The organism is Cupriavidus sp. GW822-FHT03E04 (genome assembly GCF_058801495.1).
Window position 1 is genome coordinate 168,307 of record NZ_JBXANI010000012.1, and the last position, 112,789, is coordinate 281,095.

96 protein-coding genes, 2 tRNA genes and 2 pseudogenes (2 of these 100 running past the window's edge) are annotated in these 112,789 nt (G+C 65.9%); 48 read left to right on the top strand and 52 right to left on the bottom strand.

The window, feature by feature from the left end:
* A protein-coding gene (locus tag AC1RQC_RS19080; protein WP_492376653.1) for a bestrophin family protein crosses the window boundary here: on the bottom strand, positions 1 to 717 show its 5' portion. Its footprint begins 237 nt before the window's first position; the window shows 717 of its 954 coding nt (coding positions 1–717); it begins with the start codon at positions 715 to 717; its stop codon lies off the left edge, out of view.
* A 322-nt stretch (positions 718 to 1,039) separates the two neighbouring features.
* Here AC1RQC_RS19080 and AC1RQC_RS19085 point away from each other — a divergent pair, with 322 nt between their 5' ends.
* The 3 genes from AC1RQC_RS19085 to AC1RQC_RS19095 all read left to right on the top strand — a co-directional run bounded on the left by AC1RQC_RS19085 (position 1,040) and on the right by AC1RQC_RS19095 (position 5,918).
* Positions 1,040 to 2,707 (top strand): flagellar assembly protein A, encoded by a 1,668-nt coding sequence (locus tag AC1RQC_RS19085; protein ID WP_492884323.1) that lies wholly within the window; start codon positions 1,040 to 1,042, stop codon positions 2,705 to 2,707.
* A 290-nt stretch (positions 2,708 to 2,997) separates the two neighbouring features.
* Positions 2,998 to 3,507, top strand: a complete 510-nt coding sequence (locus AC1RQC_RS19090; RefSeq protein ID WP_492376655.1) for a response regulator — start codon at positions 2,998 to 3,000, stop codon at positions 3,505 to 3,507.
* 386 nt (positions 3,508 to 3,893) lie between these two features.
* Positions 3,894 to 5,918 carry a gamma-glutamyltransferase family protein gene (locus AC1RQC_RS19095; protein WP_492809993.1) on the top strand — a complete coding sequence of 675 codons (2,025 nt, stop codon included), beginning with the start codon at positions 3,894 to 3,896 and terminating at the stop codon, positions 5,916 to 5,918.
* Between the two features lie 221 nt (positions 5,919 to 6,139).
* Here the strand turns inward: AC1RQC_RS19095 and AC1RQC_RS19100 are convergent, their stop codons facing one another.
* Positions 6,140 to 6,703 (bottom strand): hypothetical protein, encoded by a 564-nt coding sequence (locus AC1RQC_RS19100; protein WP_492376656.1) that lies wholly within the window; start codon positions 6,701 to 6,703, stop codon positions 6,140 to 6,142.
* Positions 6,704 to 7,198: 495 nt separating this feature from the next.
* Positions 7,199 to 8,068 (bottom strand): transcriptional regulator, encoded by an 870-nt coding sequence (locus tag AC1RQC_RS19105; protein ID WP_492884326.1) that lies wholly within the window; start codon positions 8,066 to 8,068, stop codon positions 7,199 to 7,201.
* Between the two features lie 392 nt (positions 8,069 to 8,460).
* Between AC1RQC_RS19105 and AC1RQC_RS19110 the strand changes: the two genes are divergently transcribed.
* A complete protein-coding gene (locus tag AC1RQC_RS19110) occupies positions 8,461 to 8,715 on the top strand; it encodes a hypothetical protein (protein WP_492809860.1) in 255 nt (84 codons plus the stop codon).
* A gap of 97 nt (positions 8,716 to 8,812) precedes the next feature.
* Here the strand turns inward: AC1RQC_RS19110 and AC1RQC_RS19115 are convergent, their stop codons facing one another.
* Positions 8,813 to 9,178: a hypothetical protein gene (locus AC1RQC_RS19115; RefSeq protein ID WP_492374090.1), complete on the bottom strand. Its 366-nt coding sequence runs from the start codon at positions 9,176 to 9,178 to the stop codon at positions 8,813 to 8,815.
* Positions 9,179 to 9,862: 684 nt separating this feature from the next.
* Here AC1RQC_RS19115 and AC1RQC_RS19120 point away from each other — a divergent pair.
* The 3 genes from AC1RQC_RS19120 to AC1RQC_RS19130 all read left to right on the top strand — a co-directional run bounded on the left by AC1RQC_RS19120 (position 9,863) and on the right by AC1RQC_RS19130 (position 12,163).
* A complete protein-coding gene (locus AC1RQC_RS19120; RefSeq protein ID WP_492884328.1) occupies positions 9,863 to 11,074 on the top strand; it encodes a DUF4382 domain-containing protein in 1,212 nt (403 codons plus the stop codon).
* Between the two features lie 244 nt (positions 11,075 to 11,318).
* Entirely contained in the window at positions 11,319 to 11,603 is a 285-nt protein-coding gene (locus tag AC1RQC_RS19125; protein WP_492374092.1) for a hypothetical protein, read from the top strand.
* Between the two features lie 425 nt (positions 11,604 to 12,028).
* A complete protein-coding gene (locus tag AC1RQC_RS19130; protein ID WP_492374093.1) occupies positions 12,029 to 12,163 on the top strand; it encodes a hypothetical protein in 135 nt (44 codons plus the stop codon).
* A 583-nt stretch (positions 12,164 to 12,746) separates the two neighbouring features.
* Here AC1RQC_RS19130 and AC1RQC_RS19135 read toward each other — a convergent pair.
* The 13 genes and pseudogenes from AC1RQC_RS19135 to pepN form a co-directional block, all read right to left on the bottom strand.
* Positions 12,747 to 12,822: transfer RNA gene (locus AC1RQC_RS19135), tRNA-Thr, on the bottom strand.
* A 126-nt stretch (positions 12,823 to 12,948) separates the two neighbouring features.
* Positions 12,949 to 14,042 (bottom strand): annotated as a pseudogene (locus AC1RQC_RS19140) (amino acid permease).
* Between the two features lie 104 nt (positions 14,043 to 14,146).
* Positions 14,147 to 15,160, bottom strand: a complete 1,014-nt coding sequence (locus tag AC1RQC_RS19145; RefSeq protein ID WP_492374094.1) for an amidohydrolase family protein — start codon at positions 15,158 to 15,160, stop codon at positions 14,147 to 14,149.
* On the bottom strand, positions 15,157 to 15,705 hold the full coding sequence (locus tag AC1RQC_RS19150; protein WP_492374095.1) for a 3-hydroxyanthranilate 3,4-dioxygenase: 549 nt from the start codon (positions 15,703 to 15,705) through the stop codon (positions 15,157 to 15,159). The genes AC1RQC_RS19145 and AC1RQC_RS19150 overlap by 4 nt, the downstream gene beginning before the upstream one ends.
* A 73-nt stretch (positions 15,706 to 15,778) precedes the next feature.
* The gene (locus AC1RQC_RS19155; protein ID WP_492374096.1) at positions 15,779 to 16,201 is read right to left on the bottom strand and encodes a RidA family protein; all 423 of its coding nucleotides are present in this window, start codon (positions 16,199 to 16,201) and stop codon (positions 15,779 to 15,781) included.
* A gap of 16 nt (positions 16,202 to 16,217) precedes the next feature.
* Entirely contained in the window at positions 16,218 to 16,988 is a 771-nt protein-coding gene (locus AC1RQC_RS19160) for a 2-keto-4-pentenoate hydratase (RefSeq protein WP_492374097.1), read from the bottom strand.
* The gene (gene dmpG / locus AC1RQC_RS19165) at positions 16,985 to 18,079 is read right to left on the bottom strand and encodes a 4-hydroxy-2-oxovalerate aldolase (protein WP_492374098.1); all 1,095 of its coding nucleotides are present in this window, start codon (positions 18,077 to 18,079) and stop codon (positions 16,985 to 16,987) included. The genes AC1RQC_RS19160 and dmpG overlap by 4 nt, the downstream gene beginning before the upstream one ends.
* Complete coding sequence (locus AC1RQC_RS19170; protein WP_492374099.1) at positions 18,076 to 19,047, bottom strand: acetaldehyde dehydrogenase (acetylating); 972 nt, start codon at positions 19,045 to 19,047, stop codon at positions 18,076 to 18,078. Before AC1RQC_RS19170 ends, dmpG begins: the two co-directional genes overlap by 4 nt.
* A gap of 8 nt (positions 19,048 to 19,055) precedes the next feature.
* Positions 19,056 to 19,889 (bottom strand): 2-keto-4-pentenoate hydratase, encoded by an 834-nt coding sequence (locus AC1RQC_RS19175; protein ID WP_492374100.1) that lies wholly within the window; start codon positions 19,887 to 19,889, stop codon positions 19,056 to 19,058.
* A gap of 12 nt (positions 19,890 to 19,901) precedes the next feature.
* On the bottom strand, positions 19,902 to 21,371 hold the full coding sequence (locus tag AC1RQC_RS19180; protein ID WP_492374101.1) for a 2-hydroxymuconic semialdehyde dehydrogenase: 1,470 nt from the start codon (positions 21,369 to 21,371) through the stop codon (positions 19,902 to 19,904).
* A gap of 153 nt (positions 21,372 to 21,524) precedes the next feature.
* Entirely contained in the window at positions 21,525 to 22,493 is a 969-nt protein-coding gene (locus tag AC1RQC_RS19185) for a LysR substrate-binding domain-containing protein (protein WP_492374102.1), read from the bottom strand.
* A 324-nt stretch (positions 22,494 to 22,817) separates the two neighbouring features.
* Positions 22,818 to 23,834 (bottom strand): class 1 fructose-bisphosphatase, encoded by a 1,017-nt coding sequence (locus AC1RQC_RS19190; RefSeq protein ID WP_416047949.1) that lies wholly within the window; start codon positions 23,832 to 23,834, stop codon positions 22,818 to 22,820.
* Positions 23,835 to 23,968: 134 nt separating this feature from the next.
* Positions 23,969 to 26,668, bottom strand: coding sequence for an aminopeptidase N (gene pepN / locus AC1RQC_RS19195; protein WP_492374103.1), 2,700 nt, complete (start codon positions 26,666 to 26,668; stop codon positions 23,969 to 23,971).
* A 330-nt stretch (positions 26,669 to 26,998) separates the two neighbouring features.
* Here pepN and AC1RQC_RS19200 point away from each other — a divergent pair, with 330 nt between their 5' ends.
* Positions 26,999 to 27,625 (top strand): DUF4136 domain-containing protein, encoded by a 627-nt coding sequence (locus tag AC1RQC_RS19200; RefSeq protein WP_492884380.1) that lies wholly within the window; start codon positions 26,999 to 27,001, stop codon positions 27,623 to 27,625.
* A gap of 273 nt (positions 27,626 to 27,898) precedes the next feature.
* A complete protein-coding gene (locus AC1RQC_RS19205) occupies positions 27,899 to 30,220 on the top strand; it encodes an NADP-dependent malic enzyme (RefSeq protein WP_492374104.1) in 2,322 nt (773 codons plus the stop codon).
* A 133-nt stretch (positions 30,221 to 30,353) separates the two neighbouring features.
* Here the strand turns inward: AC1RQC_RS19205 and AC1RQC_RS19210 are convergent, their stop codons facing one another.
* Positions 30,354 to 30,599 carry a hypothetical protein gene (locus tag AC1RQC_RS19210; protein WP_492374105.1) on the bottom strand — a complete coding sequence of 82 codons (246 nt, stop codon included), beginning with the start codon at positions 30,597 to 30,599 and terminating at the stop codon, positions 30,354 to 30,356.
* Positions 30,600 to 30,943: 344 nt separating this feature from the next.
* Here AC1RQC_RS19210 and AC1RQC_RS19215 point away from each other — a divergent pair, with 344 nt between their 5' ends.
* On the top strand, positions 30,944 to 32,056 hold the full coding sequence (locus AC1RQC_RS19215; RefSeq protein WP_492374106.1) for an aromatic ring-hydroxylating dioxygenase subunit alpha: 1,113 nt from the start codon (positions 30,944 to 30,946) through the stop codon (positions 32,054 to 32,056).
* An 80-nt stretch (positions 32,057 to 32,136) separates the two neighbouring features.
* Here the strand turns inward: AC1RQC_RS19215 and AC1RQC_RS19220 are convergent, their stop codons facing one another.
* Positions 32,137 to 33,696 (bottom strand): MFS transporter, encoded by a 1,560-nt coding sequence (locus AC1RQC_RS19220; protein ID WP_492884332.1) that lies wholly within the window; start codon positions 33,694 to 33,696, stop codon positions 32,137 to 32,139.
* A gap of 150 nt (positions 33,697 to 33,846) precedes the next feature.
* Here AC1RQC_RS19220 and AC1RQC_RS19225 point away from each other — a divergent pair, with 150 nt between their 5' ends.
* A complete protein-coding gene (locus tag AC1RQC_RS19225; RefSeq protein WP_492374108.1) occupies positions 33,847 to 34,728 on the top strand; it encodes a LysR substrate-binding domain-containing protein in 882 nt (293 codons plus the stop codon).
* 63 nt (positions 34,729 to 34,791) lie between these two features.
* On the opposite strand, the pseudogene AC1RQC_RS19230 reads toward AC1RQC_RS19225, so the two are convergent.
* Positions 34,792 to 35,175 (bottom strand): annotated as a pseudogene (locus AC1RQC_RS19230) (MFS transporter); the annotation flags it as partial.
* Between AC1RQC_RS19230 and AC1RQC_RS19235 the strand changes: the two are divergent.
* Positions 35,062 to 35,322, top strand: coding sequence for a hypothetical protein (locus tag AC1RQC_RS19235; protein ID WP_492884386.1), 261 nt, complete (start codon positions 35,062 to 35,064; stop codon positions 35,320 to 35,322). The pseudogene AC1RQC_RS19230 and the gene AC1RQC_RS19235 overlap by 114 nt on opposite strands.
* Positions 35,323 to 35,417: 95 nt before the next feature.
* On the opposite strand, the gene AC1RQC_RS19240 is transcribed toward AC1RQC_RS19235, so the two are convergent.
* The 5 genes from AC1RQC_RS19240 to AC1RQC_RS19260 form a co-directional block, all read right to left on the bottom strand.
* Complete coding sequence (locus AC1RQC_RS19240) at positions 35,418 to 36,503, bottom strand: porin (RefSeq protein ID WP_492374109.1); 1,086 nt, start codon at positions 36,501 to 36,503, stop codon at positions 35,418 to 35,420.
* A gap of 200 nt (positions 36,504 to 36,703) precedes the next feature.
* Positions 36,704 to 37,222 carry a 2-oxo-4-hydroxy-4-carboxy-5-ureidoimidazoline decarboxylase gene (uraD, locus tag AC1RQC_RS19245; protein ID WP_309408741.1) on the bottom strand — a complete coding sequence of 173 codons (519 nt, stop codon included), beginning with the start codon at positions 37,220 to 37,222 and terminating at the stop codon, positions 36,704 to 36,706.
* A 32-nt stretch (positions 37,223 to 37,254) separates the two neighbouring features.
* Positions 37,255 to 38,205 (bottom strand): allantoinase PuuE, encoded by a 951-nt coding sequence (gene puuE, locus AC1RQC_RS19250; protein WP_492884382.1) that lies wholly within the window; start codon positions 38,203 to 38,205, stop codon positions 37,255 to 37,257.
* A gap of 48 nt (positions 38,206 to 38,253) precedes the next feature.
* Positions 38,254 to 39,660, bottom strand: coding sequence for a nucleobase:cation symporter-2 family protein (locus tag AC1RQC_RS19255; protein WP_492809829.1), 1,407 nt, complete (start codon positions 39,658 to 39,660; stop codon positions 38,254 to 38,256).
* Positions 39,661 to 39,810: 150 nt separating this feature from the next.
* The gene (locus tag AC1RQC_RS19260) at positions 39,811 to 40,554 is read right to left on the bottom strand and encodes a GntR family transcriptional regulator (protein ID WP_174423888.1); all 744 of its coding nucleotides are present in this window, start codon (positions 40,552 to 40,554) and stop codon (positions 39,811 to 39,813) included.
* A 313-nt stretch (positions 40,555 to 40,867) separates the two neighbouring features.
* Between AC1RQC_RS19260 and uraH the strand changes: the two genes are divergently transcribed.
* The gene (uraH, locus tag AC1RQC_RS19265) at positions 40,868 to 41,221 is read left to right on the top strand and encodes a hydroxyisourate hydrolase (RefSeq protein ID WP_043344662.1); all 354 of its coding nucleotides are present in this window, start codon (positions 40,868 to 40,870) and stop codon (positions 41,219 to 41,221) included.
* Between the two features lie 31 nt (positions 41,222 to 41,252).
* On the top strand, positions 41,253 to 42,458 hold the full coding sequence (locus AC1RQC_RS19270; RefSeq protein ID WP_174423889.1) for a urate hydroxylase PuuD: 1,206 nt from the start codon (positions 41,253 to 41,255) through the stop codon (positions 42,456 to 42,458).
* Positions 42,459 to 42,808: 350 nt separating this feature from the next.
* On the opposite strand, the gene AC1RQC_RS19275 is transcribed toward AC1RQC_RS19270, so the two are convergent.
* Both AC1RQC_RS19275 and AC1RQC_RS19280 read right to left on the bottom strand, forming a co-directional pair.
* Entirely contained in the window at positions 42,809 to 43,426 is a 618-nt protein-coding gene (locus AC1RQC_RS19275; protein ID WP_492374110.1) for a c-type cytochrome, read from the bottom strand.
* Positions 43,427 to 43,444: 18 nt separating this feature from the next.
* A complete protein-coding gene (locus AC1RQC_RS19280) occupies positions 43,445 to 45,193 on the bottom strand; it encodes a pyrroloquinoline quinone-dependent dehydrogenase (RefSeq protein ID WP_492884334.1) in 1,749 nt (582 codons plus the stop codon).
* 285 nt (positions 45,194 to 45,478) lie between these two features.
* On the opposite strand from AC1RQC_RS19280, the gene AC1RQC_RS19285 reads away from it, so the two are divergent.
* The 12 genes from AC1RQC_RS19285 (at position 45,479) to AC1RQC_RS19340 (ending at position 58,631) form a co-directional block, all read left to right on the top strand.
* A complete protein-coding gene (locus AC1RQC_RS19285) occupies positions 45,479 to 46,147 on the top strand; it encodes an ankyrin repeat domain-containing protein (RefSeq protein ID WP_492884336.1) in 669 nt (222 codons plus the stop codon).
* Between the two features lie 163 nt (positions 46,148 to 46,310).
* Entirely contained in the window at positions 46,311 to 46,691 is a 381-nt protein-coding gene (locus AC1RQC_RS19290; protein ID WP_492374113.1) for a response regulator transcription factor, read from the top strand.
* A gap of 163 nt (positions 46,692 to 46,854) precedes the next feature.
* Positions 46,855 to 47,415 (top strand): lipid-binding SYLF domain-containing protein, encoded by a 561-nt coding sequence (locus AC1RQC_RS19295; protein ID WP_492374114.1) that lies wholly within the window; start codon positions 46,855 to 46,857, stop codon positions 47,413 to 47,415.
* A 14-nt stretch (positions 47,416 to 47,429) separates the two neighbouring features.
* On the top strand, positions 47,430 to 47,903 hold the full coding sequence (locus AC1RQC_RS19300; protein WP_492832118.1) for a glycine zipper domain-containing protein: 474 nt from the start codon (positions 47,430 to 47,432) through the stop codon (positions 47,901 to 47,903).
* Positions 47,904 to 48,000: 97 nt separating this feature from the next.
* Positions 48,001 to 49,209 (top strand): efflux RND transporter periplasmic adaptor subunit, encoded by a 1,209-nt coding sequence (locus AC1RQC_RS19305; RefSeq protein WP_492884338.1) that lies wholly within the window; start codon positions 48,001 to 48,003, stop codon positions 49,207 to 49,209.
* Positions 49,210 to 49,222: 13 nt separating this feature from the next.
* Positions 49,223 to 52,459 carry an efflux RND transporter permease subunit gene (locus AC1RQC_RS19310; RefSeq protein WP_492374117.1) on the top strand — a complete coding sequence of 1,079 codons (3,237 nt, stop codon included), beginning with the start codon at positions 49,223 to 49,225 and terminating at the stop codon, positions 52,457 to 52,459.
* Between the two features lies 1 nt (position 52,460).
* On the top strand, positions 52,461 to 53,939 hold the full coding sequence (locus AC1RQC_RS19315; protein WP_492884340.1) for an efflux transporter outer membrane subunit: 1,479 nt from the start codon (positions 52,461 to 52,463) through the stop codon (positions 53,937 to 53,939).
* Positions 53,936 to 55,198 carry a paraquat-inducible protein A gene (locus AC1RQC_RS19320; protein WP_492884342.1) on the top strand — a complete coding sequence of 421 codons (1,263 nt, stop codon included), beginning with the start codon at positions 53,936 to 53,938 and terminating at the stop codon, positions 55,196 to 55,198. The genes AC1RQC_RS19315 and AC1RQC_RS19320 overlap by 4 nt, the downstream gene beginning before the upstream one ends.
* The gene (locus AC1RQC_RS19325; RefSeq protein ID WP_492884344.1) at positions 55,191 to 56,819 is read left to right on the top strand and encodes a PqiB family protein; all 1,629 of its coding nucleotides are present in this window, start codon (positions 55,191 to 55,193) and stop codon (positions 56,817 to 56,819) included. The genes AC1RQC_RS19320 and AC1RQC_RS19325 overlap by 8 nt, the downstream gene beginning before the upstream one ends.
* Positions 56,819 to 57,415 carry a PqiC family protein gene (locus tag AC1RQC_RS19330; protein ID WP_492374121.1) on the top strand — a complete coding sequence of 199 codons (597 nt, stop codon included), beginning with the start codon at positions 56,819 to 56,821 and terminating at the stop codon, positions 57,413 to 57,415. The genes AC1RQC_RS19325 and AC1RQC_RS19330 overlap by 1 nt, the downstream gene beginning before the upstream one ends.
* A gap of 73 nt (positions 57,416 to 57,488) precedes the next feature.
* Positions 57,489 to 58,250, top strand: a complete 762-nt coding sequence (locus AC1RQC_RS19335) for a bestrophin-like domain (RefSeq protein WP_492374122.1) — start codon at positions 57,489 to 57,491, stop codon at positions 58,248 to 58,250.
* Between the two features lie 96 nt (positions 58,251 to 58,346).
* Positions 58,347 to 58,631 carry a hypothetical protein gene (locus tag AC1RQC_RS19340; protein WP_492374123.1) on the top strand — a complete coding sequence of 95 codons (285 nt, stop codon included), beginning with the start codon at positions 58,347 to 58,349 and terminating at the stop codon, positions 58,629 to 58,631.
* A gap of 37 nt (positions 58,632 to 58,668) precedes the next feature.
* On the opposite strand, the gene AC1RQC_RS19345 is transcribed toward AC1RQC_RS19340, so the two are convergent.
* The 4 genes from AC1RQC_RS19345 to AC1RQC_RS19360 all read right to left on the bottom strand — a co-directional run bounded on the left by AC1RQC_RS19345 (position 58,669) and on the right by AC1RQC_RS19360 (position 63,682).
* Complete coding sequence (locus tag AC1RQC_RS19345; protein WP_492884346.1) at positions 58,669 to 59,334, bottom strand: response regulator transcription factor; 666 nt, start codon at positions 59,332 to 59,334, stop codon at positions 58,669 to 58,671.
* Positions 59,331 to 60,767 (bottom strand): sensor histidine kinase, encoded by a 1,437-nt coding sequence (locus tag AC1RQC_RS19350; protein WP_492884348.1) that lies wholly within the window; start codon positions 60,765 to 60,767, stop codon positions 59,331 to 59,333. The genes AC1RQC_RS19345 and AC1RQC_RS19350 overlap by 4 nt, the downstream gene beginning before the upstream one ends.
* A 453-nt stretch (positions 60,768 to 61,220) precedes the next feature.
* Entirely contained in the window at positions 61,221 to 62,561 is a 1,341-nt protein-coding gene (locus tag AC1RQC_RS19355) for an ArsB/NhaD family transporter (protein WP_492374126.1), read from the bottom strand.
* Positions 62,562 to 62,632: 71 nt separating this feature from the next.
* Positions 62,633 to 63,682, bottom strand: a complete 1,050-nt coding sequence (locus AC1RQC_RS19360) for an amino acid ABC transporter substrate-binding protein (RefSeq protein ID WP_492884350.1) — start codon at positions 63,680 to 63,682, stop codon at positions 62,633 to 62,635.
* Between the two features lie 407 nt (positions 63,683 to 64,089).
* On the opposite strand from AC1RQC_RS19360, the gene AC1RQC_RS19365 reads away from it, so the two are divergent.
* Positions 64,090 to 65,739 (top strand): tetratricopeptide repeat protein, encoded by a 1,650-nt coding sequence (locus tag AC1RQC_RS19365; RefSeq protein ID WP_492884352.1) that lies wholly within the window; start codon positions 64,090 to 64,092, stop codon positions 65,737 to 65,739.
* Between the two features lie 100 nt (positions 65,740 to 65,839).
* On the opposite strand, the gene AC1RQC_RS19370 is transcribed toward AC1RQC_RS19365, so the two are convergent.
* Together AC1RQC_RS19370 and AC1RQC_RS19375 are read right to left on the bottom strand one after the other, a co-directional pair.
* Positions 65,840 to 66,892, bottom strand: a complete 1,053-nt coding sequence (locus AC1RQC_RS19370; RefSeq protein ID WP_492884354.1) for a beta-propeller fold lactonase family protein — start codon at positions 66,890 to 66,892, stop codon at positions 65,840 to 65,842.
* A 115-nt stretch (positions 66,893 to 67,007) separates the two neighbouring features.
* Positions 67,008 to 69,371, bottom strand: coding sequence for a TonB-dependent receptor (locus AC1RQC_RS19375; protein ID WP_492884356.1), 2,364 nt, complete (start codon positions 69,369 to 69,371; stop codon positions 67,008 to 67,010).
* 231 nt (positions 69,372 to 69,602) lie between these two features.
* Between AC1RQC_RS19375 and AC1RQC_RS19380 the strand changes: the two genes are divergently transcribed.
* Positions 69,603 to 70,394 (top strand): NADPH-dependent F420 reductase, encoded by a 792-nt coding sequence (locus AC1RQC_RS19380; protein WP_492833091.1) that lies wholly within the window; start codon positions 69,603 to 69,605, stop codon positions 70,392 to 70,394.
* Between the two features lie 66 nt (positions 70,395 to 70,460).
* Here the strand turns inward: AC1RQC_RS19380 and AC1RQC_RS19385 are convergent, their stop codons facing one another.
* The 7 genes from AC1RQC_RS19385 to xdhA all read right to left on the bottom strand — a co-directional run bounded on the left by AC1RQC_RS19385 (position 70,461) and on the right by xdhA (position 79,882).
* On the bottom strand, positions 70,461 to 70,892 hold the full coding sequence (locus AC1RQC_RS19385) for a hypothetical protein (RefSeq protein WP_492376844.1): 432 nt from the start codon (positions 70,890 to 70,892) through the stop codon (positions 70,461 to 70,463).
* A 229-nt stretch (positions 70,893 to 71,121) separates the two neighbouring features.
* The gene (locus AC1RQC_RS19390) at positions 71,122 to 72,222 is read right to left on the bottom strand and encodes a fatty acid desaturase (protein ID WP_492376672.1); all 1,101 of its coding nucleotides are present in this window, start codon (positions 72,220 to 72,222) and stop codon (positions 71,122 to 71,124) included.
* A gap of 169 nt (positions 72,223 to 72,391) precedes the next feature.
* Positions 72,392 to 73,723 carry a guanine deaminase gene (gene guaD / locus AC1RQC_RS19395; RefSeq protein ID WP_492833087.1) on the bottom strand — a complete coding sequence of 444 codons (1,332 nt, stop codon included), beginning with the start codon at positions 73,721 to 73,723 and terminating at the stop codon, positions 72,392 to 72,394.
* Positions 73,724 to 73,786: 63 nt separating this feature from the next.
* Complete coding sequence (locus tag AC1RQC_RS19400; RefSeq protein WP_416047989.1) at positions 73,787 to 74,833, bottom strand: adenosine deaminase; 1,047 nt, start codon at positions 74,831 to 74,833, stop codon at positions 73,787 to 73,789.
* Positions 74,830 to 75,864, bottom strand: a complete 1,035-nt coding sequence (gene xdhC / locus AC1RQC_RS19405; protein WP_492376674.1) for a xanthine dehydrogenase accessory protein XdhC — start codon at positions 75,862 to 75,864, stop codon at positions 74,830 to 74,832. The genes AC1RQC_RS19400 and xdhC overlap by 4 nt, the downstream gene beginning before the upstream one ends.
* A 130-nt stretch (positions 75,865 to 75,994) precedes the next feature.
* Complete coding sequence (gene xdhB, locus AC1RQC_RS19410; RefSeq protein WP_492884358.1) at positions 75,995 to 78,355, bottom strand: xanthine dehydrogenase molybdopterin binding subunit; 2,361 nt, start codon at positions 78,353 to 78,355, stop codon at positions 75,995 to 75,997.
* 12 nt (positions 78,356 to 78,367) lie between these two features.
* A complete protein-coding gene (gene xdhA / locus AC1RQC_RS19415) occupies positions 78,368 to 79,882 on the bottom strand; it encodes a xanthine dehydrogenase small subunit (protein WP_492376676.1) in 1,515 nt (504 codons plus the stop codon).
* 221 nt (positions 79,883 to 80,103) lie between these two features.
* Here xdhA and AC1RQC_RS19420 point away from each other — a divergent pair, with 221 nt between their 5' ends.
* Entirely contained in the window at positions 80,104 to 81,048 is a 945-nt protein-coding gene (locus AC1RQC_RS19420; protein WP_492884359.1) for a LysR substrate-binding domain-containing protein, read from the top strand.
* Positions 81,049 to 81,970: 922 nt separating this feature from the next.
* Here the strand turns inward: AC1RQC_RS19420 and AC1RQC_RS19425 are convergent.
* A complete protein-coding gene (locus AC1RQC_RS19425) occupies positions 81,971 to 82,834 on the bottom strand; it encodes an ABC transporter substrate-binding protein (protein ID WP_492884361.1) in 864 nt (287 codons plus the stop codon).
* Positions 82,835 to 82,976: 142 nt separating this feature from the next.
* Here AC1RQC_RS19425 and AC1RQC_RS19430 point away from each other — a divergent pair, with 142 nt between their 5' ends.
* The 5 genes from AC1RQC_RS19430 to AC1RQC_RS19450 all read left to right on the top strand — a co-directional run bounded on the left by AC1RQC_RS19430 (position 82,977) and on the right by AC1RQC_RS19450 (position 88,797).
* Entirely contained in the window at positions 82,977 to 84,074 is a 1,098-nt protein-coding gene (locus tag AC1RQC_RS19430; protein ID WP_492884363.1) for a substrate-binding domain-containing protein, read from the top strand.
* A 107-nt stretch (positions 84,075 to 84,181) separates the two neighbouring features.
* Positions 84,182 to 84,799: a DUF4126 domain-containing protein gene (locus AC1RQC_RS19435; protein WP_174426515.1), complete on the top strand. Its 618-nt coding sequence runs from the start codon at positions 84,182 to 84,184 to the stop codon at positions 84,797 to 84,799.
* Positions 84,800 to 85,113: 314 nt separating this feature from the next.
* Positions 85,114 to 87,657 carry an ABC transporter permease gene (locus AC1RQC_RS19440; RefSeq protein WP_492884384.1) on the top strand — a complete coding sequence of 848 codons (2,544 nt, stop codon included), beginning with the start codon at positions 85,114 to 85,116 and terminating at the stop codon, positions 87,655 to 87,657.
* Positions 87,658 to 87,703: 46 nt separating this feature from the next.
* Positions 87,704 to 88,141, top strand: a complete 438-nt coding sequence (locus AC1RQC_RS19445) for a group II truncated hemoglobin (RefSeq protein ID WP_255503167.1) — start codon at positions 87,704 to 87,706, stop codon at positions 88,139 to 88,141.
* Between the two features lie 38 nt (positions 88,142 to 88,179).
* Positions 88,180 to 88,797: a DUF924 family protein gene (locus AC1RQC_RS19450; RefSeq protein ID WP_492376646.1), complete on the top strand. Its 618-nt coding sequence runs from the start codon at positions 88,180 to 88,182 to the stop codon at positions 88,795 to 88,797.
* 125 nt (positions 88,798 to 88,922) lie between these two features.
* Here the strand turns inward: AC1RQC_RS19450 and AC1RQC_RS19455 are convergent, their stop codons facing one another.
* The 10 genes from AC1RQC_RS19455 to AC1RQC_RS19500 form a co-directional block, all read right to left on the bottom strand.
* Positions 88,923 to 89,507, bottom strand: coding sequence for an LOG family protein (locus AC1RQC_RS19455; protein ID WP_150983726.1), 585 nt, complete (start codon positions 89,505 to 89,507; stop codon positions 88,923 to 88,925).
* Positions 89,504 to 90,202, bottom strand: a complete 699-nt coding sequence (locus tag AC1RQC_RS19460) for a TetR/AcrR family transcriptional regulator (protein WP_492376647.1) — start codon at positions 90,200 to 90,202, stop codon at positions 89,504 to 89,506. The genes AC1RQC_RS19455 and AC1RQC_RS19460 overlap by 4 nt, the downstream gene beginning before the upstream one ends.
* Before the next feature lie 138 nt (positions 90,203 to 90,340).
* The gene (locus tag AC1RQC_RS19465; RefSeq protein WP_183032806.1) at positions 90,341 to 90,853 is read right to left on the bottom strand and encodes a diacylglycerol kinase; all 513 of its coding nucleotides are present in this window, start codon (positions 90,851 to 90,853) and stop codon (positions 90,341 to 90,343) included.
* Positions 90,741 to 91,907, bottom strand: coding sequence for a glycosyltransferase family 4 protein (locus AC1RQC_RS19470; protein ID WP_492376649.1), 1,167 nt, complete (start codon positions 91,905 to 91,907; stop codon positions 90,741 to 90,743). The genes AC1RQC_RS19465 and AC1RQC_RS19470 overlap by 113 nt, the downstream gene beginning before the upstream one ends.
* 107 nt (positions 91,908 to 92,014) lie before the next feature.
* Positions 92,015 to 93,031: a metallophosphoesterase gene (locus AC1RQC_RS19475; RefSeq protein WP_492814539.1), complete on the bottom strand. Its 1,017-nt coding sequence runs from the start codon at positions 93,029 to 93,031 to the stop codon at positions 92,015 to 92,017.
* A gap of 166 nt (positions 93,032 to 93,197) precedes the next feature.
* The gene (locus AC1RQC_RS19480) at positions 93,198 to 94,175 is read right to left on the bottom strand and encodes an esterase/lipase family protein (protein ID WP_492884365.1); all 978 of its coding nucleotides are present in this window, start codon (positions 94,173 to 94,175) and stop codon (positions 93,198 to 93,200) included.
* Positions 94,172 to 94,738: an RDD family protein gene (locus AC1RQC_RS19485; RefSeq protein WP_492814543.1), complete on the bottom strand. Its 567-nt coding sequence runs from the start codon at positions 94,736 to 94,738 to the stop codon at positions 94,172 to 94,174. The genes AC1RQC_RS19480 and AC1RQC_RS19485 overlap by 4 nt, the downstream gene beginning before the upstream one ends.
* A 193-nt stretch (positions 94,739 to 94,931) precedes the next feature.
* On the bottom strand, positions 94,932 to 95,711 hold the full coding sequence (locus tag AC1RQC_RS19490; protein ID WP_492375510.1) for a DUF3106 domain-containing protein: 780 nt from the start codon (positions 95,709 to 95,711) through the stop codon (positions 94,932 to 94,934).
* 2 nt (positions 95,712 to 95,713) lie between these two features.
* Complete coding sequence (locus AC1RQC_RS19495; protein ID WP_441640624.1) at positions 95,714 to 96,148, bottom strand: DUF3619 family protein; 435 nt, start codon at positions 96,146 to 96,148, stop codon at positions 95,714 to 95,716.
* Positions 96,145 to 96,711, bottom strand: coding sequence for an RNA polymerase sigma factor (locus AC1RQC_RS19500; RefSeq protein ID WP_006156852.1), 567 nt, complete (start codon positions 96,709 to 96,711; stop codon positions 96,145 to 96,147). Before AC1RQC_RS19500 ends, AC1RQC_RS19495 begins: the two co-directional genes overlap by 4 nt.
* Before the next feature lie 369 nt (positions 96,712 to 97,080).
* On the opposite strand from AC1RQC_RS19500, the gene AC1RQC_RS19505 reads away from it, so the two are divergent.
* The 7 genes from AC1RQC_RS19505 to AC1RQC_RS19535 all read left to right on the top strand — a co-directional run bounded on the left by AC1RQC_RS19505 (position 97,081) and on the right by AC1RQC_RS19535 (position 104,761).
* Positions 97,081 to 98,841: an acetolactate synthase 3 catalytic subunit gene (locus AC1RQC_RS19505; RefSeq protein WP_043344716.1), complete on the top strand. Its 1,761-nt coding sequence runs from the start codon at positions 97,081 to 97,083 to the stop codon at positions 98,839 to 98,841.
* Positions 98,841 to 99,332, top strand: coding sequence for an acetolactate synthase small subunit (gene ilvN, locus AC1RQC_RS19510; RefSeq protein WP_006156850.1), 492 nt, complete (start codon positions 98,841 to 98,843; stop codon positions 99,330 to 99,332). Before AC1RQC_RS19505 ends, ilvN begins: the two co-directional genes overlap by 1 nt.
* Positions 99,333 to 99,429: 97 nt before the next feature.
* Positions 99,430 to 100,446, top strand: coding sequence for a ketol-acid reductoisomerase (ilvC, locus tag AC1RQC_RS19515; protein WP_043344720.1), 1,017 nt, complete (start codon positions 99,430 to 99,432; stop codon positions 100,444 to 100,446).
* A 154-nt stretch (positions 100,447 to 100,600) separates the two neighbouring features.
* Positions 100,601 to 101,245, top strand: coding sequence for a phosphatidylserine decarboxylase (locus AC1RQC_RS19520; RefSeq protein ID WP_492884367.1), 645 nt, complete (start codon positions 100,601 to 100,603; stop codon positions 101,243 to 101,245).
* Between the two features lie 42 nt (positions 101,246 to 101,287).
* The gene (gene pssA / locus AC1RQC_RS19525; RefSeq protein ID WP_492884369.1) at positions 101,288 to 102,190 is read left to right on the top strand and encodes a CDP-diacylglycerol--serine O-phosphatidyltransferase; all 903 of its coding nucleotides are present in this window, start codon (positions 101,288 to 101,290) and stop codon (positions 102,188 to 102,190) included.
* 145 nt (positions 102,191 to 102,335) lie between these two features.
* A complete protein-coding gene (gene lysM, locus AC1RQC_RS19530; RefSeq protein WP_492375508.1) occupies positions 102,336 to 102,845 on the top strand; it encodes a peptidoglycan-binding protein LysM in 510 nt (169 codons plus the stop codon).
* A gap of 377 nt (positions 102,846 to 103,222) precedes the next feature.
* Positions 103,223 to 104,761, top strand: a complete 1,539-nt coding sequence (locus AC1RQC_RS19535) for a 2-isopropylmalate synthase (protein WP_416048003.1) — start codon at positions 103,223 to 103,225, stop codon at positions 104,759 to 104,761.
* 104 nt (positions 104,762 to 104,865) lie between these two features.
* On the opposite strand, the gene AC1RQC_RS19540 is transcribed toward AC1RQC_RS19535, so the two are convergent.
* Positions 104,866 to 105,396: a hypothetical protein gene (locus AC1RQC_RS19540; RefSeq protein ID WP_492375507.1), complete on the bottom strand. Its 531-nt coding sequence runs from the start codon at positions 105,394 to 105,396 to the stop codon at positions 104,866 to 104,868.
* A gap of 219 nt (positions 105,397 to 105,615) precedes the next feature.
* On the opposite strand from AC1RQC_RS19540, the gene AC1RQC_RS19545 reads away from it, so the two are divergent.
* The 7 genes from AC1RQC_RS19545 to AC1RQC_RS19575 all read left to right on the top strand — a co-directional run.
* Positions 105,616 to 106,860: a branched-chain amino acid ABC transporter substrate-binding protein gene (locus tag AC1RQC_RS19545; RefSeq protein WP_253932765.1), complete on the top strand. Its 1,245-nt coding sequence runs from the start codon at positions 105,616 to 105,618 to the stop codon at positions 106,858 to 106,860.
* Between the two features lie 190 nt (positions 106,861 to 107,050).
* Positions 107,051 to 107,323 carry a 30S ribosomal protein S15 gene (rpsO, locus tag AC1RQC_RS19550; RefSeq protein ID WP_006156843.1) on the top strand — a complete coding sequence of 91 codons (273 nt, stop codon included), beginning with the start codon at positions 107,051 to 107,053 and terminating at the stop codon, positions 107,321 to 107,323.
* Between the two features lie 506 nt (positions 107,324 to 107,829).
* Positions 107,830 to 110,031 carry a polyribonucleotide nucleotidyltransferase gene (pnp, locus tag AC1RQC_RS19555; RefSeq protein WP_492884371.1) on the top strand — a complete coding sequence of 734 codons (2,202 nt, stop codon included), beginning with the start codon at positions 107,830 to 107,832 and terminating at the stop codon, positions 110,029 to 110,031.
* Between the two features lie 209 nt (positions 110,032 to 110,240).
* Positions 110,241 to 111,245, top strand: coding sequence for an NAD(P)H-quinone oxidoreductase (locus AC1RQC_RS19560; RefSeq protein ID WP_492375505.1), 1,005 nt, complete (start codon positions 110,241 to 110,243; stop codon positions 111,243 to 111,245).
* A gap of 139 nt (positions 111,246 to 111,384) precedes the next feature.
* A complete protein-coding gene (tpiA, locus tag AC1RQC_RS19565; RefSeq protein WP_492884373.1) occupies positions 111,385 to 112,122 on the top strand; it encodes a triose-phosphate isomerase in 738 nt (245 codons plus the stop codon).
* A gap of 46 nt (positions 112,123 to 112,168) precedes the next feature.
* Entirely contained in the window at positions 112,169 to 112,537 is a 369-nt protein-coding gene (secG, locus tag AC1RQC_RS19570) for a preprotein translocase subunit SecG (RefSeq protein ID WP_150983745.1), read from the top strand.
* A gap of 208 nt (positions 112,538 to 112,745) precedes the next feature.
* Positions 112,746 to 112,789, top strand: a tRNA-Leu gene (locus tag AC1RQC_RS19575) (it continues 41 nt past the right edge of the window).

The window sequence follows — 112,789 nt, forward strand, 5'->3', positions numbered from 1 at the left end:
CAGCAAAAAACAATACAGGTAGGCGGTACGGTGCAGCAGCAGCGTGTACGAGAACGGGATGGGCGTGTTGTGGATGCGGTCGCACGCCACCGCCGTGGCCATCATGGCCGACAAGGTGTCGTCGATGCCGGCGGCGAGGCAGGGCTCGACGCGGTGCTGCCGCACGCACTGGCCCAGGTCTTCGCCCATGCGCATCATCAGCAAGGCGGGCGTATTGGTGGTGCGCTGCAGGTCTGCGAGCTCCGCCGGGCGCAGCCACGCGGGGTCCAGGCCGGTGGCGGCGCTGGCGCCGCGCAAACGGTTGCGCAGCGCGTACGCGTAGGCAATGGTGCGGGAGATCATGCGCACGCGCGCGTCGCTCAGGCCCGCCGGTTTATGGCCGGCGCTGTCCGGCACGTTGTCCGCGATCAGGCTGAGGCATTGCCGTGCCAGGTTCTGGCTGCGCACCACCAGCTCTCCCCACAGCTTGCGCCCTTCCCAGAAGCGATCGTAGGCGGCGGTATTGCGAAAGCCCAGGAAGATGGCCAGCGGCAGGCCGATCAGCGTGAAGGGAATGGCCGTGAGCGTGACCTTGTGCTGGAAGAACGCGCCGTGGCTGAGCGTGACGGCAACCGCTACCAGCAAGTTCACCAGCAGCACGCGCCAGATGCGCGACAGGATCGAGCCTCGCAGGACCAGGAACAACCTCAGTCCCGATGGGCGGTCTCGCACAATCATCTGTGATCCCCTGGCATTGCGGCACGGCGTTCCGTCGATGGGCAGAAGTGTACATTTTTCGCCTCGGCCGGTGGGGTGCGGGCTGCGCTGCGGCTCAAGTTTTCGGCGAAACGGCCGATGGTGTTGTGTGCGTCAAAAGGGACCGAGATCCCGTGGCGCGTCAATGACATCCCCGGCTTCAAAGGCCTGCCTGGCAGGCCACGGGCACCGGGCGGCCGCGCCATGGCGCAGCGGCGGCGCGGCACTGCCGAGGCTGGGATTGCGGATGGCCCCGAGGACGGGGCGGAGCCGTCCGGACATGATCCATCAATGGAACAATCGAATGGAAAACCGGGGACAAGACACAGAGGCCGGCGGCTTACGGGTTAGCCTGGACGATAGCGCGCGGCAGCTTCGCGCGGCGTATGCTGCCATGCCGGGCCGCATGGCGCCGGACCGCGCCGCGCTGCAAGAGGCGCTGGCCAGGGGCGGCTGGGCGCAGGCGAAGCTGGATACCGCCGCAATCGGCGCCTTTCTCGCGCAATGCCAGCGCGCCACCGAGGGGACGCCCGTGGAGGCGCTGATCGGCGAGCTGACCGACGGCTATTTCGATCTCAGCGTCAGCAGCGACAACCTGAGCGTGCGGCTCAACCTGCTGCCGCCGCAAGGCGGGCGCGAGGTGTCACGCGACGAGATCCGTGCCGCGCTGGCCGAGCGCGGCATCAAAGTCGAGCCGGACAGCGCGGCCCTGCGTGGCGCGGTCGAGGCGGGCTATTGCGACGGGCTCGAGATTGCCACGGGACGCCCGCCGCTGCCCGGCATGCCGGCGCGCTTCGAGAGCCTGCTGGCCCCCCCAAAGCCGTTGGTGGCCGAGGACGAAAGCGGCCGCATCGACCTGCGCGACCTGGGCACGCTATTGCTGGTGAATCCCGGCACGCCGCTGATGCGGCGCATCCCGGCCCGCCAGGGCAGCGATGGCATCGATGTCTTCGGCAAGGTCGTGCCCGCCGTGCCGGCCGCCGACCCGCCATTTGCGGACGGCCTGACCGGCGTGGCGGCTGATCCCGCCGATCCCGAGGTACTGGTGGCGGCGATCTCGGGCTCGCCGTCCTTGTCGGCGCAGGGCGCATCGGTGAGCCCGGTGGTCGATGTGGAAGCGGTGGACATGCACTCCGGCAACGTCACCTTCGACGGCACGCTGCGCGTCAATGGGGATATCAGGACCGGCATGACCGTGCGCGTGACCGGCGACGTGATCGTCAGCGGCACCATCGAGGCTGCCCATGTGGAGGCGGGCGGCAATGTGGTGGTGAAAGGCGGCATCATCGGCAAGGCCGAGGGCGCGCATCAAGGCGCGCATCAAGGCACACAACAGGGCGCCGAGGGCGTCGCGCTGGCGCGGGTGACCTGCAAGGGCTCGCTGCATGCGCGCTTCATCGAAAGCGCGGTGGTCGAGGCCGGCACCGAGGTCAAGGTGGAAAGCGGCATCCGCCAGAGCGACGTCTGCGCTGGGCGCAGCATCGTTGCCGGCAGCCCCAAGGGTGGCCAGGGCAACATCACCGGCGGGCGCTGCCGTGCGCAACTGGCTGTGCGCACCGCTACCCTCGGCGCCTCCGCGGGTACCGCCACCACCGTGCAGGTGGGCACCAATCCCTATGCCGAAGCCGAGAAGGCCGAGCTCGAGTCCCAGCGCCGCCAGCTGGAGGCGGAGCAGGCCAAGGTGCAGCAACTGGTCAGCTTCTTCGCCAAGAATCCCGAGAAAGCGGTGGGCGACCTGCGCGAGAAGGCACGCGCCACGCTGTTCAAGCTCACCCGCGACTCGATTGCGCTCGACGCCAGGCTCGCCAAGCTTGCCGAGCAGCTTCGCCCGTCTCCCGAGGCGGTGATCGAGGTGAGCCGGCGCATTCACGGCGGTTGCAGCCTGCATATCGGGCAGAAGTCGATGAAGATCATGGAGGACAAGCCGGGCGGCCATATCCGGCTGGTGGAGGACCGCATCGCGCTGGTCTGAGTCACCCTGCGTCCCGTCGCACGCCGGCCGCCGCGCTTTTGCGCGGCGGTTTCGCATGTGCCGAACGGAACACGAGGCGGAACACGTTACGTGACGCGTAACATGCCGCGGCCCCGCCCGGGCCGCGGCGCCCGAGTCCCCGCGCAAGCGCCAAGCCCTTGCCCCACAAGGCGCAGCGGCCTGCCCAGCTCCACCGGAGAGCCCGCGCTGGCGGCTGGCACGTGCCTTGCACCGTACCGTGTCAGGCGTCCCCGCTGGCGCCGTTCCAGAAAAAAACAAAAGGAGGAATCATGGACATGGCACTCACCAGCCGGGCAGGCGTAGACAGCATCACCTCGCGAGGTGTCTCGCAGGGCGTGCCATCGGCCATGTCGGCGCGGCAGGTTGCCAGGCTGCCGCTAGCGTCGCACGGCACGGCGCCGCTCAGGGCGGTGGTGATCGACGAATGCGCGCTGCTGCGCCTCGGCCTGGCCCGCATGCTGGAGAGCATGCCTGGCGTGGAGCAGGTGGACGGCGTGGATCCGGACGATCTCTCCATGCACGGGACGACGATCCGCGAGGCCGGCTTGCTGGTGTTTGGCATGCCGCAGGACGTGACCAGCGGCTGGCGCCTGCTGCGCAAGCTGCGGAGCATGCTGCCCGCCCAGCGGGTGCTGCTGCTGTCGGACAATATGTGGCTGCACATGCCGCCGCCGGAGATGGGCTACGGCATCTGCTGCTGCCTGCCCAAGACAGCGGCGCTTGTGACCCTGGAAGCCGCCATCAGCAGCATGCTCGAGGCCGAGGTGCTGGCTGCCTGAGCCGTGCTTCAATCCACTCCGGCTGCATCAAATCGCGATCGACGCGGCGGGGCGCATGGACGGGCTGGCATGCACGGTGGCGCTGCTCGGGGCGGATGAGGCGTGACTGGGGGGGCGGGGGCAGAGCGTCAACGCGTCCGTGTCCACGACAGCCAGATGCGCATCTTGCAGCACTCCCAAGTATGAACCACGTTCGCATGTCTGTAAATCCAGACATGTAGCAATTCAGAATCGCGAATGGCAGGTCTATGTTGATCCTTCGTCACAACCGCTCCCCCATCAGCAGCGGTTGCGGCGATCGACGAGGGAAGCGTCGATTTTCTGAAGCCTCAACATAAGACAGGAAGAACATGCCACAAACTGCTCACGAAGCGGTGACCTTGCCTATGGATCCGGCCGGCACCCGCTTCACACCGACCCGGCTCAGCACCATTGCGCTCGCCTCTTTGGCGCTGACCCTGGGTGCCTGCGGCGGCGACGATCCCGTTGCTACCACCCCGGCTTCGACCACCCCGACGGTGGTCTCGGGCTGCGAACTGAACGGCACCACCGGCGGGGAAGCCGTGGTGTTGCCGGGCGACCCCAACGCGCCGGAGATCGCCACCGGCTATGCGCCCAAGAATACGGTCTACGCCAAGACCTATATGGCGGTGACCAACAACCCGGTCTCGACCAAGGCCGCCTGCGACGTGCTGAAGAACGGCGGCACGGCGGTGGACGCCGCGGTAGCGGCGCAGATGGTGCTGAACCTGGTCGAGCCGCAATCCTCCGGCATCGGCGGCGGCTCCTTCATCATGTACTACGATGCGGCCACCAAGCAGGTCACCGCCTACGACGGGCGCGAGATGGCGCCGGCCGCCGCCGACGGCAACTATATCCAATGGAAGTCCGCCGCCGACCAGACTACGCCGGCACCTAACGCGACGCACAGCGGGCGCTCCATCGGCACGCCCGGCACGTTGCGCGTGCTGGAGCTGGCGCACGGCGAGCACGGCAAGCTGGCCTGGAAGGACTTGTTCTCTCCCGCCATCAAGCTGGCGACCGATGGGTTCCCGATTCCGCCCCGCATGGCTGCCGCGATCGCCTCGGCGGTCAGCAACCCGGTGACGGCCCCCAGCATCAAGCGCGACGCCGAGATGGCCGGTTACTTCCTCAATGCCGACGGCACCCCGCGCGCGGTCAACACTATCATCAAGAACCCGGCGCTGGCCAATGTGTTCACCTCGGTCGCCAGCGGCGGCGCGGATGCGTTCTACAAGAACGGCCCGATTGCCCAGGCGATCGTCGCCAAGATCCAGAACACGTACGGCGGCACCGCCACGCCAGGCCTGACCACGCTGGCCGACCTGGAGAGCTACGTCGCCAAGAAGCGCACGGCGGTTTGCACGACCTATCGCGAGTACGAGATCTGCGGCATGCCGCCGCCGTCCTCGGGCGGCATCGCGGTGGCGCAGATCTTGGGCATCGTCGAGAACTACGAGATGTCGCGCTATGCGCCGTCGAACATGGACAAGAACGGCGGCCGCCCGAATGTGCTCGGCGTCCACCTGATGGCCGAGGCAGGCAACCTGGCCTATGCCGACCGCAACAAGTATGTGGCGGATACCGACTTCATCGGCCTGCCGGGCGGCAGTTGGGAAAGCATGCTGAACAAGCCTTACCTGCGCAAGCGGGCGGACCTGATCAGCACGGTGGGCTCCATGACGCTGCCGGTCGCCGCGGGTGACCTCGGCGCCGTGCCGCTGGCCCCATCGGTCATCAACGAGCACGGCACCACGCACCTGTCGCTGACCGACAAGTACGGCAACGTCGTCTCGATGACCACCACCATCGAGGCTGGCCTCGGTTCGTATCACTTCACCAACGGCTTCCTGCTCAACAACCAGCTGACCGACTTTAACGCGGCACCCGCCGATGCCGGCGGCGTGCCGATCGCCAACCGCGTGCAGCCGGGCAAGCGCCCGCGCAGCTCGATGGCGCCCACGCTGGTGTTCAAGCGCAATGCCGACGGCTCGCGCGGCGACTTCTACATGACCACCGGTTCGCCGGGCGGCGCTAGCATCATCCAGTACGTAGCCAAGACCCTGGTGGGTGTGCTGGACTGGAAGATGGACGCGCAGCAGGCCGTGTCGATGATCGACTTCGGTGGCTCAAACAGCGCCACCAGCGGCATGATGGTCGGCGGCGAGCATCCCAACGTGGATGCCACCAAGCCGGCCGGCGGCCTGGCCGGCGACAACGATCCGCTGGTCAAGGGCCTGCGCGGGCTCGGCCACGTGGTCAACGTGACGGCGCAGTCGAGCGGCTTGAGCGCCATCATCCGCACCACCGTGGGCGGGTCGACGGCGCTGGTCGGCGGGGCCGATCCGCGTCGTGAAGGCGTGGTGCTGGGCGATACGTTCAAGCCATAAGCCGGAACGGAAGGGGTTGCGGAAATTTCTCCACATGCATTGGGAAGCGGCTGGTAGGCCGATGCGAGTGCGCTCGCTACAGTAGCCACTTACCGCTCTCTCCCCGGGGGTGGTTTTCCCGAGAGGGCCTAATCCCTTGGCCCTCCTTCCGTGGCGCTGCATGCTCTCGCATGCGGCGCTTTTTTTTCTCGCCTTCCCCACCTCTGCACCACGGGTTTCGCCTACCAGACCCGGATCTTGAGCTGCAGCGAGATGCAGCCATCCACCTTCCCCCGCATCGTCGGCACGTAGATCAGGTTCGCACCCACGCGCCCATACTCGATGCTGATGACGGGCGCCGCCATCGGCGACCAGCCACCGTGATTGACATCCGGATACCCGCGCACCGCACCCGCCGTAGCACCGATCCGCACCGGGCCAAGATGCAAAGGCTGCCAGGTGACGCTGGCATAGGTGGAGTGATCGCGCATGCTGTTGCGGTACTCGCCGGCCGACAAGGTGAAGTCCTCGGTGATGCGGACATCCGCGCCGATGCCCCAGTTGGCCGCGTTGTAGTGCGCTGCATGATTGAAGTGGTAAGAGAAAAACCCGGCGTTCAGCCAGACCTGGGGGCTGAAGGCGGGCGCCGGCGTAACCTGCGCCGGATCTGCCGGGGTGTCTGGCGGCGTGCTGTCATCCGCGCGGGCGGCGACGGCCCACAGAGATGCGCCTAGCGCAAACACCATCAGGAGCTTGCGCGGAAAAAGGCGATACCTCGCCGCGCCAGGAACTGGATAAGCATCCATGGCCGCTTCCTTGTCGATTGTCTTGGCTGGGAGCTGGCTGGACGCGACGCGAATCGGCGTGCGGGCGCAGCCATCCTGCGCGAGTCCGGCGTGGCGCCGGCGGCCCTAGGTGGCGGCGGTGTGCATGATGTTCCCCGGTTGCGTGGCAAGTGCGAACGCGTACCGCGTGCTGCGCGGCCGCTTCGTCATCGGTCCCGGCAGCCAATTGGATCGGCGGGCCGGTTTTGTATTTATCGTGATACCAGTCTGGTGCTTCGGCGCGTGGGATTCAATCAATCGAATGCCGTAAGCCTATGGAGGGGATTGGAGGGCAAGCGGATATCAACCTTCCGGTAAAAAGGGGACATTGCGCGAGCTTGCGCAGGCAGGCAGGGGGAGGGGTGATATGCCGCTGGCGGCTGCCAGGCGGCAGCGCCAGGGCATGGCGCAATCAGGCAAACACGCGTTTGACGATGCGGGCTGGCGAGCGCCGCGGCAGTGGCAGCGGCGCTTGTCTCATACGGGAGACGCGCTGGCGGAACCAGCCTGGCTGTGCGTCATCGCGCGCCAGGCCAGGTGCGCGGTGCCGGCGGGTGCCTCCGCACGCATGGCTTGCGCGCGCACATCCGGAAAATCCGCTGCGTCGAGCCAGACCGACAGGAAGGCGCCCATCGCGCCGAGCAGCGTGTCCGAGTTGATGCCGGTCGGCCCGCCCACCTTCGGGCAGATGACCAGTTGGGTGCCCTCGTGCGAGTACACGCGCAGCGTCTTGACCAGGTCCGCCGGCTGCAGGTGATGCTCCGAGCAGGGTACGCCCTGGAAGCCGAACGCCAGCAGGAATTCCTCTTCCTCGGCCTGCCCCGTGCAGAGAATCACCTTGGGGCGCATGCGCCGGCGCTGCTCCGCGATAAAGCGGAAGCGCCCACCCTGGCGGCAGAATTCCACATAGCGCCAGTTCGGGCTGAGGCACGGATTGCGGCGAAAGGTCTCGATCTGCGCCAGGTCCATCTGCTGCGGCTTGGGCAGGGGATAGATATTGATCTTGAACTCCCAGCCGCGCGGCGCGTAGAGGTACTGGTCGAAGTAGCCGCGCCAGTCCAGCCCCGGCATGGTTTCACGCAGCGTTGCCGCGCGCGTCGCCGCCATGATGCGGGCGAGGCGCTGGTGCGTCTGCCAGCGCGGCATGTCATGCCGGTGGCGCTCGCGGAATGCGCTGTCCCAGGCGGGCGGCTCATGCACCGGCGCCAGCGAGGCACCCGGCGAAGACGCAAGCAGGTGCGGCTCCTTATCGCATATCCAGACAGCCGCGCCGATGTTCCCTCCCTCCATGCCGGCGTACGAAGAGAAATACGCGTCCAACTCCTCGCTGCTGAAAATTGATGTCATTTGCTCTCTCTCTTCGTCGTGGCCCGTCATGCAAGTCCCTGCGCGATGCGCGCGTGAATGACAAGGACTAAGGCAATGGTCGTGCCATAGGGATGACGGCAATTGCGATCGCGGCGCAGTGGCGGCACGGGGCGGATGCGATCAGGCTGGAAGTGTTGCCAGGCAAGGGTTGCGGGCGCTGTGGCCGAGGCGGGGGAGGGGGTGGCTGCTGAGTCTCGCCGCGTGGGGGATGGCGCGGTGCTGTTACGTCGCTGTTACGCGTTACGTAACGTGGGCGGTGCGGGGGAACGCGGTGGGCGAAATACTACCTGCCGAAAGCGCTGGACCGGCTCACGCCAGGAATGGACAAGGGAGATTCGTGTCTAACTGGTCAAACGCGTCAGGAGGGCGCGATGAGCACATATATCAGAAACCTCACAATCGGTGCGGCCTTGCTGCTGGCCGGCTGCGTGGTAGTGCCTGCTTATGATGCCTATGGCTACAGTTACCCGGCCTACGGCGCCTATGAGCCTTACTATCCCTACCCCTACGGCCCCTACTACAACTACGGTTGGTGGCCTGGATTTTATGGCGGTGCGGTCTTCTTCGGCGGGCGTGGCCATGGCGGGGGACGCCACGGCGGACGCGGAGGTGGCCATGGCCGCTGAGCCGTGTCGCGATCACGCGTTCATTCAGGCCCGGCCGATAAAGTGTCGCACCGACCTTCGTCAGCAGCGCCGCTAGGCCGGGGCTGTCGCCCCGTTGTCAGCGCTTCCAGGCTATCGGCGCGGAGGCAGAGCAGGTGGCGAATTTTCCAGACCAAGTCCTGCTGGTGGCGACCTGGATGCGTTGCTCGTTGACCGGCTCGAGCTGCCGTTGCCGGCGCTCGGCCAGGCTGTTGGCCACGCTGGTCAGCGCTGACTTGCATGCCGCCTCCGCCGCGCTGGAGCGCACGAAGAACTGCGGATAGCGATAGTTGACCATGAGGGTGAAACCGTCTGCGACGTACTCCACCGTGTATTCGGTGTCGCTGTCATAGGTTGACATCTGTCGGCCGGCGGATGGCACGGGCGTCGTGCAAGCCGCTGATATCAGGCAGGCCACTGCTGCCAGCACCTTCTTGTATTGCACAGCATGATCTCCATGGGTTGCATAGCAGGGAGCGACGCGTGCACCTTGGCACGTGCGAGTCCGGGGCTGGATGGTACCAAGGAATGGCGGCGCAGGATTCCGGACATGTGCATGGCGTACCCTTAAAGGCCCATACCCCAGAAATGTGGTGGACGCTGGGCAAAGCTTGCAAACGCTGGGCAACAAAAAACCCGGAGAGCGTTACGCTGTCTGGGTTTCTAGGCAATGCTGGTCAAACTTTGGAATTCTTATGGGAACAGAGGAATCGAAAAGTTGCTGTAATCAGGCCTATGCTGGGGAATCTCGTGTTCTGATTGAAATTCATACCCGTTACATACCCCAAAATCTTACGGTGCCCCATAGCAGGTGATTCTTTTGCCACTGCTGCCCCAGGTTGGCAAAGCGCCGTCAAACTTCTTCGCCAGGCAGGGCAGGCACGCGGCTTCATGCGGCCCTATCCGCTTGAGCTGACGGCTACCGAGCCGGGTCCAGTGGCGCCGCGGCCGAAGCACGCGTGAGGCTACGGTCAACGCCGTCGATTGGACGATGCGTCGCAAATGTTACGGGATGTGGCGTCTCCGTAACCCTGCGGTAGATCTGTGACACGCATTACAAATTCTTACAGCGTGCGGCATTCGCGGGGACTTATGCTCCTGTTGCCCCAACACTTGGCCGAAAACAACTATGAATCGCAAAGGCATTTCCCCCTTGTTTCGACGCACTCTCGCGCTAGGCGCTGCGTTCGGCGCGCTTGCTCTTGCTGCCTGTGGCGGTGGGGGTGATGGCTCGTCGTCCGGCACAAGCGGTTCGGGCACGCTAAGCGTGTCGATGACCGACGCGCCCGCTTGCGGTTTCGACCATGTGTTCGTCACGGTCGACAGGGTGCGCGTCAACACCGATTCCAATGCCGACATCAACGGCAGCGGCTGGACCGACGTTGTGCTTAGCCCGGCGCGACGAATCGACCTGCTTTCGCTCACCAATGGCGTGCTCACCACGCTCGGCCAGACCCCGCTGCCGGCCGGCACGTATCAGCAGATCCGCCTCGTGCTCGTACCCAACGGCGCCGGCGCGCCGGCTAATTCGGTGGTGCCAACCGGCGGTACCGAGCAGGCCCTTGATACGCCCAGCGCGGTACAGACCGGCATCAAGATCATCCGCCCCTTCACCGTGGCGCCCAATACCCTGACCGACCTGGTATTGGACTTCGATGCCTGCAAGTCGATCGTCACGCGCGGCAACGGCACCTTTGGTCTTAAGCCTGTGGTGACGGCGCTGCCCACCGTCGTGAGCGGCGCCGTCACAGGTGTGCTGGCCGGCGCGCCCGGCGCCCAGGTCTATGCCGAACGCAACGGCGTGGTGGTCAAGGCGACCGCGGCTGATGCCAATGGCAACTTCACTCTGTCTCCGATCGAACAGAGCAGTACCGCCGGCAATGTGGATGTGGTGATTGTGCCGACCTCGACGAATGGCCGAGGCACCGGCATCGTGCGCAGCGTGCCGGTGGTGGCGGGCGGCAGCACCGCCGTTGCGACCGCAGCGGCACCGATCAGCCTACCGACGTCAGTGTTCCGCACCGTTTCCGGTACCGTGACTCCGGCCAGCGCGCAGGCGACGATCCGCGCCCTGCAACTGACTGGCGGCGGCACTTTCGAGGTTGCCGCGACTGCGGCCGCGTCCGATACCGGTGCCTACAGCCTGTTCCCGACGCAGCCGGCTCTGCCGGCGGGCGCACCATCGGTAGGGACTTACCAGACCTCCCTGCCAATTCCGCTGGCGGCAGACGCGACTGCGGCAGGCAAGTACAGCATCCAGGCCACGAGCTCCGGCGGGACGGTCCGCACGCAGCAGGTCAATGTGACCGTGAGTAACGTAACCCAGAACTTCGCATTCTGACGCGAAGCAAGGAAGGGTGCCGGCATCGCCGGCGCCCGATTCAGACAAGCGAGAACAAGAAATGAAATTCGTACTCGGCGCGCTGCTGGCCACCACGCTTGTGACCGGCTGCACGGTCTATACGCCTGGTGTCGCCGTTCAGACACCTGCGGTGGTCGTAGATCCGGGCCCCAGTTCTGGCTTCTGCCCACCAGGGCAGGCCAAGAAAGGACGTTGCTAAGCTGATTAGAGAAAGGAGAATTTGATGAGCAAGACCCGCGTACTATCCTTGATCGCTATCGCCATCCTGGCGACGAGCTCGATGGCCGCCTTCGCCCAGCGCGGCGGTGGCGGCATGGGCGGCGGAGCCGCTGGAGCCAGGGGCGATTTTGGTGGCCGCTCGGACAGCCACATCAGCGGCAGCGGCTTGCGCAATTCCAACGGTCCGGACGCGATAGACCGTGACAGAGGTCATGCGCGTGCAGCGGATCGGAGCGAGATGCGTGCCCGTGCGCCCAGCGGGAAGGCGCATTCGCATCGCAAGAGCTAATCGCTTGAACCGATCCGTCGTTTAAAGCCCGCAGTTCGCGGGCTTTTCTCTTTGACCTGACCCGTCCTGACTAAGGTTGACACTTTTTCCCTTGCAAGGAAGGAGAGTCCATTGGAAGCGGTCGAAAAGCGAACTCAGCGGGATGACAGCCTGGCTTTTAAGCTGGCGGTGGTGGAGCAAGTCGAAAAAGGCGAATCGACGAACCACCTAAGTCGACGGAGCAGCAACTGAAATCGTCACCGCCTGTTGCCGCGGCTGCCGATTCTTCCTCATTGAGTCAGTCGCCACCGTTGGCGCAAACCTCTACAGGTTCGTAGCCGAGCAACGGCAATGGTGTCGAGCCGTGGGGCGACCTCACTCCCGAGGCATTTCACGCGAAGTTCGATGCGCTTGCGCTAGCTGATGGTTCCGACACGATCAGGCAAATGCGAAAGGCGAAGAATGGCATCGTGGTTGTGCTGAACGATGAGCGTTTCCAGCGCGGAATCAACGAGCTGAAAAGGCTGAACTTAGCAAACGGCAACTTTAGTAGCGAAATCATCCTGTCGGGCTGTTACTGAAAGTGAGCGGCGCAGGAAAGATCGGCCAAATAGACGTATATGGAAGCCGGTCCGATCCCGTCAATCTGGGGCGTTTCGTTGGCGCTGTCGGGATCGCGGATGACATCTTGAATCCTGGGCAGGCCGAAAAGGAAAATATCGAGTTCCTTTCCTCCCTCAAATTGATGAGGGGGATGACGACGAGTCCACTGGCAAGCCGATTTCGTCCTTCACGGGGCCTTCACGGGGCCTTTGCGTGCCTAACGATGCCATCAGCCCTGACGATGAACATTGGCTGCACGGTAACTCCTGGATCGTAGCGATCGACGCAGGGCACTTCTGAGTGGTGGGAAAGCAGTGCGGCGCGTGGAAGGTTCATACCTACACCCACGATGTGCTTGCCTCCCCGATCGCCGGTGAAGGTGTGGACAAGGGATCGGAGATACAGGGGATGCAGTCGCCCTAAAAGTCGGCCAAGGACTTCTGGTGGTGCTGCCGGGGGTGGCCCGTGCCCCGTTGACGAAATTCGCTTACAAGGCGGTTACACGAAGTCCAGAAACAACAAAGCCCAACCGGACAGGTTGGGCTAAGTGCTTGAATCTTATGGTGCCGAAGAGAGGAATCGAACCCCCGACCTTCTCATTACGAATGAGCTGCTCTACCGACTGAGCTACTTCGGCCCACCATCCGTCAACAACCGGATGAAGCCCGCAATCATAGCAGCGTTTTTTTTTGCTGGGAAGCCCCGGCGCAAAAATTTTGCCGGGAGTCCCCGCAGGCGCGCCGCCAGGTGGCGGCACGATCATTCAGGCGGCATCGTTGGCGGCCAGTGGCGCGGGTTCGGCGCGCTGGCGGAACCAGAGCAGGTAGGCCACGCTGAGCACCGCCAGGAAGGGGATGCCGGTGAGCAGCGTCATGCGGAAGGCGTCGGTAAACAGGGTGGTCAGCATGATGGCCAGCAGCATGCCGGCGCCTAGCAGCGTGAGCACGGGGAAGCCGCGCATGCGCAAGGCCAGGGGGCGGTTGCCGGCGGCGGCCCATTGGCGGCGGAAGCGGTAGTGGGTGACGAAGATCACCCCGGCGACGCCTTCCTGCTGATGATGGCCATCTCCATGTTCGGCGCCCTCTTCACCTGGTTCATCAGCACGGCGCGCTCGGGGTCCTGGGCTTCGCCGGCGGCGACCGCGATCATCTCGATGCTGAGGTAGCTGAAGATCGAGACGATCACCGCGACCCACATGCCCCACAAACCGTTTGGCAGGAAGCCGCCGTGCGCCGTGTAGTGGTGGAAGCCGGCGCCGGCCGCGCTGCTGCCGGTGCTGCCGGGCGCGCCGAAGACGATGTAGGCGGCCACCAGGATAAAGGCGACGATGGCGATGATCTTGACCATCGAGAACAGGTATTCGACGGCGCCGAAGATGCCTACGCCGACCAGGTTGATCAGGATCAGCGCGGCGGAGAACGAGACGATCCAGAACCAGGCGGGCACCTGCGGGAACCAGTACCCCATGTAGAGCGCCACGGCGGTGACTTCGGTGCCGACCGCGAGCACGATGGAGGCCCAGTAGGCGTAGCGCACCAGGAAGCCGGCGAGCGGGCTGACATAGTGCTCGGCATAGGCGCCGAAGGAGCCGGAGGTGGGGTGGGCTACCGTCATCTCGGCCAGGCAGCCCATCAGCAGCAGCGTGACCAGCGCGCCGATGGCGTAGCTGAGCAGCACGCCGGGGCCGGCGAAGCCGATGGCAAAGCCGCTGCCCATGAACAGGCCGGTGCCGATGGCGCCGCCAATGGCGATCATGGCGAGCTGAGCGGGTTTGAGGCTGCGGTGCAGGCCTTGCTCGCGCTGGACGATTTGCTGGAAGCCTCCGCTTGCATGGCGTTGCCCGTTTCCTTGTTCCATGTCTCCTCCTTGGTTTGCCCGCCGCCCGTGCCTTGTGGGGCGCGAGCGGCGTCATTTGTGGCTGGTCGTTTGTGGTTTGTGGCTTGTTGTTTGTTGTTTGTCGTTTATGACTCGTTATCCCCGAGCCCGAAGAATGCGGCTGCATTGGCGCCCAGCAGCTTGCGGCGCGCCGCGTCGGCAAGATCGGTCCCGCGGATCAGCGCGCCGACCTGTTGCTCGCCGAGCGGATAGGGGTAGTCCGAACCCAGCATCACCCGGTCCTCGCCCATCACGTCGACCAGCAGCTTGAGCGCGCGCGGGTCGAACACAGCGGAGTCCACGAAGAAGCGGTTGACATACGACGAGGGCGGGTGCGGGCAGTCTTCGCGCACGATGTCGCGATGGCGCCAGGCGTTGTCGACGCGGCCGAGCAGGAAGGCGAAGCTGCCGCCGCCATGCGCGAAGCACAGCTTGAGCGAGGCCGGGATGCGCTCGAACGCGCCGGACAGGATCAGCGACAGGATGCCGAGCTGCGTTTCCGCCGGCATGGATACCAGCCACGGCAGCATCCACTTTTTCATGCGCGGGGCGCCCATCATGTCCCACGGGTGCACCAGTACGGCAATGCCTTCGTTGGCGCAGTGGATGAGGAAGGTGATCAGGCCTTCGTCGTCGAGGTCGCGGTCGCCGAGGTGGTTGCCGATCTGCACGCCGACATGGCCACCGGCCTTGGCGCGCGAGGCTTCGCGGCAGGCGGCGTCGATATCCTGCAGCGGCACCTGGGCCAGCGCCTTGAGCCGCGCGGGACGGTGCGCGCAGAGCGCCAGCGCGTAGTCGTTCATGCGCTGCGACCAGGGCACCGCGACGTCTGCCGGATAGCGGTAGCCGAACATCACGGGCGTGGCGCACATCAACTGGATGTCGACGCCGCAGCGGTCCATTTCCTCGATGCGGCGCGCGGGGTCCCACAGCGCGGAGTAGACCGGGCGGAACGGCTGGTCGCCGGTCATGATCATGGCTGTGTCAGTGCCATTGGTCTGCAGCCAGGGCGCGGCGACGGGGTCAAGCGCCGCGGCCTCCTGACGGGTGATGGGCGGGAAGAAGTGGCTGTGGATGTCCACCACGCTGTTGGTGCTCATTCAGGGTCCTTGCTGGCTGATGCCGAGGCCCGGCCCGGATGCACCGTGCCGCATTGCCCGCAGCGGCGCAGCGCTGCGTTGTCGTAAAAGCCGGCAAACAGCGGCGGCAGGTCGGTGACGATGCTCTTGAGCTGCACCTCCACGCGGTGCACCAGCGCGCTGCACGCGGGGCAATACCACTCGAAGCCGTCCATCACGCCTTCGGGGCGCTGGCGCTCGATGACCAGGCAGCGGCTGTCGGCCTCGGGGCGTTGCGGGGAATGCCGCACGTGCGGGGGCAACAGGAAAATGTCGCCCTCCTTGAGGTCCACTCGCTCGCGCTTGCCACGGTCCATGATGTCCAGCCAGGCATTGCCCTTGAACTGGTAGAAGAACTCTTCGAGCGGATCGTCATGGAAATCCGTGCGCTGGTTGGGGCCGCCCACCACCGTGACGATGGTGTCGGCGTCCTGCCAGACCTGCTGGTTGCCCACGGGCGGCTTGAGCAGGTGCGCGTGCTCGTCCAGCCAGCGCGGGAAGTTGAGGGGCATGCCGTAGGTGAACATGGCGCGAGTCTCTTGTGCGGGTGAGGTTGCGGTTGCGATGTCGGGCGTGTCTGTGCATCAGCGCATCAGCGCATCAGCGCGGAAGCGGCTGGTAGGCCACGGCCTTGATCTCGATGAGCAGGTGCGGGTGCGGCAACTGGTGCACGGCCACAGTGGTGCGGGTCGGGCCGTCGTAATCGAAGTACTCGCCGTAGACCTCGTTGTAGCCGCCGAAATCGTTCATGTTGACGAGAAAGGTGGTGATCTCCACCAGGTCGGACAGATCGCAGCCGACGCTTTGCAGGATCTCGCGGATATTGAGGATCACGGCGCGGGTCTGCTCGCGGATGTCGAGCGCGGTCACGCCCATGGCGTCGGCGCTGGCGCCGGCGAAGCTGTTGTCCGCACGGCGCGAGCTGGTGCCCGAGACGAACAGGAAGTCGCCGGCCCGCTTCACGTGCGGGAAGCGGCCGCGCGGGGTGGCCTTGTCGGTCAGGACTTTGGAAAGCGTAGTCATGCGTGGTCTCCGGTTGTCAGCGTGTGCTCAGTTCGACTTGCCCCAGCCCGCTCACGCGGGTGCGCACGTGGCAGCCGGGACGCAGCGGCTCGGCCGCGGTGGCAGCGCCGGCCATGATCAGCGAGCCGGCCGGCAGCACCATGCCGGCCCGCGCCAGCAGTTGCGAGGCCTGCACCAGCGCGCGCAGCGGGTTGCCTAGGATGGCCGCGGTGGTGCCCAGCTGCGCCGGGCGGCCGTCGATCTCGAGCTGCACGCCGCGGTTGGCCAGCGCGCTGTCCGGGCGCGACCACGGCCCCACCACCAGCGCGGCGGACGAGCAGTTGTCGGCGATCACGTCGGCCAGCGAGAACTTGAAGTTGCGATAGCGCGAGTCGATGATCTCCATGGCTGGGGCCACCGCCTCGATGTAGCCGCCGGCATCGAGCAAGGTGAGCGGGCCAGCGATGTCGCGCGATGTCAGGAAGCACACCTCGGGCTCGATGCGCGGATGGATAAAGGCGTCGAGCGCGAGCGCGGCGCCTTCCTCGCACAACATGGCATCGGTGAGCTGGCCCCAGATCAGGCTGTCCACGCCCATCTGGACCATCTTGGCGCGGCTGGTGAAGCCGAGCTTGATGCCGATCGGTCGCTCGCCGCGCGCGTGGCGCAGCGCGATGGCGCCGGCCTGAATGGCGTAGGCGTCATCGATGGAAAATGGTGTGGCGCCACCCAGCGGGTCGATGGCTTCACGCTGGCGCGCGGCGTCGTCGAGGCGCGTGGCGTACTGGGTAATCTGATCGGCAATCATGCGGCACTCGCGATCGGGTTGTTGGTGGGGGCGGTGGGATTGGTGGCCGGATCGCGCTGGCGCAACAGGTCCAGCGCCACGTCCACGATCATGTCCTCCTGTCCGCCGACCATGCGGCGGCGTCCGAGCTCGACCAGGATGTCGACGGTGGCAATGCCGTAGCGCGCGGAGGCAGCCTCGGCGTGGCGCAGGAAGCTGGAGTACACGCCAGCATAGCCAAGCGCCAGTGTTTCGCGGTCGACGCGCACGGGGCGGTCCTGCAGCGGGCGAACCAGGTCGTCCGCGGCGTCCATCAGCGCGTAGAGATCAGTGCCGTGCGCAATGCCCGCGCGGTCGATCGCCGCGATGAAGACCTCCAGCGGTGCGTTGCCCGCACCCGCGCCCATGCCGGCGAGCGAGGCATCCACGCGGTCGCAGCCATGCTCCAGCGCCACCATGGAATTGGCCACGCCCAGCGACAGGTTGTGGTGGGCGTGCATGCCGGTCTCGGTGGCGGGATCTAGCACTTGCTTGAACGCATCGAAGCGCTCGGCCACGTCGCGCATCGACAGCGCGCCGCCGGAGTCCACCACGTACACGCACTGCGCGCCGTAGGATTCCATCAGCCTGGCTTGCTGCGCCAGCGCCGCCGGCGTGGTCATGTGCGACATCATCAGAAAGCCCACGGTATCCATGCCGAGCTTGCGCGCGTACTCGATGTGCTGGCGCGAGATGTCGGCCTCGGTGCAGTGGGTGGCGATGCGCACGGTGCGCGCGCCGGCGTCGTAGGCGGCGCGCAGGTCGTGGATGGTGCCGATGCCGGGCAGCAGCAGCGTGGCCACGCGTGCGTGCTTGAGTTCCGCCGCCACCGCGGCGATCCATTCGAGATCGGTGTGCGCGCCAAAGCCGTAATTGAAGCTCGAGCCGTTGAGGCCGTCGCCGTGGGCCACCTCGATGCTGTCCACGCGTGCCGCGTCCAGCGCGCGGGCGATGGCCACGGCTTGCGGCAGGCTGTATTGGTGGCGGATGGCGTGCATGCCGTCGCGCAGCGTCACGTCCGACACATGGACTTTCTTCATGGTCTTGCCTGCGGGATGTGGTGCTGCGGTCATTGCGTTGCTCCTTGCGCGCGCGCCAGCTTGTGCCCGGCCACGCGCTCGGCGGCGGCCAGCGCGGCGGACGTCATGATGTCGAGATTGCCGGCGTAGGCGGGCAGGTAGTGCGCGGCGCCTTCCACCTCCAGGAACACCGAGACCTTGAGGCCGGCCAGGCGGCCGATGCCCGGCAGCGTGAGCGGGCGCGCTGGGTCGATGCGCTCGAACTGGACTCGCTGCTTGAGCCGGTAGCCGGGCACATAGGCGGCCACCTGCGCCACCATGCGCTCGACCGAGGCGCGGATGGCGTCCTGGTCGGCATCGGCCGCGGTCAGGCAGAACACCGTGTCGCGCATCAGCAGCGGCGGCTCCGCCGGGTTCAGCACGATGATGGCCTTGCCGTGCGCGGCGCCGCCCACTTCCACGATCGCATTGGAGGTGGTTTCGGTGAACTCGTCGATATTGGCGCGCGTGCCCGGGCCGGCCGAGCGGCTGGCGATGGACGCGACGATTTCGGCGTAGCTCACCGGCGCCACTTGCGATACGGCACGCACGATGGGGATCGTCGCCTGCCCGCCGCAGGTGACCATATTGAGGTTGGGCGCATTGAGGTGGGCGTCCAGGTTGACCACCGGCACCACATAGGGGCCGATAGCCGCCGGGGTGAGGTCGATCACCTGGATGCCGTGCTTCTGCAGCACGGCGTTGTGATGCATATGGGCGCCGGCCGAGGTGGCATCGAAGGCCACGCGGATGTCCGCGAAGCCGGGCATGCCAAGCAGCCCCTCGATGCCTTCATGCGTGGTGGGCACGCCGAGGCGCTGCGCGCGGGCGAGGCCGTCGGAGGCGGCGTCGATGCCGACCATGGCGCCGACTTCCAGGTGCTGGCCGTGGCGCAGGATCTTGATCATCAGGTCGGTGCCGATATTGCCGGAGCCGATGATGGCTGCGCGCAGGCGCGTCCGGGATGGCTTGCTTATGCTCATGTTCATGCTCATGCGGATGGCTCCTTGTTGGCCGGGGCGAAGCGCGTGGACAGGCGTCCCAGCCCTTCGATCTCCAGGTCGAAGGCGTCGCCGGCGGCAACCGGCACCATCGGGCCCAGCGCGCCGGTCATGACGATGTCGCCGGCCTGCAGCGGACGGCCCACGCGCACCATGGTGTCGGCCAGCCACAATGCGGCGTGCAACGGATTGCCCAGGCAGGCGGCGCCGGTGCCGAGCGAGACCTGTTCGCCGCGGCGCTCCATCACCATGCCGCAGCCGATGAGGTCCAGGTCCGCCAGCTTGACGGGGCGCGAGCCGAGCGCGAACAGGCCGCTGGATGCGTTGTCGGCAATCGTGTCGGCCAGGCGGATATCCCAGTTGGCCACGCGGCTGCCGACGATCTCCGCAGCGGGCAAGGCGTAGGCGGTGGCGCGGATCAGGTCGGCGATGGTGTGGCGCTCATGCGCAAGCGGATGCGCCAGCACCAGCGCGATCTCGGCTTCGATCTTGGGCTGCAGCACGCGGCGCAGGTCGATCTCCTCGCCCTCGGCCACGGCCATGTCGGCGAACAGCATGCCGAAATCCGGCTCGCCCACGCCCAGCTGCTGTTGCACGGCGCGCGAGGTCAGGCCGATCTTGCGGCCCACCAGGCGGCGGCCTGCGGCGAGCCAGCGCTGCGTGTTGATCTCCTGCACCTGATAGGCGGCCTGCGGATCGGTTTCGCCGATGAGCGTGCGCACCGGCGCGCAGGGCGCATGCCCGGCATGCGCCTGCCACAGCAGGTCGGCGGCGGCGCGGATGGCGGCGTCGGCGTTGGAGGGTTGTTGGGTCTCGTTTGTCATGGTTGTCATGGCTCAGAGCTTGATGCAGATGTTCGCCACTTCCGAGTAGAAGTCGAGCGAGTGGCGTCCACCTTCGCGGCCCAGGCCCGAGAGGCCGACGCCGCCGAAGGGCGTGCGCAGGTCGCGCAGGTACCAGGTGTTGACCCAGGTCAGGCCCACGCGCACCTGGCGCGCTACGCGGTGGGCGCGTGTCAGGTTGGTGGTCCACAGCGCGCAGGCCAGGCCGTAGGCGCTGTCGTTGACGCGGGCGACGACTTCGTCTTCGCTGTCGAACGGCGCGATATGGCAGACCGGGCCGAAGATCTCCTCGGTGACGCAGCGTGCGCTGTCCGGCAGGCCGGTCCAGATGGTGGGCATCACGTACGCGCCTTCGTCGCGCGCATCGCCGAACACCGGCACCTTGCCGCCGCAGACCACGGTGGCGCCTTCTTCCACCGCGAGGCGGAAATACGACTCCACCTTGTCGCGGTGGCCGCGCGAGATCAACGGGCCCATGTCCACGCCATCGTCGCCGGGGTAGCCGAGCTTGAGCGCCTGCGTGCGCGCCTTGAGCGCCGCCACGAAGGCATCGAAGATCGGCCGCTCGACAAATACGCGCTCGGAGCACAGGCAAACCTGGCCGGCGTTGGTAAAGGACGAGCGCAGCACGCCCGCCACCGCGGCGTCGAAATCGGCGTCGGCGAACACAACCGCGGCGTTCTTGCCGCCGAGCTCGAAGGAGATTTCCTTCACGCCGTCGGCCACCGCACGCATGATGGTGCTGCCGGTCCTGGACTCGCCCGTGAACGTGATGGCGTCGATGCCGTCGTGGCGGGTGAGGAACTCGCCGGTGGAGCCGCCGCCGAAGCCGTGCAGCAGGTTGAACACGCCGTGCGGCACGCCGGCCTGGTGGATGACCTCGGCCAGCAGCGCGGCCGAGGCCGGGGTCTCTTCCGATGGCTTGGCCACCACGGTGTTGCCGCACGCGAGCGCGGGCGCGACCTTCCAGGTCAGCAGCAGCAGCGGCAGGTTCCACGGCGAGATGATGCCGACCACGCCCACGGGCTTGCGCACCGTGTAGTTGAGCGCGCCCGCGCCATCCGCCGTGGGCGTCTCGTACAGTTCGTTGCCGGCGGTCTTGGCGAGGTCGGCGAAGGTGCGAAAGTTGGCGACGGCGCGCGCTACGTCCAGCGTGCGGGCCTGGTGCTCGGGGCGGCCGGTGTCTTCCACCTCGGCGGCCACGAACGCGTCGAAGCGGGCTTCGATGCCGTCGGCGATGCGGTGCAGCAGCGCCGCGCGCTGTTGTACGTCGAGTTGTCCCCAGGGGCCTTGCAGCGCGCGCCGCGCGGCTTGCACGGCGCGGTCCACGAGCGCCGCATCGGCTTCGCACACGTTGGCGACAAGGTGGCCGTCCACCGGGCAGGTGTCGGGAAAAGTGCCGGCGCTGGCGACGAACTCGCCGTCGATGTAGTGCCGGATGAGTGGAATGTTTTGCTTGGGCACGGGTTGGTCTCCGTGCTGCGCGGGGTGGGGGAAGGGTGCGCAGCGAGGACCAGTATATGGAGCGCCCCCCGGCCTTGCATAATGAAGAAGACGGCCCCTGGTATTCCAAAATGGCATGTCTGGAAGGGGCCAGGGTGGCCGGCTTCGGAGTGCTCAGCGCTCTGGCGGCAGTGCGGCGGCTTCGCGCAGGCAGGCGATGAAATGCGCGGCGGCGGGTGCCGGCGCGCGGTCCGTGCGCACCGAATAGCCGATGGTGCCAAAGCGCCCGATATCGCCCAGGTCAAGGATGGCCAGCAGCCCGAGGCGCACGAAATGATCGGCCACGTCGCGCGCCATCAGGCCGATGGCGCCGAGATCCTGCATCAGGCCGATATTGGTCAGCAGCGAGAGCGACTCCACCAGGTTGGCGGGCACCTGCAGGCCGGCGTCGAGGAACAGGCGCTCGGCGGCCAGGCGCGCGGGAGATTCGTTCAGCGGGAGGATCCACGGATGCGCGGCCAGTTCGGCCAGGCGCAGGCCGGCGCTGATCGCCAGCGGGTTGTCGCGTGCCACCACCACGCACATCGCGGTGTCGTACAGCGCGGTGTGCGTGAGCGCGAACATGCGGGCGAGCGGCAGATCGCTCTCCGGCAGGCGGCCGATGACCAGATCGAGCTCGCCGGTGGCAAGGGCGGGGAAGAGACGGTCGGTGGGGGCTTCGCGCACCGTCACCAGGATGCCGGGGCGGCGCGTTTTCATCAGCGCGATGGTGCGCGGCAGCAGCCGGGCCGAGGCGGAGATCAGCGTGCCGACGATGACGTTGCCGGTGTCGCCCGAGCGGAAGCTGTTGAGCTCGTCGGTGAGGTAGCGCAGCTCGGCGATGACCGACTTCACGCGCTCGCCCAGCAGCAGGCCGTAGCTGGTCGGCACCACGCCGCGGTTGGTGCGCTCGAACAGGGGGACTTCGAGGTCTTCTTCCAGCTCCTGGATCGCCTTGGTGACGGCGGGCTGGGTCAGGCTCAGCTCACGCGCTGCCCGCACGATGGAGCCGGACTGCAGCACGCGATCGAAGATCAACAGGGGCTTGAGCTTGAGGCGGCGCAGCATCACGTCGCTCAAGGTAACGGTGGGACGGCTGGACATGAGGCACATTGCTTTGACCGCCTGGTGGGGCGGAAGACCATGCGCCGATTATAGGGTGGGCACCGGTGCCGCTATATTGAGGTTTACCGCCGGCGCGCCTCGCGGGCCGCGCCGGCAAAGGCGTATTCGCGATCTACACCGAGTACGACCGCAATATCCTCTGGGCCTTCACCGAGAACGGCGCCTACGCATTGTCGACGAAGCCGGTACTGGGCGCGTCCGCTACGCCCTGGCCGCCGCTCAACGTTGCCGCACGGGCGCGATAGACGCAATAGAGAAAGGGACGCCGCGGCGTCCCTTTTTCGTCGATGAAGCCGCCAGCGATCAGCCGGCCGCTTTCTCTTCCTGGTGGTAGCGGGTTGCGCGTTCCACTTCGTTCTTCGAGCCGAGGATCACCGACACGCGCTGGTGCAGCTTTTCCGGCTGGATGTCGAGAATGCGCTCATGGCCATTGGTGGCCGCGCCGCCGGCCTGCTCGATCAGCATGGCCATGGGGTTGGCTTCATACATCAGGCGCAGCTTGCCGGGTTTCTCCGGTTCGCGCTTGTCCCACGGGTACATGAAGATGCCGCCGCGCGTGAGGATGCGGTGCACGTCGGCCACCATCGAGGCGATCCAGCGCATGTTGAAGTTCTTGCCGCGCGGGCCTTCGTCGCCGGCCAGGCATTCGTCGATATAGCGACGCACGGGCGGGGCCCAGTGGCGCATGTTGGACATGTTGATCGCGAATTCCTTGGTGTCTTCCGGGATCATCACGTCCGACTGCGTCAGCACGAAGCTGCCGGCCTCGCGGTCCAGCGTGAACATGTGCACGCCGTTGCCAACGGTCAGCACCAGCGTGGTCTGCGGGCCGTACACGGCGTAGCCGGCGGCGACCTGGCGGCTGCCGGCCTGCATGAAGTCGGCTTCAGTGACGGTCTGGCCCGGCTTGGGCATGTGCAGCACCGAGAAGATGGTGCCGATCGACACGTTCACGTCGATGTTGGACGAGCCGTCGAGCGGGTCGAACAGCAGCAGGTATTCGCCCTTGGGATAGCGGTTCGGGATCTCGTAAAAACTGTCCATTTCCTCGGACGCCATGGCGGCGAGGTGGCCGCCCCATTCATTGGCGTCGAGCAGGACTTCGTTGGCGATCACATCCAGCTTTTGCTGGGTCTCGCCTTGCACGTTGCCGGTGCCGGCCGAGCCGAGGATGCCGGCGAGGGCGCCCTTGCTCACGGAGTTGGAAATGGCCTTGCAGGCGCGCGCCACCACTTCGATCAGGAGCCGCAGTTCGGGCTCGATCGTGTTGTGCTTGCGCTGCTCCTCGACCAGGTAGCGGGTGAGGCTGATGCGACTCATGGGGATTCTCCTTGAATGGCCGCAATTCTACATGGGCGCCAGCCCGCCAGGCCAATGCCACCGGCCTGTGGGGTACTGTCGGCGGGGCCGGGGCGCGGTGCTGCCAGCCGCGCCCCGGCCAGCCCGGCGCTGCCTTACGGCGCCAGCGCCTTGCTCACGATCTCGCGCACGTCGCGGGACAGGTCGCTGGCCGCCGCCACCTGCTCCAGCGCGGCGCGCATGCGGTCGCGCAGCGGCAGGGCGTACTTCTGCCAGCGATCCATCACCCGCGCCAGGCGGGACGCCACTTGCGGGTTGATGGCGTCCAGCGCCAGCACCTGCTCGGCCCAGAAGGCGTAGCCCGAGCCATCCTCGGCGTGGAACTGGGCCGGGTTGGCCGCGCAGAAGCTGAAGATCAGCGAGCGCGCGCGGTTGGGGTTGCGCAGGTTGAAGGCGGGATGCTGCATCAGCGCGCGCACCGTGTCGATGGTGTGCTTGCCCTTGTGGCCGGCGCTTTGCGGCCCTACGGTGCCGCGCTGCGTGCCTTGCAGCGAGAACCATTTGTCGATCACCAGCGGGTCTTGCTCGAAGCGCTGGTAGAAATCGGCCAGCGCGGCCTCGCGGCCGGGGGCAAAGGTGTTGACCATGGCGCTGAGCGCGGCGAAGCGGTCCGTCATGTTGTCGGCGGCCATGTATTGCGCTTCTGCCAGCGCCTGCATGGCGGCGTCACCGCTGTCGGCCAGGTAGCCCAGTGCCAGGTTGCGCAGCGCGCGCTTGCCGGCGGACACCGCATCGGGGCTGTAGGCGCCCGGCGTGGCGTTGGCCTCGTACGCGGCCAGCCAGTCGGCCTTGAGCGCGCGCGCCAGCGCCTCGCGCATGAACTGGCGGGCGCGATGGATGGCCGCCGGATCGGCCACGCCCATGCGCTCGGCGAGGTAAGCCTCGGCCGGCAGCGTCAGGGCCTGCTCGCGGAAGGCGGGGCTGAGCTGCTGGTCGTTGAGCACGGTGCGCAGCGCGGCCACCAGCGCCGGGTCGAGGTGGAGCTCGCGGCCGGCCTGGCTCTGGGCCACCAGTTGCAGCAGCGCGCGCGTGGTCAGGCGCTGGCCGGCCTCCCAGCGGTTGAACGGATCGCTGTCGTGCGCGAGCAGGAAGGTCAGCTGCGCTTCGCTGTACTCGGCGTCGATGATGACTGGCGCGGAGAAGTCGCGCAGCAACGACGCCAGCGGCGGCTCGGCGCCGCGCGGCAGGTTGATGAAGCGGAAGGTCTGCTCGGCCTCGGTGAAATCCAGCACGCGCGTGGTGGCGCCGGGCTGGCTTTCCCCCTCGAGCTGCAGCGCAAGGTCGGCGCCGCTGGCGTCGATCAGGCCCAGTGCGAAGGGGATATGGAAGGGCAGCTTGTCCGGCGTGCCGGGGCGCGTCTCGATGCCGACTTTGGGGCTGGTTTGCGACAGCGTCAGTGCCAGGGTGCCGGCGGCCGCATCCCACGCGGTGCGCACCGCGACCACCGGCGTGCCGGCCTGGCTGTACCAGCGGCCGAACTGTGTCAGGTCGCGGCCATTGGCGTCGGCCATGGCGGCGCGAAAGTCGTCGCAGGTCACGGCCTGGCCGTCGTGGCGCTGGAAGTACAGGTCCATGCCCTTGCGGAAACCGTCGCGGCCTAGCAGGGTCTGGTACATGCGCACGACCTCGGCGCCTTTCTCGTACACCGTCACGGTGTAGAAGTTGTTGATTTCCTCGTAGCTGTCGGGGCGCACCGGATGCGCCATGGGGCCGGCATCTTCGGGGAACTGTACCTGGCGCAGCATGCGCACGTCCTCGATGCGCTTGACCGCGCGCCCGGATTCGGAGCCCATCATGTCGGCCGAGAATTCCTGGTCGCGGAACACCGTCAGGCCTTCCTTGAGCGAGAGCTGGAACCAGTCGCGGCAAGTCACGCGGTTGCCGGTCCAGTTGTGGAAGTACTCATGCCCGACCACGGATTCGATATTGCCGAAATCGGCATCGGTGGCGGTCTCGGCGTTGGCCAGCACGTACTTGGTGTTGAAGATGTTGAGGCCCTTGTTCTCCATCGCGCCCATGTTGAAGTCGCCCACGGCGACGATCATGAAGCGGTCGAGGTCCAGCTCCAGGCCAAAGCGCTGCTCGTCCCAGCGGATCGAGTGGATCAGCGAATCCATGGCATGGCGCGTCTTGGGCAGGTCCTGCGGCTCCACCCAGACCTGCAGCAATTTCTCCTTGCCGGAGGCGGACTGGATCCGCTCCTCGATGCACTCCAGCTTGCCGGCCACCAGCGCGAACAGGTAGGCGGGCTTCTTGAACGGGTCTTCCCAGACAGCCTCAAAGCGGCCGTCGGGCAGCTCGCGCTCGCTGATCAGGTTGCCGTTGGACAGCAGCACCGGGTAGGCAGCGCGCTGCGCGCGCAGCGTGACCCGGAAGGTCGACATCACGTCGGGGCGGTCCAGGTAATAGGTAATCTTGCGGAAGCCCTCGGCTTCGCACTGGGTAAAGAAGTTGCCGTTGGAAACGTAGAGGCCGGACAGCGACGTGTTGGCGGCCGGCTGGCAGGCGGTGACGATTTCCAGCGTGCCTTGCGCGGGCAGCTCGGGCAGCGTCAGGCTGTCGGGTGTCTGCTGCGCGCCTTCCAGCGGCTTGCCGTCGAGGCGGACCCCGACGAGCTCCAGTGCCTCGCCCGCCAGCACCAGCGGGCCGGGTGCCTGGCGCGTGAAGCGCAGGATATTGGTGACCACCGTGCGCGCCGGGTCGAGCTCGAGGGTGAGGTCGACGTGCTCAAAAGCGAAGGCCGGCGGAGTATAGTCTTTGCGATGGACGGTAACGGGCGTGTCGGTGCGCAGCATGAAGGAATCCTGTCCTCTGAGGGCCACTTGGGGCGGCATGGTCGCCATGGTCACGGCAGGCGGGCAGGGCGGAAGGCGCTGCCGGGCCGCGTGCCACGGCACTGAAGAACCCATTGTAGCCAAGCGCGGGCGCCCCGGCTCGGGCGCGCGGCGCTGGTGGCCGATCGGGACGGAATTCCGCCGGCCCGGCACGGTCAGAGTCACACAACGGACAACGAATCGATGAGGGGCATGATGCCAAAACGATGGCTGGCAACGCTCGGAAAGCTGGTGAAGCTTGGTCAGGATTGGGGCCGGATAGCCGGCGAAGGCTGGCGCGGCAGCCGCCTGATGGCGGGCGCGGCGCTGCTCGGCGTGGCGCTGCTGTCCGGCTGCGCCAGCACCGTCACCACCGAGGTGACGGCCTTCCGCCAGGGCGACTGGCAGAACGATCCGCCGCGCACCTATGCCTTCGATCGCACCGGCGGCCAGCAGACGCAGCTCGAGGACCAGACCTATGAGCAGTGGCTGGCGCAGGCGCTCTCCGGAATCGGCTTCGAGCAGGTGGCCCGGCCACAGGCGCATTACCTGGTCAGCATGGAGTACGACAGCAACTCGCGGCTGATGCGGATCCAGGAGACCAACTACGTCGACCCGTGGGGCCCCGGCTTTTATCCCGGCCCTTACTGGGGGCCTTACTACCGCCCCTGGGGCCCGTACGGCTGGGGTGGCCCGGGCTACTGGCCGCCGGTGACCACGGTGCGCGATGTGCCGGTCACCCAGTCCACGCTGCGCGTATTCTTCAAGGATGCCGCCAGCGGCCGCCGGGTCTACCAGGTCACGGCGAACCACCGCGCAGAGGGGTCGTCCCTGCAGGCGGCGATGCCCTACCTGATCCGCAGCGCCTTCGTGCAGTTCCCGGCGGAGAGCGGCCGGCCACGGCGGGTGACATTGCCGCTGGACCCGAATGACAAGTAGCAGGTGGCAAGCCACAAGCAAGCCACAAGCAAGGCATTGCCTGTGCGGTGGTAAAAACTGAATTGCCCGGCGAAAAGCCTTAAATCCCCGGATGCCCCAGTGGGAGGGGCTTCGCGCCGGGCTTGGGTGAGCTAGAATGACGGCTCGATTTTTCGGCCCGAGCCGCCGGAGCCCGTCTTTGAAAGCTGCAATGGAAGATTCCGGCAAGCCACGCCGGATACGACCGGCGCGGCCTCGGCGGGCACTGGCAGGGCCACTTCCTGGACGAGCATAATGACCAGCAAGACCGGCGGTGATGCACCGCAACATGCCCCCAACAGTCCTGAAGCGCAATTGCGCCTGGCCGCGCTGGAATACCACCGCAGCCCGACCAAGGGCAAGATCCAGGTAAACGCGACCAAGGCGCTGTCCAACCAGCGCGACCTGTCCCTGGCCTACTCCCCGGGCGTGGCCTACGCCTGCGAGGAGATCGCCAAGGATCCCGCGATGGCCGCCGAGTACACCTCGCGTGGCAACCTGGTGGCAGTGATCACCAACGGTACCGCCGTGCTCGGCATGGGCGACATCGGTCCTCTGGCCGGCAAGCCGGTGATGGAGGGCAAGGGTTGCCTGTTCAAGAAGTTCGCCGGCATCGACGTGTTCGACATCGAGCTCGATGCGCACGACCCGGACAAGATCGTCGAGATCGTGGCCGCGCTGGAGCCGACGATCGGCGGCGTGAACCTCGAAGACATCAAGGCGCCCGAGTGCTTCTACATCGAGAAGAAGCTGCGCGAGCGCATGAACATCCCCGTCTTCCACGATGACCAGCACGGCACCGCCATCATCTCGGGCGCGGCGCTGCTCAACGGCCTGAAGGTGGTCGGCAAGGATATCGCCAAGGTCAAGCTGGCGGTTTCGGGCGCCGGCGCCGCGGCCATCGCCTGCCTGGACACCATGGTGAGCCTGGGCGTGACCCGCTCGAACATCTCGGTGGTCGATTCCAAGGGCGTGATCTATGTGGGCCGCGACGCCAACATGGAACCCAACAAGGCGCGCTACGCGCAAGACACCTCGAACCGCACCCTGGCCGACATCGTCAATGGCGCCGATGTGTTCCTGGGCTGCTCGACCGCCGGCGTGCTGACCGCCGAGATGGTCAAGACCATGGCCGACAAGCCCATCATCCTGGCACTGGCCAACCCTGAGCCGGAAATCCGCCCGGAAGTGGCCAAGGCCGCGCGCCCGGATTGCATCATCGCCACCGGCCGCTCGGACTACCCGAACCAGGTCAACAACGTGCTGTGCTTCCCGTACATCTTCCGCGGCGCGCTGGATTGCGGCGCCACCAAGATCACGGAAGCCATGAAGCTGGCCTGCGTCAAGGCCATCGCCGACCTGGCCGAAGCCGAGCTGAACGACGCCGTTGCTGCCGCCTACGGTGGCCAGGAACTGAAGTTCGGCCCGGACTACATCATCCCGACGCCGTTCGACCAGCGCCTGATCGAGAAGATCGCGCCGGCGGTGGCCAAGGCCGCCGAGGAATCCGGCGTGGCCACCCGTCCGATCAAGGACCTGGAAGCCTACCGCCAGCAGCTCACCCAGTATGTCTACCACACCGGCCTGATCATGAAGCCGGTGTTCACGGCCGCCAAGGCCGCGCCCAAGCGCGTGGTCTATGCCGAGGGCGAAGAAGAGCGCGTGCTGCGCGCGGTGCAGACCGTGGTGGACGAAGGCCTGGCCCGTCCGATCCTGATCGGCCGCCCGCACGTGATCCAGATGCGCATCGACAAGGCCGGCCTGCGCCTGAAGGCCGGCACGGACTTCGAGCTGATCAACCCGGAAGACGACCCGCGCTACCGTGCCTACCACGAGGCCTACCACGCGCTGCGCGGCCGCGACGGCGTCACGCCGGACATGGCCAAGGTGGCGCTGCGCCGCTCCAATACGCTGATCGGCACCATGCTGATGCATATGGGCGACGCCGACGCGATGCTGTGCGGCACCGTGGGCCGCTTCGAAGCCCACCTGGAGCATGTGCGGGACGTGATCGGCCTGGCGCCAGGCGCCAAGGTGTTCGCCGCGATGAACGCGCTGATGCTCGAGAAGTACACGCTGTTCATCACCGACACCTTCGTCAATGACGATCCCACCGCGGAGGAACTCGCCGCCATCACGCAGCTGGCCGCCGAGGAGATCGCGCGTTTTGGCCAGCACCCGAAGGTGGCGCTGATGTCGCACTCGATGTTCGGCTCGTCGGACCGCCCGTCGGCCAGGAAGATGCGCGCGGCCCAGGAGATCCTGGCCCGCGAGGCACCGCACCTGGAAGTGGAGGGCGAGATGCAGGGCGACGCCGCCCTGGTCGAGGACGTGCGCCGCCACTTCCTGCCGGGCACCAAGCTGGCCGGCAGCGCCAACCTGCTGGTCATGCCGACGCTGGATGCAGCCAACATCGCCTTCAACCTGCTCAAGATCACGGGCGGGCAAGGCGTCACCATTGGCCCGATCCTGCTGGGTGCGGCCAAGCCGGTGCACATTCTCAACCCGCAAGCTACCACCCGCCGCATCGTCAACATGACGGCGGTAGCGGTGGCCGAAGCCAACGCGGTGCGCTGATCCGGCGGCGCGGCCGGCTTGCCGGCCGCCACCCAATGAAAACGGGGCTCCTTTGGAGCCCCGTTTTTTTTGACCGGCTTGTGAAGCAGTTCCGCCGGCCCGGAAAACCTGTCCCGCCCTGATCCCGTTGCCGCTATTGCAACATGTTGTACTGCTCGCGCATCACGACGATGATGGACTTGGCTGCTGCCAGCCGGGTTGGCAAATGGTCGTCCTCCTCGCGCGGGAAATCGACTTCCGCACTCCAGTTGCAACCGGTGTGGTCGGGCTGGTGAACTCGCATGGCGTGCAGTTCGCACTCGCCGCACTCTGGATTGTTGTTGAGGAACTGGTTCAGGATGGCCATCAACTCCGACCGGGTCTTTGCATCACGCCGCATGAGTCACCTCGTCCGTTGCCGTCTTGTTGCCTGGAACCTAAATTTAGGCACGCAGGCGCAGGCCCGCCAATTGAATCGCCCTATTAAGCAGCGACTTTCGATCCCGAAATCCGGTAGTTTATCTCTATCGCACTGCAGCAAATCCATGCTGCGTCGCGGCACCGGCGAAACCAGCGGCGTCCAAACCGGTCGAACCGCCATGGTGCGGCGCGCGCTGCCCAGCAGCGGGCGCGAGGCGTGCAATGCGCCGCCGGTCCGGCGGCGAGGCTCCCCTCGGCGCCAGGGCAATCTCGCGAACCTGGCGACCCCTGGCCATCCTCGCGGCCATCCTCAAGGCAATCCCCATGCTGAAGAATCTCTGGTATGTGCTAGGCCACTCAACGGATGTGCGTGCCGAGCCTGTCACGGTGACCGCGCTGGGCCAGAAGCTGGTGCTGTTTCGCGATAGCGCCGGCCTGGCCTGCGTGCTGTCCGACGTTTGCGCGCATCGGGGTGGCTCGCTCAGCCATGGCCGCGTGGTGGCCGGCGACGTGGCGTGCCCGTACCACGGCTGGCGCTACGACGGCAATGGCATCTGCACGCATATCCCGGCCCAGCCGGGACTGCGGGTGCCCACCCGGGCGCGGGTGGACGCTTACCCGACGGTGGAGCGCTTTGGCTGGGTCTGGGCCTTCCTGGGGGACCTGCCGCCGGCGGAGCGGCCGCCGCTGCCGGATCTGTCCTGGGCCGAGGATCCCCGTTTCCGGCTGGTGCGCGGGCATTTCGACTGGGATGCCAGCTGGGACCGCGTGATGGAGAACGGCCTGGATTTTGCCCACGCGCCATTCGTGCATGGCACGGCTTTCGGCGACCCCGCGCATCCCGAGATCGACGACTTCACGGTAGAGGCAGGCGAGTGGCAGGGCGAGGCGCGCATGCGCATGTACCGCCCGCGGCGCCGCTCATGGCCGGCGTGGCTCGCCCGCGGGGCAGCGGGTGGCCGGGTGCCGGTCTACACCACGCCGGGCTACCACTTCTCCGGGCCGTGCACCACGCTGCGGCTCGAGCCCCGTCCCGGCTGGGAGATCCGCATCGTTTCGGCGCACCTGCCGGTCGACGCCAAACGCACGCGCACCCTGTGGATGATGGGACGTACCTTCATGAAGAGCGCGCTGCTTGACGCGCGCACCCGCCGCAGCAACCTGCGCATCTTCGAGCAGGACCATGCCGTGCTATCCCGGGTTTGCCCCCAGCACACGCCCGACGACTGGCAGGAGGAAGTGTCGGTGCGCTCGGACGGCTTGCAGATCGCCTTTCGCAAGACGCTCAAGGCGCTCGAAGCGCGCGGCTGGGAGATCGACCTGGCCCGCGTGGCCAGCGAGTTCGCGGGGCGCAAGGCGTGCGCGATTCCGTGCCCGGCACGGCGTGAATCGTCGGCCTGGGCCATCGCCGGCGTGCCAACCCGGGGAGGCGGCTGAACGTACCGGGCATCGACCTGCGGCGGCTACCTGACGCAGGGCACGCCGCGCACCTTCCAGCTGGCGATGGCGGCGGACTTCTAAGCGCAGCGGCCCGCGGGATCGGCAACCGCCTGATGCCCTCGTTTGCCGGGGGCGAACATCATCAGGCTGAGCAAGGCGAGGACCCAGGCGCCAATCCCGCCATACAGCATCACCCAGCCAAAGCCATGGACCAGCGCCGCATGCAGCGCGGCGCCGGACGCGTCCAGGGCCGGCAGTTGCGCGAAGGCGTCACCGGGCGCATCCAGGTTGCCCGCGGCAATGCGCTGCGCCAGCGCGCGCAACTGCAACGCATCGAACGCCCCCGGAAAGGCACGCTTCAGATACGCAGAGATCCCTGCGACCAGGATGAATCCCATCAACGCGATATTGACCGCCAGCGAGATCATCCGCGCGCTCATGTCGATGCCGGAGGCCATGCCCGCGCGGCTGCTGGGAACCGAGCCGGTGGTGGTGTTGGTCACCGGCGTGTTGGTGATGCCCAGGCCGATGCCGGCCAGCAGCGAACCCGGCAGCAGGGTGAGCCAGCTCGCCTGCGCCAGGCTGCTGCCGAGCTTCATCAGCATGAAGCCCAGCCCGATCGTGAACAAGCCCAGGGGAATGACCCTGCCGGCCCCGTAGCGCAGCGCAAGCCGCTCTCCCAGCGGCGGAAACAACAGCGTGGGCAGCGTGTAAGCCAGCAAGGACGAACCGGCGGTCACGCTGCCGTAGCCCAGGCCGCCGTGGAAATAAAGCGGCAGGTAAATCATGAATGGCCAGAAGCTGAAGTTCATGCCCATGGAGCCAAGCAGCGCGCCCGAGAAGTCCCGGCTGCGGAACACCGAAACATCGAACATCGGATGCGGATTGTGTTTTTCCGCAAGCAGGAAAGCCACGAAGCTGGCCGCCGTCGCGGCCGTCATGCCGATCGCGGCGGCGCGGGAAACCCCGGCCTCCGGTCCCTGCGTGATCAGGTAGGCCAGGCCGAAAACGGCCAGCGACAGCGTGACGATGCCCGCGATATCGAGCTTGCCCGCCTGCGGATCGCGCGACTCTTCCACGCCCGCGAAGACCAGCGCCAAGGTCAGGATGGCCAGCAGCACGTGCACCAGAAACACCCATTGCCAGCTGGATACGGCAACGATCATGCCGCCAACGATTGGCCCGAAACCCAGGCCGATCCCGAACACGACGCCCCAGGCGCCAAAGGCCTTGCTGCGTTCCTTGCCTTCCTGGAACTGATGCGACAGGATCGCCACCAGGCAGATCAGCATCGCGCCGCCGGCCATGCCCTGGAGGAACCGGCTGGCAATCAGCACGGCGGCGCTTTGCGCCAGGCCGCAGATCAGGGAGGCGATGCCGAACAAGGCAATGCCGAGGACGAACATGCGCTTGCGGCCAAAGCGGTCGGCCAGCGTGCCGGCCGCCATCAGCACCGTGGTGCAGGCGATGGTGTAGGCATTCATGATCCATTGCATGTCCCCGAAGCCGCCGTGCAGGACGTGCTCAAGGGTGGGCAGAATGACCGGCACACTGGAAATCTCCAGGCCGAACATCAGCGCGGCCAGGCAGACGGCGGCCAATGCCATTTGGTTTTTACGGGAATGAGTGAGGCGCATCGATGGTGCTTTCCAGGCGAATCCGGTTGCGGGGAACGGATGGCGTCATGCTCGACGCCGGTCTTGGCGCACATTGTGGGCGAGTCCTCGTCATGATAGAAATGATCTAATTTCTTCCGATTCATTAGCGTTCATCATAAATAAGGGACCATGGATTTCGATCCGACACTGCTGCGGGCCTTTGTCGCCGTCAAGGAAACCGGCGGCTTCACGCGCGCGGCGCAGCGGCTGCACCTGACGCAGTCCGCGGTCAGCCATCAGATCCGGCGGCTCGAAGAGCAGGTGGGCCGGCCGCTGCTGCACCGCACGACACGCACTCTGACCCTGACCGAGGACGGCAACGATTTTCTCCAGCACGCGGAGCAGATCCTGGCCTCGCTCGATGCACTTTCGCGCCGGTTCCAGCCCTCTCCCGTTTGCGGCGTGGTGCGCTTCGGCGTGCCGGAAACCTTCCTGGGCGAGCGGCTGCCGCAACTGCTGTCACGGTTCTCCAGGGCATTCCCCGCCGTGCGTCTCGATGTGAGCGTGGGCACTTACCTGGACTTGCGCGCGATGATCAAGGCCGGCGAACTGGATCTTGCCGTGGTGTTGTCGGCGCCCGGCGGGGAGGGCGGCACGGTGTTGCAGCAGACGCAGTTCGTGTGGGCCGCCGCCCAGGCCTTCGAGATCGCACCGGGTGCGTCGTTGCCGCTCGCGCTGTCGCCCTCGCCGTGCGTCAACCGGCAGGTGGGCGTGGCGGCACTGGAGGGCACCTCCATACCGTGGCACGTGGCGTTTACTTCGCCAAGCCAGGAGGGCATCCGCACCGCGGTACTGGCGGGGCTCGGCGCCTCGGTGCAAATCCGCGGCGACCTGAAGCCGGGGATGAAGGTGGTCGATGGCCAGTACGGCTTGCCGGCGCTGCCTGCAGCGGATTTCGCGCTGATCTGGAGCGATGGCGAGAAGACGCCGGCCGCGCGCGAGTTCGGGCGGTTGCTGGTGAGCCTGCAGGCGCCGCCGCCCAAGCCCGGCCGGCGGCTCAAGAATCCCTAGCGCTCGCAGCGCCGCGCGCTAGGCTACGCCGGGACGCGCCGGGAACCCATGCCCGCGCGAGGCCCACGCAATCAGCAGCCCCACAACCAGCAAGACAAGCAGCGCCCACGGGAACGCGCCGACGCCGGCCACGGCCAGTGCGCGGCCCTTGAGGTGATCCGGCACCATGCGCCGCGCATAGCCCGCGAGCATGCACCAGATCAGGCCGCCCGCCATGCCGGCCGGGAAGCGCGCCACCAGTGCCATCACGTAGCCGGGCGCCAGCGCGGTAAGCGTATTGAAGACCAGCAGTCCCGCCAGCGCTGCCAGCAGCAATGGCCGGCGGCGCCAGCCTTGCGTGGCCGCGGTGAGCGGGATGGCCGCCACCAGCGAGCCGATGGCGTAGAGGCTTACGAACTGGCCAGCGAGCGCCTCGGATACCCCCAGCCCCTCGCTGATCGGTGCCAGCTGGACGAAGGCACGCTTGTCAGCGTGCTGGACGACTACAACCAGGACCGCACGATGCTGCGCGTGCTGTGGCCGTCCAGTCGCCAGCTGTCGCCCAAGCTCAGGGCCTTCGTGGACTTCATCGCCGGCAACCTGCCGGCAGCCTGAGCACGGCGCGCCGGCGGGGCATAAAAAAACCCGCCACAAGGGCGGGCTGTTGGGCGGGAGGACGGGTATCCGTTCCCGTTGGCAAGGGGAAAGCGTCAGAACTTGTGGCGCAGGCCCACACCAAAGGTGTCGCCGTGCGACAGGTCGGTGATCTTGTCGTAGAAGTAAGCGGCGTAGACGTCGGTGCGCTTGGACAGGTTGTAGTCGTAGGCGACTGCCACCGTGTTGCGCTTGAAGTCCGCGACCGAGTTCTTGGTCTTGTCGTAAGCGTAGGACGCCAGGATATTGCCATTGCCGACCGGCACCGAAACGCCGACCTGGCCGTTGGTGTGCTTGATGTCGCCGTTGACGTTGTTGTTGATGTCCGACTTGATGTACTGGCCTTGCGCGAACAGCTTGACGATCTTGAAGTCGTAGCTCACGCCGCCCTGCACCGCATTCTGCTTGCTGAAGCCGACCAACAGCGGGCTGGTCGACGCGGTCACGTCACCCGGCGTGCTGTCGAACTTGACTTGCTGGAAGGCCAGCGTGGCAGCGAACGGGCCGTTGAAGTACATCAGGTTGCCGCCCCACTTGTTCTGGCCGGTGGCGCCAGCTTTCTCGCCAAACGAGTAGATCACGTTGGCGGTCAGGCCGCCGAAGTTCGGCGTGGAGTACAGCAGCGAGTTGTTCCAGCCCGAATCGCCGATGATGCCCGGGTCGTTCACGCGGGCCGTGGAGGCGCCGAAATAGGTGTGGAACACCATCGGCGAGAACACGTAGGAGTCGACCAGCGGGTTGAACAGGATGGTCGACACGAAGAAGGGCGTGGTGTTGCGGCCCAGCTTGATGGTGCCCAGCTTGTCGTTCTGCAGGCCCACGAATGCATTGCGGCTGAACATCGAGTCGCCGTTGAAGCGGCCCGAGGAGCCGCTGTCGGTGCGGAAGAAGCCGTTCAGGTCGAAGATGGCCTTGGTGCCGCCGCCGAGGTCTTCGGTGCCCTTGATGCCCCAGTACGAGGTCTGCATGCCGCCCGAATTGGCGACATAGGCGCGGTTGGCGGCTCCGACGTTCTTGACGCCGCCGACGAACATGTCGGCCTGGCCGTACAGCGTGACGCTGGATTGCGCCATGGCCGCGCCGCTGAAAAGGGCTGCCGCCATCGCTGCCAGCTTGAGGGCCGGCTTGATCTGCTTATGCATTGTGGGTTTCTCCGTGGTTGATCCGTTGCGTTCTCTGTGTACTGGGTCCCTGACGGGTTCTATTAGCTCTGGTGTTTTTCTTCGTGCCGGGCAGGCGCCGGACCTGGGCTCGGTCCGGCGCCTGCCCGTTACAGCAGCGTGGGTAAGTCAGCGGTAAATCAGAGGTATGGCAGGGCTAACGAACCCGCTGCCTTTTTGGCTCAGCCGGATACTAAGTCGTTCAGGCGGAATTGCGCAATGCGGTGGATCTGGTTGATGCAAGTTTGCAACTCCGCGGCCGGTTCGTTGTTCACGCGCCTTGCGAACTCGCCGATGATGCCGGCGCGGTCGTAGCCGCGCACCGCCAGGATGAAGGGGAAGCCGAATTTCTCGTTGTACTGGCGGTTGAGCGACTGCAGTTGCTCGAACTGCGCCGCGGAGCACTGGTCCAGGCCGGCGCCGCTTTGCTCGCGGGTGGATTCGGCGGTCAGCTCGCCGCGCACGGCGGCCTTGCCGGCCAGCTCCGGGTGGGCGCGCACCAGCTTGATCTGGGCGGCATCGCCCGCGCCGTCCACGATGGCGCGCATGGCGTCGGCCAGTGCGGCAGCATGGGCGAAGGGGCGCTGCGTGGCGGCGGCCTGCGCCACCCACGCGGAGTGTTCATAGATGCCGCCGAGCGCCTGGATGAAGTCGGCGGCCGGCATGGCGTTGAGTTGGTCGAGGGTGTAGGTCTGGCTCATGGTTCGGCTTATCGTTCGGCTTATGGTTCGGCTTAGGCGTGGTTCTGTGCGGAGCAGGGATGGGTTTCGGCCCAGTGGCGCGCGATATCCACGCGCCGGCAGATCCAGACCTTGTCGTGTCCCTGCACGTAGTCGAGAAAGCGCTGCAGCCCGCGCATGCGGCCCGGGCGGCCCAGCAGGCGGCAGTGCATGCCCACCGACAGCATCTTGGGGCGGTCCAGCCCCTGCGGATCGCCCTCGGCGTAGAGCACGTCGAAGGCGTCCTTGAGGTACTGGAAGAACTGCTCGCCGGTGTTGAAGCCTTGCGGCGTGGCAAAGCGCATGTCGTTGGAGTCGAGCGTATAGGGCACCACCAGGTGGGGCTTCTTTTCGCCGCCGGTGACTTCCACCTCGGTCCAGAAGGGCAGGTCGTCGCCGTAGTAGTCCGAGTCGTACAGCAGCCCGCCGTGCTCCACCACCAGGCGGCGCGTGTTGGGGCTGTCGCGGCCGGTGTACCAGCCCAGTGGCAGCGATCCGGTCAGCTCCTTGATGATCTGCATGCCGATGCGCATGTGCTCGCGCTCGGTGGCTTCGTCCATGCCCTGGTAGTGGATCCAGCGCCAGCCATGGCAAGCGATCTCATGGCCGAGCTCGACGAACGCGCGGGTCAGGTCCGGATGGCGCTGCAATGCCATTGACACGCCAAAGATCGTCAGCGGCAGCCCGCGCTGCTCGAACTCGCGCAGGATGCGCCAGACGCCGGCGCGCGAGCCGTACTCGTACACGCCCTCCATGCTCATGTGGCGGTCGGGGTAAGCCGCCGCGCCGATGATCTCGGAGAGGAACTGCTCGGAGCCGGCATCGCCGTGCAGCACGTTGTTTTCGCCGCCCTCTTCGTAGTTGAGGACGAACTGCAGCGCAATGCGCGCGCCGCCCGGCCAGCGGGCGTGCGGCGGCTGGCTGCCGTAACCGATCAGATCGCGTGGATAGTTGTGGCTTGTCATCAGGGTCATGGTTCTTCAGGAAACTGTGCCGGCCGCCGCCGGCTGGACTTATTCCGTGCCGTGCGAGTTGGCCGCGGCGTTGCGCATGGCTTCTTCACGCGACTGGATGCCGTTGAAGAAGACGTTGAGCACGACTGCCACGATGGTGCCCAGCACGATGCCGCTGTGGGTGAACGGGTCGGTCCACTTGGGCAGGTACTGGAAGAAGGTCGGCGCCAGCGTCGGGATCATGCCGAAGCCGATCGAGATGGCGACGATGAACAGGTTGAAACGGTTGCGGTTGAAATCGCACGAGCCCAGGATGCGGATGCCCGTGGCGGCCACCATGCCGAACATCACGATGCCCGCGCCGCCGAGCACGAACTGCGGCACCGAGGCCACGATGTGCGCCATCTTCGGGAACAGGCCCAGGCCGATCAGGATGATGCCGCCGGCCACCGCCACATAGCGCGAGCGCACGCCGGTCACCGTCACCAGGCCCACGTTCTGCGAGAACGAGGTGTAAGGGAAGGTGTTGAACAGGCCGCCAATCACGGTGCCAAGGCCGTCGGCACGCAGGCCGCGGGTCAGGTCCTCGTTGGATAGGCGCTTGCCGGTGATATCGGCCAGCGCAAGGAACATGCCGGTGGATTCCACCAGCGTGATCAGCATCACCACGCACATCGACAGGATGGCGGGAAGGTCGAAGGTCGGGATGCCGAAATGCAGCGGCGTGATCAGCGCGATCGCGCTGGCGTCGTTAAGGCCTTCGAAGGAGACCTTGCCCAGCGCCATCGCCACCAGGGTGCCGATCACGATGCCAAGCAGCACCGCGCAGTTGGAGATCAGGCCGCGGCCATACTTGCTCAGCAACAGGATCGCCACCAGCACCAGCGCCGCGATGCCCAGGTTGCCCAGGTCGCCATAGGCGAGGTTTGGCACATCCTTGACCACGCCGTCGATCACGGCACGGGTGGTGGGCTGGCCGCCGGCCGCCCAGTTGATGCCCACCCGCATCAGCGACACCCCGATCAGCGTGATCACCGTGCCGGTGACGACTGGCGGGAAGAGCCCCAGCATGCGTCCCATCAGCGGCGCCACCAGGATGCCGAATACCCCCGCGGCAATCACCGCGCCGTAGATGCCCAGCAGGCCCACATTGGGGTCGGAGCCGATGGCGATCATCGGCGCCACCGAGGCAAAGGTCACTCCCATCATGACCGGCATGCGGATGCCGAACTTCCAGAAGCCGAAAGCCTGGATCAGCGTGGCCAGGCCCGCCGCGAACAGGTCGGCATTGATCAGGAAGGCGAGCTGGTCCTTGGGCAGCTTGAGCGCGCCGCCGATGATCAGCGGCACCGCGACGGTACCGGCATACATCACCAGCACGTGCTGCAGGCCGAGCGCAAGCAGCCGGCCCGAAGGCAGCCGCTCGTTGGTTTGGTCCGTTGGGACCGTGGTGCTAGCGCTAGTCATGGATGTGTCTCCTCTCCTTTGGATTTGATGGGAACGTTGCCGGGCGGGGTGGCTCTCGGTATGTGACTCCGGCTTCGCGCATCGTCGGGGACGCGTTTCTCATGAGCAGGAATCGGGCCTTGGCCGCAGGTTGGCAACGGGAACAACTTGCTAGGTGGAGTGACCCAGCACGCTGCGAAGATCGAAATTGCCCGGTTCATCGGGCTGCACGCGGTCCGCGCATGCGCCGAGGTGGTGCGCCATACGGCTCTGGGCCAGGGCGGCATCGCCCTGTTCCAGTGCGTCGAGGATCTCTTCGTGTTCATCGAAGGAGCAGGCGTTATTGCCCGGCGCCTCGACGCTGGCGATCATCAGCGTGGTGCGCGACACCAGCCGGCGCATCATGGTGACCAGCAGCGCATTGCCCGAAAGCTCGGCCAGTGCGGTATGGAACTCGGCCGACAGGCGGATCCACTTGGGCCGCTCATTGGTGAGGAAGGCCTGGCGCTCGGCCTCCACCATCTTGCGCAGCGGCGCGATCACGCGCTTGACGTCGCGCATGCCGGCGAGCTTCTCCAGCACCGCGCGCTCCAGCATCTGGCGCAGCTCGAACATGTCGTGCGCCTCGTCGGTGGAGGGGCTGGCGATGAAGGCGCCGCGGTTGGGCTCCAGGTCCACCATGCCGTCGGCGGCAAGGTGCGCCAGCACCTTGCGCACCGTGTGGCGCGCGGTGGCATAGATTTCGCACAGCGAGTGCTCGGTCAGCTTGGTGCGCGGGGGCAGTCGGTGCTCCATGATCGCGTCATAGATCTCGTGATACATGCGCTCCTCGACGGAACCCTTGCGGGCGGGCTTGATTTCGGTCGGGGCGGCGGTGTCATCGGCACCGGCGATCAGCTTGAGACTCTTGGACATCTTGGCACCAGCGTATCGGTGAGGAGGGGAGCAGCGCGCCGTGTAAGCGGGGTGAAGCAGAGTGGCGCGCCCCAAAAATTGTTGACAATTATTTGGTTAGCACGGCAATATTGTCAACAAAACCGAGCTAGGTTTTCGACAAGTCAGGGTAATTCCTGAGTTGCCATCCGGAGTGGTGCGAAGCATTGTCGCCATGCACCAGTCCAGCGCCGGGATGCGTTAGAAATACGTACCGAGCGGGCACCATTCCCACAAATGGTGCTAGTGAAGGCAGCGGCGCCTCTCACAACCCAAAGCCCTAAGGAATAACAGGATGGGACGCTTGACCACACATGTGCTCGACACCGCAGCCGGCACGCCCGGCGCCGGCATGTCGATTACCCTGCATAAAATTGTCGACAATCGTAAGGAGACGCTGAAGACAGTCGTCACCAACCACGATGGCCGTTGCGACCAGCCCCTGCTGGATGGCGACACCATGGCGGTCGGGGTGTACGAACTCGAATTCGGCGCCGGCGATTATTTCCGCACCCAGGGCACCAAGCTGCCCGAGCCGGCTTTCCTGGACGTGGTGACGCTGCGTTTCGGCATCGCCGACACCAGCGCGCATTACCACGTGCCGCTGCTGGTCTCCCCCTGGTCGTACTCGACCTACCGTGGCAGCTAAGCGCGGCAACGGGCAATAAAGGAGACAAGACATGGAAGGCTATATCCTCGACTGGGCCAATCTGCTGCTGCGCTGGGTGCACGTCATCACGGCGATCGCGTGGATCGGTTCCTCGTTCTATTTCGTCTGGCTGGACAACAGCCTGACCCGTCCCGACGACCCAGACCTGCAGGAGAAGGGCGTGGGCGGCGAACTGTGGGCGGTGCACGGCGGCGGGTTCTACAACCCGCAGAAATACCTGAGCGCGCCCAAGACGCTGCCGGAGAACCTGCACTGGTTCTACTGGGAGTCGTATTCCACCTGGATGACCGGCTTCGGCCTGCTGGTGGTGCTGTACCTGTTCAACGCCAGCACGTTCCTGATCGACAAGAACGTGATGGACATGTCGCCGGGCGCGGCGATCGGGTTTGCGCTGTCGTATCTTGGCGTGGGCTGGGTGGTGTACGACTGCATCTGCCGCGTGTTCGGCAAGAGCGACCGCACCGTCGGCATCCTGGTGGCGATCTACGTGGCGCTGGCCGCGTTCGTGGCCTGCCACGTGTTCTCGGGCCGCGCGGCTTTCCTGCTGACCGGCGCGATGATCGCGACCATCATGAGCGCCAACGTGCTGGTGTGGATCATCCCGGGGCAGCGCAAGGTGGTTGCCGCGCTGCGCGCGGGCGATCCGGTGGATCCGGTGCATGGCAAGAACGCCAAGCAGCGCAGCGTGCACAACACGTACTTCACGCTGCCGGTGCTGTTCGCCATGCTGTCGAACCACTACAGCATGACCTACAGCTACAAGTACAACTGGGCCGTGCTGGTGCTGATCATGCTGGCCGGCGTGCTGATTCGCCAGTTCTTCATCCTCAAGCACAAGGGCAAGATCAACGTCGCGTGGCCGGCTGCCGGCGTGGCCGTGCTGGCGGTGGTCGCGGTGATGATCGCGCCGGTGCCGCGTGAGGTGGTCGCCAGCAAGGACGGTGCAGCTCCCGCGCAGGTGAGCTTCACCCAGGTGCAGGAAGTCATCAACTCGCGCTGCATCCAGTGCCACGCCGCGGCGCCAAAGATGATGCCGAGCGCCGCCAAGGGTATCAAGCTCGATACCGCCGACGAGATCAAGGCGCATGCGCAGATGATCTACCAGCAGGCGGTGCAGCAAAAGGCCATGCCGCTTGGCAACGTCACGCAGATCACGGATGACGAGCGCGCGCTGCTGGGCCAGTGGTTCGAGGCAGGCGCCAAGACCACCAACTGATTTGATAGAGATCAACAGGCCCGGCCGAGAGGCGGGCCTGTTACCGAGCATCGGTGATCGGCGGTCCGGTGGCTATGTTGTTGATGGCCGGAGGTCCGGACCGACGAGGGTTTGAGCGGGGCGCAAGCCCCGTTTTTTTATTTGAGAGTTGGTAATTGGGGGTTGGTCGCTGTTTCTTTTTGCGGCGTTGGTTTTTGGACCCAAGTGCCGTACGACATCGCCCTTGCTTGGTTGGTTGCTGTTTCTTTGTGCGGCGATGGCCCTTGGGTGCAAAAACCATCGCCGCTCAAACAAACAGCAACCAACCACGCAAGGGCGATGTCGTATGGCCCCCCAGCCTCCCAAAAACCCTACTGCAAATTAGCAATATAACTAGCAAGATTCTGAATATCCGCATCCGACAGCCCGCGAGCCACGCTAGTCATACTCCCCGCATCATTAGTCCGCTTGCGCGAGCGGAAGTCTTCGAGCTGCTTGACGATATACGCATACTGCTGCCCCGCCACACGGGGAATTTCATTCTGCCCGGTAAAGCCGCCGAGATGGCACATGGTGCAAAGCACTTCCTCGGCCTTCTTCCTGCCGGCTTCCACTTTTTGCCCGTCGGCTTTGAACTGCGAGGCGATGGGCTTCTGCGCGGCAAAATACTCGCCCAGGTCAAGCATGTCCTCGCGCGACAGCGGCGCCGCCATCGGCGTCATCATCGGGTCGCTGCGACGGCCTTCCTTGAAATCCTTTAGTTCCAGGTAGATGTAGCGTGCGGTCTGGCCGGCCAGCACCGGATAGAGTGGATTGCTGGCGTTGCCCATCGGGCCATGGCAGGCGACGCACGATTCGGCCTTGCGCCTGCCGGCGTCGGGATCGGCGTGCGCGCTGCTGGCGACGGCTGCCAGCAGCAGGCCCGCCAGAAGCGCCGGCCCCGGCAGCGCTAACCGCCGGGGCCGGGCCAGATAGGACAGGATACGCATCCCTATTGCCCTATTGCCCTACTGCACCGCGAACACCAGCACGCTGTTGCCGCGCTTGAAGTCCAGTTGCGTATTGCCGCCGGCCGCCACCGCGATGTACTGCTTGCCGCCGACCATGTAGGACACCGCTGGCGCATTCACGCCCGCGCCGCACTGGTACTCCCACAGCTTCTTGCCGGTGGCGGCGTCGAAGGCGCGGAACAGGCCGTTGCCTTCACCATTGAAGACCAGCCCGCCGGCTGTCGCGAGCACGCCGCCGATCAGCGGCTGGTCGGTCTTGTAGTCCCACACCACCTTGCCGGTATCGATGTTCACCGCGGAGAGCTTGCCCCACTGCGCCTCCGCAGGGATGGTCTTGAAGGCGCCGCCCAGCCAGAGCTTGCCGCCCGGGTAGGGCGAGGCTTCCACCTGGTAAGTCATCGGCTGGTGCAGGTTGGCGGCATAGGCCATCCGCGTCTTCGGGTTGAAGGCCATCGGCGACCATTCCACGCCGCCATTGGCGCCCGGCAGCATGCGTGCGCCATTGGCCGTGGGCAGGGTCCACATGTCTTCCTGCGGGATCATGGCTTGCGAGAAGCGGATAAGCCGGCCGTCGCGGCGGTCATGCACATAGACGTGGCCGGTCTTGCCGCCGTGGATCACGCCGGGAATCATCTGGCCGTTCTTGTCGCGCACGTCGACCAGGATCGGCGGGCTGGCGGCGTCCAGGTCCCATACGTCATGGGCGATGTACTGCGAGTGCCATTTGTAGGCGCCGGTATCCAGGTCCACCGCGACCATCGAATCCGTATAGAGGTTGTCTCCGGGGCGGATGGCGCCATACAGGTCGGGCGAGGGATTGCCCACCACGAAGATCGCCATCTTGTTCTTGCGGTCGATCGCCGGTGGCATCCACACGCCGCCGCCGAGCGCCTTGTAGAAATCGCCGCCCTTGTCCGCGAACTGCTTCTTTTCGGCCGCGATGTCGCGCTTCATGTCGCGCCCGGTGGCGTCTTTGGTGGCCCACACGCCTTCGTGGCCCTTTTCGGGGATGGTGTAGAAGGTCCAAAGCAGCTTGCCGTCGGTGGCGCTATACGCCTTGAGGAAGCCACGGATGCCGTATTCGCCGCCATTGGTGCCGATCAGGATCTTGTCGTCCACCACCACCGGCGCCATGGTTTCCGAGTAGCCCAGCTCGGGATCGGCGATCTGCGTTTCCCACAGTAGCTTGCCGGTCTTGGCGTCCAGCGCGACCAGCTTGGCGTCGAGCGTGCCCATGAAGAGGCGGTCGCCGGAGACGGCTACGCCGCGGTTGTTCGGGCCGCAGCAGAAGGTCGTGATCGGCCCCATCTTGTGCTTGTAGTGCCAGAACTCCTTGCCGGTCACGGCATCGATCGCATAGACGTGGTTATAGGACGTGGTCAGGAACATCACGCCGTTGACCACGATCGGCGCGGTCTCCATGGACTCGAGCACGGCGGTCTGGAACAGGAACGCGGGTTTCAGCTTTGCCACATTCTTGGTGTTGATCTGGCTGCCCGGGTAGTAGCGCGTCTGCACGTAGGAGCCATTCGAATGCACCCAGTCGTTAGCGTTGCTGCCGGCCGCGTCGAGCTGTGCCTGCGTCACCGGCGGGAGGGGCCGGGTCATGGCCGCGCCCGGGGTGGTCGCGCCGCCCTGGATTTCGTCCGCGCCGAAGGCTGCGGGAATGAGCGCGGCGGCCGCGGCGGCCAGTGCAAGCAACAGCAAGGGGAGGGTCACCCGGGCATGGCTGCGGGATGAGAGCATGGGAAGCTCCTTTTTTGAATTCTTCGTGCCCCGGCTTTCCCAGGGCGAAAGGGCGTGCTTGTCGCACACTGTGGCGGCCCGGGTCACAAGCAGTATAGGCAAGAGTGCAGGCAAAACAACCCGCATCGCGGCGCGCGTCAAACTGGTGTTCGCCGCGCTGCAGCATGCCTGTGGACGCTCCTTGAAATTGCGCGTCCTAACCTCCACACTTAGCTCCACACCTAGCCAGCAACGGTGTCGCGATAAGGCTGGCAACGTAGTCAACGGCAGCGGCGGGGGACGGACATGAACGGACGCACTGGGTGGCGCGCGGGGCTTGCCGCTGCGTTGCTATGCGGCATCGGAACGCTGTGCCTGCCGGCCAGGGCCGATGACGACATCAGCCTCAATGCCCGCCTGCTCGCGGCCGCCCGGGCCGGCGACGCGGCGGCGGTGAGCGCGGCGCTGCAGCAGGGCGCGGCGGTGAATGCGCGCAACCGCATCGGCGATACGCCGCTGCTCACCGCGGCCAAACGCGGGCTGACCGAGATGGCGCGCACGCTGGTCGAGCATGGCGCCGACGTCAGCCAGGCCAACGTGCAGGGCGTGACGCCGCTGATGGCCGCAGCCTTCGGCGGCTTTGATGAGATTGTGGCGATGCTGCTGGCGCGCCATGCGGAGCTGGCCGCCACGGATCGCGTCGACAAGACCGCCATGATCTACGCGGCCGGCGAGGGTCATGCCGGCGTGGTGCGGCAACTGCTGGACGCCGGCGTGGACGTCAACACCCTCTACGCCAACGGGCTCACCGCGCTGATGTGGGCGGCCGGCTACGACAAGGTCGATACGGTGCGCCTGCTGCTGTCCAGAGGCGCCCGGCCCGAGCTGCGCGACAACCGCGGGCTGACCGCGCGGGAGATCGCCGATCAGGCTGGCGCGAAGACCGTGGCCGGCTTGTTGAGCGCGCAGCATTAAAGACCCGGATTGCGGCCGCCACGGTACACGCTGTTGCGGCGTCTCCCCCTCTCCCCCCGCCTGTTAGACCAAAGTCCCATATCTGCAGCCAGGCAACTGTCATACGCTCAACCTAGCGTCGAATCAGGCTGGGTGCTGCGCTGCCTGTGTGGGGAATGTCGCCATGAGCAAAGTCAAGCCGTTCGTCGCAGTGGTGGATGACGACGAATCGGTGCGCCGTGCCATCAAACGGCTCCTGCGCTCTGTCGGCCTGTCAGCGGACACGTTCAAGAGCGGTGACGAGTTCCTGGACATGTTCGATTCCATACCGGCATATCGTCCGGACTGCATCGTGCTCGATATCCAGATGCCGGGCCTGAACGGGCTTGAGGTGCAACGCCGGCTTGCGGGCAGCGGCATTCCCGTGATCTTCATCACGGCACACGACGAGATCGGCACTCGCGAGCGGGCCTTGGCCGCTGGCGCGGCGGCCTATCTGCGCAAGCCGTTCGACGACGAGATTCTCATCCGGGTCGTGCGTGCGGCCATCCATCCACCTCCGTAGCGCGGCAGCCACCGCGGCGGTCTAGCGGCTATTGGACCAAGGTCCCATTGTTTTAGCCGGTCTCGGATATCACTATGGATCAGACCCCGGAAGAATGCTCGGTGGGCCTGCGCTTTACACAGCGTCGTCAGTGTCGTTAATTCTCATGCTTGGAGCACGCATCATGATCAAGACCCTTCGGTTCATCCTCGCGATTCCCCTGTTGCTGGTCGCGGTGGCCTGCTCTACCCAGCAGACTTCAACCGTAGGGAACAATCCACAGCTCGAAGCTAGTGCGCGCGGTGCACTGCAAAAGCTCAATGATACGAATCCCAAGACCAAGGATCTCCTGGCCCGGTCCAAGGGGGTTCTCGTCTTCCCCGACATCATGAAAGCGGGCCTTATCGTGGGCGCGCAAGGTGGCAACGGGGTGATGTTTGGCCCGGATGGCACGGTGCTGGGCTACTACAACGCCTCGGCGGTTTCGTATGGCCTGCAGGCAGGTGCCCAGACCTTTTCGGAGGCCATGTTCTTCATGACCGACTCGGCTCTCACCGATCTCAACGATCGTAACGGGTTGTCGGTCGGTGTCGGGCCGAGCGTTGTGGTGGTCGATGAAGGCATGGGAAAATCCCTGACCACCACCACGCTGAGTTCGGACGTCTACGCTTTCATCTACGGGCAGCAGGGGCTGATGGCCGGCCTGGGCGTGCAAGGCCAGAAGATCACCAAGCTCAGCCGCTGACCTGGCAGACGACCATGCAACGCACGCTGCGAACCGTAATTGGCCTGATGCTGTGCGCGCTGGCGTTAGCCGCCAGCGCGCAGCAACCCATCATCTATCCCGCCAAGGGGCAGAGCCCGCAGAAGCAGAGTTCGGACACCGCCGCGTGCCAGCAGTGGGCCAAGCAGACCACGGGCGTGGATCCGGTCGCTATCGCGCAGAAAGCCGGCCAGCCTGCAGCGCCGCCACAGCAAGGCGGACGCCTCAGGGGCGCGGCCGGTGGCGCAGCGGCCGGTGCGGCGATTGGCGCGATTGCCGGCGATGCAGGCAAGGGCGCCGCGATCGGCGCGGTCACCGGCACGGCGGCCGGCGGCGTGCGCCAGCGCCGCAAGAACGAGGCCGCGGCCGAGCAGCAGCAGGCGGGGCAGCAACAGGTCTCCCAGGAAATGGCGACATTCAATCGGGCGGTGGGGGCGTGCATGACCGGTCGCGGATACACCGTTCAGTAGAGAACGCAGCAGATGTAGAAGAAAGGCGCGGTCAGCTGGGGATCCAGACATGGCAACGAAACTGATTTCACCTCTGCGGATTGCAGCCGTCGGGCGCGTGCGCAGCCGCGCCTGGTTGCGGTTCGCGTTTGCCGGTGCAGCGTTGTTGCTGCTTGCCGCTTGCCACAAACCGGCGAACGAGTTGCCGCGCGCGACCACCGAGGTGACGGTCATGACCGTGTCGCAGCGCGACACGCCGGTCGACTTCGAATTTACCGCCCAGACGCAAAGCTCGCGCGAGGTCGAGATTCGCGCTCGCGTCGACGGCTTCCTGGAAAAGCGCGTCTATACCGAGGGGCAACTGGTGCATGCCGGGCAGGTGCTCTTCATGATGGACGCCGCGCCATTCGAAGCGGTGCTGCAGTCGGCCAAGGGCCAGCTTGCACAGCAGGAGGCCAGGCTCACCGTGACCAAGGCCAATCTTGCCCGCGTGATTCCGCTTGCCGCTCAGAACGCCCTCAGCCGGAAGGATCTTGACAACGCAACGGGCAACGAGAAGGAGGCGGAGGCCGCCGTGATCGCGGCCAAGGGCCAGGTCCGGACCGCCGAGCTTAACCTGAGCTACACCACGATCAAGTCCCCGCTCACCGGCTTGTCGAGCTTTGCGCGGCAGCAGGACGGCAGCTACGTGACCGCGGCGGCAACGGGCTTGCTGACCTACATCTACCAGCTTGACCCCATGTGGGTGAACTTCAGCATTTCCGAGAATGAGTTGCTGACATACCGGGGTCAGGTGGAGAAAGGCCAGTTGCGGTTTCCGGCGAACAACGATTTCGAGGTGGTTGTCGTGCTTGCCGACGGCAGCGTGTTCCCGGCTCGCGGGCATATCAACTTTACCAACCCCGCGTTCAACACACAGACGGGCACCTTCCTCGTGCGGGCCTCGTTCGCCAACCCGCAAGGCACCCTGCGCCCCGGACAGTTCGTGCGCGCGCGGGTTTCGGGCGCGGTGCGCCCGAATGCGGTCCTGGTGCCGCGCCGCGCGGTATTGCAGGGATCGAAGAGCCATTTTGTCTGGGCAGTCGACAAGGATGCGAAAGGCCATCAGCGGGTGGTCGAAGTCGGAGAGTGGCACGGCGATGACTGGTTCATCACCGAGGGCCTGAAGCCCGGAGAGCGGATCGTCGTCGACGGCGCCATTCGCGTGGTTGCCGACACGCCGCTGAAGATAACCCAGGCGCCGGCCAAGAGTGCCGCCGCCGCTGAACCGCGCAGCGAAGAGCAGAGCCTCTCGCAGCGCCAGTCTGCCCCTGGCGCAACGAACTGACCGGGCAGGCCACATGAACATCTCCCACTTCTGCATCGAACGGCCGATCTTTGCGTCGGTCATCTCGATCGTGATCACGCTTGGCGGCGCGCTGGCGATGCTAAGCCTGCCCATCGCGCAGTATCCCGACATCACGCCACCGCAGATCACGATTTCGGCGACGTACCCAGGCGCCACCGGCGACGTGGTTGCCAATAATGTCGCCGCGCCGATCGAGCAGCAGGTCAACGGCGCGGACAACATGATCTACATGAACTCGTCGAGTTCATCGACCGGCAACTTCACGCTCAATGTCTTCTTCCAGATCGGCACCAATCCGGAGCTGGCACAGGTCGATGTGCAGAACCGCGTGAACCTGGCGCTGCCGCAACTGCCGTCGTCGGTGCAGGCGCAGGGCATTCAGGTGCAGAAGAAATCTTCGGCGTTCATGATGGTCATCGCCATCTATTCGCCCACCGATCGCTACGATTCGACCTACATCGCCAACTACGCCAACATCTACGTGCTCGATGGGCTCAAGCGCGTGCCCGGAGCGAACCAGTCCAGCATCTTCGGCAACCCCGACTACGCCATGCGCATCTGGCTCAAGCCTGACCGCATGGCGCAGCTCGGCATCACGGCCTCCGACGTGCAGAAGGCCGTCGCCAACCAGAACCAGCAGTTCGCGGTCGGCAGCATCGGCCAGTCGCCAACCGGCGCGGCGGTGGAGCAATCCTTTGCCGTCACCACCACTGGCCGCCTGAGCGATCCGGCCGAGTTCGAGAACATCATCCTGCGCGCGGCAAACGGCGAGGCGGCGATCGTGCGCCTCAAGGACATCGGCCGTGCCGAACTCGGCCGCAAGGACTACTCGATCCGCAGCAAGTTCCAGGGCAAACCGGCAACGGTCATCGCCGTCTACCAGCAGCCGGGCGCCAATGCGCTCGATGTGTCCAGCCAGGTACGCAAGACGCTGGCGGAGATGAAGAAATCGTTTCCCGAAGGCCTTGAGTACAGCATCGCGATGGACACGACCGAGTTCACTCGCGCGTCGATCTCGGACGTTATCCATACGTTCTTCGAAGCCCTCGTGCTGGTCGTGATCGTGGTCTTTGTTTTCCTGCAGAGCCTGCGCGCCACGTTGATCCCGGTGCTGGCGGTGCCGGTGTCGATCGTCGGCACCTTCATGGGCATGCTCATGCTCGGATTCTCGATCAACATGCTGACGCTGTTCGGCATGGTGCTGGCCATCGGCATCGTGGTGGACGATGCCATTGTCGTGATTGAGAACGTCGAGCGAAACATGAACGTCCACAAGCTGAGCCCGAAGGACGCCGCCAAACGGGCCATGGACGAGGTCTCGGGGCCGGTGGTGGCGATCGTGCTGGTCATGTGCGCGGTGTTCGTGCCGGTTGCCTTCCTTGGCGGCATCACCGGGCAGCTGTACAAGCAGTTCGCCATCACCATTGCGATCTCGGTGGTGTTCTCCGGACTGGTCGCGCTCACGCTGTCGCCGGCGCTGGCGGCATTGTTGCTCAAGCCCGGGCACCACGAAAAGAAAGGCTTCTTCAAGTGGTTCGAAAATGCCTTTGCGCGGATGACCGCTGGCTATACGCGCATGGTGAAGCTGATCATCAAGCGCTTCGTGGTGGCGCTGCTGCTGTTCGCCGGCATGATCGTGCTTGCGGTGTTCATGATGCGCTCGATCCCGACCTCGTTCCTGCCGCCGGAGGACCAGGGCTATTTGCTCGGCGCGGTGATCATGCCAGACGCGGCGAGCCTGGATCGCACCGGGGCCGTGTCCCAGCACGTCACCGACTACTTCATGAAGCAGCCGGCCGTGAGCAGCGTCACGGTGGTCGATGGCTTCAGCTTGCTGGATAGCCAGAACAAGAACAACGCGGGAGCCTTTTTTATCGGCTTCAAGAGTTTCGACGAGCGCTATAAATTTGCCAACATCAAGACGCAGAACGCCCGTGCCGTGCTGATCGGCGCGTACGAGAACCTGTCCCAGGTCAAGGAGGGGATCATCCTGCCGGTCAATCCGCCGTCGATCCCGGGGCTCGGCACGACTGGCGGGACCGAGATGTGGATCCAGAGCAAGGGGGATGCCAGCATTCCCCAACTCGCAGGCGTGGTGAACGACTTCATGGCCAAGGCGAAGCAGCGGCCGGAACTCGCTCGCGTCACCTCGACCTTCAATGCGGCGTCCCAGCAACTGCTGGTCAGCGTGGACCGCGACAAGGCGGAGACCCTGGGCGTGCCGATCGAGGAGGTGTACAGCGCCATGCAGACCATGTTCGGCTCGCTGTACGTGTCGCAGTTCAACCGCTCGAGCCGGCTGTGGCAGGTCATCCTGCAAGCCGAGCCCTCGTACCGGCTCAAGCCCGGGGATCTGGATCAGATCTTCGTGCGCAGCAAGACCAACAGCATGGTCCCGCTCAAGGCCGTGATGAGCACCAGGTTCGTCACCGGTCCGGACCTGGTGACGCGCTTCAATAACTTCCCGGCGGTCAAGATTACCGCTAACGCCGCACCGGGCTACAGCTCCGGACAGGTCCTGTCCACGCTGGAATCGGTGGCTGACGAGGTGATGCCGCCCGACTACGGCGTGGGGTGGAGCGGCGAAGCCTATGAAGCCAGGCAGGCTGGCGGTACTTCGGGGCTGGTGTTCGTGTTCGGCCTGATCATGGTGTTCCTGATCCTCGCCGCGCAATATGAGAAGTGGAGCTTGCCGGTCGGTGTGCTGATGGCGGTGCCGTTCGCACTGTTTGGCGCGTTGCTGGCCATCTTGCTGCGCGGCCTCGAGAACGATGTCTATTTTCAGATCGGCCTGACGATGCTGGTCGCGCTGGCCGCCAAGAACGCCATCCTGATCTTTGAGTTCGCGGTGCTCAACCGCGAGGCGGGGGCGTCGGTCTACGATTCCGCCGTCACGGCGGCGGCCGAGCGGCTGCGCCCGATCGTGATGACCTCGCTGGCCTTCATCCTCGGCTGCGTGCCGCTGGCCATTGCGCTCGGCGCGTCGGCCAACAGCCGGCACTCGATCGGCACCGGCGTCATCGGCGGCATGCTCGGCGCGACGGCGATCGCGGTGTTCTTCATCCCGATGTTCTACTACGCGCTGGAGTCGATGTCGGAGCGCTCCGGCGGGGGCAAGAAGACCCCGGGCCCGCAGGGCGGTGCGCCCGGCGAGCCGCCGTCGGGCCCCACCGGCGCGGGCCCGGGTGCTCCGGCGGCTACGCCGTCTGCCAGGCACGAGGGCGAATGACATGCGAACTTCGGCGCTTTCGCTTATCGCCTTGCTGACGCTCGGCGGCTGCCTGCTCGGGCCGAATTACCAGCGCTCGGCCGTTGACGCGCCACCTGCCTTCCGCTTTGCCGAGGCCGAAGCCAAGGATGTCGTCAATACGACGTGGTGGGTACAGTTCCAGGATCCCGTGCTCAACGACCTGATTACGATAGCGCTGGCCGAGAACAAGGACGTGAAGATTGCAGCGGCGCGCGTCGACCAGTTCCTCGGGCAGTTCCAGAGCACTCGCTCGCAGCTGTTCCCGCAAGTCTCGGCGCTCGCCAACGCACAGCGCGAGCGCGTGCCGGTCGGCTCCGCGCTATTGCCGCCCGGTGTCGGGCCGGTCATCAACCAGTACCAGGCGACACTCTCGGCCTCGTGGGAGCTCGATGTCTTCGGCAAGGTGCGCCGCCAGACGGAATCCGCGCGCGCGAGCTTGCTGGCGAGCGAGGAGGGCCGGCGTGCGACCATCCTGACGCTGGTGGCTGCCGTTGCGTCGTCGTATGTGAACCTGCTGTCGCTGGACCGGCAAATGGAAATTGCCAAGGCAACCGTGGCCAGCCGGGCAGATTCCGTGCACGTCTTCCAGCTGCGCTATAGCGGCGGGGAGGTGTCGCAGATGGAGCTGGCGCAGAGCCAGTCGGAGTACGAGTCCTCGCTCGCGACCATCCCGCAGATCGAACTCCAGATCGCGCAACAGGAGGACGCACTGTCGATCCTGCTGGGGCAGAATCCCCAGCCGATCCTGCGTGGCCGGGGACTGGACGACCTGGCCTTGCCCATGGTGCCGGCTGGCCTGCCATCCGAATTGCTCACGCGCCGCCCGGACCTGCGCCAGGCCGAGCAGGACCTGATCGCCGCCAACGCACTGATCGGCGCGGCGCGCGCGCTCTACTTCCCGTCGATCTCGCTGACCGGCGTGTTCGGCACGGCAAGCGGCCAGTTCTCGTCGCTCTTCACCGGCCCGGCCCGGCTGTGGTCATACGCCGGCGCGGTGACGGTGCCGATCTTCACCGCGGGTAATATCGGCGGACAGGTCAGGCAGGCCGAGGCGCAGCAGCAACAAGCGCTGTTCGCCTATCAAAAGGCGATTCAGGTCGCGTTCCAGGAGGTCGAGGACGCGCTGGTGTCGCTGCAGAAGACGCGCGAGAGGCTCGTCGTGCAGGGCCGCCAGGTCGAGGCGCTGCGAACCTACGCGCGGCTCGCGCGGCTGCGCTACGAGGGCGGATACACCAGCTACATTGAAGTGCTGGACGCCGAGCGTAGCCTGTTCAACGCGCAACTGAGCTATGCGCAGGCGCAGGGAACGGTGTTCGCCTCCAGCGTTGCGCTATACAAGGCGATGGGGGGCGGCTGGGTGATCGACGCTGAGCGCATGACCCCGGTGGCGTACGGTGACGGCGGCGCGCCCATACGGCAAGGGGAGTCCGTCTCCAGCTCCAGCCAGCCACGGCCATGACAACCGCGCGCCTGATCGCCTGCCACGAGTGCGACCTGTTGCAGCGCGAGGCGGCGCTGCCGCCCGGCGGCATTGCGCGTTGCCGCCGCTGTGGCGCGGAGCTCTACCGGAGCCGGCCGGAAAGCGTGGATCGCGCGCTTGCCTTCACGCTCGCGGCAATGGTGCTGTTCTGCGTCGCCAATGCGTACCCGGTGGTGGGGCTGTCGGTGAACGGGGACCTGGTCCAGAGCACGCTCCTCGGCGCGGTCCGGATACTGTACCGCGACGGCATGTGGCCGCTGGCCGGCCTCGTGTTCGTCACCACGCTCATGATGCCGCTGCTGCGGATGGCGGCGATGGTGTACCTGTTGCTGCCGCTGCGCCTGCAACGGCTCCCGCGCCGGCCCGACGTAGCGTTTCGCATCCTGGAGATGGCGGCGCCGTGGGGCATGACCGAGGTCCTGATCCTCGGCATGCTGGTGGCGCTGGTCAAGCTCGCCCATATCGCTACCGTGGTGCCCGGCGTCGCGCTGTGGGCGTTCGGCGGGGTGATGCTCTTGCTTGCCGCCGCCACCGCCGCGTTCGATCCTCGCGACCTGTGGGCGCGGATGGAGGCGGCATCGAGCGTGCACGGAGCGGGCGGTGTGACTACCGCGTCGGCTGCCACGGCGGCCCGGGCGGGGCTTCTCGTTTGCCACGGCTGCGGGATGCTGTCGAAACCGCCCCCGCACGCCCATGAAGGCAGCTGCCCGCGGTGCGGTGCGCACCTGCACTTTCGCAAGCCGGCCAGCATCGCGCGCACCTGGGCGTTCCTGATTGCCGCGATGATCCTTTACATTCCGGCCAACGCGTTGCCCGTGATGGACACAAGCTCGCTGTTTGGCGCGCAGCAGGACACGATCCTGAGCGGCGTGGTCTATCTCTGGACCTCGGACGCCAAGCTGTTGGCCGCCGTCGTGTTCATTGCCAGCATCGCCGTGCCGATGCTCAAGATCATCGCGCTGCTGTTTCTCGTCATCTCGGTCCAGTTCCACTCGCCGTGGCTGCTTGAGAGGAAGACGCGCATCTATCGGTTGGTGGAGCTGGTAGGGCGCTGGTCGATGCTCGACATCTACGTCATCACGCTCCTGGTGGCACTTGTGCAGTTCAGCGCGCTGGCGACGATCAAGGCCGGCCCGGCCGCGGTGGCGTTCGGCGCGGTGGTTGTGCTGACGATGTTCGCCGCGATGTCGTTCGATCCGCGCTTGATCTGGGACACCACGGAGAAAGATCATGGTTGAGCCGCCCGAACGGCGCGACGAGTCGGGCTCGCCCAATTTCCCCGAGGCGGTGGTCAAGCCGCGCTCGCGCTGGCGCCTGCAGCTGGTCTGGCTGGTGCCGTTGGTTGCGGTGTTGATCGGCGGCTGGCTCGCGGTGCAGGCTGTCTTGCAGAAGGGCCCGACCATTACCATCAGCTTCAAGACGGGGGAGGGGATCGAGGCAGGCAAGACCAAGATCAAGTACAAGGACGTGGACATCGGCGTGGTCAAGAGCGTCGCTCTGTCCAAGGACCACGGCGGTGTGGTTGCGAGGGCCGAACTGGCCAAGGACGCCACCTCCTTGCTGGTCGACGACACTCGCTTCTGGGTGGTGCGGCCGCGCGTTTCCGGTGGCACCGTGTCCGGCCTCGGTACGCTGCTGTCCGGCTCGTTCATCGGCACGGATGTCGGCACGCAGGCCAAGGCGCGGCGTGACTTCGTCGGCCTTGAGAACCCTCCCGCCGTCGCTAAGGACGTCCCCGGGCGGGAGTTCGTGCTCAAGAGCGAGGATATGGGCTCGCTCGATGTGGGCACGCCTGTTTTCTTCAGGCGCCTGCAGGTCGGCCAGATTACGGCTTACACCCTCGACGCGGATGGCAATGGGGTCACGCTGCGCGTCTTCATCAATGCACCCTACGACAAGTATGTGCGGGCCGACACGCGCTTCTGGCATGCCAGTGGCATCGATGTGTCGCTCGACACGAGTGGCGTGAAGGTCAATACGCAATCGATGGTCGCGATTCTGATCGGCGGCGTTGCGTTTCAATCGCCTCAGGATTCGGCGGACGGCCGGCCGGCCCGGGCCAACACTGAATTCGGTCTGTTCCACGACCGCGCGGAGGCGATGAAGCGTCATGACAGGTTTGCCGATACCTACGTGCTGATCTTCAAGGAGTCGGTGCGAGGGCTGGCGGTCGGTGCGCCAGTCGACTTCCGCGGCATCGTGGTGGGGGAGGTAACGGGGATCTACACGCGCTTCGACCGGGAGAAGAAAGAGTTCAGCATTCCGGTCGAGATACGAATCTATCCGGAGCGCTTCACCTCCCGCTATGAGTCGGGCACGAAGGGAGGCAGGCTGACGGACGAGCCTCATAAGCTGGCGCAGTTCCTGATCGAGCATGGTCTGCGCGGCCAGTTGAGAACCGGCAACCTGCTCACCGGGCAACTCTACGTTGCATTGGATTTCTTCCCGGCGGCGCCCAAGGCCAAGATGGACTGGGATGCCAAGCCGCCCGAGTTGCCGACCGTGCCCGGTGGCCTGCAATCGCTCCAGGACTCGGTGACGGCGCTGATTGCCAAGCTCAACAAGGTGCCGCTCGAGGGCATTGGCAATGATCTGCGCAAATCCCTGCAGCAAGCGGATGGGCTGCTCAAGACACTCAACACCGACGTGGCTCCGGAGGCGCGCGCCGCCATGGTCTCCGCGCGCGCGGCGCTAGAGTCAGCCAACAACGCGCTCGCGCCCGACTCCGCGCTGACGCAAAGCACGGCGGAGACAATGCGCGAGCTGTCGCGCACGGCGGCATCGCTCAGGGCGCTTGCGGACTACCTCGAGAGCCATCCCGAAGCGTTGCTTCGCGGCAAGACGGAGGATAAAAAGTGATGCGCCCCATTCGTTTAATGGCCGCGGCACTTGGGTTGGCGGTGCTTGGCGGTTGCGCGAGCTCGCCTCGGTCAACCTACTATACGTTGACACCCGCGCGGGCGCAGGAACGCGCGGACGCCGATGTCCCCGTGGCCATCGCGATCGGGCCGGTGGCGGTGCCGGAGATGGTCGACCGTCCGCAACTGGTACTGCGCGTTAGTGCGACCCAGGTCAGGCTTGACGAGTTCGCCCGCTGGGCGGAGCCGCTGAAGCGGCAGATCCCGGCCGTGCTCGGCGCAGACCTGGCCCAGTTCTTCCCGGGAGCGCTGGTGTCCAGCTATCCGCAGTGGGCCGATCCGGGGACGGCATACCTGGTGTCTGTCGACGTCCAGAGGTTCGACTCGGCCCCCGGCGATGCGGCCGTCATCTCGGTAGTGTGGTCCGTACGGCCGCCAAAGCAGGGGCCACTGGTGAGCGGGCGCAGCGACGAGCGGGAGCCCGCCGGCGCCGCAGGGTATGACGCCCTCGTCGACGCGCACAGCCGGGCGCTGGCGGCTGTCAGCCGCGACATTGCTGGCGCGATACGTGCGGCACGCACGGCACGTTCACAGTGACGGCGCAGCGCGGCTGGGGTGGAGGCTGGCGCTTGAGCCTGGCTCGCCGTATCGCGGCAACAGGGGGTGAGACATGAACCACCTCGTCATCGCCTTGATCGTGTTCGCCTGTGTTTTCGGCAGTTCACTGCTCGGCATGTGGGCGCGCGCCATGCTGCCTGAACACCACCTCAGCGATCAGTCCATCAGCGTGGTCAAGATGGCGACAGGCCTGATCGCCACGATGGCGGCGCTGGTGCTGGGGCTGCTGGTGTCGTCGGCGAAAGGCACGTTCGACACCGTGAGCAGCGAGCTTGTGCAGAATTCCGCCAGCGTCATCCAGCTCGATCGGGTACTGGCCAAATATGGGCCGGACGCGCAGGAGGTTCGCGTTTTACTCAAGCGTGTCTATGCCGAAAAAATCCAGATACTCGACTCCGGGGACGAGGCGCAGCTGGCAAAGCTTGGCAATGCCGAGTCTGTCAGCCAGCTGGAAGGCTTTCAGCGCAAGCTGGAGGCGCTTGCGCCGCGCGACGACGCGCAGCGCGAGCTGAAGGCGAAGGCCCTGCAGATTGTCGATAGCGTGTTCGCTGCGCGCTGGCTCGCGTTGCTGCAGACAAAATCCTCGATCCCGATCTCCCTGCTGATCGTGCTGGTGCTGTGGCTGTCCATCGTATTCGGCACGTTCGGGCTGTTCGCCGAGCGCAACGGGACCATCGTCGCCGCGTTGATGATGTGCGCCTTGTCGACTTCCGGGGCGATCTTCCTGATCGAGGAAATGAGCACGCCGCTCTATGGGCTGGTCAGCGTGTCGCTTGCATCCATGCACGACGCGTTCGCCCATCTTGGCCGGTAGCGCAGGAGGCGCCGCGCTCCGCGCGCTGCTGACCTACTCTTGAGCAGAGGACGCGCCGGCGCGAGGCGTCTGTGCTGGCCATAACAAGGAGTCGTGATGAAGATGCTAGCCATGTTGGCATGCGTAATGCTGTGCGCGAACGCCTATGCCGAATGCACCACCAACGCGCGCGGGGCTGTGGTTTGCAACAACGGAGAGTCTGCCGCCGGGTATAACCGGAACACGGGTAACGGCTTTACGTCGGAGAAGAACCAGAACGGCGTGACAACGACGCAGACCACCAAGGGCGGAGAGGTCAAGACCAAGGATGGCAAGGGGGTCTATACAAGCCCGAGCGGAAAGACCTGCGCCAGGACGGCCCGCCATCAGGGCTGCAATTGAAGCGCTGCGGTTGGCGTCAGGGCTCTCCCGGGCTATGTTATGGCGCAGCGGCAGCGGCTGCACCCTGCGGTGGGTGAAGGAGCGGATGGGGGATGCCGACCTTGTCGCTGATGCGCACAAGCTCGGCCAGGGAGTGCGCCTCCATCTTTCTCATCACGCGGGCCCGGTGGACCTTGATGGTCTTTTCCGCCGTGCCCAGCTCACAAGCCATCTGCTTGTTCAGGCGGCCTTCGACGACCAGCGTGAGCACTTCGCGCTCGCGCGGCGTGAGGCGGTCAATGCGGCTGTAGATCGCTTCGATCTCGATGCGGCCCGCGCGTGCTTGCGACGCGCGCCCCAGCGCGGCTTCGATCGCGTTCAGCAGCTCGCTGTCGCTGACCGGCTTGACCAGGAAGTCCGTCGCGCCCGCTTTCATGGCGCGCACGCTTGCCGGGATATCGCCGTGTCCGCTGAGGAAGACGATCGGCAGCGGCCAGCCCGCGCTGCTGAGCTGGCGCTGCAACTCCAGGCCGTTCAGGTCGGGCAGTTGCAAGTCGAGCACCAGGCAGGCGTTGCTCTCGGCAGACAAGACGCTGTCGAGGAACGCCCGCGCCGTGCCGAATCCTTCGGCGCGGTAGCCTGCGCAGCCAATCAGGCGCATCAGCGCCCGGCGCACCGCGTCGTCGTCATCCACCACGAAGACGGTTGGTGTGGGGTTGTTCATGGGTGTTCCCCCGAATGGACGGGCTCTGTTTTGGCTGCGACCGGCAACGTGAAATAGAAAGTGGCACCTTGATCGCTATTGTTCTGCGCCCAGATGCGTCCGCCGTGCATTTCAACGATGGAGCGGCTGATGGACAGCCCGAGGCCAAGCCCTTCGCGCTTTGAGGTGAAGAATGGCTTGAAGACCTGGTCGAGTTTGTCCGCGCTCAGGCCGGGGCCACGGTCCCGCACCGCCACGCGCACCATGCTGGCGCCTTCGCGCGTGGCGTCAACCATGACCACGCGGTCCCGCGCCGGGCGGGACTCGCTTGCGTGGAAGGCGTTGAGCAACAGATTCAGTACCACCTGCTGCACCTGGACGCTATCGCCCTGGACGCGCGGCAGCGTGGGCTCGGTGTGCTGGACCACGCGGATTCCGCGTACGATCGCATCGCTGTGCACCAGCAGCGCCACGTCGCCAATGACGCGCTCAAGACTGATGGGCGCGGCTTCGAGGTCGCCCTTCTTGACCAGCCTGCGAATCCTGCGGATCACTTCGCTCGCGCGGTGGTTGTCCTCGACGATATCCTGCAAGATCTCACGCACTTCGGCCAGGTTGACAGGCTGCGTCGACATAAAGCGTTGAGCGGCCTGCGCGTTGCTCAAGATGGCCGTGAGCGGCTGATTCAACTCGTGCGCGAGCGAACTCGCCAGCTCACCCAGCGTGGAGACACGCGTCAGATGGGCAAGCTCTTGCCGGTTACGCTGTAGTTCGTAGCGCTCGGTCCGGTCGATGACGACGGTCAGCAGGAGCGGCTCCCTGTCGAACGAGGCATCGTTGGCGGTGATTTCCGCCGGGAACTCAGTGCCATCCTTGCGTCGCGCGAACTGGTCATGCGTGCCGCCTGCCGGCCGGGACAAGCGCACGGTCCCGCTGTCGCCCTGCAATCCTGGAACGAGCGCGTCCGCAGACGCGCCGATCAGTTCCTCCTGGCGATAGCCGAAGAGCTTTTCCGCGCCAGCATTGGCCAACAGGATCTGGCCGCGCGGATTGGTCATCAGAATGGCAAATGGCAACAAGGCCAGCAGGCCGCGCACGCTTTCATCATGCTGCAATGCTCGCGCGGAGCCGCGGAACCCGTCAGATGTATCGCCACGGGGATCAAGTGGCCCATCCCGTGGCTCCGGGCGTATGGCGGTGCGCTGGACGCGGCCAGGGGAGAGCATGGCAAGGCGTGCGCCAATGGGGCGCCAGCCCTGACGCCAGCCCTGACGCCAGGACTGGCGAAATCTCGGACCCTTGGCGGGGTGTGGCTGCGCTGCGGGGGAGTCCTCCGCCGGGTAGCGCCACGTTGCACCGTTGGCCCGCGCGCGCCGGAATTGCAGCAGCAGCAACAACAACAGCAGCGCGATGAACGCTGCCTCGAGGAGGGCAGCAGTGCGGATGATGGTCATGGCGCCGTGCTCCCTGTCAATGGTTCGCAGGCAGGCATGCGAACCCGGCGCCGTCGGCAAGCCGGCGAGCGATTGAGCCATTCAGCGTGCATGCGGTGGCATTGGGCAGCTGCGCCGTGGCAGCGAGATGCTCGCCACCGCCTACATGCGCTGGGCTGATCAGCGGACCCGTCTTAAGTGCTTCCTCGCGCTCCCGCGCCCAGGTGGGTAAAGCGTCACTGGCGGGACGGGTGGCCCCACGATCATGTGGCATGGAGGCAAAAAAAGTGTAGGCGCTGGCGTTGCTTTGTAAAAGACATAAGTCGCGATTGTGGAACTTACCATGCGCGGATTCGCGCAAGCGGGGCAGCCTTGCCGGCGGCGCGATCCCGCGATGGAAATGGGACCAAGGCCCATTGCCGGTGGTCGGTGCGCGTGCATTGGACCATGGTCCCGTATCGCATATCGGCGCCCTCAGCGCATCCAACGCGACAACACGATGACATAGATCGCCGACGCGGTGAGTTGGGCCGCCGTGACTGGCAGTCCATAGCGCATGAACGTGGCGAACGTGACGGGCTTGCCGTGGCGCGCGCAGATGCCAGCGCACACGATGTTGGCCGATGCGCCGATGAGAGTGGCGTTGCCACCGAGCGTTGCCCCGAACATCATGCCGACGAACACCGGAATCGTGGTTGCCGGCCACTGAGTGAAAAGCGCGCCAAGCGCGGCGTCGGGGACGACCTCCGCCGCCACCAGGTAGCCCTTGATCATCAGGATCGACGCGGCTGCCACCGGGACGTTTGCCAGCAGGCTTGAGAGCAGGCCGATGACTGCAATCATCACCAGGGCAACGAGCGTCAGTTGGGTGCCGAACGACCCGTGCAGCTTCAGCGCCATGACTTGCAGCAGGCCGGTCTTGGTCACCGCCTGCACCAGGCAGAAGATGCACCCCAGGAACAACAGCGTCTTCCAGTCGACGTCCCGCAGCACGTCGTCGGTTGGCTCGAAGCGGGCTTCATACCCCACCAGCAGCGCCAGGGCGCTGGCGATCAGCGCGGCCATGGGCGGCACGAGCCGGGTGGGCAGGTGCTCGCCGAAAACGAACAGCCCCACCATCGTCAAGAGGACGGCAAGCGAGAGCCCCGCATAGACGGGGCGCTCGAGCCGTCTGTGTGGCTGGCGCTGCGGCAAGGCACGCCGCATCCGCCACAGGTCCGGCATCAGCAGCGGCAACAGCGGGACGATGACGAGCAGGGCGACCACGCCGCCCAGGCTGACGCGGCGCAGGTACTCGCCGAATGTCATGCCGATCGCGCTGCCGACGAGGAATGTCGCCGGGTCGCCGACCAGCGTGAGCAGGCCGGCAGAATTGCTCACGATGGCGGTCAGCACCATCGGCCCGACAAAGTCCACCTCCAGGGCGATGGCCACGCGGATGATGATAGGGGCGAGCAGGATCACCGTGGTCGCGTTCGGCAAGAAGGCGCACAAGGGCGCAACCATCGCGATCAGCAACAACAGGAAGCGCTTGCCGCTGCCGCCCGTGGCGCTCAGGTACAGGTCGCCGAGGCGGTCGAACAGGCCCGTGGTGGACAGGATGCGCGCCACCACCATGCCACCAAACAGCAAGCCGATGGGGCCGCCGGAGGTGCGGGTGGCGCTCAGCAGATCCTGTTCGTTGAGGATCCCCAGCGCGATCAGCACGCACACGCCGATCAGGGCTGCCACCGCCATGTCCAGTAGGTTCAAGGCGATGACCAGGATCACGGCCCCGAAGACGCCAAGGACGATATAGATCTGCAGCTCACTCATGCGGCGACCTCCGCGGCCCGTTGCATCGATAGCACCTATCCCACCTATCCCACCTATCCCACCTATCGTATCTACCGCATGGGCGGCGCGTACATCAGGCCGCCCTGCGTCCATGGCCGGTTGAGGCCGCGCTCCAGCTTGAGCGGGCTTTGCGCGCCAAGATTGCGCTCGAACATCTCACCGTAGTTGCCCACGCTTTGCACCGCGCGCACGGCCCAGCCCGGCGCGACGCCGAGCGCCTTGCTGGCGTCGTCGCCGGGCTCGAGGGAGGCGCCCAGCAACGGATCGCGCATGCGCTCGCGCACGTTGGATTGCGTGATCCCGTTTTCTTCAGCGGCAACGAGCGAGAAAAGTACCCAGCGGACCAGTGTCAGCCACTGCTGGTCGTCGTTGCGCACGACCGGTCCGAGCGGCTCCTCCGAGATCCGCTCGGGCAGGATGACGTAGGCTTGCGATCCGCCCCGGCCCCGCAGGCGTACGGCTGCGAGGTGCGAGGCATCCGCGGTATAGGCGAGGCAGTGTCCCGCAAAGAAGGCGTCGGCCACTTCGGTTGCGGAGTCCACGGCGAGCGGGCTCACGCTCAACCGTTTCGCCGCGAAATAGGCGGCCAGATGTTCCTCGCTCGATGTCCCTTTCTCGACGCAGACGGTGGCGCGGTCAAGCGCGGCAATTGACTTCGGCGCGCCCTGCTGCGGCACCATGAAGGCCTGGCCATCATAAAAGAGGATGCCGGCGAACTGCACGCCCAGCGTGCTCTCACGCGCGAGGGTCCACGTGGTGTTGCGGCTGATCAGGTCCACCACGCCGGTGCGCAGGGCCGGAAACCTGGCTGAAGCCTTCAGCGCTACGAAGGTGACTTTGTCGGCCCGGCCCAGCGCCGCCGCCGCTACGGCGCGGCAGAAATCGACGTCAAGGCCAGACCAGCGTCCCGCCGCGTCCTTCGCCGAAAACCCCGCAATGCCCTCGCTGACACCGCAGCGCAGCGTGCCACGCGACCTGGCCTGCGCCAGCGTATCGCCATCCGCGGCATGGGCCGGCAAGGCGGCGGCAGCGAGCAATGGCAACGTACCCAGCCACAGTCGTTTGACGATGCGTCCGACGATGCGCCGAAGGTGGATCATGCTTGCCCCCAAGCCAGGTGCGGCAGCGCGCCGCCGCTGCCGACAGATTCACTCTGGCAGCGATCCCCTGGTGCGTCAATTGGCCTTTCGTCGTACGGGCGAGGGAGATTGGTGGGGGCACCACGTCTCGCCAATATGCAATATAGGAGACTTGGAATGAGGCGCCTGACGATCACCGGCATTCCTGCTGTTGAGGAACGCGATCGGCAAGGGTCTGAGCGCTTTTCTGTTTTGCGTGGACCAAAAGGGCGGCTACGCTATTAGGAGTCCCCGGAGAATTCGCAAACCTTCGACCTACGCTCGTCTGATCCGCGGTGTGGTCCGCCATGCCGGCGGCGGCGAGCCAGCCACCACGGATGGCGGCAAATGACGGGCCGCACCGCCTGGCCCAGCCCAAGGAGACGCCAATGATGAAGGCAATAAGACAGTTTTCTCGCCTCGGCGCGCTGATGGCCGTGCTGGCTCTGCCGTCCTTTGCAAATGCTCAGACAGCCCAAACTACCCTGGGCAACGAGAAATTCGGCACGGTTCATTTTCCGACCTCGTGCAACCCGGCGGCCCAGCGGCAGTTCGAGCACGCGCTGGCGATGCTGCACTCCTTTTACTATCCAAATACCGTTTCGGCATTCAAATCCGTACTTGAGGACGATCCACAATGCGCCATTGCCTATTGGGGCATTGCGATGAGCCAACGTCCCAATCCATTGCTAACACCCTTCGACGAGACTAGCCTGAAAAACGGGCTGGAAGCGTCGCAAAGGGGCCTGGCGCTTGGTCCGAAGACGGAACGGGAAGCCGACTGGCTGCGCGCGATCGATCTGTTCTACGAGGACTACCGCACGGTCAACCAGCAGCAGCGCACGCTGGCGTACGAGCAAGCGATGGCGAAGCTCTCCGCCAAATATCCACGAGATACCGAGGCCGCCATTTTCTATGCACTCGCCCTCAACGAGGGCGCATCGCACAGTGACAAAACTTACGCCAAGCAGCTTAAGGCAGGCGCCATTCTGGAGAGGATTTATCGCGAGCAACCGGACCATCCAGGCGTTGCCCACTATCTGATTCACAGCTACGACTGTACAGCGCTTGCGCAGCGCGGCCTGCCCTTCGCCGAGAAGTATGCGTCGATTGCCCCCGATGCACCCCACGCGCTCCACATGCCTTCGCATACCTATTCGATGCTGGGGATGTGGCCGGAGTCCGTGAAATCGAACGAGGCCGCCCTGGTTGTCATGGTCGGGGATGCCGCCAAAGCCTGGCCCGGGGCGACGCATCCAAACGCCGCGCACTCGTGGGACTTCATGGAGTACGCGTACCTGCAAATGGGAATGGATCGGCTCGCTTCCAGCGTGCGGGACCAGGCAGAAGCGGCACGGAAGTTCCCCTTTGAGCGGCCCGCTCTGTACACGGCGCTTGCCGCCATCCCTGCGCGCTATGCGCTGGAGCGCGGTGCATGGCCGGAAGCCGCGGCGCTGCAACCGCGAGGCAGCAGCTATGCGCAGGCCGAGGCGATCACGTATTTCACGCGGGCACTTGGCGCCGCACGCAGCGGCGATCCGCAAGCCGCGCAGACCGACATCGAGAAGCTGCGCGAACTCCGCGCGAACCTCGAGAAGTCAAGGCAACCCTACTGGGTCGAGCAGGCAGACGCGCAAATCCTCGCTGCAAGCGCCTGGGTCGAGTTGGATATGGGCAGGAATGAGGAAGCCGTGAGCCATATGCGGCAGGCGGCCAAGCTCGAAGACGCGAGCGAGAAGGATGTGGCCATGGAAAACCGTCTGTATCCGATGCGCGAGCTCCTGGGCGATATGCTGCTGGGACTGAACCAGCCTGGCGCTGCATTGCAGGAATATGAGACGTCCCTGAAGTCCACCCCGAACCGGCTGCGAGGACTGTATGGCGCGGCAAAATCAGCGCAGATGATGCACAACGATGCGAAGGCGGCCAACTACTTCAAAAGGCTGGTCTTGCTGACGGCCAACGCCGATGCCACCAGGGCTGAGATCAAGGAGGCCAGAGGCTATCGCGACAACGCGAAGCCGAGAGGATCGTATTGACAGTTCCGTTTTTGTTAACTAACGGCTTGCACGATGCCAGGCTCTGCGACAGGCATCGCCGAGCGCACAATGTCCCCGGCGCCGGCGCGCGCCGGTGGATTCAAGGCGCGTCGAGCGTCCCCGGGCTCTTCGGGTAGGTGACAACGCCCCAGCTCAGCGCCACGCCGGCCACTTCACGCAGCGGCTGGTAGGTCCGCGCGTCCACCACATAGACAGCGTTCGAGCGGCCACAGGCGATCAGCAGCCGCGCGTCGTCGGGGGTGAAGCTGAAGTGCCAGCAGCGTTTGCCGGTGGCGATGTTGGCGATGTTCTCATAGCTGTCGGCATCGAATACCTGGATGGTGTCCGCCCGCGACGCGGCCACGAACAGCCGTTTGCCAGCGCGGTCGAAGGCGGCCCCGTAGGGCCCGCTGCGCGTCGGCACCTTGCGCAGGATGTGGTAGTCGGCCGCATCGAGCACCAGGAACGCGTTGGCTGACTCCAGCGTGACGATATAGCGCTGTCCGTCGGGGCTCACCTTGATGCCGCGCGGGCGCGATCCGGGCGGCGTCTTGATCAGGTTGAGGCGGCGGCCGCTGGCGCGCTCGTAGACCGACACCGTATCGTCGCCCTCGTTGGTGACCAGCAGCAGGCGCGCGTCCGGCGAGAATTCGATGCCTTCGGTCTCCAGGCCGCTGGGGATCGCGTGCGTGACGCGCCAGTCCTTGAGGTCGATCACCGCGATCTGCGCCGGGACCGGCGCGTCGTCGCCAGTCTTGCCCGGCTCGCCGGGCTCATAAGTGACGAAAGCCTGCCCGCCGGACACGCGTACGAATTCCGGGTTCTTGCCGATCGGGATGCGCTTGGCCAGTTGGCCATCGCGTGTGTCGATGACGGTAAGGTCACCAGTTCCCTTGTTGGCGGCCAGCAGGTATCGTCCATCCGCACTGATGGCGATGCCGCGCGGACCCTTGCCGCCGGTGTCGAGGGTGTTTGTGATGTCGAGCCGGTCGAGGTCGATCACCGCGATGCCGCCGCTCTCGCTCGACACATAGGCCTTGGCCGCCTGAGCGCCTCGCGGCGCCGGGCCTGGCGCGCAAGCGGCGCAGGCCAGCGCGGCGCATAGCGCCAGCATGATCCGGCCAGATTGGCCATTGCCCTGTCTTGTCGCCATGCACGCCTCCCGCTTGCGTTGCTTGTCGCTGTTCCCGGCCCGATGCCGTCCGGCTGCTTTCCATTCTTGGTGACGGCGCGGCAACTGCCAAGGATTTCCCGCATGCCTGCGGCCGCTAGCGTCCGCCCCATTCATAGCGCACGCCCACCAGGAAGAGGCGCGGGGCGCCCGGTGCGACGAAGCGCTCGATCGGCACCGCCGCGCCGGGCTGCAGCAGCGTGCCGCCCGGAAACACGTTCAGGCCCGCCTGCCCATAGGCTTCATAACGGCGGTCGAACACATTGTCGACGCGCGCGTAGAGCTGCCAGCGTGCATCGACCTGCCAGCTCGCCCGCAGGTTGAACAGCACGAAGCCGGCGGTGCGCGCCAGGCGCGGATCCTGCGCGCTCAGCGCGCCGTCCTCATTGCCGGCCACCGGGCGCGACGACGATACGACCATGACGCCGCCGAGCGTGACCGACGCGGTTGCACGCCAGTCACCGCTGAGCTTGAAGCTGTGCAGCGGCACGCCCGCCATGCGCGTGCCGGGGCGCACGTTGACGGGCGCCGCGAACGGCGTCTGGATCTGGCCGTCCGCCTGGTAGGTGGCTTGCAGGTAGCTGTAGCTGGCGCGCAGCATCACCGGGCCCAAGCGCTGGCGCAGCCCGAGTTCCAGCCCCTGGCTGCGGGTCTTGGGGAAGTTGGTGAAGTAGCCGAGCGGGCTGACCGGCGAGCGCTGGAACAGGATGTCGTCGCGGTTGTCGCTGCGGTACAGCGCGAGCGTGAGGTCGGTGGCATCGCTGGCCTTCCAGCGCCCGCCGAACTCCACCGTGCGCGATACCACCTGGCGCAGGTACGGATCCGCCTGCAGGCCGGTGGGCAGCTGGCAGGCGTTGGCCGGATCCGCGCAGCCCAGCTCGATGGCGGTCGGCATGCGCGTGCCTTGCGAGGCCGAGGCAAAGACCGTGAGGCCGCTGCGCAACTGGTGCGAGAGCCCAAGCGAAGGATTGAGCTTCGAGAACGTGAAGCGTTCGTCGGATGCATTCGGCAAGGTCAGCACCGTGTGCGTGCTCGAGGTGTTCCAGCGCGCGCTCGCGGTGAGGTAGCTGTGCGGCAGCAGCTTGACGGTATCGGAGGCATACAAGCTGACGGTGCTGGTGCGTCCATCGAGCGAGGCGTTGGTGCCGGGCGTGGCGCCGGGGTCTGCCACCGCCACGCGATCGTCGCTGAAGCCGGCGGGCTGCGTGTCCTGGCGATACGATGCGCGGCTCAGCGCAAAGGCGGCGCCCAGTACTGCGTCGTGGACGTTGCCCGTATGGGACCACTGCCCGGACAGCCCGTAGTCATGCGTGTTGACGGTCGAGGTGTTGAGCACCGCGCCGGCCGGCGCGGCGCCTGGCTCGCAACCCGCATTGCCGGCGTTGCCCTGGCAGCCAAGCAAGGTGTCGAGGTAGTCGTCGCTGACGTCCCCGGTGCTGGCCTTTGCGTGCCCCAGGCGAGCATAAGCCGTCAGCGCGATCTGGTCCTCGGCGTTGAGCTGGTGCGTGCCGTTGAGCGTGACCTGCAGCGAGCGCGTGCGGGTGAGGTCGGGCGCGGTGTAGATGGCATTGCGCTGGCTGCCGTAAATGCTGTCTGGCAGCAGGCCATTGCCGGACAGGCTGCTGCTGCTGCCCAGCACGCTCACGCTCCATTGCGTATCGGTGGTCGAGCGGCCGACCTTGGCGAACAGGTTGCCCAGGCTGCTGCCGGATAGCTGGCGCCAGCCGTCCTCGCGAAAGCCCGTGCCCGCCACGAAGGCGTGCCAGCCATCGCCAAGCATCTTTCCCCCGCTCACGTCGAGCCGTGCGCGGCCGTGGCTGCCGAGGCTCAGGTCGGCCTCCACGCCGGGATGCGTTTCGCCGGACTTGGTGGTCAGCGCCAGCGCGCCGCCAAGCGCGTTGAGGCCGTAGAGCGGATTGCTGCCGGGCACCAGCGTGATGGTGCTGATGGCAGCCTCGGGGATCGCCGTCCAGTCGACCACATCGCCCAGCGCGCCATTCTGGCGCACGCCGTCCAGGTAGAGCGCGATGCCCTGCGCCGCGCCCAGGGTGGAGGACAGGCGGTAGCCGCGATAGAGAATGTCCTTCTGGAACGGGTTGCCCTGCACGTCGTTGATCACCACGCTGTCCATGGTCTCGCCGAGGAACGAGGACAGGTTGCCAGACTTGGCGCGCTCCATGTCGGCGTCCGTCGCGGTTTGCACATTGCCGGGAAACGCCTCGCGCGGGATGGAGAACGACGGCAGCGGCGCGGGCGCGACCACGGTGACCTCGCGCAGGTTGTGGACCTCGTCGCCAGGCGCTGGCTGCGGCGTCTGGGCGGCCACGCCCGCCGGCGCGCCCGCAGCCAGCGCCGCCAGGGCCACCCGCGCCGCCCGCGCCACCTGTGCGCATGCGGCTGCCCTACGCTGCGCGGCCGGCGCGAGCCTTGAGCGGCGCGGACGGGGGAGGGCGGGGGCCATTACCGTCTCCGTGGGGACAAGGACGCAAGGGCGGGGGATCGCGGGTGATGCAAGTGCTACTTACTGTAGTGCACAGGGTGGCAAGCGCCAAATCGATCACGCGGCGGCAACGGGGCGGCGGCGCGCGCTGCATTTTTCGCCTAGAGTTTGAAGGCGTGCCAAGTGCACCGCACCCGCTTGCTGTGTTGCAGCACCACGATGTTTGATGGTCATCGGATCGAGGAGTCCGCCATGCCGTTTCCAGAGCGCATCGAAACCATCAGCCGGCAGCGCCGCCTGCTCACCGGCAGCGTGAGCCTGGCGTTGCTGGCGATGTGGCTGGGGATCTCGCCCTCGCGCTTGCGCGCGCAGGCTAGCCGGGACAGCGCCCTCGTGCCCATCGGCGTGATTGGCTCGGGCCGCATCGGCAGCACGGTAGGCGGCCTGTGGGTGAAGGCAGGCCATCCCGTCCTGTTCTCCTCGCGCCACCCGGATGAACTCAAGCCGCTGGTCGAAAAACTTGGCCCGCTTGCCCGCGCGGGCACGGTGGCCGAGGCGCTGGCGTTTTCCAATGTGATTTTTCTCGCCGTCCCTTACAAGGCGTTGCCTGAGATATCGGCGGAGTATGGCAAGGCCTTTGCCGGCAAAGTGGTGGTGGATGCGACCAACGCCGTGCGTGCGCGCGATGGTGCCATCGCCGAAGAGGCGATGCGCAAGGGCATCGGCATCACCACCGCAAAGTACCTGCACGGCGCGCGTATCGTGCGCGCCTTCAATTTCATGGGCGCCACCAACTTCGCCAATCAGAACCACCGGGCTGAGGGCCTGATCGCGGTGCCGATCGCCGCCGACGATCCCAAGGCCCTGCGCATCGGGGAGCAACTGGTGCGCGATGCAGGCTTCGAGCCGGTGGTGGTCGGCCGGCTTGCCACGGCCGACAGCTTCGCCCCGGGCGGGCCGCTGTTCCATCAGATCGGCTCGGCCGACGCCATGCGCGCGCGCATGGCGGAGCAGGGCGGGAAGATGGTGGCGACGCCTAAGTAATCATGCCGGCGCCACCGGGCCTCAGGTCTGAGCCATGCCGCCATGGGCGGCGGGCCCGTGCGGGGCTTAGCCGTGCCAGGCGCCCTTCATCCAGACCCAGCCGCCGCCCTCGAAGCGCCAGACCCAATGCCCGGGCACCCAGTAGGCATGCTGCGCGGGCGGGGCAACCGTGATCTGTTCCACGATCACGGGCGGCATCACCGGCACCGCCTGCTGGACCCAGCGGCCGTGCACCCAGAACCAGTCGTTGCCTTCCCACTTCCAGTGGCCCGGCACCCAGTTCCAGCCGTAGGCAGGCGCGGGGCCGCGGTCTTCGTGCACCGGCGGCGGCATGTTGCGGACCATCTGGTGGGGTGGCGCAGGCGCCGGCTGGCGTACTACCACGCGCTCGGTCACGCAGCCGGCAAGGCTGCCGAGCACCGCCAGCGAGGCGAGCGCCGGCAGGGCGGCGCGGAGCAGGCGGCGGCGTGCCGGCGCATGGGGTTTGCTGATTGCCATTTGTCTCTGTCCTGTTTGTCCTGTCGGCGCTGATTTGCGCTCGGGCGTTGTCCAAGGGGCGGCCCAGGGTCGGGATGCGCAATGACCTTGGGACCGATACCTTGCTTAACGAGGCAAGCGCCGCTGTGCGGGACAAGCGCGCGGAAAGACTTTGTAATTGAGTATTACGCGTCCCAAAAGACAAACCGCAGCCAGGGCGGCTGCGGCAGGTGGTGGGGGTGGTGGTGGGTTATGCCGGCACTGGCGCGTTGGCGCTGGTCTGCCGGCCGCGGAAGTCCGTCCAGCAGAGTGCCTTGAAGTCGTACAGCTTGCAGCGGCGCGCGGTATGGAAATACCAGCGCCAGGTGAAGTTCTGGATGATGATGCGGCCCGGCAGCGCATGCTCCAGCAGCGCCTGGGCGCGCTTGAGGCGGTACAGCGGCACGCTCATGTCCACGTGGTGCGCGGTGTGCTCCATGATGTGGTGCAGCGCCGCGCCGATGCCATAGCGAAAGCGCAGGTGCACGGTGGTGGAGACGAAGGGCTGGGCACGCGCCCACATGGCCTTGGTGTCGTACCAGGCCACGCTGGTGTGGGTGTGGTGCACGTAGAGCACGAAGCCCACGGTGAAATTCCAGACCAGGAACGGCAGCCCGAAGCCCAGCCCGACCAGCAGCGCCACCGACTGCCCGGTGGCGATGGCCAGCCACGCCAGCGCACCGATCCAGGCCACGCCGAAGAGCGCCACCAGCGTGCAGTCCCACATGAAGACGGCGCGGCGCGTGGGCATCTGGCGGCGGCTGGGGAAGAACATCTTGAACCACCAGATCTCGACCAGGTAGTACAGGCCCGCGCCAAAGCCGGTGCGGTAGACCCGCTCCAGCGCACGGCGCCAGCGCGGCAGGGCCTGGAATTCCTCGAGCGAGTAAGGCTGCCAGACGAAGTCGAAGCCCTTGAGGTTGGAGTAACCGTGGTGAACCACGTTATGGCCCACTTCCCACAGGCTGTAAGGCGTGAGCGACGGCAGGAAGGTCAGCCGGCCCAGCCATTTGTTCAGGCCACGCCGGGGCGTCAGGCTCTGGTGGCAGGCATCGTGGCCGATGATGAACAGGCGGGCGATGATCAGCCCCGTTGCCACGCTGGCGGCCAGCTTGGCGAGCCAGTGGGAGAACAGCACCACCCCGGCCAGCGCGGCCAGGAACAGCGCGGTGTCCAGCGCGAACAGCGCCAGCGCGCGCGGCGTGCTGCGCGCGCCAAGCGGGATCAGCCAGCCGCGGATGATCTTGCGCGAGGGCAGGGGGACGTCAGGGGAAATCGGCTCCGGAAAGGAAGCTTGCTGCGTGGCAATCATGCAAAAACCTTCAGTTGTCGAACGCGGGGTCGGGCTGGGCCCGAGACTGGCGGTGCACGGCCACAGGGCGGCCGATGATGTGACAGCTTAGAAGTATTGCATGACAGGGGTGTTGATCCGGGTCAAGCCCGCGAGGCCGGACCCGGTGCCACCTTGTTAAAAGTGATGATTAGTGCGCGGCGGAGGCCGGCGCGCTCGCCGGCTCGCCCATCACATACACCTCGCCGATGACGCGGTCGTCACCCAGCATGGCGAAGGCGAACAACTGCTCTTCCAGCGTTTCCGAGCGCTCGCTGCGGCGCGCGATCAGCGGCGTGGCCTGCGGATCGAGCACGATGAAGTCGGCCTCGCAGCCCGGGGTGAAGCTGCCCACGCGCTCGCCCCAGCCCAGCGCATCGGCGGCGGCGCGGGTGGCCAGGTAGAACATGCGCAGCGCGCTCAGGTGGTAGCCGCCCATGCGCGCCACCTTGTGCGCGGCGTTCATGGTGCGCAGCATCGAAAACGAGGTGCCGCCGCCCACGTCGGTGGCGAGCGTCACATTGAGGCGGTGCGCATCCGACTGGTGGAAGTCATAGAAGCCGCTGCCCAGGAACAGGTTGGAGGTGGGGCAGTGCGCCACCGCCGCGCCGCTGTCGGCTAGCCGCTTGCGGTCGTCCTGGTCGAGGTAGATGGCGTGGCCGTACAGCGCGCCCGGGCGCAGCAGGCCGTAGTGATCGTAGATGTCCAGATAGCTGCGGGCTTGCGGGAACAGCTCGGCCACCCATTTCACTTCGTCGCGGTTTTCCGCCACGTGGGTCTGGATGAAGGCGTCCGGGTAGGCCTTGGCCAACTCGCCGCAGGCTTGCAGCTGCGCTTCGCTGGAGGTGGGCGCGAAGCGCGGCGTAATGGCGTACGACAGGCGGTTCTTGCCGTGCCAGCGCGAGATCAGGTCGGCCGAATCGCGCGCGCCGGACTCGGCGGTGTCGCGCAGGAATTCGGGGCAGTTGCGGTCCATCATCACCTTGCCGGTGACCAGGCGCAGGTTGCGGCGGTCGGCTTCGGCAAACAGCGCATCGGCCGAGGCCGTATGCACGGTGCTCCAGGCCACGGCGCTGGTGGTGCCATTGCGCAGCAACTCGTCGGCGAAGAAGCCGGCCACGGCCGCCGCATATTCCGGCTCGGCAAAGCGGCGCTCCTCGGGGAAGGTATAGGTCTCCAGCCAGTGCAGCAGGCCGGGCGAGGGCGAGGCGATGATGTCGGTCTGCGGGTAGTGCACGTGCGTGTCGATAAAGCCCGGCACGATCAGCTTGCCGCGGCGGTCGATCACTTCGGCGCCAGCCGGGATCTGGTCGGCCAGGTCGGCATGGTTGCCAACCGCGGCGACATGCCCGGCGGTGACGATCAGCACCCCGTCTTCCCAATACTGATACGCGTCGTCATGAAACTGGGGGTCGCGCAGGAAGTGCAGCACGCGGCCACGGATGGCGCGGGTGATGGACTGGGTGGGGGGCGTGGTCGTCATATCGATGTCTCGTCATGCGCCGGCGCGCGCATGGCGCGCCGGCATCTTGGTGTGAGCCGCGCTTCAGGCCGTGGAGGCCGCGGCGGGCAAGGGGGATTGCCAGAAGTGGTCGACTTCGGCGAGGAAGGCAGTCTTTTGCGAGGCGGGCAGGAACGACGCCTCGAAACTGTTGCGCGCCAGCTTGTGGCCATCGGCCGCGGTCAGCGGCAAGGCTTCGAAAGTGGCTTCCCAGTTCGCGTTCATATAGCCGCCGAAATAGGCGGGGTCGTCCGAGTGCAGCGTGACCAGCACGCCGGCTTCCAGCAGGCGGTGCAGGGAGTGGTCGCGCAGGTCGGGGTAGACCTTGAGCTTCTGGTTGGACAGCGGGCATACCGTGAGCGCCACGCGCTCGCGGGCCAGCCGCTCGACCAGTGCCGGGTCGTCGATGGCGCGCACGCCGTGATCGATGCGCTCCACCTTGAGGATGTCGAGCGCGTCGGTCACGTATTGCGCCGGGCCTTCCTCGCCGGCATGCGCCACCAGGTGCAGGCCGAGCTCGCGGGCGCGGGCAAACACGCGGGCGAACTTCTCCGGCGGGTTGCCCTGCTCGGAGGAATCCAGCCCGATGCCGACGAAGCGGTCGCGGTAAGGCAGCGCGGCTTCCAGCGTGGCGAAAGCGTCTTCCTCGGAGAGGTGGCGCAGGAAGCAAAGGATCAGGCTGCTGGAGAAGTCGTACTGCGTGCGGGCCTGGGCGAGCGCGTCGGAAATGCCGTCGATCACCACATGGATCGGCACGCCGCGCTCGGTATGGGTCTGCGGGTCGAAGAAGATCTCGGCGTGGCGCACGTTGTCGGCGACGGCACGCTGCACGTAGGCCATCGTCATGTCGAAGAAATCGTCCTCGGTCAGCAGCACGCTGGCGCCGGCGTAATAGATGTCGAGGAAGGATTGCAGGTCGGTGAAGGCGTAGGCCTCGCGCAGGGCTTCCACGCTGGCGTACGGCAACTTGACCTTGTTGTGCTGGGCCAGCCGGAAGATCAGCTCAGGCTCGAGCGTGCCTTCAATGTGGACGTGCAGTTCCGCCTTGGGCGTCTGGCGGATACGGTCTGCGAGCGCGGCATCGAGCGTCATGGGGTTCCTTTTGCGGTCTTGGTTTGCGTCGAGCTCGTCGCTTTGCCGCCGCGGCTGGCGACGAGCGCGCCCAGATGGGCGAGGCGCTGGTCGCGAACCTGCAGCAACTGGGCGACGATGGCAACCGCAATCATAGCCGGAGCCTTGTCCGTGATGCCGCAGACGCCCATCGGGCACGTCATTTCCGCAAAGCGGGAAGGGTCAATCCCGTGCTCCGCCATGCGGTGCTCGAAGCGCGCGCGCTTGGTCTTGGAACCGATCAGGCCGAAGTAGGCGAAGTCGTCGCGCCGCAGGATGCGCTCGCACAGCGTCTGGTCCAGCGCGTGGCTGTGCGTCATCACCAGGAAGTAGCTGCCGGCCGGCGCATGGTCGACCACGGCTTCGGGGATGTCGCTGGCTTCCGGGGTGACGTTGTCGGGCAGGTCGGCGGGGAACAAGGTGTCGCGCTCATCCACCCAGTGCACCTGGCACGGCAGGTTGGCCAGCACCTTGACCAGCGCATGGCCCACGTGGCCGGCGCCGAACAGCACCACGTGCAGCGCGTCCGGCACCAGGGTGTCGGTCCAGCCGCCGTCCGCCTGCAAGGCCACCGAGGGCAGCAGCGCCGGCGCTGCGGCGTGTTGCACCGCGCCGGTGCGCGGCACCGTGCGCATCAGCGCGCGTCCGGTGCCGAACGCGGCCTGCACCGCGTCCAGCCACGGCAGGTCGGCTTCGCCCAACACCTCGAAGGCGAGCAGCACCACGCCGCCGCAGCATTGTCCCAGCGCCGGGCCCAGCGGGATGCGCACGATCTGCCGCATCGCGTCGCGCTCGGCCAGCATGGTGCGGGCGATCTCCATGCCGCGCCACTCGAGATGGCCGCCGCCGATGGTGCCGACCAGTTCGTTGGCGGTCACCAGCATGCGCACGCCCGCCTCGCGCGGGGCGGAGCCTTTCACCTCGGCGATGGTGACCATCGCCACCGGCACGCCCGCGCGCACCCAGCGGGTGGCGTCGGCGAAGCGGAAGGGTTTGAGGGGCGCGTCCTGCATGGTGATGCCTTTTTAGGTTGATGCTCTGGGTGAAGCTTGTTACTTCAGCTTGTTACTTCGTTACTTCATTTCGGTCTTCAGCGAAGATGGCCTGTGGGAGCCGGCTGGCGCATCCGCAAGCCGCTGTCTCCTACTGCACCACCCGCACCGCCCACACCGCGTCCACCGCATCCAGGATTGCCTCGCTGGTCGCGGGCGCCACCAGCGGCGGGTTCACCTTGTAGTCCGCGACGCTGGCCACCGCGTCGCGGATCGCGAAGAACACCGAGAACGGCAGCAGCAGCGGCGGCTCGCCCACGGCCTTGGAACGATGGATGCTGTCTTCCGCATTGTCGTTCTCGAACAGCCGCACGTAGAAGTCTTCCGGGCAGTCGTTGACGGTCGGGATCTTGTAGGTGGAGGGCGCATGCGTCATCAGCTTGCCGTCCTTGTTCCACCACAGTTCCTCGGTGGTCAGCCAGCCCATGCCCTGGATAAACCCACCCTCTACCTGGCCGATGTCGATGGCCGGGTTGAGCGAGCGGCCGGCGTCGTGCAGCACGTCGGCGCGCAGCAGGCGCCATTCGCCGGTGAGCGTGTCCACCAGCACTTCCGAGCACGCCGCGCCATAGGCGAAGTAATAGAACGGCCGCCCTTGCAGCTTGGACTGGTCCCAGTACAGCTTGGGCGTGGTGTAGAAGCCATCGGACCACAGCTGCACGCGTGCCACGTAGGCTTGCCGTGCCAGGTCGCTGAAGTCCAGGCGGAGTTCGCCCGCGACCACCAGGTCGTCGCCGAACTGCACGCTGTTGGCGTCCACGCCAGCCTGGCGCGCGGCAAACGCCGCCAGCCGCTCGCGGATCTGCCGCGCGGCGTCCTGCGCGGCCTTGCCGTTCAGGTCGGTGCCGGTGGAGGCGGCGGTGGCCGAGGTGTTGGCCACCTTGCTGGTATCGGTCGCGGTCACGCGCACGCGTTCGAGCCGGATACCAAGCTCATGCGCCACCACCATCGCCACCTTGGTGTTCAGGCCCTGGCCCATCTCGGTGCCGCCGTGGTTCACCAGCACCGAGCCGTCGTTGTACACGTGCACCAGCGCGCCGGCCTGGTTGAAGTGGGCCACGTTGAAGGAAATGCCGAACTTCACCGGGGTGATGGCGATGCCCTTCTTGAGCACCGGGCTGGCGGCGTTGAACGCGCGCGTGGCCTCGCGGCGCGCGCGGTAGGCGCTGGTCGCTTCAAGTTCGTCGAGCAGTTCGTGGATGACGTTGTCTTCCACGGTCTGGCCGTAAGGCGTGACGTTGCGCTCGGTCTTGCCGTACAGGTTGGCGCGGCGCACGTCGAGCGCATCGCGGCCCACGGTGCGTGCCACGTTGTCGAGGATGTACTCCATGGCAAAGGCACCCTGCGGGCCGCCGAAGCCACGAAAGGCAGTGTTGCTCTGCGTGTTGGTCTTGCCGCAGTAACCGTCGATCTGCACGTTCGGCAGCCAGTAGGCGTTGTCGAAATGGCAGATGGCGCGGGTCATCACCGGGCCGGACAGGTCGGCCGAGAAGCCGGCGCGCGAAACCATCTCCACCGACACGCCGTCGAGGCGGCCGTCGGCATCGTGGCCGACTTCGTAGTCGAAGACGAAGTCGTGGCGCTTGCCGGTGATCATCATGTCGTCGTCGCGGTCCGGACGCAGCTTGACCGGGCACAGCAGCTTCCAGGCGGCCAGCGCGGCGCAGCAGGCGAACATGGCCGATTGCGATTCCTTGCCGCCGAAGCCGCCGCCCATGCGGCGGCACTCCACCAGCACCTGGTGCGCGTGCCAGCCCAGCATATGCGCCACCGCATGCTGCATTTCGGTGGGATGCTGGGTCGAGCACCACACATGCATACCGTCGTTTTCCTTGGGCGCGGCGTAAGCGATCTGGCCTTCCAGGTAGAACTGCTCCTGGCCGCCCAGGCGGATATTGCCCTTGTCCCGATGCACGGCGGCGGCGATATGGCTGGCCGGCTCGCCGCGCGTGAGGTGCATCGGCGGCAGCACATAGCTGCCGGCCTGGTGCGCGGCCTCGGGCGACAGCACCGGCGCCAGGTCTTCATACTCAATCGCACCCAGGCGGGCGGCACGGCGCGCGGCATCGTGCGAGGTGGCCACCACCACGAAGATCGGCTGGCCGATGAACTGCACAAGGCCGTTGGCCAGGATCGGGTCGTCGTGGATGATCGGGCCGCATTCGTTGGCGGCGGGAATGTCCTCGGCGGTCAGCACCGCCACCACGCCCGGCGCGGCGCGCACCTTGTCGAGCGAGATCGACTTGACGCGAGCATGGGCGCGTGTGCTCATGCCGAGCGCGGCATGCAGCGTGCCTGCCAGCTCGGGGATGTCGTCGGTGTAGGTTGCCGTGCCGGCCACGTGCAGGTGGGCTGATTCGTGCGGGCGCGAGACGCCCACTTGCTGCGTCGAAATGGCGGTCCTGGCTTCGCTCGCGGCGTCGAGCAGGAAGGGTTCGGTTTGCTTGTTCATGCCGATCTCTCCTTACGCGGTAGCGGTGGCGGTGGCCGCGCCCGCGCCGATGGCGCGGACATTGACGGCGGCGGCGGGCAGCGCGTCGGCGCGCGTTTCCAGCCAGAAGCGGTACAGCAGGTTGGCGGCGCCGCGGCTGCGGTACGCGGCGGTGGCGCGCATATCGGACAACGGCGTGAAGTCCCGCGCCAGCGCGCTCATGGCTGCGCGGGCGCTGGCTTCGGTCCAGGGCTGGCCGATCAGCGCGGCTTCCGTCAGTGCCCCGCGCTTGGGCGTGGCAGCCATGCCGCCGAAGGCCACGCGCGCATGGCGGATCACGCCGTTTTCCAGCGTCAGCGCAAAGGCCGCGCAGACAGCGGAAATGTCTTCGTCAAAGCGTTTTGACAGCTTGTAGGTACGGAAGTGCTCCGGCCCGGCCAGCGGCACGCGCAGCGCCGCGACGAACTCGCCTTCGGCCATGGCGGTCTTCTGGTAGGCCAGGTAGAGGTCTTCCAGCGCAAGGGTGCGGCGCACGTCGCCGCGCTGCAGCACCACTTCGGTGCCAAGCGCGATCAGCGCGGGCATGGAGTCGCCGATCGGCGAGCCGTTGGCGATATTGCCGCCCAGCGTGCCGGCATTGCGGATCGGCAGGGAAGCGAAACGCTTCCACAATTCCTCCAGCTCGGGATGGACGTCGTTCAGCGCGGCGTAGGCGCGCTCCAGCGAGACCGCCGCGCCGATTTCCAGGGCGCCATCGATTTCGCGGATGCCGTTCAGGTCAGCCACCTGGCCCACGTATAGCAGGTTGCCCAGTTCGCGGAACTGCTTGGTCACCCACAGCCCCACGTCGGTGCTGCCGGCCAGGATGCGCACGCCGGGCTCGGCGGCCTTGATGGCGGCAAAAGCCGAGGCGGTGCGGGGCGCGTAGAAGTGCTGGCCTTCGGCGCTGTAGTGGAAGGTGTCGTCGCGCTGCAGCGCGCGCAGCGTGTCGGCGATCTGGCGCGGGTCCAGCTTGCTGGCCTGCGGCGCAGGCAGCGCCATCATGCGCTGGCCAGCTTCGATGATGGGGCGGTAGCCGGTGCAGCGGCACAGGTTGCCGGTCAGGGCGTCGCAGATGGCCTCGCGCGCCGGGGCGCGGCCGGTGCCGGCGTCCTCGGATTTTTGCTGGTACAGCGCCCACAGCGACATCACAAAGCCGGGGGTGCAGAAACCGCACTGGGAGCCATGGCACTCCACCATCGCCTGCTGCACCGGGTGCAGCGCGCCGTCGGCCTGGCGCAAGTCTTCCACGGTGATCAGCGCGCGGCCGTCCAGCGTGGGTAGGAACTGGATGCAGGCATTGACCGCCTTGAACTCGACCTGGCCGTTTTCGCCCAGCTCGCCCAGTACCACGGTGCATGCCCCGCAATCGCCTTCGGCGCAGCCCTCCTTGGTGCCCGTGCAGCGCGCGTCCTCGCGCAGGTACTGCAGCACGGTGCGGGTAACGGGGGCGTCTGCGACCTCCGTGACCTTGCCCCGGTGGTAAAAGCGGATGGTTTGCGTCTCCATGGTGTCTTCTCTCTTTGTGGATGGGGCCAAACATAGCACTGACGCCGATGATGCAATATTCGGCCCAGGTGATATGCCCCATCAAGCGGGGAGAGCGTTCTGGCGGCCGGCGAGGGCGGCGGCCACCGGATTTGACCAATGACGGGGTGCGTGACATACACTATGCGCCGTTCCCATTCCCCACGCCACCGGCCGCAAAGCGCGCCAGGCGCCCCCTCGCCATGCACGGACGCGACCATCTCGACACCTATTTGCTGCGGGTGCTGCACACTCTGCTCACCGAGCAGAGCGTGACCCGCACCGCGGTCCGCCTCGGCCAGTCGCAGCCCGCCATCAGCAATACGCTCAAGCGGCTAAGGGAAATCACGGGGGATGCCATCCTGGTGCGCGGCAAGAGCGGCATGGTGCCGACCGAGCGCGGCCGCGAGCTGCTGCAGCTGGCCGAACAGAGCCTGGCGGCCATGGACCGCATCGCCCGGCCGCCCCAGCATTTCGACCCGGCCACCACGACCCGTACCTTTCACCTGGGCGCGCCGGACTACCTGGACGCCTTCTTCCTGCCCAACATCGTCGAGCGCGTGCGCCGGCTGGCGCCCGGCGCCAAGCTGTTCGTGCACCCGATGACGTCATCGAGCGACTTCCTCGACAGCCTGGAGCAAGGGCAACTCGACATCGTGGTCGGCAACTGGCTGTCGCCACCGGAGCATCTGCATATTTCGCCGCTGTTCGACGACGAGGTGGTGTGCATGCTGGGGGCGCACCATCCGCTGGCGCGCAAGGGGCTGACCCTCAAGCACTACCTGGAGATGCCGCACCTGGCGCCGGCGCCTTATGCCTCGATGCAGCGCAGCATGATCGACCAGGCGCTGGCCGAGCAGGGGTACAAGCGCAATATCCAGGTCACGTTGCCGTATTTCGGGCTGGTGCCGTATGTGTTGATGAAGACCGATATGGTGTTCACCACGGGGCGGCAGTTTGCCGCGCATTATGCGCAGTACCTGCCGCTGAAGATGGTGCCTTCGCCGGTGGCGTTTCCGCGGATGCGGTTTTATCAGCTGTGGCATGAGCGGTGTCATGCTGCGCCGGATGTGATGTGGATGCGCAGGATGATTGCGGAGGTGGCGGGGGAGTTGCCGGTGTTGCCGCAGTTGGTGAGGGAGGGGTAAGGGGGTGTTTGTGCGCAAGGGCAGAACCGTTGGCTCTTGCTCTTTTAGTTGGTGATTTTTGTTGCGGCGTTGGTTTTTGGACCCAAGGGCCATACGACATCCCCCTGCGGGGGCTGCCGGTCACTTTTCTTTGACCGGCAAAGAAAACTAACGAAAAGAAAGCCGCCCTGCCGGGAGCAGAGCAATAAGGCTTATGTGGGGCAGTGGTTGCGTCGTACGGTCCGGAGTGTTGGCTGGCGGATCCTACCGGCCTGAAGGACATCGCTACTGCATGACCCAATGGTCACGTGGTGGTGCCCCTGATCGCTTTGCGCGGTGCGCGTTCTGGCATCTGCCGTTCGCGGTGCGCAGCACCACGATCCTGCCTGCCTGGGTGGTTTCGTGGTTTTGTCTCTGGCGGCGGGCGCCCGGGTATTTGATGCCCTGCCGTACCGGCGCGAGCGGCACCTTGCTATGAACTTCTCTGGTTTCGTGGTGGGCACCGTGGCCCGTCCGCGAGGGCGCTCACACCCACGGCGCTCGTCCTCCGAGACAAAACCACGAAACCAGCCACACCCGAAACGGCGCAGCACTTCGCCCCGCGAACGGCAGATGTGGGTACGGGCACCGCAAGCGAGGTCAGGGGCCGCACCACGTAACCATTGGGTCATGCAGAAACGATGCCCTTTTGGCCGGTAGGATCGGCTAGCCAACACTCCGGGCCGTACGACGCAACCACTGCCCCACATAAGCCTTATTGCTCTGCTCCCGGCAGGGCGGCTTTCTTTTCGTTAGTTTTCTTTGCCGGTCAAAGAAAAGTGACCGGCAGCCCCCGCAGGGGGATGTCGTATGGCCCTTGCGTCCAAAAACCAACGCCGCACAAAGAAAACCCAACCAAGGCAACAAGCGCCAACGGTTCTGCCCTTGCGCACAAACACCCCCTTCACTTCCCCCTATAACTAGGAAAAAACAACTGCTCGCCTTCCACCCGATAAGCCGCAATCGTATCCTGCCCATCCTTAGAAGTAATCCACTCCACCAACTTCATCGCATCCACGTAATTGGTACCAGGATGCTTGGCCGGATTCACCGCCATCACGCCATACGGATTGAACATCCTGGGATCGCCCTCCAGCAGGATCGCCAATCCGGTCTTGGCGCGATACGCGCCATAAGTGGCCCGATCAGACAACGTATAGCCCGGCATCTGCGCTGCCATGGTCAGCACCTCGCCCATCCCTAGCCCGGCATTCACGTACCACGGCTGCCCCTTGGGCTCGATCCCCGCCTGCTTCCAGTAGTCCTTCTCCATCACGTCGGTCCCGGAGTTGTCCCCGCGCGAGATGAACTTGGTGCCGCCGGCGGCGATTTTCCTGAAGCCGGCCAGCACGTCCTTGCCACCTTTCAGCCTGGCCGGGTCGCTGACCGGGCCAACCACGATGAAATCGTTGTACATGACGTCCCGGCGGTTGACGCCGTAGCCCGCCGCCATGAATTCGTCTTCCATCTTGCGGGCGTGCACCAGCAGCACATCGACGTCGCCCATCTCGCCCATCTTCATCGCCTTGCCCGAGCCTACGGCGATCACTTTGACGGTGACGCCGCTTTTTTGCTCGAACCTGGGCAGCAGGAATTTCAGCAGGCCGGAGTTCTCCGTGCTGGTGGTCGTGGCCAGCTTGAGTTCGCCGGCGATGGCGCTGGTGGCGGTGGTGGCGCCGGCCACGCCAACCAGGCAAACCAGTCCGATAGCGCACGCGGCGCGGTTCGAAATATGGCGTAAAAGGCCTTGCTTGCTGACCGCTCGCATGGATTCTCCTTGTTTTATGTTTTCAGAAACACAATTGCCACAAACTCATGAGATCGGTGAGAATGCAGAAAAATACGTGGAAATTAGCGTCTTGCATTCTCGGTGAACCACATCTCTAAAGTAAATATGAAAAGCGTTTCATATGACATTTCGCTTTGACCTGTTCCCGGTCGTCGCCGCGGACGACAATCCTCGCTCCAACGGCAAGGTGTTCCAGCTGCTCAAGGCCGTGCGCGAGACGGGCTCCCTGCATCGCGCGGCGCGCGAGATCGGGTTGTCGTACCGGCACGCCTGGGGCGTGATGCGGTCTTGGGAGGAGATGCTTGGGCGCAGCATGCTCGACATGGAGCGCGGCCGGGGGGCGTCACTGACTCTGTTCGGTGAGCGCTTGCTGCGTGCGGAGGGGCGCTTGCGCGATTCGATCGACCCGGTCGTGCAGAAGGCCATGGTCGATTTCCTGGCGGACCTGGACGACGCGGCGCAGCCGCAGACCCGCATCCGCTTCTCCGGCAGCCATGATCCGGCCATGGAGGTCCTGGCGGGGGCGTTGCACGACGCGCCGGGCGGCCTGCAGCTCGACACTGTGTTCTGCGGCAGCGTGGAGGGCCTGATCTGCCTGCAGGAGCGGCAGTCCGAGCTGGCTGGCTTCTACGTCTCGCCGATCCAGAAGGCTGGCTCCGTGGCCCACGTGACGCTGCGCAAATGGCTGCGTCCGGCCTCCGTGCGCTTGATCCGGCTGGCCTGGCGCGAGCAGGGCCTGATCGTCGCGCGCGAGCTCGCGGGCGAGATCCACGACCTGCGCGACCTGGCCCGTACCCGCGCCCGCTTCGTCAACCGCCAGCGCAGTTCTGGCACGCGCATGCTGTTCGACCAGTTGCTGGCCACCGAGGGACTCTTCCCGGACCAGATCGTTGGCTACGAAACCCCCGAGTTCAGCAACGAGAAGGTGGCGCAAGCGGTGCATGACGGCCATGCCGAGGTGGGCTTCGGCCTGCGCATGAATGCTGAGGCCCATGGGCTGGCCTTTGTGCCGCTGACCCGCGAGGCCTACTACCTGGCGCTGCGCAAGAACGACCAGATCACGCCCTGGGCGCATGGCTTGCTTTCGCATTTGGCCGACCCGGCCTTCCGGCACCGCATCGAGGCGCTTCCCGGCTACGCCATGGCCGAGCCTGATGGCATCCTGACGCCGCAGGAGGCACTCCCATGGTATGGCCCCGACGGCAAGGAAGGCGGCTGACGCCGTCCACCGGGGAGGGGGGAACCCGGCTGTTTGAGCGCGCGCGTATTACACTGGTTGCATAGGCGGGGCTGCATGCCCGCCAGACAGACCCAGCAAGGAGCGCCATGCTAGAAACGGCCGCGTTGGCCGCGGGCTTGTCCTGGACCAGCGGATTCCGCCTTTACCTCGCCGTGTTCACGGCTGGCGCACTGGGCCGCCTGGGCTGGCTGCACCTGCCGCCCGGCCTGCAGGCGCTGGAATCGTGGTGGGTGATCGCGCTGGCCGCGGTGCTGGCCCTGGCCGAGTTCGTGGCCGACAAGGTGCCGGGCTTCGATTCCTTCTGGGACAGCATCCAGACCTTTATCCGCATTCCCGCCGGGGCGATCCTGGCCGCCGCCGCCTTCGGGCAGCTCGATCCGCAATGGATGGTCGCCGCCGGGCTGGTCGGGGGCACGCTGGCTGGCACCGCCCATGCCGCCAAGGCCGGCACCCGCGCCCTGATCAACGTCTCGCCGGAACCGTTTTCGAATTGGGCTGCCTCACTGAGCGAGGACGTTGCCGCCAGCAGCGGGCTGCTGCTGGCTTTTTTCCTGCCCGTGGTGTTCCTGGTGGTGCTGGCCGTGCTGCTGCTGGTGGCGGCGTGGCTGCTGCCCAAGCTGTGGCGCGGCTTGCGCCATTTGCGCGACGCGTTGGCCAAGCGTGCTCCGGCGGCCTCGCCGGCGGGGCGTCAGCCCCGGCGCTGAGTGGCGGGTTCGACCCTCGCTTTGCCCAATCCGGCCATAATCTGGCCCTGATCCGGCGGATGCGCGCCGGGATCCTCCCGCTGGTGTCCTGCCGTCGCGCCAATCCTGGCCTGCGGCTGGTCCGGCTGGCAGCCACCATGCATGTGCACGGACAAGAGATTAGAGATAAGAGATCAATGTCTTCAGAACCCGCCTCCCAGCATGTTCCCACCGCAGCCGCAGCCACCGCAGCCGCAGCCACCACCACCGCCGCCGCCGCGGCATCGTCCGGCGCCCGCCCGACGCGCTTCTCGCCCTGGCGCCAGGCTTTGCGCATGGCGCGGCGCGATTGGCGCGCCGGCGAGCTGAGCCTGTTGCTGTTCGCGCTGGTGCTGGCCGTGGCGGCGCTCAGCAGCGTGGGCTTTCTGGCCGACCGCATGCGCCTGGGGCTGGAGCGCGACGCGCGCCAGATGATCGCCTCCGATGTGCTGATCGTGTCCGACCAGCCGTTCGATGCCGTCTTCGCCAGCCATGCCGCGCAAGCGGGCCTGGCCACCACGCAGACCGTCACCTTCCCGAGCATGGCGAGCGCGCGCGTGCCTGGCAAGGCCGCCACGACGCAAGGGCAAGGGGCGGCTAGCGGGGCTCAGGCCGATGCCCCTTCGCAACTGGCTGCGCTCAAGGCGGTCGCGCCCGGCTATCCGCTGCGCGGGCAGCTCAAGGTGGCGGCCGGGCCCGGGGCGCCGGAAGCCGCCGCCACCGGCATTCCCGCCGAGGGCACCGTCTGGGTGGACGAGGCCTTGCTGGACTCGCTCGGCGTTGCCATGGGCGACACCATCCAGCTGGGCAGCCGCGGCTTTCGCATCGACCGCATCCTCACGCAGGAACTGGATCGCGGCGCTGGTTTCATGAATTTCGCGCCGCGCGTGATGTTGCCGCTGTCTGACCTGGCCGCCACGGGGCTGGTGGGCTGGGGCAGCCGGGTCTCCTACCGCCTGCTGGTGGCCGGCCCCGATGCCGCCGCGCAGGCCTACCAGAAGTGGGCTGAGGCCGAGATCGGCAAGCGCGCGCTGCGCAACACCCGGGTCGAGTCGCTGGAATCCGGCCAGCCGCAGATGCGCGCCACGCTGGACCGCGCCGAGCGTTTCCTGTCGCTGGTGGCGGTGCTGTCGTCGATGATTGCCGCGGTGGCCATCGCCATGTCGGCGCGCCGCTATATGCAGCGCCACACCGATGCCTGCGCGGTCTACAAATGCATGGGCCTGTCGCGCCGCGAGATCCTGCTGGCTTTCGGGCTGGAGTTCCTGCTGCTGGGCGTGGGCGGCGCGGTGGCCGGCGTGGCGCTCGGCTACCTGGCGCACTACGGCCTGCTGCTCTCGCTGGGTAACCTGCTGACTGTGACGCTGCCGCAGCCTTCCGTCCTGCCGGCCGTGGTTGGTGTGCTGGCGGGTGTCGTCCTGCTGGCGGGCTTTGCCTTGCCGCCGCTGCTGGCGCTGACCCAGGTGCCGCCGCTGCGCGTGCTGCGGCGTGACGTCGGCGCGCCGCCGGTCTCGACCTGGATCGCCTACGGGCTCGGCCTGGGCGCCTTCGTGGCGCTGCTGCTGGTGGCCGCGCGTGATCTCAAGCTGGGGCTGACCACCGCGGGCGGCTTTGTCGCCGCCGGCGTCGTGTTCGCGCTGCTGGCCCTGGGCCTGCTGAGCCTGCTGTCGCGGCTGATGCGCGGCCGGCGCCTGGCGCGCGGCAGCGTGGGCTGGCGCTTTGCGCTGGCGGTGCTGGAGCGCCGCCGCGGCGTGACGGTGCTGCAGACGGTGGCGCTGGCGGTGGGCCTGATGGCGCTGCTGCTGCTCGGCATGACCCGCAACGACCTGATCGCCTCCTGGCGCAACGCCACGCCGGCGGACGCGCCCAACCGCTTCGTCATCAATATCCAGCCGGACCAGCGCGCGCCGCTGACCGGCATGCTGCAGCACGCCGGCATCGCCGACCTGCTGTACCCGATGGTGCGCGGCCGCCTGACGCATATCGCCGGCCAGCAGGTACGCGCCGAGCGCTTTGCCGATGGCCGCGCCCGCAACCTGGTCGAGCGCGAGTTCAACCTGTCCTATACCGACGCGCTGCCGGCCGGCAACCGCGTGGTGGCGGGCAACTGGTTGGGCGCCGGGAAGGGCGGGGCCGGGGCCTCGGTGGAGGAGGGCATCGCCAAGACGCTGGGGATCCGGCTCGGGGACACCTTGCGCTTCGATGTGGCGGGGCAGTCGGTGGAGGCGCCGGTCACCTCGCTGCGCAAGCTGGACTGGGGCTCGATGCGGGTCAATTTCTTCGTCATCCTGCCGCCCTCTGCCATGCAAGGCTTGCCACAGACCTATATCACCGCCTTCCACCTGCCGCCCGCGCAAGCCGCGCTGGGCAACCGCATGGTGGCGGCCTTCCCGAACATCACGGTGGTCAACACCGACATGATCCTGCGCCAGATCCAGGACGTGCTCGACCAGGTCATAGCCGCCGTCGAGTTCCTGTTCGTGTTCACGCTCGCAGCCGGCGTCACCGTGCTCTATGCGGCGCTGTCCGGCGCGCGCGACGAGCGCAAGCGCGATGCCGGGCTGCTCAAGGCGCTGGGCGCATCCGCCGCGCTGGTGCGGCAGACCCAGTACGCGGAATTCCTGGTGGTGGGCGGGCTGGCGGGCCTGCTGGCCAGCCTGGGCGCGATCGCGGTGGGCTGGGGCTTGTCTCAGTTCGTGTTCGATTTCCCCTACCGCTTCAATGGCTGGATCGTGCCGGCCGGTGTGCTTTCTGGCATGCTGTGCGCTTTCGCGGGCGGCTGGCTGGGTTTGCGCGAGGTGCTGCGGCAGCCCGCGCTGGCTACGCTGCGTGATGCGTGATACCTGAAGCCTGAACCACTGAAGCCCGAACCATCCCTGAGTGTTTATGAGTACCGATTCCAAGCCTGAAAATGCGGCATCCACGGCATCCGATGCCGCCCCCGAAGTCACCGCCTATGAGCTGATCGGCGGCGAGGCGCGCGTGCGCGAACTGGTCGACCGTTTTTACGACCTGATGGATCTGGAGGACGAGTTCAAGGGGCTGCGCGCGCTGCATCCCGCCTCGCTCGACGGCTCGCGCGACAAGCTGTTCTGGTTCCTGTGCGGCTGGCTGGGCGGCCCCAACCACTTCATCGAGCGCTTTGGCCACCCGCGCCTGCGCGCGCGCCACATGCCGTTCGAGATCGGCACCAGCGAGCGCGACCAGTGGATGCGCTGCATGGCGCTGGCCATGCAGGACGTCGGCCTGCCCGAAGACCTGCAGCTGCGCCTGATGCAGGCCTTTTTCGGCACCGCCGACTGGATGCGCAATGTGCCGCGTTGATGGCCAAGGCCACCCGACCTGCCACGGATCCCGACACCATGGCTGACACGCATCCCAACCCCGCCACGGACCTGCCTGCCGACGCCCGGCGCGTGCTCGATTTCTGGTTCGGCGCGCCTGGCTCGCCGGCATGGAACACAACACGCTCGGTATGGTTCACCAAGTCCGCTGACTTCGACGCCACGGTCCATGCTGCCTTCCTGCCACTGTGGGAAGCCACGCACGCGGGCGCGAATGCGGGCTGGGCGCAAAGCCCCGAATCCGCTTGCGCACGCATCGTGCTGCTCGACCAGGTGCCGCGCAACGTCTTTCGCGACGACCCGCGCAGCTTCGCCTCCGATGCGCAGGCGCTGGCAACAGCCCGGCAGATGGTGGCGAGCGGCGCTGATCGTCTGCTGCCCACGGCATTCCACCGCATGTTCTGCTACATGCCGTTCGAGCATTCCGAAGCGCTTGCCGACCAGGACACGGCCGTGCAGTTGATGACGGCGCTGCGCGACCAAAGCCAGGGCAAGGTGGACGTGGTGGACTGGGCGCTCAAGCACCGCGCGGTGATCGAGCGTTTCGGGCGCTTCCCGCATCGCAACGCCATGCTGGGGCGCAGGGATACGGTGCAGGAGAGCGCCTTCCTGCGGGAACCCGGCTCGTCGTTCTGAGCGGGCCCCGCGTAGCGCAGCCGCTATCGCGGGGTGGTGGCGGTGTGGTGGCGGGGCTGGGGCGCAAGCCGATGTGGCTGGCCCTCGGCATCCGGGCCTCGGGCCTCGGGGCGCGTGGAGCACCATCAGGTCTGCTCGCGCTTCTCCTGCCACTTGTCCACCAGCAAGCGCGGCGCGTTGGCGAGCTTGTCGAGGATGCCTTCGGGCGTAGGCGCCACATGCAGCAGGTCGTTGTGGACCTGCTTCAGGAAGCCTTCGTCCACGGCGTGCTGCATGAAGCCCAGCATGCTGTCGTAGAAGCCTTCCACATTGAGCAGTCCCACCGGCTTGGCGTGATAGCCCAGCTGCAGCCAGGTGAAGGTCTCGAACAGTTCCTCGAAGGTGCCGACGCCGCCCGGCATGGCGATGAATGCATCGGCGCGATCGGCCATCATCTGCTTGCGCTCGTGCATGTTGCGCACCACGTGCAGCTCGGTCAGGCCGCGATGGCCGACTTCCTTTTGCATCAGCGCATCGGGAATGATGCCGATGGCGGTGCCGCCGTTGGCCAGCACGGCGTCGGCCACGGTGCCCATCAGCCCGACCTTGCCCCCGCCGTACACCAGCGCAAGGCCGCGCTCGGCCAGGGTCTTGCCCATGGCACGCGCCGCGGCGGCGTACTCGGGGCGATTGCCGGGGCTGGAGCCGCAATAGATGCAAACGGACTTCACTTTTTTTCCTTTTCTGTTTGCGCCGCCTTGGCGGCGGCGTATTCCTGGGCTTGCTTGTCGAACGCCTGGCGGGCCTTGCCGCGCAGGTAAGGGGCCAGGATCGAGAAGATATGGTAGCTGGCGCCGTGCAGGTAGCCGCGGATCAGCTCGGGGTCGTTGTACTGGCGCGGATGCTGCACGAACTGGAACGACAGCCAGTAGGTGGCGATCACCACGATATTGGTGCAGATGGCCTCGACCTGCTCGGGCGTGGCCTCCATCTCGCCGTCTTCCTGGAACTGCCGGCAGATCTCCATCGCAAAGCGCTTCTTCTGCTCGACGATGCGCTTGAAATTGGTCTCAAGCATGCGGTTGCGCGCCAGCAGGTCGTTGATGTCGCGGTACAGGAAGCGGTAGTTCCACAGGAACTCCGCCATGTACTGCAGGTAGCCCCAGCTTTCGTCCAGCGTGGCCTTGTGATCGTCGGGCAACTTCAAGCGGCGCTCCATCTCCTGCTCGAACAGCACGAAGATGGAGCTGATGATGTCGTCCTTGTTGCGGAAATGATAGTAGAGATTGCCGGGGCTGATCTCCATGGCTTCCGCAATGGTGGTGGTGGTGACGTTAGGCTCGCCCACCTCGTTGAACAGGCGGAGCGAGACGTCCAGGATGCGGTCCCGGGTGCGGCGGGGACCGGCTTGCTGTTTGGGTTCCATAGGCGACCGGGCGAGCGGCAATTCGGTAAGTTGAAGGCGATTATAAGCAATCGCCGTTTGCCGCAATGCCGCAAGCGCCTTTGGCCCCGTCCGCGCGCCGCCGTGCCGGGCCTGCGCCGTGCTTGCGCCGCTAGCCTGTCAGGCCGCCAGCGCGCGCAGCCAGTCCATCACGATCGGCCCGGCAATGGCCAGCCAGGTGCCGCCGCATAGCACCAGCGCCAGCATGACCGCTGCGCTGCCGAAGTCCTTGGCGCGCTTGGACAGGCTGTGCCGCTCCAGCGAGATCCGGTCGACCGCGGCTTCCACGCTGGAGTTGAGCAATTCCACGATCAGCACCAGCAGCAGGGTGCCCAGCAGCAGGATGCGCTCGACAATGCCGACCGGCAGCAGCAACGCGCAGGGCGTGAGGATCACCACCAGTGTCAGCTCCTGGCGAAACGCGCTTTCTTCCAGCACCGCGTAGCGCAGGCCGGACACCGAGTTGATGCCGGCATGCCAGGCCCGCGCCAGGCCGCGGTTGCCCTTGTGGGGGTTTTGCTCAATCGTGTAGTCGCTGTTCGGCGAGTCCGGGGGCGGTGCCGGGGCTGACGTGACGGTCTGTGGCGCCGGCGGGCGGTGCGGTTCGGACGGTGGGCGATGCGGAGTCGGCATGTTCGGAGAAGGGGCGGGCAGTGGTGCCGTTCGTGCCGTTGGGGGTCGCGCGTACGGCCGGCAGCGGCTGCAGGTGAGTCAGGAACTGCTCGGAGGCGGCGCGCCACGAGAACCGTTCGGCATGGGCGCGAGCGGTGGCGCGGTCAATGCGCAGCGCTTCCAGGCAAGCTTCACGCAAATCTTCGTGCATCACCCCGGCGTCGCTGTGGCCGAGCACATCGATTGGCCCGGTTACCGGATAGGCCGCCACCGGCAGCCCGCTGGCCAGGGCTTCGAGCAGCACCAGCCCGAACGTATCGGTGCGGCTGGGGAATACGAAGACGTCGGCCGAAGCATACACCTTGGCCAGCTCCGGCTGGGTCAGTACGCCCAGGTAGTTGGCCGCCGGATAGCGTGCGCGCAGCGACGCCAGCGCCGGGCCGTCGCCCACCACCCACTTGGAGCCGGGCAGGTCCAGCGCGAGGAAGGCCTCCACGTTTTTTTCCACGGCGACACGCCCTACGTAGAGAAAGATCGGGTGCGCCGTGTTGAGCACGTTAGCCTGCTGGGTGGTGAAGACATCGAGGTCGACGCCGCGGGTCCACAGCACGCCGTGGGTGATGCCAAACTGATGCAGGTCTTGCAGCACCACCGGTGTCGGCGCCATCACGGCGCGCGCCGGGCCGTGGAACCAGCGCAGGAAGCGGTAGGTCCAGGCAAGCGGAATGCCGAAGCGCGCCTGCACGTACTCCGGAAAGCGCGTGTGGTAGGCGGTGGTAAACGGCAACTGCTCGCGGATCGCATAGCGGCGCGCGGCTAGCCCGAGCGGGCCTTCCGTGGCGATATGCAGCGCGTCCGGCGCGAAGGCGCGGATGCGCGCGCGGACCTTGGCGCCGGCGAACAGGGACAGCGCGATCTCCGGATAGGTCGGGCAGGGAATGGTGGTGAATTCCTGCGGCGTGATCAGTTCCACCGTGTGCCCCATCGCGATCAGCTCGCGGCGGGTGGACTTGAGCGTGCGCACCACGCCGTTGACCTGCGGCTCCCAGGCATCGGTGACGATCAGGATCTTCATAGCTGCTCCTTGCGGCCAGGCCGCGTGTGTGGCCGGCCTCGGCGAGGCCACGGCCATACCGTTGTACGGATGGCGGCGTGTGGGGCGGGTGCCGCGCTCAAGTCTCGTCAGGCTGTGGCGACGGCGCGGCGCCCGGCCGTGGCCGGCGCATCGAGCAGGGTGGTCCAGTAGACGATCTGCAATTCGCCGTCCTGCGTCTCCACCAAGGCGGAGAGGCTCTCCACCCAGTCGCCGTCGTTGCAGTAGAGCTGGCCGTCGACCTCGCGGATCTCGGCCTTGTGGATATGGCCGCAGATCACGCCATCGCAGCCGCGCCGGCGCGCCTCATCCACCATCGCCTGCTCGAACGAATTGATGTAGTTGACCGCGTTCTTGACCTGGTGCTTCAGGTACTGCGACAGCGACCAGTAGGGAAAGCCCAGGCGCGCGCGGATGCGGTTGAAGTGCCGGTTGACGGCCAGGATCAAGGTGTAGAGCGAGTCGCCCAGGTAAGCCAGCCAGCGCGCGTGCTGCACCACGCCGTCGAACAGGTCGCCGTGCACCACCCACAGGCGCTTGCCCGCGGCGGTGACGTGGACGGCATCTTCGCGCACCGTGATATCGCCGAAGGCCAGGCCGTCGAACTGGCGCGCCACCTCATCGTGGTTGCCCGGCACGTAGATCACCTCGGTACCCTTGCGCGCCTTGCGCAGCAGCTTCTGCACCACATCGTTGTGGCTCTGCGGCCAGTACCAGCCGCGGCGCAGCTGCCAGCCATCGATGATGTCGCCGACCAGGTAGAGCTGGTCCGATTCATTGTGCTTGAGGAAGTCGAGCAGGTAATCGGCCTGGCAGCCGGCCGTGCCGAGGTGGATGTCGGACAGCCAGATGGCGCGGTAGTGGCGGGTGGGATGGGACGGATGCGGGGGCTGGGTGGTGGCTTCAGGGGGCGGGACGCTGGCCGGAGAGGTGGCGCAACGCCCGGGAGGCCGTTGCTGCAAGTCGCTGGCCGGTGGCATGAAGGCGGCCAGCGCGGCAGGCAATGACATGGGCCGCGGCAGGGATTGCGACTCGGCGGTGCGGCTGCGCAGCAGTTGCGTGGCCTTGGCCAGATGTCCGCGGGCAGAACGAAGAGCTTGAACCATGGCGGCCTCGGTAGCGACGATGGCTGCATTGGGCCAGTGGCGCGTGACGAAGCTGTTAAGGAAACATGAACGTCATATGACTGTTGTGGGGGAGGTGGTTATTGCGTGGCTATTGCGTGGCTTGCGCGGCTGGCGGGGGCTTCCAGTTGCTGCCGCCGTCGTCTCATCAGGCCGCTGGCGCCACCGCTGACAACTGCGCCAGCGCCCGCAATACAGCCTGCGTGGCCACCGGATGCCGCAGCAGGCTGACATGCCCGACGCCGCTGAGCGCCACATGATGCGCGCCCTCCATCCAGGAGGTCCCCAGCGGCCCGGCAATCGAATCATGCCAACTGAAGATCGACACCAGGGCAGCGCGCTGGCGTGACGTTTCGCGCGCTGCCAGCGCGCGCAGCCAGGCGCTGGCGCAGCGCATCTGGCGGGAATTGAAGCCCCTGCCGTAGCGGGCCAGCACGCAGCCGTGATGCGGCGTGCCCAGCGTGACGATGCCGCGGCAGGGCGGGGGCTTGCCGCGTCCCGCCAGCGCGGCGCGCGCGGCCAGGCCGCCCATGCTGTGGCAGAGCACCAGCGGCGGCTGGCCGGTGGTGGCGGCGATGCGCGCGATGGCGGCGCGCACTTCGAGGGCGTATTGGTCGATGTCGCCAAACACCGGGTCCAGGTCGATCGCCTCGCAGTGGTAGCCGGCCGCCGCCAGGGCGGGCTGCATGTCGAGCCAGACGGCGTGGTTGCAGCCATAGCCGTGCACCAGCAGCAGCGGCGGGCACGAGCCCGGGGCTTTGGCCGGGCGCAAGCGGCGGTGCGAGCAGAAGGGCTGCAGCCAGTTGAACATCCGGAACACGGCGGCGTATTCGCGCAGGTAGCAGCCCAGCGCCTGCCATGGCGTCAACCGGGCTGGCCGCAAGGCCTGCAGGGCGGGTGGGATGGGGGGGCGCGTCGCCTCGGGCTCGCCCAGGCTGAACAGGGTAAAGACAAAGGCGCTGGCAACAGACAGCCCAAAGATCGCCAGCACCACGCCAATGCCGGCTAGCAGGCCGATGGCGAGGGGCCACCCATGCAGGGCGTTGAGTTCGGCAGCGCAGCCTAGTGCCACGGCGGCCTGCAATGCCACCGCGATGCGGCGCAAGGCGGCAGCCGACAGGTTCATGGCTTGGGCGGGCGCAGGTCGGCCAGGCGGGTGCGGGCCAGGCGGTCATGCAGGAACTGCCGCCTGGGGTCGAGCAGGGCCAGCATGACCCAAGCCAGCAGGCCAGCGCACAGCACGCCGACGAACGGGCCCTTGACCAGGCCGAGCACGTGCCCGAGCGCCGCTGAAGGCGGCAGCCAGAGCCATGCCAGCAGGTAGCGCAGCGCGGCCTGCGGCCAGCGCGGGGGCACGCCCGCGGCCGTCTCAACCCGCATGCGCCAGGTCTGCATGGCGAGCGTCTGTCCGTTGCGCTGCCAGAACCAGACGAAGTAGCAGCCCAGCACCAGGAAGCTCCAGCACTGCATCGTGAACGGGCCGTCCAGCCCATGCTGTTGCAACGCCGGGCGCGCCAGCAGATAGACCCCCGTCGAGGCGCTTAGCACGCCGAACAGCAATACGCCTTCGTACAGCATGCAGGCGATGCGGCGGCGGATCGTCGGTGCATCGGCCGGGCGCGAGGGACTGGCCGGCGCGCCCGATGCGGCCGGCTTGGCGTTGGGTTTGGGCGTGGTCACGGCGGGCATGGCGGGTATGGCGATAGGGCGGTAGGGCCGTCAGGCCGGAGGAGGGCAAGGCCGGGCAGCGAGGGCCGGGCAGCGAGGCTGCAAGCGAGCACGGCCGGGCCGGCGCAAGCGGCATTATGCCAAAGCGCGGGTGGGGCGGGTAGCTTGCGTGGGAGGGCGCGGGTGCAAGCCGGCCGCACAACCGCGTAGCGGTTCAGCGGCGCACCGGCTCGTCGGGCGTGGCGGTAGCGCTGGTGCTGCTGGCCGTGGCCTCGGTGGCCGCTTCGCGCGGCGTGTCCACGGTCGGCACCGGTGCGCCGGCAGCGGTGCCTGGCAGGGCAGCTTGGGACTCCGCCGCCGGCGTGCCGGCAGCGGGCGGGCGGGCGCGCGCGGCGGCCGATGTGGCGCCGGCGGGTGCCTTCTTTTCCAGGTGCAGCTGCCGCGTGGTCTCGGCTGGCAGGCGCTTGCCGGAGGGCAGGGCGCTGACCGCGCCGGGGCGGCGCGGCACTTTCTCGGCAGCCGCCAGGTTCTTTTTTTGCTCTTCCGGCAGTTGCTGGTACTTGTTCCAGGCCTCGGCCTTCTTCTGGGCGGGCAGCGAACGCGTGATCTGGTAGTTTTCGCGCGCCAGGCGACGCTGCTGAGGCGTCATCTTGACCCATTCGGTCATGCGGGTCTGAAGCCGCGCCTGTTCCGCGGGCGAGAATTTCTCGTATCGTTCCGCGATCTGCAGCCATTTGCGCCGGTTGAGCTCGGGGAAATTGTTCCACTCGCCTGCCAGCGGCGCGAGCACGCGCTGCTGGACGGCATTGAGCTCGTTCCAGTTCGGGTGCGCATTGGCGATGCTGGCCGCGGGTGCACCACCGGGGTGGCCGCCCTGAGCCTGGCAAGTGGCCGGAACCAGGGACCAGATCGTGACGGCGGCGGCCAGGCCGGCCAGCAGCAAGGCCGCCAGCCGCCGGCGCGGTGCGTCGGGGATGATGTCAGCGCCGGCCATGCCTACTGACCGCGCTTGAGGAACACGTGGAAGCCCTGATCCGCGTATGCCGTCGGTGGGAGGTCGTCGAGCAGCATCGCTGCGTCCACATCCGCCAGCTCATCGACGCGCTTTTGCTGCTGCCAGTGGTAGATGCCCGCCAGCCCGGCGGCCAGCGCCACCAGCGTCCATACCAGCCCAAGGCGGCGCAGCCAGGAACCTGCGCGGTGGAGTGCCGAGTCGTCCTCGTCGAAAGAGAGCGTGGGCATCCCAGCCGAGGCCAGCTGCGGCACGGCGACGGCGGCATGCGCTTTCTTGCGAGACAGCGCAATCCGCCGTGCGGCGGCAAGCCGATCGGTCACATTGTCCGGCAACGCATTCGCAGAGGCATCGAGTGCCGTGCGGATATCGTGTGCCAGGCGGCGTTCGTTGATTTCTTTTTCGTTTCTGGTGCTCATAGTCGGACCCCCCGCGCTCGCAATGCCTGCGCCAGTGTGTGCGTGGCACGGGAACAGTGCGTCTTGACGCTGCCTTCGGAGCATCCCATGACGGCAGCCGTTTCCGCGACGTCCATATCCTCCCAGTAACGCATCAGGAAGGCTTCGCGTTGACGTGTCGGCAGGCGCTGGATCTCCTGTTCGATGATGTGCATGGTCTGGGCGCGTTCCACCTTGTCGGCGCTGCTTTCCGCAGATTCGGAGCCGATTTCGGCCTCGAAAGTGTCGAGCAGGTCATTATCCTCGCCTTCGCGATCGTCGCGCAGGTTGGAAAACAGGGTGACCCAGGTATTGCGTACTTTCTGGCGGCGGAACCAGTCGTGAATTGTGTTCTGCAGTATGCGCTGGAACAGCGGTGCGAGCTCTGCGGCGCTCTTGTCGCCGTATTTTTCGGCGAGCTTGATCATCGCGTCCTGGACGATGTCCAGGGCGGCTTCGTCGTCGCGCACCGCAAACACGGCCTGTTTGAAGGCGCGCCGCTCGACGCTGGCGAGAAAGTCGGATAGTTCCTGATCGGTTGCCATGCAGGCGGGGTACAGACGGTGGGGCCTTGGCCGGTGGAAGTGCAGGGTAGGGCTTCTTGCACGTCCAAAATGGTGGGATGCTAGCAAATAACCCCCCCGGTGACCATCCTTGTTCTCTTTTGTGGTCATTCAGGCTCAGCGCGTGGCGGGGGAGTCTGAAGGATGGCGGGATGCCCCCTCGCGCAAAAAAGCCCGTAGACAAGCCCGAATCAATCCAGTATCGTCGCGGGTTCACACGACATCAGTGGTTGTCTCATTCGGCCGCTTATGAGGCGGTCTATCATGCAGACGCGCACCGCTTGAACCCGTGCCACAAGCCCGGCAGAGAGCATCCGAACAATTTTTTGCCGAAAATTGCAAAGGACTAAAATGAACATGCCCAGCGCGGAATTCCACGCAGACAGCAATTCATCCGCCGCACCCGAAATGATCGGGGCGGAGATTCTCGTTCACGCACTTGCCGAAGAAGGCGTCGAGTACGTCTGGGGCTACCCTGGCGGCGCAGTGCTGTATATCTACGACGAGTTTTACAAGCAAAAGAAGATCGAGCACATCCTGGTGCGCCACGAGCAGGCCGCGGTTCATGCCGCAGACGGCTATGCGCGTGCGACCGGCAAGGTGGGCTGCGCCCTGGTGACCTCTGGTCCCGGCGTCACCAATGCGGTGACGGGCATTGCCACGGCCTACCTGGACTCGATCCCGATGGTGATCATCACCGGTAACGTGCCGACGCACGCTATCGGCCAGGACGCTTTCCAGGAATGCGACACGGTCGGCATCACCCGCCCCATCGTCAAGCACAACTTCCTGGTCAAGGACGTCCGCGATCTCGCCGCGACCATCAAGAAGGCGTTCTATATTGCCGCAACCGGCCGTCCCGGCCCCGTTGTCGTCGATATTCCCAAGGACGTCTCGCGCAATTCCTGCAAGTACGAGTATCCCAAGTCGATCGACATGCGCTCGTACAACCCGGTGAACAAGGGCCATTCGGGCCAGATCCGCAAGGCGCTCGCGCTGTTGCAGGGCGCCGAACGGCCGTTCATCTATGCGGGTGGCGGTGTGGTGCTGGCCAATGCCAGCGAAGAGCTGCGCCAGCTTGCCGCGCTGACCGGCCATCCGGTCACCAACACGCTGATGGGCCTCGGCTCGTTCCCCGGCACCAGCAAGCAGTTCGTCGGCATGCTCGGCATGCACGGCACGTATGAAGCCAACATGGCCATGCAGAACTGCGACGTGCTGATCGCCATCGGGGCGCGTTTCGACGATCGCGTGATCGGCAATCCGGCGCACTTCACCTCGCAGCCGCGCAAGATCATCCATATCGACATCGATCCGTCTTCCATCTCGAAGCGGGTCAAGGTCGACATTCCCATCGTGGGCCACGTCAAGGATGTGCTGCAGGAGCTGATCTCCCAGCTGCAGGCCAGCGACGTCAAGCCCAAGCGCGAGGCCCTGGCCAAGTGGTGGGAACAGATCGAGCAATGGCGTTCGGTGGACTGCCTCAAGTACGACCGCAACTCCGAGATCATCAAGCCGCAGTACGTGGTGGAAAAGATCTGGGAACTGACGCACGGCGATGCCTTCGTCTGCTCGGACGTGGGCCAGCACCAGATGTGGGCCGCGCAGTTCTACAAGTTCAACGAACCGCGCCGCTGGATCAATTCCGGTGGCCTGGGCACGATGGGCGTGGGCCTGCCGTACGCGATGGGCATCAAGAAAGCCTTCCCCGAGAAGGAAGTGGTGACCATCACCGGCGAAGGCTCGATCCAGATGAACATCCAGGAACTGTCGACCTGCCTGCAGTACGACACCCCGGTGAAGATCTGCGCGCTCAACAACCGCTACCTCGGCATGGTGCGCCAGTGGCAGGAAATCGAGTACGACAACCGCTACTCGCATTCCTACATGGACGCGCTGCCCGACTTCGTCAAGCTGGCCGAGGCCTATGGCCATATCGGCATGCGCATCGAAAAGACGGCTGACGTCGAGCCCGCCCTGCGCGAAGCCTTCCGCCTGAAAGACCGTACCGTGTTCCTCGATTTCCAGACCGACCCGACTGAAAACGTGTGGCCGATGGTCCAGGCCGGCAAGGGCATCTCCGAGATGCTGCTCGGCGCGGAGGACCTGTAATGCGACATATCATTTCGGTCCTGCTGGAAAATGAACCGGGCGCGCTGTCGCGCGTGGTGGGCCTGTTCTCGGCGCGCGGCTACAACATCGAGACGCTGACGGTGGCCCCCACCGAAGACGCCTCGCTGTCGCGCATGACGATCGTCACCAGCGGTTCGGACGACATCATCGAGCAGATCACCAAGCACCTGAACCGCCTGGTGGAAGTGGTCAAGGTGGTGGACCTGACCGAGGGCGCGCACATCGAGCGCGAGCTGATGCTGGTCAAGGTGCGCGCGGTCGGCAAGGAGCGCGAGGAAATGAAGCGCACCGCCGACATCTTCCGCGGCCGCATCATCGACGTCACCGAGAAGACCTACACCATCGAGCTGACCGGCAACGGCGGCAAGCTGGATGCCTTCCTGGACGCCATCGACCGCGCCGCCATCCTCGAGACCGTCCGTACCGGCGGCTCGGGCATTGGCCGCGGCGAGCGCATCCTGAAGGTCTGAGCCTGATTGCAGTATCCAAGGGCGGCGCCGGTGCCGGCATTAGCCGGGCGGTGGCCGCCAACCCGACACACGAAAACGAAAGACTGAAGGAACCATCATGAAAGTGTTTTACGACAAGGACGCCGACCTCTCCCTGATCAAGGGCAAGAACGTCACCATCATCGGCTACGGCTCGCAAGGCCACGCCCACGCGCAGAACCTGAACGACTCCGGCGTCAAGGTCACCGTTGGCCTGCGCAAGAGCGGCGCATCGTGGAACAAGGCAGTCAATGCCGGCCTGCAGGTCAAGGAAGTGGCTGACGCCGTCAAGGACGCCGACGTGGTCATGATCCTGCTGCCGGACGAGCAGATCGCCGACGTGTACAAGAACGAAGTGCACGACAACATCAAGCAAGGCGCCGCACTGGCCTTCGCCCACGGCTTCAACGTGCACTACGGTGCCGTGATCCCGCGCGCCGACCTCGACGTCATCATGATCGCCCCGAAGGCGCCGGGCCACACCGTGCGCTCGACCTACGCCCAAGGCGGCGGCGTGCCCCACCTGATCGCCGTGCACCAGGACAAGTCCGGCGCCGCCCGTGACATCGCCCTGTCGTACGCTACCGCCAACGGCGGCGGCCGCGCCGGCATCATCGAAACCAACTTCCGCGAAGAAACCGAAACCGACCTGTTCGGCGAGCAAGCCGTGCTGTGCGGCGGTACCGTCGAGCTGATCAAGGCTGGCTTCGAAACGCTGGTGGAAGCTGGCTACGCGCCGGAAATGGCTTACTTCGAATGCCTGCACGAACTCAAGCTGATCGTCGACCTGATCTATGAAGGCGGCATCGCCAACATGAACTACTCGATCTCCAACAACGCCGAATACGGCGAATACGTCACCGGCCCGCGCGTCGTGACCGAGGAGACCAAGAAGGCCATGAAGCAATGCCTGACCGACATCCAGACCGGCGAGTACGCCAAGAGCTTCCTGCTCGAGAACAAGGCCGGCGCCCCGACCCTGATCTCGCGCCGCCGCCTGACCGCTGAGCACCAGATCGAAGAAGTGGGTGCCAAGCTGCGCGCGATGATGCCCTGGATCGCAAAGAACAAGCTGGTCGACCAGTCGAAGAACTAAGCTGTACTACAGCCCGACGGCCCGCCGCTACTGACGGCGCGGGCCGCAGCCGTTCAGTCATCCGCACATTTCCCCCTCTCGAGGGGTTATTCAGGCGGGGACTGAACGGCTTTTTGTTATCCTTGTCAGACTTTATCCACCAAGTAAGCATTGCATGAACTATCCTCATCCGCTGATTGCCCGTGAAGGCTGGCCGTTCCTGGCTGGCGCCTTTGTCATCTCGCTGCTGGTGCAGGTCAGCGCCGGCTTCTGGTGGGCCTTGCCGCTGTGGATCATTACACTGTTCGTGCTGCAGTTTTTCCGTGATCCGCCGCGGTCCATTCCCGCCCAGCCGAACGCCGTCCTGGCGCCCGCCGATGGCCGCATCGTGGTGGTCGAGAAGACCATGGACCCGTACGCGGGCCGCGAGGCGCTGAAGATCAGCGTCTTCATGAACGTGTTCAACGTACACTCCAACCGGGTGTCCGTGGACGGCAAGGTCGAGAAGGTCGAGTATTCCCCCGGCAAGTTCGTCAACGCCGACCTCGACAAGGCTTCGCTCGAGAACGAACGCAACGCCGTGGTCATCCGCCGTGCCGCAGACGGCAAGGTGGTGACCTTGGTACAGGTGGCCGGCCTGGTGGCCCGCCGCATCCTCTGCTATATCCGCGTCGGCGAGACGCTGTCGCGCGGCCAGCGCTATGGCTTCATCCGCTTTGGCTCGCGCGTCGACGTCTACCTGCCGGTGGATGCGCGCCCGCGCGTGACCATCGGCGAGAAGGTGTCGGCCTCGTCGACCATCCTGGCTGAGCTGGATTAATCCGGCGACGCCGGAACAGATCAGACCCACTGGAGAACAGGCATGGGTGCTTTCAACCGACGCAATAAGCGCGTTACCAATAGCAACGTGACCAACTTGCGTCCTTTCCGCCACAACCAGCTGCGTGGCAACGAGTCCGACAATTTCGACGACGAGGCCGGGGACGATCACGACATCGAGTACGTGCGCCCGCGCCGTCGCGGCATTTACCTGCTGCCCAACGCGTTCACCACCGCGGCGCTGTTCGCCGGCTTCTTTGCCATCGTGCAGGCCATGAACATGCGCTTTGACAGCGCGGCCATCGCCATCTTCGCCGCGATGGTGCTGGACGGCATGGATGGGCGCGTCGCACGCATCACCAATACGCAGAGCGCGTTTGGCGAGCAATACGATTCGTTGTCGGACATGACCTCGTTCGGTGTGGCGCCGGCGCTGGTGATGTATGAGTGGATCCTGCACGACCTGGGCAAGTGGGGCTGGATTGCCGCCTTTGTCTATTGCACCTGTGCCGCGCTGCGCCTGGCGCGCTTCAATGCCAACATCGGCGTGGTCGACAAGCGCTTCTTCCAGGGGTTGCCCAGCCCGGCGGCGGCGGCGCTGGTGGCAGGCTTTGTCTGGCTGGTGATCGACAACAAGCTGCCGGTCAAGGACCTGTGGATGCCGTGGGTGGCGTTCGGCATCACGCTGTACGCCGGGCTGTCGATGGTCTCCAATGCGCCGTTCTATAGCGGCAAGGCGCTCGACGTGCGCTATCGCGTGCCCTTCGGCATGATGGTGCTGGTGCTGGTCTTGTTCGTGGTGGTCTCGACGGATCCGCCGGTGGCGTTGTTCGGCCTGTTCGTGGCCTACGCCATCTCCGGCTACCTGCTGTGGGGCTGGCATGCGCTGCACGGCAAGCCGGCCGAAATCCGCAAGGTGCGGGACGGCGGGAAAGATCGTTCCTGATCGCAGGTTGGTAAAAAGGCGCTACGGCGCCTTTTTTTACATTTGTTTTCCAGGCTGTCGCATTGCCGCGGCGTTTGCCGTGGTTCACTGTAGCCTCGGTTGTACTGTAGTCCCCCTTGTTGTCCACTTATCACTGGAGGTTCTCATGGGCATGCTCGACTTCATCAAGGAAGCAGGAGAGAAACTGTTTGGCGGCAGCGCAGCGCAAGCCGCGCCCGCGGCGGCTCCGGCCGATGCGCCGGCGGCGGATGCCGATGCCGATGCGGCCAACCGCGCCGCCGGCGATGCCATCGAAGGCTACATCAAGCAGATGAACCTCGACGCCACCGGGCTGATGGTGCAAGTGGACGGCTCGCAGGGGCTGGTGACGGTGTTCGGCGTGGCGCCGGACCAGGCCACCCGCGAGAAGATCATCCTGTGCTGCGGCAATGTGCAAGGTGTGGACAAGGTCGACGACAAGATGTCGGTCAATGTCGACTCCACCGAATCGACCTGGCACACCGTGGTCAAGGGCGACACCCTGTGGGCGATCTCCCAGGCGGCCTACGGCAACGGCGCGCTGTACACCGCGATTTTCGAGGCCAACGAGCCGATGTTGACGAATCCGGACAAGATCTACCCCGGCCAGAAGCTGCGCATCCCGCCCAAGGCCTGACGCCCGCCGTCCAGGGGGCATGGCGCCCCCTGGCCCGTTTTTCGGCTATCGGCCTGATGCTGGCCTGATTGAGGCATCCATATTGCACACACCCGGCTTCTCGGCTATAGTCGCTCACATGATTTCGCGCCAAGCCCTACTCGCCCGCACCATTCTAGGTGGCCTACTAGGCCGTCAGGTCGGGACGCGTTCGCGCTGAGGGAAGCCAAGCCCCTCGCGTAAAGTCACACAGGATTTATAAACGCCCCGGCCTGCATCACTGCACGCCGGGGCGTTTTGCATTCAGCACGAACACAGCAGTACAGCAAAACGAACGGCGAATGCCGAGGCATCCACCCGATTCGCCGAATACAAAAGTCAGCCCAGGAGCCCCAACCATGTCCGACAAACTCATTATTTTCGACACCACCTTGCGCGACGGCGAACAGTCGCCCGGCGCCTCCATGACCCGCGAGGAAAAGATCCGCATCGCGCGCCAGCTGGAGCGCCTGAAGGTCGACGTGATCGAAGCGGGCTTTGCCGCCAGCTCCAACGGCGACTTCGAAGCGATCCGCTCCATCGCCCAGGTCGTCAAGGATTCGACCATCTGCTCGCTGGCCCGCGCCAACGATCGCGATATCGCCCGCGCCGCGGAGGCGCTCAAGCCGGCCAACGCCTTCCGCATCCATACCTTCATCGCCACCTCGGCGCTGCATATGGAAAAGAAGCTGCGCATGACGCCGGACCAGGTTTTCGAGCAAGCCATCCAGGCGGTGCGCTTTGCGCGCCAGTTCACCGACGATATCGAATTCTCGCCCGAAGATGGCAGCCGCTCGGACATGGATTTCCTGTGCCGCGTGCTGGAAGGCGTGATCAAGGAAGGCGCTACCACCATCAACCTGCCGGACACGGTGGGCTATGCCGTGCCGGAAGGCTACGCGGGCCTGATTCGCTCGGTGCGCGAACGCATCCCCAATTCCGACAAGGCCATCTGGTCCGTGCACTGCCACAACGACCTCGGCATGGCCGTGGCCAATTCGCTGGCGGCGGTCAAGCTCGGCGGTGCGCGCCAGGTCGAGTGCACCATCAACGGCCTCGGTGAGCGTGCCGGCAATACCAGCCTGGAAGAAGTCGTGATGGCGGTCAAGACGCGCCGCGACTACTTCGACATGGACGTCGGCGTGGATACCACGCAGATCGTGCCGGCTTCCAAGCTGGTGTCGCAGATCACCGGCTTCGTGGTGCAGCCCAACAAGGCCGTGGTGGGCGCCAACGCCTTCGCACATGCTTCGGGCATCCACCAGGATGGCGTGCTGAAGGCGCGCGATACCTACGAGATCATGCGCGCGGAAGACGTGGGCTGGACCGCCAACAAGATCGTGCTGGGCAAGCTCTCGGGCCGCAACGCCTTCAAGCAACGCCTGCAGGAACTCGGCATCGAGCTGGAGAGCGAGGGTGAGGTCAATGCCGCGTTCACCCGCTTCAAGGAACTGGCCGACCAGAAGTCCGAGATCTTCGACGAAGACATCATGGCCATCGTTTCCGACGAGGCGCACGACGTCAACGAGCACTTCCGCTTTATCTCGCTGTCGCAGCACTCCGAGACCGGCGAGCGCCCGCATGCGCGCGTGGTGTTCAATATGGACGGCAATGAGGTGACGGGCGAAGGCGAGGGCAATGGCCCGGTCGATGCCACGCTCCACGCCATCGAAGGCAAGGTCGCCAGCGGCGCCGAGCTGGTGCTGTATTCGGTCAATGCCATCACTGCCGGCACGCAGGCACAGGGCGAAGTCACGGTGCGGTTGTCCAAGGGCGGGCGCATCGTCAACGGCGTGGGCACCGATCCCGATATCGTGGCCGCCTCGGCCAAGGCCTACCTGGCCGCGCTGAATAAACTGCACGACAAGGCCGTGCAGAAGATCAACCCGCAGATCTGATCCCGATCTGACCGGTAAGCCCGCGGCCTACCCGGCCGCGGGGCTTGAATCGGCCCGCCGCATTCCCATGAGGATGATGGCGGGCTTTTTGCATTTTCCCGCTCTCAGCGGCGTCGGCCGGGCCCATCCGCGAGCGGGTCTGGCGTGATCTGGGTCTGGCGCAGCACGCCGCCGTCGTCGAAATAGAAATTGAACATCGACGGCCAGTTGTCCTCATGCTTGAAGCGGTAGGACCACACTTCGCGCTTCATCAGCGGGTAATACTGCCTGGGCTCGCGCGGCTTGCCAAAGTGTTGCTCCACGTCCAGCTTGGTCCACACATCGACTTTCGCCTTGTAGAGTTCGTTGGTCTGCAGCATCTGCCGGAACATGGTCAGATGGCCGCTGCTGTCGAAGTCTGCTGCGTAGGATTGTTGCCCGAAGGGTTGCTTGGAGTAGATCCAGCGCTGTGTGCCGTCGGCTAGCTGGTAGGTATCGGTTGGCATGCCGAACTGGGCTTGTACGGCGGCTTCTGGCGCGCCCACCATGTCCTGGCCGGCTTTGACCGGTTGCAGCACCGAGCAGGCCGGCAGGACGGCTGCCGCTGCTGCTAGCACGAGCCACTGGGCGGCACGGCGCGACGATGAGGCGTTCATGGCAGTCCTCTTATTAAAATTCGTGATGATATGGACTAAGAGTGTAGCGGCGCGCAAAAGTTGTGTGCGCCTCATGTGGCACGTGCCGGCTTTTTGAGGGTAAGCGCCGCCATGGCGCCGCCATCCTCGCCCAAATTCCCGTTTTGCCGCGAATGCGATCCGATTTGCCTAGGCTGGGCCACTGGCTTACCATGCAGCGCTTTGGCGGGAGATCACTCGATGTGGGCTAAACGATGGCTGGCGGGCTGTTTGCTGGCGGTGGCGGCGAGCGCCGGCGCGCAGGAGCCGATCCGTCTCGGCATGATCGAAGGGTTGTCCGGCCCCTTTGCCAACGCGGGCGACGCGGTGGTGCGCAACCTGCGGATCGCCATCGACCGCGTCAATGCGCGCGGTGGCGTCAAGACCGCGGAAGGCGCGCGGCCCCTCGAGCTGGTTACCTTCGATAGCAAGGGCAATGTCGACGAGAGCCTGATCCAGTTGCGCGGGCTGGTGGACAAGCGGATTCCCTTTGTCCTGCAAGGCAACAGCTCAGCGGTGGCTGGCGCGCTGGTCAGCGCGATCAACCGCCATAACAGCCGGCAGCCCGATGCCCGCGTGCTCTTCCTGAATTACTCGGCGGTCGATCCCACACTGACTAATGAGGGGTGCAGCTTCTGGCACTTCCGCTTCGATGCCAGCGCCGACATGCGCATGCAGGCCCTGACCGAAGTCATCCGTGCCGATGCCGGCGTGCGGCGCGTCTACCTGATCGACCAGGACTACAGTTTCGGGCATCAGGTGTCGCGTTCGGCACGGGAGATGCTGGCGGCCAAACGGCCCGAGCTGCGCATCGTGGGCGATGAGTTCCACCCGATCGGCAAGATCAAGGACTTCGCCCCGTATATCGCCAAGATCAAGGCCAGCGGCGCGGATGCGGTGATCACGGGCAACTGGGGCAACGACCTCACCCTGATGATCAAGGCCGCGCGCGAGGGCGGGCTGAATGCCAAGTTCTACACCTTCTACGGCAACGGCCTGGGCGCGCCGGCGGCTATGGGAGACGCCGGGGTAGGGCGCGTGCTTGCGGTGGCGGAGTGGCACCCCAACGTGGGCGGCGCGGCTTCCGACGCGTTCTACCAGGCGTTCCGTGCCCGTTACCCTGAGCCCAAGGACGACTACGTTCACCTGCGCATGCAGATGATGGTGGAGATGCTCGCCCGGGCCATCGAGCAGGCGGGTTCGACCGACGCCGTCAAGGTGGCGCGTGCGCTGGAGGGCATGCGCTACGTCAACGACTTCCATGATGCGACGATCCGCGCCGACGACCACCAGGTGCTGCAGCCGCTCTACGTGTCGGTGATGGAGAAGCAGGGTGGCGATGTGCGCTTTGACAATGAGGGGTCGGGATATGGCTTTCGCACGGTGAGGAAGCTAAAGTCGGCGCAGACCATGTTGCCCACGACCTGCAAGATGGAACGGTTCTAGCGGTTCCAGGCCTGCGTTGCCGCAAACGCCATCGCTAGCCCGTTTTCCGTTATAATCGCCCGCTGTCATAGCCAGCCGGTTGTCAAAAACCGGTCCGGCGAGACAGTTGCCTGTATGTAGGACACGCACAAGGCACGACGCATGCGGCACATTTCGTGCTGTAGCGTTCGCAAGTGAAAAGGAAATCACCATGGCAGAAGCCCAAATCAGCAGCAAAACCGAAGTCATCAAGCAGTTCGCACGTGCCGCCAACGACACGGGTAGCCCCGAAGTCCAGGTCGCTTTGCTGACCACCCGCATCAACGAACTGACCCCCCACTTCAAGGCCAACATGAAGGATCACCACAGCCGCCGCGGTCTGCTGCGCATGGTGAGCCGTCGTCGTCGCCTGCTGGACTACCTCAAGGCCAACGATGCCGACCGTTATCGTTCGCTGATCGAGAAGCTCGGCCTGCGTAAGTAAGCAGCCAGGATCGTCCGGATGGCAGCACGAATGGATGCACTGCACGCCTTCGCGTGAGCCACTAATGCCTGCGTCAGCCTCGCTGATGCAGGCATTTTGTTTTTGCGGATGAAATGCCGCAGGTCCGGCCCTTGTTCGGTCGCTGTCCTGTCGATGTCCAGCATTGCTGCAAGTGATTTTTGCTCTACTTGATGGTGCCATGGCCCCGGGGGCTGGCACACGTTGCGCCAAGACGTGCAACGGAGTAAGTTACTGTGTTCTTTAGCTTTTTTTAGCTTTTTTACTGTTAATCCATACCGGAGTCGGGCAAGGAAGCGGGGCTTTGTGTCATTCCAGCGCGGTATCTGCCCAGGCAGATGCCACGTACCAGCTACCAGCTATCAGGTATCGCGCTGGAATGGCATAGCACTTCCCTGTGACTGAGGCCGACGCTGATCCGGCAGTTCGCCCGCGGCTGCTAACGCGGGCGTTGCACAAGCGTGCAAGCACGAACAAAAGGAACGCTCATGACCATGTTCAACAAGATCGTCAAGGAATTCCAGTGGGGCCAGCACAAGGTGCGCCTGGAAACCGGCGAGGTTGCCCGCCAGGCTGGCGGTGCCGTGATCGTCGACATTGAGGACACCGTGGTGCTCGCCACCGTTGTCGCTGCCAAGTCGCCCAAGGCCGGCCAGGATTTCTTCCCGCTGACCGTCGACTACATCGAGAAGACCTACGCTGCCGGCAAGATCCCCGGTGGCTTCTTCAAGCGTGAAGGCCGTCCGTCGGAAAACGAGACGCTGACCTCGCGCCTGATCGACCGCCCGCTGCGCCCGCTGTTCCCGGAAGGCTTCTACAACGAAGTGCAAGTGGTCATCCACGTGCTGTCGCTGAATCCGGAAGTCCCGGCTGACATCCCCGCCCTGATCGGCGCCTCGGCTGCCCTGGCAGTGTCGGGCATTCCGTTCAGCGGCCCGGTCGGCGCGGCGCGCGTTGGCTACAAGGACGGCCAGTACCTGCTGAACCCGACCCGTTCGCAGATCGCCGCTTCGGAACTGGACCTGGTGGTTTCCGGTACCGAGCGCGCTGTGCTGATGGTGGAATCGGAAGCCCGCCAACTGTCGGAAGAGGTGATGCTGGGCGCCGTGGTCTACGGCCACGAGCAGATGCAGACGGCCATCAATGCCATCCATGACCTGGTGCGCGACGGCGGCAAGCCGGAGTGGGACTGGACCGCGGCACCGAAGAACGAAGCGCTGATCGCCAAGGTCGGCGAGATTGCCCTGCCGCTGCTGCAGGACGTCTACCAGCTGCGCCAGAAGTCGGCTCGCAGCCAAAAGCTCAAGGAAGTCTACGCCACTGTTGCGGCCAAGCTGGCCGAAGCCGGCGTGGAAGCCGACAAGGTCGAAGTGGGCAACGTGCTGTTCGACATCGAAGCCAAGATCGTGCGCAGCCAGGTGCTGTCGGGCGAGCCGCGCATCGATGGCCGCGACACCCGCACCGTGCGCCCGATCGAGATCCGCTCGTCGGTGCTGCCGCGCGCTCACGGCTCGGCCATCTTCACCCGTGGCGAAACCCAGGCGCTGGTGGTTGCCACGCTGGGCACCAAGGGCGATGAGCAGATCATCGACGCGCTCGCCGGCGAATACCGCGACCGCTTCATGCTCCACTACAACATGCCTCCGTTCGCCACCGGCGAAACCGGCCGCGTGGGCAGCCCCAAGCGCCGCGAAATCGGTCACGGCCGCCTGGCCAAGCGCGCGCTGATCCCGGTCCTGCCGAAGGATGACGAATTCGCCTACACCATCCGCCTGGTGTCCGAAATCACCGAATCCAACGGCTCGTCGTCGATGGCATCGGTGTGCGGTGGCTGCCTGGCACTGATGGACGCAGGCGTTCCGATCAAGGCGCACGTGGCCGGCGTGGCCATGGGCCTGATCCTGGAAGGCAACAAGTTCGCCGTGCTGACCGACATCCTGGGCGACGAGGACCACCTCGGCGACATGGACTTCAAGGTCGCGGGTACCGACACCGGCATCACCGCGCTGCAGATGGACATCAAGGTCCAGGGCATCACCAAGGAAATCATGCAGGTCGCGCTGGCGCAAGCCAAGGAAGGCCGCCTGCATATCCTGGGCAAGATGCAGGACGCGATGGGCCATGCACGCACCGAGCTGTCGGAGCACGCACCGCGCATGATCACCATGAAGATTCATCCGGACAAGATCCGCGAAGTGATCGGCAAGGGCGGCTCGACCATCCAGGCCCTGACGAAGGAAACCGGCACCACCATCGACATCCAGGAAGACGGCACCATCACCATCGCCTCGACCTCGACCGAAGGCATGGCCGAAGCCAAGCGCCGCATCGAAGGCATCACCGCGGAAGCCGAAGTAGGCAAGATCTACGCCGGCACCGTGCTCAAGCTGTTGGACTTTGGCGCCATCGTCAACATCCTGCCGGGCAAGGATGGCCTGCTGCATATCTCCGAGATCGTCAACGAACGCGTCAAGGACATCAAGGACTGGCTCAAGGAAGGCCAACACGTGCGCGTCAAGCTGATCCAGGCTGACGAGAAGGGCCGCCTGCGCCTGTCCCTGAAGGCCGCGCTGGCCGAAGAGGGCGGCAGCATCAGCCCGATCGCCAACACCAGCGAGGCACCGGCTGCTCCGGCAGCACCGGCAGCACCGGCAGCGCCGACGACGCCTTCGGCTGATCAGCAGCAGTAAGCGTTTTACGGTGCCGGTAGAACGACGGTACCCGTAGCAGAAAAAGCGGCTGGCGATGTCCAGCCGCTTTTTTGTTTACACTCCCGCCAGTCCCACCCCATGCGGCCCGGCTGTTCGGCCCGCTGCATGGCGGGTGCCCAGATTGATTCCCCCGCCCTGCGTGCGCGAGCCCGCCGCATGCGCGAGGTCCCTAACCGCAAGGAGCAGCAATGCAAGCCATCGAAATCCGCGAGTACGGCGCCCCCGAAGTCCTGCAACTGGCGCAACGCCCAGACCCGGTGCCCAAGGCCGGCGAGATCCTGATCCGCGTGGCCGCGGCCGGCATCAACCGTCCCGACGTATTCCAGCGTACCGGCAACTACCCGGTGCCACCCGGCGCGTCCGACCTGCCGGGGCTGGAAGTGGCCGGCGTGGTGGCCGGCGGTGACCTGGCGCACTCCGACAACCGCTTCGGCCTGAAGCTGGGCGATCGCGTGTGCGCGCTGGTGCAGGGCGGCGGTTACGCCGAGTTGTGCGTGGCCCCCGCGGCGCAATGCCTGCCGGTGCCGGCGGGCCTGTCGGATGTCGAGGCGGCCGCATTGCCGGAGACGTTCTTCACCGTGTGGAGCAACGTATTCGATCGCGGCTACCTGGGCCGCGGCCCGCTGGGCAAGGACGAGACCCTGCTGATCCAGGGCGGCTCGAGCGGCATCGGCACGACCGCCATCCAGATCGCCAAGGCCCTGGGCCACAAAGTCTTCGTCACCGCCGGCAGCGCCGACAAGTGCCGTGCCTGCGAGGAGCTGGGCGCCGACCGTGCCATCAACTACAAGACCGAGGACTTTGTCGCCGAAGTTAAGGCCCTGACCGGTGGCCGTGGCGCAGATGTCATCCTCGACATGGTGGCCGGCCCGTATCTGGCGCGCGAGCTGTCCTGCGTCGCGGACGATGGCCGCATTGTGATCATCGCGCTGCTGGGCGGCGCCAAGGCCGAGATCCCGCTGGGCGATATCCTGCGCCGCCGTATCACCGTGACGGGCTCCACGCTGCGTCCCCGCCCGGTGGCGTTCAAGGGCGAGATCGCGCAGGCGTTGCACCAGCACGTGTGGCCGCTGCTGGCCGCGGGCAAGATCAAGCCGGTGATCCACCAGACCTTCCCGGCCGCCCAGGCCGCCGATGCGCATCGGCTGATGGAGTCCAGCGAGCACATCGGCAAGATCGTCCTGACCTGGTAATGCTGCTGGTAGCGGGCTGATGGCCGAATGCGGCCGGGTGCGGCCGGCGCCTCGCGCCCCAGGCCGATTTCGGGGCCCTTCTGTGGCGTAGGGCCCTGGCCCGCGCTACAATAGCCGGTTTGATTGAGAGGGGCGCCCTGTGAGACAAAAGCTCGTTATCGGCAACTGGAAGATGCACGGCAGCCTGGCTGCCAATGTGACCTTGCTGGAAGCGATCAAGGCAGCGCCCGCAAGCGCGCGCCTGGCAGTATGCGCGCCGTTCCCGTATCTTGCGCAGTGCCAGGCGTTGCTGGCAGGGTCCGCGGTGGCCTGGGGCGCGCAGGACGTGTCCGCCGAGGCGCGCGGTGCCTTCACGGGCGAAGTCGCGGCCTCCATGCTGGCTGAGTTCGGTGTTTCGTATTCCCTGGTGGGGCATTCGGAGCGGCGCAGCTACCATGGCGAGACGGATGCCACGGTAGCGGCCAAGGCGGTGCGCGCGCTGGAGTTCGGCATTGTGCCAGTGGTGTGTGTGGGCGAGAGTCTGGCGCAGCGCGAGGCAGGCGAGACCGAGGCCGTGGTAGGCCGTCAGCTCGGCGCCGTGCTCGAGACCCTGTCGCTTGAGCAGCTCGGCCGCATCGTGCTGGCCTATGAGCCGGTGTGGGCGATCGGCACGGGCAAGACCGCAAGCAGCGAGCAGGCTCAGGCCGTGCACGCTTTCCTGCGCGCCCAGGTGGCGGCGCGCGACGCAGGCGTGGCCGCTCGCATGGCCATGTTGTACGGCGGCAGCGTGAAGCCGGACAATGCGGCAGAACTATTTTCCATGCCCGACATCGACGGGGGCCTTATCGGAGGCGCCTCGCTGAAGTCGGACGATTTCCTCGCGATCGGCAACGCCTGAATGCCGGCCGCTCATAGGGTCTGATCAGGCAAGCGAATCGAACCAAATGGCAATTTTCAAAACTTTGTTGGTAGTGGCGCAGGTACTGTCCGCGCTTGGCGTGATTGGCCTGGTGCTGCTACAGCACGGCAAGGGCGCCGATGTCGGTGCGGCGTTCGGCTCGGGGGCCTCGGGCAGCCTGTTCGGCGCCACCGGCTCGGCCAACTTCCTGTCGCGTACCACCGCCGTGCTGGCGACGCTGTTCTTCATCTGCACGCTGAGCCTGACGCTGATGGGCAACTACCGGCCGGCAGCTTCGCTGGGCGTGATGGGCTCCGCGCCCGCGGTGGCACCGGCGGTGGCGGGGGCTTCGGCGCCTGCTGCTGCATCGGCTGCCGCGGCCTCGAATCCTTCTGCGCCTGCTGTACCGAAATAATCAACGAGCCTTGTGACTTATTCTTGAAGATTTTTGCTGTTGTGCATTGAACAAAACAAGAATCCTAGGTTAGAATACAAGGCTTGAAACGATCCCCCAGCGACGGGGCTCCAGCCAGGATAAAGTAGTATCCCAGCCAGAGTTCCGAAGGGTGTAAAAACCCAGGGCCCTGAAAAGCCCGGCGCGAGGCAATATTGTTTCTCCCCCAGCCGACGTGGTGAAATTGGTAGACACGCTATCTTGAGGGGGTAG

What these genes read in the sequence shown, in the direction of transcription:
- AC1RQC_RS19315 (WP_492884340.1), top strand. Translation starts at nt 52,461, where the DNA reads ATGCGAACTTCGGCGCTTTCGCTTATCGCCTTGCTGACGCTCGGCGGC.
- AC1RQC_RS19365 (WP_492884352.1), top strand. Translation starts at nt 64,090, where the DNA reads ATGATGAAGGCAATAAGACAGTTTTCTCGCCTCGGCGCGCTGATGGCC.
- ilvC (WP_043344720.1), top strand. Translation starts at nt 99,430, where the DNA reads ATGAAAGTGTTTTACGACAAGGACGCCGACCTCTCCCTGATCAAGGGC.
- AC1RQC_RS19205 (WP_492374104.1), top strand. Translation starts at nt 27,899, where the DNA reads ATGACCAGCAAGACCGGCGGTGATGCACCGCAACATGCCCCCAACAGT.
- AC1RQC_RS19520 (WP_492884367.1), top strand. Translation starts at nt 100,601, where the DNA reads ATGAACTATCCTCATCCGCTGATTGCCCGTGAAGGCTGGCCGTTCCTG.
- AC1RQC_RS19490 (WP_492375510.1), bottom strand. Translation starts at nt 95,711, where the DNA reads ATGGCCGGCGCTGACATCATCCCCGACGCACCGCGCCGGCGGCTGGCG.
- AC1RQC_RS19475 (WP_492814539.1), bottom strand. Translation starts at nt 93,031, where the DNA reads ATGGTTCAAGCTCTTCGTTCTGCCCGCGGACATCTGGCCAAGGCCACG.
- AC1RQC_RS19420 (WP_492884359.1), top strand. Translation starts at nt 80,104, where the DNA reads ATGCACGGACGCGACCATCTCGACACCTATTTGCTGCGGGTGCTGCAC.
- AC1RQC_RS19275 (WP_492374110.1), bottom strand. Translation starts at nt 43,426, where the DNA reads ATGCGTATCCTGTCCTATCTGGCCCGGCCCCGGCGGTTAGCGCTGCCG.
- AC1RQC_RS19355 (WP_492374126.1), bottom strand. Translation starts at nt 62,561, where the DNA reads ATGAGTGAGCTGCAGATCTATATCGTCCTTGGCGTCTTCGGGGCCGTG.
- AC1RQC_RS19090 (WP_492376655.1), top strand. Translation starts at nt 2,998, where the DNA reads ATGGACATGGCACTCACCAGCCGGGCAGGCGTAGACAGCATCACCTCG.
- uraD (WP_309408741.1), bottom strand. Translation starts at nt 37,222, where the DNA reads ATGAGCCAGACCTACACCCTCGACCAACTCAACGCCATGCCGGCCGCC.
- AC1RQC_RS19225 (WP_492374108.1), top strand. Translation starts at nt 33,847, where the DNA reads ATGGATTTCGATCCGACACTGCTGCGGGCCTTTGTCGCCGTCAAGGAA.
- AC1RQC_RS19375 (WP_492884356.1), bottom strand. Translation starts at nt 69,371, where the DNA reads ATGGCCCCCGCCCTCCCCCGTCCGCGCCGCTCAAGGCTCGCGCCGGCC.
- AC1RQC_RS19215 (WP_492374106.1), top strand. Translation starts at nt 30,944, where the DNA reads ATGCTGAAGAATCTCTGGTATGTGCTAGGCCACTCAACGGATGTGCGT.
- xdhB (WP_492884358.1), bottom strand. Translation starts at nt 78,355, where the DNA reads ATGAACAAGCAAACCGAACCCTTCCTGCTCGACGCCGCGAGCGAAGCC.
- AC1RQC_RS19340 (WP_492374123.1), top strand. Translation starts at nt 58,347, where the DNA reads ATGAAGATGCTAGCCATGTTGGCATGCGTAATGCTGTGCGCGAACGCC.
- AC1RQC_RS19110 (WP_492809860.1), top strand. Translation starts at nt 8,461, where the DNA reads ATGAGCACATATATCAGAAACCTCACAATCGGTGCGGCCTTGCTGCTG.
- puuE (WP_492884382.1), bottom strand. Translation starts at nt 38,205, where the DNA reads ATGACAAGCCACAACTATCCACGCGATCTGATCGGTTACGGCAGCCAG.
- AC1RQC_RS19380 (WP_492833091.1), top strand. Translation starts at nt 69,603, where the DNA reads ATGCCGTTTCCAGAGCGCATCGAAACCATCAGCCGGCAGCGCCGCCTG.
- AC1RQC_RS19145 (WP_492374094.1), bottom strand. Translation starts at nt 15,160, where the DNA reads ATGAGCACCAACAGCGTGGTGGACATCCACAGCCACTTCTTCCCGCCC.
- AC1RQC_RS19360 (WP_492884350.1), bottom strand. Translation starts at nt 63,682, where the DNA reads ATGATCCACCTTCGGCGCATCGTCGGACGCATCGTCAAACGACTGTGG.
- AC1RQC_RS19505 (WP_043344716.1), top strand. Translation starts at nt 97,081, where the DNA reads ATGAACATGCCCAGCGCGGAATTCCACGCAGACAGCAATTCATCCGCC.
- AC1RQC_RS19175 (WP_492374100.1), bottom strand. Translation starts at nt 19,889, where the DNA reads ATGACAAACGAGACCCAACAACCCTCCAACGCCGACGCCGCCATCCGC.
- AC1RQC_RS19465 (WP_183032806.1), bottom strand. Translation starts at nt 90,853, where the DNA reads ATGCCGACTCCGCATCGCCCACCGTCCGAACCGCACCGCCCGCCGGCG.
- AC1RQC_RS19255 (WP_492809829.1), bottom strand. Translation starts at nt 39,660, where the DNA reads ATGACTAGCGCTAGCACCACGGTCCCAACGGACCAAACCAACGAGCGG.
- AC1RQC_RS19150 (WP_492374095.1), bottom strand. Translation starts at nt 15,705, where the DNA reads ATGTTCACCTACGGCATGCCCCTCAACTTCCCGCGCTGGCTGGACGAG.
- AC1RQC_RS19300 (WP_492832118.1), top strand. Translation starts at nt 47,430, where the DNA reads ATGCAACGCACGCTGCGAACCGTAATTGGCCTGATGCTGTGCGCGCTG.
- secG (WP_150983745.1), top strand. Translation starts at nt 112,169, where the DNA reads ATGGCAATTTTCAAAACTTTGTTGGTAGTGGCGCAGGTACTGTCCGCG.
- AC1RQC_RS19370 (WP_492884354.1), bottom strand. Translation starts at nt 66,892, where the DNA reads ATGGCGACAAGACAGGGCAATGGCCAATCTGGCCGGATCATGCTGGCG.
- pnp (WP_492884371.1), top strand. Translation starts at nt 107,830, where the DNA reads ATGACCATGTTCAACAAGATCGTCAAGGAATTCCAGTGGGGCCAGCAC.
- AC1RQC_RS19200 (WP_492884380.1), top strand. Translation starts at nt 26,999, where the DNA reads ATGGCGGGCGCGGCGCTGCTCGGCGTGGCGCTGCTGTCCGGCTGCGCC.
- AC1RQC_RS19330 (WP_492374121.1), top strand. Translation starts at nt 56,819, where the DNA reads ATGCGCCCCATTCGTTTAATGGCCGCGGCACTTGGGTTGGCGGTGCTT.
- AC1RQC_RS19545 (WP_253932765.1), top strand. Translation starts at nt 105,616, where the DNA reads ATGTGGGCTAAACGATGGCTGGCGGGCTGTTTGCTGGCGGTGGCGGCG.
- AC1RQC_RS19170 (WP_492374099.1), bottom strand. Translation starts at nt 19,047, where the DNA reads ATGAGCATAAGCAAGCCATCCCGGACGCGCCTGCGCGCAGCCATCATC.
- AC1RQC_RS19085 (WP_492884323.1), top strand. Translation starts at nt 1,040, where the DNA reads ATGGAAAACCGGGGACAAGACACAGAGGCCGGCGGCTTACGGGTTAGC.
- AC1RQC_RS19440 (WP_492884384.1), top strand. Translation starts at nt 85,114, where the DNA reads ATGGCGCGGCGCGATTGGCGCGCCGGCGAGCTGAGCCTGTTGCTGTTC.
- AC1RQC_RS19335 (WP_492374122.1), top strand. Translation starts at nt 57,489, where the DNA reads ATGAACCACCTCGTCATCGCCTTGATCGTGTTCGCCTGTGTTTTCGGC.
- AC1RQC_RS19100 (WP_492376656.1), bottom strand. Translation starts at nt 6,703, where the DNA reads ATGGATGCTTATCCAGTTCCTGGCGCGGCGAGGTATCGCCTTTTTCCG.
- AC1RQC_RS19125 (WP_492374092.1), top strand. Translation starts at nt 11,319, where the DNA reads ATGAGCAAGACCCGCGTACTATCCTTGATCGCTATCGCCATCCTGGCG.
- AC1RQC_RS19310 (WP_492374117.1), top strand. Translation starts at nt 49,223, where the DNA reads ATGAACATCTCCCACTTCTGCATCGAACGGCCGATCTTTGCGTCGGTC.
- AC1RQC_RS19290 (WP_492374113.1), top strand. Translation starts at nt 46,311, where the DNA reads ATGAGCAAAGTCAAGCCGTTCGTCGCAGTGGTGGATGACGACGAATCG.
- guaD (WP_492833087.1), bottom strand. Translation starts at nt 73,723, where the DNA reads ATGACGACCACGCCCCCCACCCAGTCCATCACCCGCGCCATCCGTGGC.
- AC1RQC_RS19160 (WP_492374097.1), bottom strand. Translation starts at nt 16,988, where the DNA reads ATGATTGCCGATCAGATTACCCAGTACGCCACGCGCCTCGACGACGCC.
- AC1RQC_RS19260 (WP_174423888.1), bottom strand. Translation starts at nt 40,554, where the DNA reads ATGTCCAAGAGTCTCAAGCTGATCGCCGGTGCCGATGACACCGCCGCC.
- AC1RQC_RS19460 (WP_492376647.1), bottom strand. Translation starts at nt 90,202, where the DNA reads ATGGAACCCAAACAGCAAGCCGGTCCCCGCCGCACCCGGGACCGCATC.
- uraH (WP_043344662.1), top strand. Translation starts at nt 40,868, where the DNA reads ATGGGACGCTTGACCACACATGTGCTCGACACCGCAGCCGGCACGCCC.
- AC1RQC_RS19445 (WP_255503167.1), top strand. Translation starts at nt 87,704, where the DNA reads ATGAGTACCGATTCCAAGCCTGAAAATGCGGCATCCACGGCATCCGAT.
- AC1RQC_RS19390 (WP_492376672.1), bottom strand. Translation starts at nt 72,222, where the DNA reads ATGATTGCCACGCAGCAAGCTTCCTTTCCGGAGCCGATTTCCCCTGAC.
- rpsO (WP_006156843.1), top strand. Translation starts at nt 107,051, where the DNA reads ATGGCAGAAGCCCAAATCAGCAGCAAAACCGAAGTCATCAAGCAGTTC.
- AC1RQC_RS19350 (WP_492884348.1), bottom strand. Translation starts at nt 60,767, where the DNA reads ATGACCATCATCCGCACTGCTGCCCTCCTCGAGGCAGCGTTCATCGCG.
- AC1RQC_RS19500 (WP_006156852.1), bottom strand. Translation starts at nt 96,711, where the DNA reads ATGGCAACCGATCAGGAACTATCCGACTTTCTCGCCAGCGTCGAGCGG.
- AC1RQC_RS19345 (WP_492884346.1), bottom strand. Translation starts at nt 59,334, where the DNA reads ATGAACAACCCCACACCAACCGTCTTCGTGGTGGATGACGACGACGCG.
- AC1RQC_RS19425 (WP_492884361.1), bottom strand. Translation starts at nt 82,834, where the DNA reads ATGCGAGCGGTCAGCAAGCAAGGCCTTTTACGCCATATTTCGAACCGC.
- AC1RQC_RS19270 (WP_174423889.1), top strand. Translation starts at nt 41,253, where the DNA reads ATGGAAGGCTATATCCTCGACTGGGCCAATCTGCTGCTGCGCTGGGTG.
- AC1RQC_RS19190 (WP_416047949.1), bottom strand. Translation starts at nt 23,834, where the DNA reads ATGAGTCGCATCAGCCTCACCCGCTACCTGGTCGAGGAGCAGCGCAAG.
- AC1RQC_RS19120 (WP_492884328.1), top strand. Translation starts at nt 9,863, where the DNA reads ATGAATCGCAAAGGCATTTCCCCCTTGTTTCGACGCACTCTCGCGCTA.
- AC1RQC_RS19325 (WP_492884344.1), top strand. Translation starts at nt 55,191, where the DNA reads ATGGTTGAGCCGCCCGAACGGCGCGACGAGTCGGGCTCGCCCAATTTC.
- AC1RQC_RS19220 (WP_492884332.1), bottom strand. Translation starts at nt 33,696, where the DNA reads ATGCGCCTCACTCATTCCCGTAAAAACCAAATGGCATTGGCCGCCGTC.
- lysM (WP_492375508.1), top strand. Translation starts at nt 102,336, where the DNA reads ATGGGCATGCTCGACTTCATCAAGGAAGCAGGAGAGAAACTGTTTGGC.
- AC1RQC_RS19470 (WP_492376649.1), bottom strand. Translation starts at nt 91,907, where the DNA reads ATGAAGATCCTGATCGTCACCGATGCCTGGGAGCCGCAGGTCAACGGC.
- AC1RQC_RS19430 (WP_492884363.1), top strand. Translation starts at nt 82,977, where the DNA reads ATGACATTTCGCTTTGACCTGTTCCCGGTCGTCGCCGCGGACGACAAT.
- AC1RQC_RS19540 (WP_492375507.1), bottom strand. Translation starts at nt 105,396, where the DNA reads ATGAACGCCTCATCGTCGCGCCGTGCCGCCCAGTGGCTCGTGCTAGCA.
- AC1RQC_RS19240 (WP_492374109.1), bottom strand. Translation starts at nt 36,503, where the DNA reads ATGCATAAGCAGATCAAGCCGGCCCTCAAGCTGGCAGCGATGGCGGCA.
- AC1RQC_RS19095 (WP_492809993.1), top strand. Translation starts at nt 3,894, where the DNA reads ATGGATCCGGCCGGCACCCGCTTCACACCGACCCGGCTCAGCACCATT.
- AC1RQC_RS19105 (WP_492884326.1), bottom strand. Translation starts at nt 8,068, where the DNA reads ATGACATCAATTTTCAGCAGCGAGGAGTTGGACGCGTATTTCTCTTCG.
- AC1RQC_RS19155 (WP_492374096.1), bottom strand. Translation starts at nt 16,201, where the DNA reads ATGACTACGCTTTCCAAAGTCCTGACCGACAAGGCCACCCCGCGCGGC.
- pepN (WP_492374103.1), bottom strand. Translation starts at nt 26,668, where the DNA reads ATGCTGCGCACCGACACGCCCGTTACCGTCCATCGCAAAGACTATACT.
- AC1RQC_RS19280 (WP_492884334.1), bottom strand. Translation starts at nt 45,193, where the DNA reads ATGCTCTCATCCCGCAGCCATGCCCGGGTGACCCTCCCCTTGCTGTTG.
- AC1RQC_RS19385 (WP_492376844.1), bottom strand. Translation starts at nt 70,892, where the DNA reads ATGGCAATCAGCAAACCCCATGCGCCGGCACGCCGCCGCCTGCTCCGC.
- xdhA (WP_492376676.1), bottom strand. Translation starts at nt 79,882, where the DNA reads ATGGAGACGCAAACCATCCGCTTTTACCACCGGGGCAAGGTCACGGAG.
- AC1RQC_RS19535 (WP_416048003.1), top strand. Translation starts at nt 103,223, where the DNA reads ATGTCCGACAAACTCATTATTTTCGACACCACCTTGCGCGACGGCGAA.
- AC1RQC_RS19480 (WP_492884365.1), bottom strand. Translation starts at nt 94,175, where the DNA reads ATGAACCTGTCGGCTGCCGCCTTGCGCCGCATCGCGGTGGCATTGCAG.
- dmpG (WP_492374098.1), bottom strand. Translation starts at nt 18,079, where the DNA reads ATGACCGCAGCACCACATCCCGCAGGCAAGACCATGAAGAAAGTCCAT.
- AC1RQC_RS19560 (WP_492375505.1), top strand. Translation starts at nt 110,241, where the DNA reads ATGCAAGCCATCGAAATCCGCGAGTACGGCGCCCCCGAAGTCCTGCAA.
- AC1RQC_RS19295 (WP_492374114.1), top strand. Translation starts at nt 46,855, where the DNA reads ATGATCAAGACCCTTCGGTTCATCCTCGCGATTCCCCTGTTGCTGGTC.
- AC1RQC_RS19495 (WP_441640624.1), bottom strand. Translation starts at nt 96,148, where the DNA reads ATGAGCACCAGAAACGAAAAAGAAATCAACGAACGCCGCCTGGCACAC.
- xdhC (WP_492376674.1), bottom strand. Translation starts at nt 75,864, where the DNA reads ATGCAGGACGCGCCCCTCAAACCCTTCCGCTTCGCCGACGCCACCCGC.
- AC1RQC_RS19130 (WP_492374093.1), top strand. Translation starts at nt 12,029, where the DNA reads ATGCGAAAGGCGAAGAATGGCATCGTGGTTGTGCTGAACGATGAGCGT.
- AC1RQC_RS19185 (WP_492374102.1), bottom strand. Translation starts at nt 22,493, where the DNA reads ATGTCCAGCCGTCCCACCGTTACCTTGAGCGACGTGATGCTGCGCCGC.
- AC1RQC_RS19485 (WP_492814543.1), bottom strand. Translation starts at nt 94,738, where the DNA reads ATGCCCGCCGTGACCACGCCCAAACCCAACGCCAAGCCGGCCGCATCG.
- AC1RQC_RS19400 (WP_416047989.1), bottom strand. Translation starts at nt 74,833, where the DNA reads ATGACGCTCGATGCCGCGCTCGCAGACCGTATCCGCCAGACGCCCAAG.
- AC1RQC_RS19450 (WP_492376646.1), top strand. Translation starts at nt 88,180, where the DNA reads ATGGCTGACACGCATCCCAACCCCGCCACGGACCTGCCTGCCGACGCC.
- AC1RQC_RS19210 (WP_492374105.1), bottom strand. Translation starts at nt 30,599, where the DNA reads ATGCGGCGTGATGCAAAGACCCGGTCGGAGTTGATGGCCATCCTGAAC.
- ilvN (WP_006156850.1), top strand. Translation starts at nt 98,841, where the DNA reads ATGCGACATATCATTTCGGTCCTGCTGGAAAATGAACCGGGCGCGCTG.
- pssA (WP_492884369.1), top strand. Translation starts at nt 101,288, where the DNA reads ATGGGTGCTTTCAACCGACGCAATAAGCGCGTTACCAATAGCAACGTG.
- AC1RQC_RS19285 (WP_492884336.1), top strand. Translation starts at nt 45,479, where the DNA reads ATGAACGGACGCACTGGGTGGCGCGCGGGGCTTGCCGCTGCGTTGCTA.
- AC1RQC_RS19320 (WP_492884342.1), top strand. Translation starts at nt 53,936, where the DNA reads ATGACAACCGCGCGCCTGATCGCCTGCCACGAGTGCGACCTGTTGCAG.
- AC1RQC_RS19435 (WP_174426515.1), top strand. Translation starts at nt 84,182, where the DNA reads ATGCTAGAAACGGCCGCGTTGGCCGCGGGCTTGTCCTGGACCAGCGGA.